Annotated in this window: 97 protein-coding genes and 2 tRNA genes (1 of these 99 only partly in view); 45 read left to right on the top strand and 54 right to left on the bottom strand. The window is 61.5% G+C overall.

The window, feature by feature from the left end; genetic code table 11:
• From ABD833_RS17675 to ABD833_RS17660, 4 genes are all read right to left on the bottom strand, one after another.
• Nucleotides 1-801: acyl-CoA carboxylase subunit beta (locus ABD833_RS17675; protein ID WP_345074803.1), on the bottom strand; the 801-nt coding region annotated here is incomplete at its 3' end.
• A gap of 98 nt (nucleotides 802-899) precedes the next feature.
• Nucleotides 900-1,472 (bottom strand): Uma2 family endonuclease, encoded by a 573-nt coding sequence (locus ABD833_RS17670; RefSeq protein WP_345074802.1) that lies wholly within the window; start codon nucleotides 1,470-1,472, stop codon nucleotides 900-902.
• A gap of 104 nt (nucleotides 1,473-1,576) precedes the next feature.
• Nucleotides 1,577-4,195 carry an ATP-dependent Clp protease ATP-binding subunit gene (locus tag ABD833_RS17665; RefSeq protein ID WP_345074801.1) on the bottom strand — a complete coding sequence of 873 codons (2,619 nt, stop codon included), beginning with the start codon at nucleotides 4,193-4,195 and terminating at the stop codon, nucleotides 1,577-1,579.
• A gap of 119 nt (nucleotides 4,196-4,314) precedes the next feature.
• Nucleotides 4,315-4,947 carry a WbqC family protein gene (locus tag ABD833_RS17660; RefSeq protein ID WP_345074800.1) on the bottom strand — a complete coding sequence of 211 codons (633 nt, stop codon included), beginning with the start codon at nucleotides 4,945-4,947 and terminating at the stop codon, nucleotides 4,315-4,317.
• A gap of 279 nt (nucleotides 4,948-5,226) precedes the next feature.
• Here ABD833_RS17660 and ABD833_RS17655 point away from each other — a divergent pair, with 279 nt between their 5' ends.
• Nucleotides 5,227-6,111 (top strand): hypothetical protein, encoded by an 885-nt coding sequence (locus ABD833_RS17655; RefSeq protein ID WP_345074798.1) that lies wholly within the window; start codon nucleotides 5,227-5,229, stop codon nucleotides 6,109-6,111.
• On the top strand, nucleotides 6,108-6,995 hold the full coding sequence (locus ABD833_RS17650; protein WP_345074796.1) for a lysophospholipid acyltransferase family protein: 888 nt from the start codon (nucleotides 6,108-6,110) through the stop codon (nucleotides 6,993-6,995). The genes ABD833_RS17655 and ABD833_RS17650 overlap by 4 nt, the downstream gene beginning before the upstream one ends.
• Before the next feature lie 77 nt (nucleotides 6,996-7,072).
• On the opposite strand, the gene ABD833_RS17645 is transcribed toward ABD833_RS17650, so the two are convergent.
• Nucleotides 7,073-7,705: an L-threonylcarbamoyladenylate synthase gene (locus tag ABD833_RS17645; RefSeq protein ID WP_345074794.1), complete on the bottom strand. Its 633-nt coding sequence runs from the start codon at nucleotides 7,703-7,705 to the stop codon at nucleotides 7,073-7,075.
• A 177-nt stretch (nucleotides 7,706-7,882) separates the two neighbouring features.
• Entirely contained in the window at nucleotides 7,883-9,694 is a 1,812-nt protein-coding gene (locus tag ABD833_RS17640) for a T9SS type A sorting domain-containing protein (RefSeq protein WP_345074793.1), read from the bottom strand.
• 362 nt (nucleotides 9,695-10,056) lie between these two features.
• On the opposite strand from ABD833_RS17640, the gene mltG reads away from it, so the two are divergent.
• The 10 genes from mltG (at nucleotide 10,057) to ABD833_RS17590 (ending at nucleotide 18,175) form a co-directional block, all read left to right on the top strand.
• Nucleotides 10,057-11,133, top strand: coding sequence for an endolytic transglycosylase MltG (mltG, locus tag ABD833_RS17635; protein WP_345074791.1), 1,077 nt, complete (start codon nucleotides 10,057-10,059; stop codon nucleotides 11,131-11,133).
• 262 nt (nucleotides 11,134-11,395) lie between these two features.
• On the top strand, nucleotides 11,396-11,896 hold the full coding sequence (locus ABD833_RS17630) for an acyl-CoA thioesterase (protein ID WP_345074790.1): 501 nt from the start codon (nucleotides 11,396-11,398) through the stop codon (nucleotides 11,894-11,896).
• 117 nt (nucleotides 11,897-12,013) lie between these two features.
• Nucleotides 12,014-12,964, top strand: a complete 951-nt coding sequence (locus ABD833_RS17625; protein ID WP_345074789.1) for a YihY/virulence factor BrkB family protein — start codon at nucleotides 12,014-12,016, stop codon at nucleotides 12,962-12,964.
• Between the two features lie 153 nt (nucleotides 12,965-13,117).
• Nucleotides 13,118-13,204, top strand: a tRNA-Ser gene (locus ABD833_RS17620).
• An 82-nt stretch (nucleotides 13,205-13,286) separates the two neighbouring features.
• Nucleotides 13,287-13,371 (top strand) — tRNA-Ser (locus tag ABD833_RS17615).
• Between the two features lie 367 nt (nucleotides 13,372-13,738).
• Complete coding sequence (locus ABD833_RS17610) at nucleotides 13,739-14,125, top strand: LamG domain-containing protein (protein WP_345074788.1); 387 nt, start codon at nucleotides 13,739-13,741, stop codon at nucleotides 14,123-14,125.
• A 256-nt stretch (nucleotides 14,126-14,381) separates the two neighbouring features.
• Entirely contained in the window at nucleotides 14,382-15,206 is an 825-nt protein-coding gene (locus ABD833_RS17605; protein ID WP_345074787.1) for a hypothetical protein, read from the top strand.
• The gene (locus tag ABD833_RS17600; protein WP_345074786.1) at nucleotides 15,203-15,403 is read left to right on the top strand and encodes a hypothetical protein; all 201 of its coding nucleotides are present in this window, start codon (nucleotides 15,203-15,205) and stop codon (nucleotides 15,401-15,403) included. Before ABD833_RS17605 ends, ABD833_RS17600 begins: the two co-directional genes overlap by 4 nt.
• 122 nt (nucleotides 15,404-15,525) lie before the next feature.
• The gene (locus ABD833_RS17595; protein WP_345074785.1) at nucleotides 15,526-16,821 is read left to right on the top strand and encodes a sugar MFS transporter; all 1,296 of its coding nucleotides are present in this window, start codon (nucleotides 15,526-15,528) and stop codon (nucleotides 16,819-16,821) included.
• 91 nt (nucleotides 16,822-16,912) lie between these two features.
• On the top strand, nucleotides 16,913-18,175 hold the full coding sequence (locus ABD833_RS17590) for a zinc dependent phospholipase C family protein (protein ID WP_345074783.1): 1,263 nt from the start codon (nucleotides 16,913-16,915) through the stop codon (nucleotides 18,173-18,175).
• A gap of 31 nt (nucleotides 18,176-18,206) precedes the next feature.
• Here the strand turns inward: ABD833_RS17590 and ABD833_RS17585 are convergent, their stop codons facing one another.
• From ABD833_RS17585 to ABD833_RS17565, 5 genes are all read right to left on the bottom strand, one after another.
• A complete protein-coding gene (locus ABD833_RS17585; protein WP_345074782.1) occupies nucleotides 18,207-19,622 on the bottom strand; it encodes a TolC family protein in 1,416 nt (471 codons plus the stop codon).
• Nucleotides 19,623-19,711: 89 nt separating this feature from the next.
• Nucleotides 19,712-22,798 (bottom strand): efflux RND transporter permease subunit, encoded by a 3,087-nt coding sequence (locus ABD833_RS17580; protein ID WP_345074781.1) that lies wholly within the window; start codon nucleotides 22,796-22,798, stop codon nucleotides 19,712-19,714.
• Between the two features lie 34 nt (nucleotides 22,799-22,832).
• A complete protein-coding gene (locus ABD833_RS17575; RefSeq protein ID WP_345074780.1) occupies nucleotides 22,833-23,198 on the bottom strand; it encodes a four helix bundle protein in 366 nt (121 codons plus the stop codon).
• A gap of 52 nt (nucleotides 23,199-23,250) precedes the next feature.
• On the bottom strand, nucleotides 23,251-24,414 hold the full coding sequence (locus ABD833_RS17570) for an efflux RND transporter periplasmic adaptor subunit (RefSeq protein ID WP_345074779.1): 1,164 nt from the start codon (nucleotides 24,412-24,414) through the stop codon (nucleotides 23,251-23,253).
• Nucleotides 24,415-24,593: 179 nt separating this feature from the next.
• Nucleotides 24,594-25,097: a YciE/YciF ferroxidase family protein gene (locus tag ABD833_RS17565; RefSeq protein ID WP_345074778.1), complete on the bottom strand. Its 504-nt coding sequence runs from the start codon at nucleotides 25,095-25,097 to the stop codon at nucleotides 24,594-24,596.
• Between the two features lie 132 nt (nucleotides 25,098-25,229).
• On the opposite strand from ABD833_RS17565, the gene ABD833_RS17560 reads away from it, so the two are divergent.
• Both ABD833_RS17560 and ABD833_RS17555 read left to right on the top strand, forming a co-directional pair.
• Entirely contained in the window at nucleotides 25,230-25,592 is a 363-nt protein-coding gene (locus ABD833_RS17560) for an MGMT family protein (RefSeq protein WP_345074777.1), read from the top strand.
• Between the two features lie 748 nt (nucleotides 25,593-26,340).
• Nucleotides 26,341-29,106, top strand: coding sequence for a TonB-dependent receptor (locus tag ABD833_RS17555; protein ID WP_345074776.1), 2,766 nt, complete (start codon nucleotides 26,341-26,343; stop codon nucleotides 29,104-29,106).
• 155 nt (nucleotides 29,107-29,261) lie between these two features.
• Here ABD833_RS17555 and ABD833_RS17550 read toward each other — a convergent pair whose 3' ends face one another.
• From ABD833_RS17550 to xseA, 8 genes are all read right to left on the bottom strand, one after another.
• On the bottom strand, nucleotides 29,262-29,663 hold the full coding sequence (locus ABD833_RS17550) for a response regulator (protein ID WP_345074775.1): 402 nt from the start codon (nucleotides 29,661-29,663) through the stop codon (nucleotides 29,262-29,264).
• The gene (locus tag ABD833_RS17545) at nucleotides 29,660-30,475 is read right to left on the bottom strand and encodes a sensor histidine kinase (RefSeq protein ID WP_345074774.1); all 816 of its coding nucleotides are present in this window, start codon (nucleotides 30,473-30,475) and stop codon (nucleotides 29,660-29,662) included. The genes ABD833_RS17550 and ABD833_RS17545 overlap by 4 nt, the downstream gene beginning before the upstream one ends.
• A complete protein-coding gene (locus tag ABD833_RS17540) occupies nucleotides 30,472-31,215 on the bottom strand; it encodes a hypothetical protein (protein ID WP_345074772.1) in 744 nt (247 codons plus the stop codon). Before ABD833_RS17540 ends, ABD833_RS17545 begins: the two co-directional genes overlap by 4 nt.
• A 146-nt stretch (nucleotides 31,216-31,361) precedes the next feature.
• Nucleotides 31,362-32,063, bottom strand: a complete 702-nt coding sequence (locus tag ABD833_RS17535) for a hypothetical protein (RefSeq protein WP_345074771.1) — start codon at nucleotides 32,061-32,063, stop codon at nucleotides 31,362-31,364.
• A gap of 79 nt (nucleotides 32,064-32,142) precedes the next feature.
• Nucleotides 32,143-32,811 (bottom strand): hypothetical protein, encoded by a 669-nt coding sequence (locus ABD833_RS17530; RefSeq protein ID WP_345074769.1) that lies wholly within the window; start codon nucleotides 32,809-32,811, stop codon nucleotides 32,143-32,145.
• A 56-nt stretch (nucleotides 32,812-32,867) separates the two neighbouring features.
• Nucleotides 32,868-33,188 carry an antibiotic biosynthesis monooxygenase family protein gene (locus ABD833_RS17525; protein ID WP_345074767.1) on the bottom strand — a complete coding sequence of 107 codons (321 nt, stop codon included), beginning with the start codon at nucleotides 33,186-33,188 and terminating at the stop codon, nucleotides 32,868-32,870.
• A gap of 170 nt (nucleotides 33,189-33,358) precedes the next feature.
• Nucleotides 33,359-33,595 carry an exodeoxyribonuclease VII small subunit gene (gene xseB, locus ABD833_RS17520; RefSeq protein ID WP_345074766.1) on the bottom strand — a complete coding sequence of 79 codons (237 nt, stop codon included), beginning with the start codon at nucleotides 33,593-33,595 and terminating at the stop codon, nucleotides 33,359-33,361.
• A complete protein-coding gene (gene xseA, locus ABD833_RS17515) occupies nucleotides 33,592-35,124 on the bottom strand; it encodes an exodeoxyribonuclease VII large subunit (protein ID WP_345074764.1) in 1,533 nt (510 codons plus the stop codon). The genes xseB and xseA overlap by 4 nt, the downstream gene beginning before the upstream one ends.
• Nucleotides 35,125-35,395: 271 nt before the next feature.
• Here xseA and ABD833_RS17510 point away from each other — a divergent pair, with 271 nt between their 5' ends.
• Together ABD833_RS17510 and ABD833_RS17505 are read left to right on the top strand one after the other, a co-directional pair.
• A complete protein-coding gene (locus tag ABD833_RS17510) occupies nucleotides 35,396-37,495 on the top strand; it encodes a M13 family metallopeptidase (protein WP_345074762.1) in 2,100 nt (699 codons plus the stop codon).
• Nucleotides 37,496-37,811: 316 nt separating this feature from the next.
• On the top strand, nucleotides 37,812-38,246 hold the full coding sequence (locus tag ABD833_RS17505; protein WP_345074761.1) for a hypothetical protein: 435 nt from the start codon (nucleotides 37,812-37,814) through the stop codon (nucleotides 38,244-38,246).
• Between the two features lie 350 nt (nucleotides 38,247-38,596).
• On the opposite strand, the gene ABD833_RS17500 is transcribed toward ABD833_RS17505, so the two are convergent.
• The 3 genes from ABD833_RS17500 to ABD833_RS17490 all read right to left on the bottom strand — a co-directional run bounded on the left by ABD833_RS17500 (nucleotide 38,597) and on the right by ABD833_RS17490 (nucleotide 40,819).
• Nucleotides 38,597-39,340 carry a peptidylprolyl isomerase gene (locus tag ABD833_RS17500; protein WP_345074759.1) on the bottom strand — a complete coding sequence of 248 codons (744 nt, stop codon included), beginning with the start codon at nucleotides 39,338-39,340 and terminating at the stop codon, nucleotides 38,597-38,599.
• A gap of 73 nt (nucleotides 39,341-39,413) precedes the next feature.
• Nucleotides 39,414-39,545, bottom strand: coding sequence for a hypothetical protein (locus tag ABD833_RS17495; RefSeq protein WP_345074756.1), 132 nt, complete (start codon nucleotides 39,543-39,545; stop codon nucleotides 39,414-39,416).
• 71 nt (nucleotides 39,546-39,616) lie between these two features.
• Nucleotides 39,617-40,819, bottom strand: coding sequence for a zinc dependent phospholipase C family protein (locus tag ABD833_RS17490; RefSeq protein WP_345074755.1), 1,203 nt, complete (start codon nucleotides 40,817-40,819; stop codon nucleotides 39,617-39,619).
• A gap of 213 nt (nucleotides 40,820-41,032) precedes the next feature.
• Here ABD833_RS17490 and ABD833_RS17485 point away from each other — a divergent pair, with 213 nt between their 5' ends.
• Nucleotides 41,033-42,067: a hypothetical protein gene (locus ABD833_RS17485; protein ID WP_345074754.1), complete on the top strand. Its 1,035-nt coding sequence runs from the start codon at nucleotides 41,033-41,035 to the stop codon at nucleotides 42,065-42,067.
• 81 nt (nucleotides 42,068-42,148) lie between these two features.
• Here the strand turns inward: ABD833_RS17485 and ABD833_RS17480 are convergent, their stop codons facing one another.
• From ABD833_RS17480 to ABD833_RS17470, 3 genes are all read right to left on the bottom strand, one after another.
• Complete coding sequence (locus tag ABD833_RS17480) at nucleotides 42,149-43,465, bottom strand: APC family permease (RefSeq protein ID WP_345074752.1); 1,317 nt, start codon at nucleotides 43,463-43,465, stop codon at nucleotides 42,149-42,151.
• Nucleotides 43,466-43,623: 158 nt separating this feature from the next.
• Nucleotides 43,624-44,271, bottom strand: a complete 648-nt coding sequence (locus tag ABD833_RS17475; protein WP_345074750.1) for a hypothetical protein — start codon at nucleotides 44,269-44,271, stop codon at nucleotides 43,624-43,626.
• A gap of 131 nt (nucleotides 44,272-44,402) precedes the next feature.
• Nucleotides 44,403-45,695: a metal-dependent hydrolase family protein gene (locus ABD833_RS17470; protein WP_345074748.1), complete on the bottom strand. Its 1,293-nt coding sequence runs from the start codon at nucleotides 45,693-45,695 to the stop codon at nucleotides 44,403-44,405.
• A 344-nt stretch (nucleotides 45,696-46,039) separates the two neighbouring features.
• Between ABD833_RS17470 and ABD833_RS17465 the strand changes: the two genes are divergently transcribed.
• On the top strand, nucleotides 46,040-46,300 hold the full coding sequence (locus tag ABD833_RS17465) for an acyl-CoA-binding protein (RefSeq protein ID WP_345074746.1): 261 nt from the start codon (nucleotides 46,040-46,042) through the stop codon (nucleotides 46,298-46,300).
• Nucleotides 46,301-46,524: 224 nt separating this feature from the next.
• Here ABD833_RS17465 and ABD833_RS17460 read toward each other — a convergent pair whose 3' ends face one another.
• Genes ABD833_RS17460 through ABD833_RS17450 form a run of 3 tightly spaced genes read right to left on the bottom strand, consistent with a single transcriptional unit; the run spans nucleotide 46,525 to nucleotide 47,859 of the window.
• Nucleotides 46,525-46,749, bottom strand: coding sequence for a CDGSH iron-sulfur domain-containing protein (locus ABD833_RS17460; RefSeq protein ID WP_073108775.1), 225 nt, complete (start codon nucleotides 46,747-46,749; stop codon nucleotides 46,525-46,527).
• 42 nt (nucleotides 46,750-46,791) lie between these two features.
• Nucleotides 46,792-47,289 carry a nuclear transport factor 2 family protein gene (locus ABD833_RS17455; protein WP_345074742.1) on the bottom strand — a complete coding sequence of 166 codons (498 nt, stop codon included), beginning with the start codon at nucleotides 47,287-47,289 and terminating at the stop codon, nucleotides 46,792-46,794.
• A gap of 51 nt (nucleotides 47,290-47,340) precedes the next feature.
• Complete coding sequence (locus tag ABD833_RS17450) at nucleotides 47,341-47,859, bottom strand: GNAT family N-acetyltransferase (RefSeq protein WP_345074741.1); 519 nt, start codon at nucleotides 47,857-47,859, stop codon at nucleotides 47,341-47,343.
• A 142-nt stretch (nucleotides 47,860-48,001) separates the two neighbouring features.
• Here ABD833_RS17450 and ABD833_RS17445 point away from each other — a divergent pair, with 142 nt between their 5' ends.
• Nucleotides 48,002-48,685 carry a DUF6565 domain-containing protein gene (locus ABD833_RS17445; RefSeq protein WP_345074739.1) on the top strand — a complete coding sequence of 228 codons (684 nt, stop codon included), beginning with the start codon at nucleotides 48,002-48,004 and terminating at the stop codon, nucleotides 48,683-48,685.
• 61 nt (nucleotides 48,686-48,746) lie between these two features.
• Here ABD833_RS17445 and ABD833_RS17440 read toward each other — a convergent pair whose 3' ends face one another.
• Nucleotides 48,747-49,190 (bottom strand): hypothetical protein, encoded by a 444-nt coding sequence (locus ABD833_RS17440; protein ID WP_345074737.1) that lies wholly within the window; start codon nucleotides 49,188-49,190, stop codon nucleotides 48,747-48,749.
• 272 nt (nucleotides 49,191-49,462) lie between these two features.
• Between ABD833_RS17440 and ABD833_RS17435 the strand changes: the two genes are divergently transcribed.
• Entirely contained in the window at nucleotides 49,463-50,086 is a 624-nt protein-coding gene (locus ABD833_RS17435; RefSeq protein ID WP_345074735.1) for a deoxynucleoside kinase, read from the top strand.
• Between the two features lie 176 nt (nucleotides 50,087-50,262).
• Here the strand turns inward: ABD833_RS17435 and ABD833_RS17430 are convergent, their stop codons facing one another.
• The 5 genes from ABD833_RS17430 to ABD833_RS17410 all read right to left on the bottom strand — a co-directional run bounded on the left by ABD833_RS17430 (nucleotide 50,263) and on the right by ABD833_RS17410 (nucleotide 57,397).
• On the bottom strand, nucleotides 50,263-50,928 hold the full coding sequence (locus ABD833_RS17430) for a DUF2461 domain-containing protein (protein WP_345074734.1): 666 nt from the start codon (nucleotides 50,926-50,928) through the stop codon (nucleotides 50,263-50,265).
• A 107-nt stretch (nucleotides 50,929-51,035) separates the two neighbouring features.
• Entirely contained in the window at nucleotides 51,036-51,836 is an 801-nt protein-coding gene (locus ABD833_RS17425) for a DUF547 domain-containing protein (protein ID WP_345074733.1), read from the bottom strand.
• A gap of 210 nt (nucleotides 51,837-52,046) precedes the next feature.
• On the bottom strand, nucleotides 52,047-52,877 hold the full coding sequence (locus ABD833_RS17420; RefSeq protein ID WP_345074732.1) for an MOSC domain-containing protein: 831 nt from the start codon (nucleotides 52,875-52,877) through the stop codon (nucleotides 52,047-52,049).
• Between the two features lie 288 nt (nucleotides 52,878-53,165).
• The gene (locus ABD833_RS17415; RefSeq protein ID WP_345074730.1) at nucleotides 53,166-54,833 is read right to left on the bottom strand and encodes a S8 family serine peptidase; all 1,668 of its coding nucleotides are present in this window, start codon (nucleotides 54,831-54,833) and stop codon (nucleotides 53,166-53,168) included.
• Between the two features lie 266 nt (nucleotides 54,834-55,099).
• Nucleotides 55,100-57,397: a T9SS type A sorting domain-containing protein gene (locus ABD833_RS17410; RefSeq protein ID WP_345074729.1), complete on the bottom strand. Its 2,298-nt coding sequence runs from the start codon at nucleotides 57,395-57,397 to the stop codon at nucleotides 55,100-55,102.
• A gap of 299 nt (nucleotides 57,398-57,696) precedes the next feature.
• On the opposite strand from ABD833_RS17410, the gene ABD833_RS17405 reads away from it, so the two are divergent.
• From ABD833_RS17405 to ABD833_RS17395, 3 genes are all read left to right on the top strand, one after another.
• Nucleotides 57,697-60,258 carry a PIG-L family deacetylase gene (locus tag ABD833_RS17405; RefSeq protein WP_345074728.1) on the top strand — a complete coding sequence of 854 codons (2,562 nt, stop codon included), beginning with the start codon at nucleotides 57,697-57,699 and terminating at the stop codon, nucleotides 60,256-60,258.
• A gap of 300 nt (nucleotides 60,259-60,558) precedes the next feature.
• On the top strand, nucleotides 60,559-60,687 hold the full coding sequence (locus ABD833_RS17400; protein WP_345074726.1) for a hypothetical protein: 129 nt from the start codon (nucleotides 60,559-60,561) through the stop codon (nucleotides 60,685-60,687).
• Entirely contained in the window at nucleotides 60,684-62,390 is a 1,707-nt protein-coding gene (locus ABD833_RS17395) for a sodium:solute symporter family protein (RefSeq protein WP_345074725.1), read from the top strand. The genes ABD833_RS17400 and ABD833_RS17395 overlap by 4 nt, the downstream gene beginning before the upstream one ends.
• A 180-nt stretch (nucleotides 62,391-62,570) precedes the next feature.
• Here ABD833_RS17395 and ABD833_RS17390 read toward each other — a convergent pair whose 3' ends face one another.
• Nucleotides 62,571-63,464 carry a DUF2911 domain-containing protein gene (locus tag ABD833_RS17390; RefSeq protein WP_345074723.1) on the bottom strand — a complete coding sequence of 298 codons (894 nt, stop codon included), beginning with the start codon at nucleotides 63,462-63,464 and terminating at the stop codon, nucleotides 62,571-62,573.
• Between the two features lie 248 nt (nucleotides 63,465-63,712).
• Here ABD833_RS17390 and ABD833_RS17385 point away from each other — a divergent pair, with 248 nt between their 5' ends.
• Both ABD833_RS17385 and ABD833_RS17380 read left to right on the top strand, forming a co-directional pair.
• Nucleotides 63,713-63,949 (top strand): hypothetical protein, encoded by a 237-nt coding sequence (locus tag ABD833_RS17385; RefSeq protein ID WP_345074722.1) that lies wholly within the window; start codon nucleotides 63,713-63,715, stop codon nucleotides 63,947-63,949.
• Between the two features lie 12 nt (nucleotides 63,950-63,961).
• Nucleotides 63,962-64,165 (top strand): hypothetical protein, encoded by a 204-nt coding sequence (locus ABD833_RS17380; RefSeq protein WP_345074721.1) that lies wholly within the window; start codon nucleotides 63,962-63,964, stop codon nucleotides 64,163-64,165.
• A 12-nt stretch (nucleotides 64,166-64,177) separates the two neighbouring features.
• On the opposite strand, the gene ABD833_RS17375 is transcribed toward ABD833_RS17380, so the two are convergent.
• Together ABD833_RS17375 and ABD833_RS17370 are read right to left on the bottom strand one after the other, a co-directional pair.
• Nucleotides 64,178-64,711, bottom strand: a complete 534-nt coding sequence (locus ABD833_RS17375; RefSeq protein ID WP_345074719.1) for a GNAT family N-acetyltransferase — start codon at nucleotides 64,709-64,711, stop codon at nucleotides 64,178-64,180.
• A gap of 188 nt (nucleotides 64,712-64,899) precedes the next feature.
• Complete coding sequence (locus ABD833_RS17370) at nucleotides 64,900-66,123, bottom strand: ISL3 family transposase (protein ID WP_345074717.1); 1,224 nt, start codon at nucleotides 66,121-66,123, stop codon at nucleotides 64,900-64,902.
• A gap of 29 nt (nucleotides 66,124-66,152) precedes the next feature.
• On the opposite strand from ABD833_RS17370, the gene ABD833_RS17365 reads away from it, so the two are divergent.
• Both ABD833_RS17365 and ABD833_RS17360 read left to right on the top strand, forming a co-directional pair.
• Complete coding sequence (locus ABD833_RS17365) at nucleotides 66,153-67,973, top strand: thioredoxin domain-containing protein (protein WP_345074805.1); 1,821 nt, start codon at nucleotides 66,153-66,155, stop codon at nucleotides 67,971-67,973.
• Nucleotides 67,974-68,098: 125 nt separating this feature from the next.
• On the top strand, nucleotides 68,099-69,550 hold the full coding sequence (locus ABD833_RS17360; RefSeq protein WP_345074716.1) for a dihydrolipoyl dehydrogenase family protein: 1,452 nt from the start codon (nucleotides 68,099-68,101) through the stop codon (nucleotides 69,548-69,550).
• Between the two features lie 8 nt (nucleotides 69,551-69,558).
• Here ABD833_RS17360 and ABD833_RS17355 read toward each other — a convergent pair whose 3' ends face one another.
• The 3 genes from ABD833_RS17355 to ABD833_RS17345 all read right to left on the bottom strand — a co-directional run bounded on the left by ABD833_RS17355 (nucleotide 69,559) and on the right by ABD833_RS17345 (nucleotide 71,687).
• Nucleotides 69,559-70,164 (bottom strand): peroxiredoxin-like family protein, encoded by a 606-nt coding sequence (locus tag ABD833_RS17355; RefSeq protein WP_345074714.1) that lies wholly within the window; start codon nucleotides 70,162-70,164, stop codon nucleotides 69,559-69,561.
• A 50-nt stretch (nucleotides 70,165-70,214) separates the two neighbouring features.
• Entirely contained in the window at nucleotides 70,215-70,958 is a 744-nt protein-coding gene (locus ABD833_RS17350) for a haloacid dehalogenase type II (protein ID WP_345074713.1), read from the bottom strand.
• A 132-nt stretch (nucleotides 70,959-71,090) separates the two neighbouring features.
• A complete protein-coding gene (locus ABD833_RS17345) occupies nucleotides 71,091-71,687 on the bottom strand; it encodes a carboxymuconolactone decarboxylase family protein (RefSeq protein WP_345074711.1) in 597 nt (198 codons plus the stop codon).
• 275 nt (nucleotides 71,688-71,962) lie between these two features.
• On the opposite strand from ABD833_RS17345, the gene ABD833_RS17340 reads away from it, so the two are divergent.
• Nucleotides 71,963-73,300: a family 1 glycosylhydrolase gene (locus ABD833_RS17340; protein ID WP_345074710.1), complete on the top strand. Its 1,338-nt coding sequence runs from the start codon at nucleotides 71,963-71,965 to the stop codon at nucleotides 73,298-73,300.
• A gap of 46 nt (nucleotides 73,301-73,346) precedes the next feature.
• Nucleotides 73,347-74,399: an NAD(P)H-dependent oxidoreductase gene (locus ABD833_RS17335; RefSeq protein ID WP_345074709.1), complete on the top strand. Its 1,053-nt coding sequence runs from the start codon at nucleotides 73,347-73,349 to the stop codon at nucleotides 74,397-74,399.
• A gap of 225 nt (nucleotides 74,400-74,624) precedes the next feature.
• Here the strand turns inward: ABD833_RS17335 and ABD833_RS17330 are convergent, their stop codons facing one another.
• From ABD833_RS17330 to ABD833_RS17310, 5 genes are all read right to left on the bottom strand, one after another.
• Nucleotides 74,625-74,897, bottom strand: coding sequence for an anti-sigma factor family protein (locus ABD833_RS17330; protein WP_345074707.1), 273 nt, complete (start codon nucleotides 74,895-74,897; stop codon nucleotides 74,625-74,627).
• A 15-nt stretch (nucleotides 74,898-74,912) separates the two neighbouring features.
• Nucleotides 74,913-75,512 carry a sigma-70 family RNA polymerase sigma factor gene (locus ABD833_RS17325; RefSeq protein WP_345074706.1) on the bottom strand — a complete coding sequence of 200 codons (600 nt, stop codon included), beginning with the start codon at nucleotides 75,510-75,512 and terminating at the stop codon, nucleotides 74,913-74,915.
• A 1,407-nt stretch (nucleotides 75,513-76,919) separates the two neighbouring features.
• Nucleotides 76,920-77,849, bottom strand: a complete 930-nt coding sequence (locus tag ABD833_RS17320; RefSeq protein ID WP_345074705.1) for a class I SAM-dependent methyltransferase — start codon at nucleotides 77,847-77,849, stop codon at nucleotides 76,920-76,922.
• A gap of 564 nt (nucleotides 77,850-78,413) precedes the next feature.
• Nucleotides 78,414-78,863 (bottom strand): GNAT family N-acetyltransferase, encoded by a 450-nt coding sequence (locus ABD833_RS17315; protein WP_345074703.1) that lies wholly within the window; start codon nucleotides 78,861-78,863, stop codon nucleotides 78,414-78,416.
• A 46-nt stretch (nucleotides 78,864-78,909) separates the two neighbouring features.
• Complete coding sequence (locus ABD833_RS17310; RefSeq protein WP_345074702.1) at nucleotides 78,910-80,418, bottom strand: cellulose synthase family protein; 1,509 nt, start codon at nucleotides 80,416-80,418, stop codon at nucleotides 78,910-78,912.
• A gap of 553 nt (nucleotides 80,419-80,971) precedes the next feature.
• On the opposite strand from ABD833_RS17310, the gene ABD833_RS17305 reads away from it, so the two are divergent.
• The 9 genes from ABD833_RS17305 to ABD833_RS17265 all read left to right on the top strand — a co-directional run bounded on the left by ABD833_RS17305 (nucleotide 80,972) and on the right by ABD833_RS17265 (nucleotide 90,807).
• Complete coding sequence (locus tag ABD833_RS17305) at nucleotides 80,972-81,670, top strand: TIGR04282 family arsenosugar biosynthesis glycosyltransferase (RefSeq protein WP_345074700.1); 699 nt, start codon at nucleotides 80,972-80,974, stop codon at nucleotides 81,668-81,670.
• A gap of 107 nt (nucleotides 81,671-81,777) precedes the next feature.
• Complete coding sequence (locus ABD833_RS17300; protein ID WP_345074699.1) at nucleotides 81,778-84,828, top strand: TonB-dependent receptor; 3,051 nt, start codon at nucleotides 81,778-81,780, stop codon at nucleotides 84,826-84,828.
• A gap of 148 nt (nucleotides 84,829-84,976) precedes the next feature.
• A complete protein-coding gene (locus ABD833_RS17295) occupies nucleotides 84,977-86,212 on the top strand; it encodes an ABC transporter substrate-binding protein (RefSeq protein ID WP_345074698.1) in 1,236 nt (411 codons plus the stop codon).
• On the top strand, nucleotides 86,193-87,050 hold the full coding sequence (locus tag ABD833_RS17290; RefSeq protein WP_345074696.1) for an ABC transporter permease subunit: 858 nt from the start codon (nucleotides 86,193-86,195) through the stop codon (nucleotides 87,048-87,050). The genes ABD833_RS17295 and ABD833_RS17290 overlap by 20 nt, the downstream gene beginning before the upstream one ends.
• On the top strand, nucleotides 87,040-87,804 hold the full coding sequence (locus ABD833_RS17285; protein WP_345074695.1) for an ABC transporter permease: 765 nt from the start codon (nucleotides 87,040-87,042) through the stop codon (nucleotides 87,802-87,804). The genes ABD833_RS17290 and ABD833_RS17285 overlap by 11 nt, the downstream gene beginning before the upstream one ends.
• 20 nt (nucleotides 87,805-87,824) lie before the next feature.
• Nucleotides 87,825-88,445: a hypothetical protein gene (locus tag ABD833_RS17280; protein ID WP_345074694.1), complete on the top strand. Its 621-nt coding sequence runs from the start codon at nucleotides 87,825-87,827 to the stop codon at nucleotides 88,443-88,445.
• Nucleotides 88,438-89,091: a hypothetical protein gene (locus tag ABD833_RS17275; protein ID WP_345074692.1), complete on the top strand. Its 654-nt coding sequence runs from the start codon at nucleotides 88,438-88,440 to the stop codon at nucleotides 89,089-89,091. Before ABD833_RS17280 ends, ABD833_RS17275 begins: the two co-directional genes overlap by 8 nt.
• Nucleotides 89,088-89,843, top strand: coding sequence for an ABC transporter ATP-binding protein (locus tag ABD833_RS17270; RefSeq protein ID WP_345074691.1), 756 nt, complete (start codon nucleotides 89,088-89,090; stop codon nucleotides 89,841-89,843). Before ABD833_RS17275 ends, ABD833_RS17270 begins: the two co-directional genes overlap by 4 nt.
• A complete protein-coding gene (locus ABD833_RS17265) occupies nucleotides 89,833-90,807 on the top strand; it encodes a radical SAM protein (protein ID WP_345074690.1) in 975 nt (324 codons plus the stop codon). Before ABD833_RS17270 ends, ABD833_RS17265 begins: the two co-directional genes overlap by 11 nt.
• On the opposite strand, the gene ABD833_RS17260 is transcribed toward ABD833_RS17265, so the two are convergent.
• A complete protein-coding gene (locus ABD833_RS17260) occupies nucleotides 90,804-91,556 on the bottom strand; it encodes a TIGR04283 family arsenosugar biosynthesis glycosyltransferase (protein ID WP_345074689.1) in 753 nt (250 codons plus the stop codon). The genes ABD833_RS17265 and ABD833_RS17260 overlap by 4 nt on opposite strands.
• 279 nt (nucleotides 91,557-91,835) lie before the next feature.
• On the opposite strand from ABD833_RS17260, the gene ABD833_RS17255 reads away from it, so the two are divergent.
• From ABD833_RS17255 to ABD833_RS17240, 4 genes are all read left to right on the top strand, one after another.
• Nucleotides 91,836-92,444 (top strand): TlpA family protein disulfide reductase, encoded by a 609-nt coding sequence (locus tag ABD833_RS17255; RefSeq protein ID WP_345074688.1) that lies wholly within the window; start codon nucleotides 91,836-91,838, stop codon nucleotides 92,442-92,444.
• A gap of 61 nt (nucleotides 92,445-92,505) precedes the next feature.
• The gene (locus ABD833_RS17250) at nucleotides 92,506-93,414 is read left to right on the top strand and encodes a sterol desaturase family protein (protein ID WP_345074686.1); all 909 of its coding nucleotides are present in this window, start codon (nucleotides 92,506-92,508) and stop codon (nucleotides 93,412-93,414) included.
• Between the two features lie 322 nt (nucleotides 93,415-93,736).
• A complete protein-coding gene (locus ABD833_RS17245) occupies nucleotides 93,737-94,486 on the top strand; it encodes a hypothetical protein (protein WP_345074685.1) in 750 nt (249 codons plus the stop codon).
• A 182-nt stretch (nucleotides 94,487-94,668) separates the two neighbouring features.
• On the top strand, nucleotides 94,669-95,544 hold the full coding sequence (locus ABD833_RS17240) for a sterol desaturase family protein (RefSeq protein WP_345074684.1): 876 nt from the start codon (nucleotides 94,669-94,671) through the stop codon (nucleotides 95,542-95,544).
• Nucleotides 95,545-95,554: 10 nt separating this feature from the next.
• On the opposite strand, the gene ABD833_RS17235 is transcribed toward ABD833_RS17240, so the two are convergent.
• On the bottom strand, nucleotides 95,555-96,358 hold the full coding sequence (locus ABD833_RS17235; protein ID WP_345074682.1) for a DUF547 domain-containing protein: 804 nt from the start codon (nucleotides 96,356-96,358) through the stop codon (nucleotides 95,555-95,557).
• Between the two features lie 411 nt (nucleotides 96,359-96,769).
• On the opposite strand from ABD833_RS17235, the gene ABD833_RS17230 reads away from it, so the two are divergent.
• From ABD833_RS17230 to ABD833_RS17220, 3 genes are all read left to right on the top strand, one after another.
• Entirely contained in the window at nucleotides 96,770-97,312 is a 543-nt protein-coding gene (locus tag ABD833_RS17230; protein WP_345074681.1) for a hypothetical protein, read from the top strand.
• A 40-nt stretch (nucleotides 97,313-97,352) separates the two neighbouring features.
• On the top strand, nucleotides 97,353-97,928 hold the full coding sequence (locus ABD833_RS17225; protein WP_345074678.1) for a hypothetical protein: 576 nt from the start codon (nucleotides 97,353-97,355) through the stop codon (nucleotides 97,926-97,928).
• 766 nt (nucleotides 97,929-98,694) lie between these two features.
• The gene (locus ABD833_RS17220) at nucleotides 98,695-98,898 is read left to right on the top strand and encodes a hypothetical protein (RefSeq protein WP_345074677.1); all 204 of its coding nucleotides are present in this window, start codon (nucleotides 98,695-98,697) and stop codon (nucleotides 98,896-98,898) included.
• 488 nt (nucleotides 98,899-99,386) lie between these two features.
• On the opposite strand, the gene ABD833_RS17215 is transcribed toward ABD833_RS17220, so the two are convergent.
• From ABD833_RS17215 to ABD833_RS17185, 7 genes are all read right to left on the bottom strand, one after another.
• Entirely contained in the window at nucleotides 99,387-101,222 is a 1,836-nt protein-coding gene (locus tag ABD833_RS17215; RefSeq protein ID WP_345074676.1) for an ABC transporter ATP-binding protein, read from the bottom strand.
• A 178-nt stretch (nucleotides 101,223-101,400) separates the two neighbouring features.
• A complete protein-coding gene (locus ABD833_RS17210) occupies nucleotides 101,401-101,883 on the bottom strand; it encodes an energy transducer TonB (RefSeq protein ID WP_345074674.1) in 483 nt (160 codons plus the stop codon).
• Nucleotides 101,884-101,977: 94 nt separating this feature from the next.
• Nucleotides 101,978-103,453 carry a sodium:solute symporter gene (locus ABD833_RS17205; protein WP_345074673.1) on the bottom strand — a complete coding sequence of 492 codons (1,476 nt, stop codon included), beginning with the start codon at nucleotides 103,451-103,453 and terminating at the stop codon, nucleotides 101,978-101,980.
• Between the two features lie 153 nt (nucleotides 103,454-103,606).
• Entirely contained in the window at nucleotides 103,607-104,620 is a 1,014-nt protein-coding gene (locus ABD833_RS17200) for an MBL fold metallo-hydrolase (RefSeq protein WP_345074671.1), read from the bottom strand.
• A 114-nt stretch (nucleotides 104,621-104,734) separates the two neighbouring features.
• The gene (locus ABD833_RS17195) at nucleotides 104,735-105,325 is read right to left on the bottom strand and encodes a hypothetical protein (protein WP_345074669.1); all 591 of its coding nucleotides are present in this window, start codon (nucleotides 105,323-105,325) and stop codon (nucleotides 104,735-104,737) included.
• Between the two features lie 87 nt (nucleotides 105,326-105,412).
• Nucleotides 105,413-106,642 carry an MFS transporter gene (locus ABD833_RS17190; RefSeq protein WP_345074668.1) on the bottom strand — a complete coding sequence of 410 codons (1,230 nt, stop codon included), beginning with the start codon at nucleotides 106,640-106,642 and terminating at the stop codon, nucleotides 105,413-105,415.
• 55 nt (nucleotides 106,643-106,697) lie between these two features.
• Nucleotides 106,698-108,321, bottom strand: the 3' portion of a protein-coding gene (locus tag ABD833_RS17185; RefSeq protein WP_345074667.1) for a M61 family metallopeptidase. It continues 257 nt past the right edge of the window; only the last 1,624 of its 1,881 coding nucleotides appear in the window; the start codon falls outside the window, past its right edge; it ends in the stop codon at nucleotides 106,698-106,700.

Raw genomic sequence — 108,321 nt, 5'->3', positions numbered from 1 at the left:
GTCGTAGGGTACCATCGGGGCCGTTTCCTCGCAGTTCTGGGGCATGTAGCTCAGCAGCTGCTTCACGTTGGTGATGCAGGTTACTTCGTTGGCGCACGAAAAGTGCGTCACGCCGCTCTTGGTAGAGTGGGTGCTGGCACCGCCAAGCTCTTCGCTGGTCACGTTCTCGTGGGTCACGGTCTTCACCACGTTCGGGCCGGTCACGAACATGTAGCTCGTGTTTTCCACCATCAGCACGAAGTCCGTAATGGCGGGCGAATACACCGCCCCGCCCGCACACGGCCCCATGATGGCCGACAGCTGCGGCACCACGCCCGAGGCCAGGGTATTCTTGTAGAAGATATCGGCGTAGCCGCCTAGGCTCACCACGCCTTCCTGAATCCGGGCCCCGCCCGAATCGTTGAGTCCGATAACCGGCGCGCCGTTTTTCATGGCCAGGTCCATGATCTTCACGATTTTCTCGGCGTGGGTTTCGCTCAGCGAGCCGCCGAACACCGTGAAATCCTGGGAGAAGACGTAGACCAGCCGGCCGTTCACCGTGCCGTAGCCCGTCACTACGCCGTCGCCGAGGTAGTACTCTTTGTCCAGCCCGAAGTCCTTGGAGCGGTGCATCACGAACTTGCCGATTTCCTCGAACGAACCCTCGTCCATTAGCAGATCAACCCGCTCCCGGGCGGTGAGCTTGCCTTTTTTGTGCTGGGCATCGATGCGGGCCTGGCCGCCGCCGAGCAGGGCCTCCTGGTTTTTTCGGTCGAGAACTTCGAGTTTGCTCAGTTGGGCGTCAGCGTGCGGGTCGGACATTGAGGAAATGGTGGGATGAGAAGTGAGGTCAAAGGTAACGCAACCCCGCAAAAAAAGCCGCACAGTTTTGGGCGGCTTTTCAGGTGGCTGCCACTGGCCTACGCCAGTTCTACCCCCTGGTACATCTCGGCCAGCGTCAGGTTACAATCCACGCTTGGCAGGCGGACAACGTCGGTCAGCTGTTCGGCCGTCGTCACGTACCAGCGCCCTGATTCCGGGTCTTTGGTGTAGAGCACTACCTCCAGCGTCCGGGAATTTACCAGCAAATATTCGCGTAGCGAAGCAATGCTCAGGTAGCGCAGCAGCTTTGCGCTCCGGTCATTAGCTTCGGTGCTGGGCGACAGGACTTCGACCAGTAAGATGGGGTTGGTAAACGTATCGAAGGAATCAGCCGTGGTTTCCTTGTTACCACGGATTACGGCAATATCCGGATACGTATAGCTGCCACTTACCGGAATGTGAATGCGCGTGTCATTGGTATAGGCACTGCAGCCCTTCTTCAGGCGAGAGAAAAAGTGTCCTGAGATGTTGCGCACAATTTCAAGGTGTTCCTGCTGCGCCCCCGACATGGCCATAATCTGCCCATCCCAGAATTCGCTTTTGTGCTCAGCAGATCGGTCAATGGCCAGATATTCTTCCGGGGTATAGGTAGTCTTTTGCGGTGCGTTCATAGCTGAAGAAATTCAGTATTGTCAAAAATACCCAAAATAAGGCAGGTGCGGCAACAAAAAAGGCCGGCTCCTCGCGGAACCGGCCTCTTAATTAATCCGGACGATTACTCGCCCTTCTTCTTGTTGTCTTTCGGCTCATCGTCCGTCGGCTCGGGCGCTTCCTCGGGCCGCTCGTCGCTGGCCAGGTTGGGCTTCTCGCCGCTCTTCGATACCGCGAAGGTCAACTCCTCAGCGCCTTCGGCATAATCGGCGGTGATGACGTCACCCTGCACGATTTCAGCTTTCAGGATTTCCTCGGCAATCGGATCTTCGATGTACTTCTGAATAGCCCGGTTCAGCGGACGCGCGCCGTATTTCGGATCATAGCCTTTCTCGGCCACGAAGTCCTTGGCTTTCTCCGTCAGCTCTACTTTGTAGCCCAACGTCTGAATCCGGCTCAGCAGCTTGGCCAGCGAGATGTCGATGATTTTGTGGATGTCCTTCTTGTCCAGTGAGTTGAAGACGATAACGTCATCCAAACGGTTGAGGAACTCGGGCGAGAAAGTCTTTTTCAGGGCATTGGTAATGGTGCCCTTCATCATATCATCAATGCCATCAACCCGGGCTTTGGTGCCGAAACCGATACCCGCGCCGAAGTCCTGCAGGTCGCGGGCTCCGATGTTGGACGTCATGATGATGATGGTGTTGCGGAAGTCCACCTTGCGGCCGAGGCCGTCGGTCAGAATACCATCGTCGAGCACCTGGAGCAGCAGGTTGTACACGTCGGGGTGGGCCTTCTCAATCTCGTCGAGCAGGATTACCGAGTATGGCTTGCGGCGGATTTTCTCCGTCAGCTGCCCGCCTTCTTCGTAGCCCACGTAGCCGGGAGGTGCCCCTACCAGCCGCGATACGCTGAATTTTTCCATGTATTCGCTCATGTCGATCCGGACGAGCGAGTCTTCCTTATCAAACAAGTACGTCGACAGCACCTTAGCCAGCTCCGTTTTGCCTACGCCCGTCGGACCCAGGAATACGAACGAGCCAATCGGCTTTTTCGGGTCCTTCAGGCCTACGCGGGTGCGTTGGATGGCTTTCACCAGCTGCTTGATGGCTTTATCCTGACCAATTACCCGGCCCTGCAGCTCTTCGCCCATATTGAGCAGCTTCTGGCTTTCGTTCTGGGCCACGCGCACCACGGGAATGCCGGTCATCATGGCAATAACCTCGGCCACGTTTTCCTCTTTCACCGTGTAGCGCTTCTTCTTGGTTTCGTCCTCCCAGCTCTTCTTGGCGGTGTCGAGCTGCTCCAGGAGCTTCTTCTCCTTGTCGCGGAGCTGGGCGGCTTCCTCGTATTTCTGCGACTTCACCACCCGGTTTTTCTCCGTCTTGATGTTCTCGATGCTCTCTTCGAGCTTGAGGATATCCTCGGGCACCACAATGTTATTGATGTGCACGCGCGCGCCGGCTTCATCGAGAATGTCGATAGCCTTGTCGGGCAGGAACCGGTCGCTCATATAGCGGTCCGACAACTTTACGCAGGCCTCAATGGCCTTGTCGGTGTACACTACGTGGTGGTGGTCCTGATACTTATCCTTGATGTTGTGCAGGATTTCGATGGTTTCCTCCGGCGTGGTCGGGTCGACCATCACCATCTGGAAACGACGGGCCAGGGCGCCGTCTTTCTCAATGTACTGCCGGTACTCGTCCAGCGTGGTAGCCCCGATGCATTGAATCTCGCCCCGGGCCAGCGCCGGCTTGAACATGTTGGAAGCATCCAGCGAACCCGAAGCTCCGCCGGCACCCACAATCGTGTGCAGCTCATCAATGAACAGAATCACGTCGGGCGACTTCTCCAGCTCGTTCATCACGGCCTTCATGCGCTCCTCAAACTGGCCGCGGTACTTGGTACCGGCTACCAGCGAAGCCAGGTCGAGCGTGACCACGCGCTTACCGAACAGCACGCGCGACACTTTCTTCTGGATGATGCGCAAGGCGAGGCCTTCGGCAATAGCCGTTTTACCCACGCCGGGCTCACCGATCAGGATGGGGTTGTTCTTTTTACGGCGGCTCAGGATCTGGGCGACGCGCTCAATCTCCTTTTCACGGCCCACAATAGGGTCGAGCTTGTCGTCCTCGGCCAGCTTGGTCAGGTCGCGGCCAAAGTTGTCGAGCACCGGAGTGCGGGACTTTTCGCCGGGCTTCTTGGGGGCCGAGGAGCTGCCGGCGCCGGCTTTGCCCGCGCCGCCGCCGAAGAGGCGGTCGTTGTCATCGTCGTCAGTGTCGGGGGCGCGGTCGGTGGGGGCAGTGTTGCCGTGGTAGTCCAGCGAGTCGCGAACGGCTTCGTAGTTCACGTTGAATTTGCTGAGAATTTGGGACGAAATATTGTCTTCATCACGCAGAATCGAAAGCAGCAGGTGTTCCGTGCCGATGATTTCACTTTTGAAGATTTTGGCCTCGAGGTAAGTAATCTTAAGGACTTTCTCGGTCTGTTTGGTCAGCGGAATGGAGCCGGTGATGCTCGTGCCCTGCGTGGCCGTGTTGCGGGTGGCTTGCTCGAGGGCGTATTTCAGCTCGTCGACGGATACGCCCAATTTCTTGAGCAACCCAATCGCCGTGCCTTCCCCTTCGCGAATCATGCCTAGCAACAGATGTTCGGTGCCGATATAGTCGTGCCCGAGCCGGATGGCCTCTTCCCGGCTCAGGGAGATGACCTCCTTGACTCGATTTGAGAATTTAGCTTCCATGCAAATAAGGTAGTAAAGAAAAACAGAACCCCGCAACAGCTTAAGCTGCCTGAGCGGGTTGGGCCGATATAACCTGAAAACAGGCAGAGTCGGGTGAAGGTTCGGCGGCAACAGTAGTGCTACGTAAGAAAACTGCCGGCGGCCGGGCCCTGCATAAAAAGCAGGTCTAATATACTGAGCCCGGGTACAAAATCTTTACCAAACGTCTGCGGATAGGGTCGGAGAGACCCCAGGCCGGACGTAGTGTCAGGTTCGGGCAGTGGCAGCGCTTTTGGAGTCAGCCAATCACGCCGGTCGAGCACGGCTGAATCAGGGTAGGCTGGACGATAGTCGGCGGTAAATTCGACGGGAATCGGCAGCCGCAGGCAGCGCAGATAAAAGTGCAGCAGGGTAAGGTTCAGGTCGAAAAGGAGCGGGGGTTTCTGTACGTAGATGTCGTGCAGGTAGTCGGCGTAATATTCAAAGTACGGCGTGCCGCCGTAAGCGGTTTGCAGGCTGCGCCAGTGCGTGTGCACCCAGTTCTGGCGGTAGTCGATTTCCAAAGCCGAAGTCAACACTTTTCCGCTGCGGTTGCCATTCACTACGGGTATGGTAAGCGGCTTTACGCCCTGATTGGTCAGAATCAGGCAGCGGTTGCGGTAGGTTTGCTTGTGGTAATGCTCATGCCGTTCCAGCCGCAAGGCGTCGGCTCCGGCCAGCGCGGCAAAGAAGGTGGTTGGCGGATTGTACTGGGCTTCAAACAGAACGGGCATAGGGACGGGAGAAAAAACAGGTGCTCAATAGTACAAATACCAGCCAGGAAGACTAATGTTGGTCAAGGATACAACCGCATCCGCGGCGGCAAGCCAACGGGTTGGGCTGAGATCAGAGCCCCCAGAGCCGGTTTTCAGGCTCGATTACCGCTGAGTGAAGCAGGTTGTGGCCATGATGAATAAAGTTGAAGTTTTTCTAGCTGTCGACTACCGCTACTGAACCAATTGCCGGCGCAGTAGCCTTCTACGGAAAATGTACTTTCATACAATCACTCTAGCATGACACGTTTGTTCTCTCTTTGGTCTGTGGTGGTATTTTTTCTCGCCGCTAGCGGGGCCGAAGCGGCCGCGCCGCCATTATTGATTCTCGACGTGGCTCGTTTTCGCAATGAGGATCTGTCGGTGAAGGGCAGCGTGGTGGAAATATACGCTACCGTACCAGGGCAGGCGCTGATCTATAAGCGCCGGGGCCCTAAATTATTTCAGGCGGCCGCGACGCTTACGCTGGAAGTATTGAAATCTGATGGCACTGCCGTCTACCAGGAAACCATCACCCTGAAGCCCCCGGTGCTGAGTGACACGACAATTAGTCTGAAAAATCCGGTCAGCTTTCAGAAGCGCATTGCCTTGCCCGATGGTGCGTACACGCTCCGCGGCCACGTACGCGACCAGTACCGTGGCGGACGCGTGACGGTGGTAGATGTGCCGTTGGTGCTGGAGGCCGAATCCAAGGGATTGATAGTCAGTGATATTGTTGTGTTGGCCCGGCCAGCGTCGAAATCGTTGGAGCAAAGTAATTTTATCCGGGGCAATTTCAGTCTGACGCGGGCTCCCGGGGGCCTGTATGCCCGCGGGGCCGATCAGCTGTTCTTCTACGCTGAACTGTATAATGCGGCCCCGGATCAGGCATTGCAATTGCGGTATCGCATCCGGCCGGCAGATGGGGTAAAAGATTTGCTGACTACTGCTGCTTCGGCTACCGGCATGGCCGGGCGGAGTACTCCGGTCGTGGGCAACGTGGACATCAGCAAGCTCCCCGCGGGCGACTACTTCCTGACAGTGGAGGTTCGTGACGCGAAAAATAAGCTACTTTCGGCCCAGAAAACCCTCCTGCGCCGCAATCCAGCAGAGTATGCTCCGGCCGGCGCGGCGCTGTCGCGATGAACCCACCCCGAAAATATCCCTGGTATTACCGTCCGCTGGAATGGCTGCTGCTTGGGCTGGCGTACCTGCCGCTGCGCTTGCTCTACGGGCTGGCCGATGGCATCTATCTGCTGCTGGCCTTTGTAATCCGCTACCGGCAGCAGATAGTGCTGACAAATCTGCGCAACTCGTTCCCGGAAAAAACGGATGCTGAGATACGGCGCATTGCCCGGCAGTTCTACCGCCACTTTGCCGAAGTAATGGTCGAAACCCTGAAACTAGGCGTGATGACCCCGGCGGAACTCAAACGGCGCGTGTTTTTTCGCAATCCGGAGGTGCTGGAGCAGTGGCATGCCAAGGGGCGTACGGCTTTGGGACTTAGCTCCCACGCGGGCAACTGGGAATGGGTGCTGACTTCCGGCGCCGTGTGGCTATCAGCCCGCGCCGATGGGGTCTACAAACCTTTGTCGAACCCGTTTTTCGAGGATTTCATGTATCGTCTGCGGACCCGTACCGGGGCCCGGCTTATTCCGATGCGCGAAACGTTGCGCAACCTAGTCCGGAATCGGGGCGACCTGCGGGTGGTGAGCCTGCTGTCAGACCAGGCCGCCGGGCCCGAGGATCAGCCGTACTGGACGACGTTCATGCACCAGGATTCGGGGTTCTATACCAGCGCCGACCGGCTGGCCGCGCAGTTTCATTATCCGGTGGTATACGTCAGCATCCAGCGGCAGCGGCGGGGCTACTACGAAATTGTGCTGACGGAGCTTTACGACGGCGATGCTCCGCTGGAGCCCGGCAAGTTTGCTATTACGGACGCCTTCGTCCGGCATCTGGAACGCGACATCCGGGCGTTGCCCAGCGACTACCTCTGGACGCACCGGCGGTGGAAGCATAAGCGGTGAAGTTGTGCACTGGTGAGTTGATGTCTAGCCAACGCGAAGCGGCGTGGATTGAACAGCAACTCCCTATTGCCCCCCCCTTACAGATACTGCTCGATGTCGCCGGCACCCTGACGAATAAGGTCAAAGTCATTGTTGGTGCAGTCGATGATGGTGCTGGGCACGTTGTTGCCGAAGCCGCCGTCGATGATCAGGTCCACGAGCAGGCGGTATTTTTCGAAAATCAGGTCGGGGTCGGTAACGTACTCGTCGAGGGTATTCTCGTCCTCGCGCACCGAGGTGCTGAAGATGGGGTTGCCCAGCTCCTTGACCAGCTGGATGATGATGGTGTTGTCGGGCACCCGGATACCCACGGTTTTGCGCTTGTTGCCGCCCTGGCGGGGCGCTTTGGCACTGGCCTCAAAGATGAAGGTGAAAGGCCCGGGCAGCGCCTTCTTGATGACTTTGTAGACCGGCGTGGTGATGCCGTGGGCGTAGTCGGCAATGTGCGACAAGTCGGAGCAGATAAAGCTGAGGTTGGCCTTGTCCGGGTTCAGGCCCTTGATGCGGCACAGCCGTTCCACGGCCTTGGCATTGTGAATGTCGCACCCGATGCCGTATACCGTATCGGTGGGGTAGATGATGATGCCGCCTTTGCGCAGGACGTCCACCACTTGCTGAATACGGTTCTGGGGTGGGTTGTCGGGGTGGATGCGGAGCAGAGTGGCGGCCATAGACGAAGGCAAGGGAAGAGTGAAAAACGGCGGGGAGAGCGGCAAGGTAACACGAGCATCACATAACTGCCACTCATTCGCGGATTTTGTCCGTTGGGTTACGGTTTACTTGCCCGGCAGTCAAAAAAAGAGCCCTGGCTAGATAGCCAGGGCTCTTTTCAAATAAACTAAAATCCTTTATTGCTTTACGAACGAGCGGGTAACCGAGCCTTCTTTGGTGGTGAAGCGAATGGCGTACACCCCTGCTTGCAGGGCCGTTACGTCCAGCGCAACTGCCTCCTGGGTGGCTATCAGGTGCTGCACGCGCTGGCCCAGCAGGTTCACGATTTCAACGGTAGCTCCACGTCCGGCAGCGCCCACGCTCAACGTGAGGGTAGTAGTGGCGGGGTTAGGATACAGGCTGATATTGCGGGCGAAAGCCGGCTCCCGCGCAGCGGAGACCAACGCAATATCGCCCGCCCGCCGTAGCACCAGCTGATAACCTTCGGTGAAGGGCGTGGTCGTGTCGAACTGGCCGCCGAGGCCGGTAGCCGAGAACGGACCAGTTGGCGCGGGCATGTTGTAAGCCGTGGTGCTGAGGTTGATGCGCAGCTGATAGATGGTGCCCGCGGCGTCGCGTACGTCAACATTGTAGCCTGCAGCAGTGGAGGTCGTCGTCCACTGCGCCGGATCGACGGAGGTCAGCGGGCCGGCAATGCGCACCAGCTCCGATTCGTCATTTTCAGTCAGGGCCCCGGTCAGGGTGCGGGGCTGGTAGATGCGGCGGGCCCGGCCGGCCGGTACGATGTTCGTCACCGTGAGCTGGGTAAGGCCGCGGAACTGCGCTACGGCCCCCGTTATTTCTACGGAGTCACCTTCGGCGAGCATAATGGCCGGCGTACCGATGTTGGCCGAGGCGAAAATGCCAATGCCGCCGGTAGGGTCAATAACGGACAGCAGGTAGCCGGCAGTGCGGGTGTTGGTGCCGTAGATGGTACCCCGTACGGTTACCGTGCTGCCCAACCGGGTGGGTACGCCTGCGGCGTCGTTGGCGGTAACGGCGGCTACGGTCAAAATGGTAGGGCCGCTGGTGTTGTCGTTGTCCTGGATGGTGAGCGTGTAAGTACCCGTCGAGGCATCGGCGCTGCCGGCGGGGGCTACGTTCTGCAGCTTCAGAATTACGGTTTCGTCGGATTCCGCTACGGCATCGTCAACCACGGTTACCGTCACGTTTTGAGCAGTGGTGGAGTTGGCCGGGAAGGTGACGGTTTGGGTCGTGTACGTATAGTCGGCGGGAGCGGTAGCCGTGCCGGCCGGAGTGGCTACTACCACATCCACGCTAATGGCCCGGGTGCTGACGCTGCTGAGCGTAACCGGCACCGTGATGGTACCCACATTCTCCACTACCGTGGCGCTGGCGGCGCCGAACGATACGGTAGGAACCCCACCCGTAACGGGCGACAACACTCCGTACGTGCGCACATTGTCGATGCGCCAGCTGCCGGTGGCCGCCTCGGCATTGTAGCCGAAAAGGCGGAATTCAACCGGCGTGGTCACATTGGCAAAGGCAGCGAGGGGCAGCTCGATCCGCTTGTTGGCGCGGGTTTCGGTATCGTCCGGTACCGTCACCGTAATCACGTTGGCCATGAAGTTGTCGCGGCTGGAGCGCAAAACCCAGGTGGTGATGCCCGTGCCGGAGCGGCGCTCATCCAGTACAATGCTGTCGAGGCGGGCGCTGAAGCCGCCGGCCGGCTGCACCGTGAAGCTGAAATAGTCGGTGGCATCCAGCGCCGTCATGCTCCAGCCGGTAGCGGAAAAGGTGTTGGCACCCGCCGATGCCGTAACGCCCGTGCCGCGCGACATGGGGCTGAACGTGGCATTGGCCGGTTGAGCATCGGCCGGGAAGGTGGCTTCGGTACCCGCCGCACCCGTGAAGGAATACAGCGCCAGCGGTGCCTGCTGCGCCTGGGCGGTGCTGACACCCAATCCAAGGCCGAGGGCCAGAGCCATTCGCCGGAGGAAAGGAGAGGAGTAAGGTTGTGACATAAACTGAAAATGAAGGGAAGTGGTGAAACGGAATGACTGATGGCCGCGAGCTTTAAAAAGTCTGCTCGGCCGTGGGAACGGTTTGCTACGCCGCCCGGGATCGTAAAGCTACGTCAAAGCACTACCTCCGCCAAAGCCGAAACTGCTGGTTGCTGAGCCGGGCCAGGGCCAGCCAACGGGAGAAACCGGCCGGTCGAAATTGAAAAAAGCGGGAGAGAAGCAGAACGCGTACTTTTGAAGCCCCGCCGGGCCTGCCGGTCAGCTGGCTGGCCGCCTTAGCCCAGTCGGTGTTATTTTTCTGCTACCTAATTCCCGCTTCTGCCCCAATGTTCAAACCGTATCGTCCTGAAGCCAAAGCCAAGGCTGTTCGTCGGCGCAACCGTTTCGCTGCCGTCACGGCCGTTATTGGCGTCATGTTCGTCAGCTTCTCCTATTATTTCTACCAGGTTTTCTTCACCCCCAACGTCGAAACCAAGGGCCGCCCCACCTACGTGCTGATTCGGCGCGGGGAAAGCTACAAGGCCGTGATGGACTCCCTCGATGCTACGGGCGTCATTGTCGACCGGCTGTCGTTTCGCTTCGTGGCCAAGCTGATGAAATACAACCAGCTGATGAAGCCCGGCCGCTACGAGCTCAAAGATGGCTACACCAACCGCCAGCTCGTCACCGATCTGCGGGCCGGCCGCCAGTCGCCGCTGAAGCTCACGTTTCAGAATATCCGTTTGCGCGACGAGCTGGCCCGCAAGCTCAGCACGGCCATCGATACCCGCCCCGGCCAGTTCGACAGCCTGCTCAGCAGCCCGACTTATACCAAAAGCCTGGGTTTTGACACGACGACCATCATGACGATGTTCATCCCGAACACCTACGAGCTGTATTGGAACTCGACGGCCGATAACCTCATGCAGCGCATGAAAAAGGAGTATGAGAAGTTCTGGACGCCTGCTCGTGATGCCAAGGCTAAGGCGATGAACCTCACCCGGGCCCAGGTCAGCACCCTGGCCAGCATCGTGGAAGCCGAGCAGCAGCAGCACGCCGACGAGCGGCCCCGGGTGGCCGGCGTCTACGTCAACCGCCTCAAACGGGACATGAAGCTCCAGGCCGACCCGACGGTCGTGTACGCCAACGGCGACTTCGGCATCAAGCGCGTGCTTAACGTACACCTGCAAAAGGATTCGCCCTACAACACCTACAAGTACGCGGGGCTACCGCCCGGCCCCATCAACCTGCCCAGCATCGCCAGCATCGACGCCGTGCTGAACCCCGAGCAGCACCAGTACCTGTACTTCTGCGCCAAGGAAGATTTCAGCGGCTACCACGCCTTTGCCCGTAACGAGCGGGAGCATCTGGTAAACGCCCGCCGCTACCAGGCCGCACTAAGCCGGGCCGGGATTATGAAATGATTTCAGTTGCCGGTTGTGAGTTACCAGTTGCCAGTATGTTCAGCGGCCGGCATTACCCAACCGGCAACCGGCAACTCACAACCGGCAACTCACAACCGGCAACTCACAACCGGCAACCGGCAACTCACAACCGGCAACCGGCAACTCACAACCGGCGACCGGCAACTCACAACCGGCAACCGGCAACTCACAACCGGCAACTCACAACCGGCAACTCACAACCGGCAACTGGCAACTCACAACCGGCAACAGGCAACTGAATATGTACCTCCACGACACCCAGATTCGCGTCCGCTATGCCGAAACTGACCAGATGGGCTACGTCTATCACGGCAACTACGCGGCATTTTTTGAAGTAGCCCGTACCGAAGCTTTCCGGCATCTGGGCATCCGCTACAAAGACCTGGAAGCCGACGGAGTAGGTATGCCGGTAGGGGAGATACGCACCCGTTTCCGCCGCCCCGCCCGCTACGACGACCTGCTCACCGTGCGCCTGATGCTGAAGCAGCCCGCCGAAGGCTCGCGGGTGCTGTTTGAGTACGAGATTTACAACGAGGCCAACGAGCTGCTTACCGAAGGTCACACGCTGATGGTGTTCGTGAGCACCGCTACCGGCCGTCCCGTGCCCATCCCGACCGATATTCAGGCCAAGCTGGTGCCGTACTTCTCCGAGGAGGAAATCACCAGCCCGCTCACGCCCCCGGCCCGCAAGCCGTCGGATGACTCGCCGGCGCCGGCCGCGTTTATTAAGAACAATGAATAATTATCGCTTGATAAGAAGCAATTTCTGGTTCCGGCCACTGCGGTTGGGAGAACTGAAAACCGCAAAAAACTGCTCCGCCATTATTAATTGCTTATTGTTAACTGTTAAGTGAAAAAAATGCGTCTGCCTGTTCGCCGCTACCATTTGCCGGATGTGCGCCGTCGCCGCTCCTACCGCAGGTTCATCGTGTGGCTCAAGCAAATGCGCTTCGCCGGCGGCCGGGCCTCGGTGTACGATGTGGTAGACCGCATGATTCAGGAGCTCAAGCTGGACAGCATCACCAAGCGGGCCAGCTACATGTCGTTCAACCTGACGGTGGCGCTGTTTCCGACCATCATCTTCCTGTTTACCCTGATTCCCTACATTCCGGTGCCCAACCTGAATGTGGACATCCTCCAGTTTCTGGGCGACCTGATGCCCAAGGAGCTGTATGCCGCCACCGCCTCCACCATCGAGGACATCGTGAACATTCCGCACGGCGGCCTGCTGTCATTCGGTTTTGGTACGGCGCTGGTGCTCAGCTCCAATGGCATCATGGCCCTGCTCGATGCCTTTGAGAAGAAGTACCCCTGGTTTAAGCACCGCACCTATCTGCGCAAGCGCGTCATTGCCACGGTACTTACCATCGTGCTGTCGTTGGTGCTGCTGTTTGCCATTGCGGGGGTTTTCTTCGGCACCTATATCATCGACGCCCTGGTGTACTATGAAATTGTGCCGGAGATGCTCACGGCTCAGCTGATCAGCGTGCTGAAATACGGCTCGGTGGTTGGGCTGTTTCTGTTCACTACCTGCCTGATTTACTACTACGTGCCGCCGGTGCATGATAAGTGGCCCTTTATCTCGGCCGGGGCCATCGTAGCCACGCTGCTGATTTTCCTGGTCTCCTTTCTGTTCATCCTCTACGTCAAGATTTTCGACTCTTACAATAACTTCTACGGCTCCATCGGGGCCCTGGTGGGCTTCATGGTCTGGCTCGATTTCGTGTGTATGACGCTGATTCTGGGGTTCGAGGTCAACGTGAGCATCGATGCCGTAACGGGGCGGCTGAAAAAATCGGTAAGAGCTTAAAAGTGAAGTGATAACGACAGCTATCTGGCTGTTTGGAACGGCAGACCAGGAGTTGCCACGGGTAGAAAGTTGAAAAAATTGCAGCCGGCGGCTTGCGCCGCGCGAAAAGCCCTGCTACTTTTGCCCTCCCGAAATCATTCATTGGGAACCTTTAGAGAGGTGGCAGAGTGGTCGAACGCGACGGATTCGAAATCCGTTATACTTGCAAGGGTATCGGGGGTTCGAATCCCCCCCTCTCTACTGCAATGAGCAATTAACAATGAGCAATGAACAGTTGCGTTGTTAATTGCTCATTGTTAATTGCTCATTGTTAATTGACTATAGAGAGCTGGCAGAGTGGTCGATTGCGGCGGTCTTGAAAACCGTTGAGGGTTAAACCTCCGGGGGTTCGAATCCCTCGCTCTCTACAAAAAAGCCCCGTTTCCAACCTGGAAGCGGGGCTTTTTTTGTTCTGCGGGCTGCGGGGCGCGCTGTGCCCGGCTTGGCAGCCGGAGCTTTTTGATAGCGGTAGAAGTTGAATGAGTTGGTGCGTGGGGGGGGGCAGCCGCCCGGCGAAGAACCGGGTTAGGGGCCTGCCTGGTCCTTACGCAAGAGTACAGCTACTTACGGGTCTGGCGGCGGGCTAAGTTGTAGGGCCCGATGGGCAGGCCAGATGCGTCGGCACAGGCAGGGTTTCACCCGACCAGACGGCCCGGGCCGGAAATATCCCGGCCAGAGTAAAACCCAAGATCACGGCTGAATCACACTCGCGGGTTTCCTTAAATTGGGAGCTATATGACACAGTCTGTTACTCTGCTCCAGCTGCGAAACCGCCGGGCGGTATCCCGGAAGCTGGCGCTGGTCGGGCTGGTGCTGCTGACCCTGGGGGGCGTGTCCGCTGGTTTTGCCGCGCCGTCCGAGAGCCCCCTCCGCATCCGGCCCGGCGTCAATGAGCTGTTTTTCACCCTGATCCGCAGCAAGGACAAGCTGCGCTGGTACCTCGCTGGGGAGCTTTACTACACGCTCACGCCCACGGAAATTTCCCCTTATCCCTTCAACAACCCGTTTTACCTGCTTCTGAACGTGGCCGTGGGCGGCGACTTCGACGGTAACCCCGCCGCCAACACGGTATTTCCGCAGAGCATGCCGGTGGAGTGGGTGAAGTTCTACAACTACAAATAGCCTGCACCAGATGCTGCTCCGGCCCGGCCGGGGACAGTGCCGCCCTTGCGGACAGACAAGCCGCGCTGGGGCGGCCCCGGGCCGGGCGGCCAGGTGGGCGGCCGCCCGGGCGGGGTCGCTGAGTCGCGCCGGTTCCGTCCCGCTCTCATCCGAACCCTGAGTTACCGCCGACCGCTTCCCGGCTCCCGGGCGTTCCTTTCAGGCCCTCCCGCTCAGGGCTTTCATCTTTCATTCCCATTTCCTAACCCATCCTATCATGCGCAACTTTACCCGGCAGTTTATCCTGCTCGGAGCCCTTACGGCTTTGGGTCAGACTGCCATAGGGCAGGTCCTCTACGAGAACTTTGAGAACGTGCGGCGGGTAGCTTATTCTTTCGTGAGCGGCGTGCTGACCCAGAATGCGGCCAATCCGGCGGCCAACGGGGTGAACGGCAGGGCCATCGTGGGCCGGTACGTGCGCAATGCCAGCCAGCAGTTCGACGTCATCGTGATTAATCCGCTGGCCCCGCGGCTGGCCGATGCCACGCCCTACCTGACCGGCGCGAAGAAAATCAGCCTGAAGCTTTACAGTCCTGCCGTGGGGAAGGCTGTGCAGATTGTGGGGCAGGATAAAACCAAATCGGCCACGGGCTACCCCAACGGTAACCCGGGCGGCACCTTCAACGCTCCGACCACCGTGGCCAACGCCCGGGAGACGCTGACTTTTACCCACACGGCCGGGGCCGGTGGCACCTTCGACCCCACCGTGAAGCCCACTGCTGCCGACCAGCTGGTGATGCTCATCGAGCCTAACGCCACTACGGGGACCACCTATTACCTCGACGATCTGATGGGCCCCGAGCTGCTGGCCGCCGCGCCGGTAGTGGAGCAGCGCTACGAGAACTTTGAGAAGGTGCGCCTGCTGAACTACGTGCTCAAGAAGAGCAGCGGCGGCTTCAACGGCGACACGCTCAACAATGCTTCGTCAGCGGCCAACGGCAGCACCCGGGTAGGACGCTACACCCGCAGCACGGCGCAGTACGATGTGCTGGTAGTGCGGCCCAAGCAGCGCCCGCCCACACTACTATTGCCTTCGCCATGACCAAAGCCGCCGTCGTAACGCTGGCCGCTTATGATGCGCAGGAACGACAGGTGGCCACCTTACGGGAAGCTCAGCCCCGGTCGGTGGGCGAATACACGGTGCCGTTTGCCACGCGTGGGCTGGCGGCCGGCCTGTACTACTACCGGCTGGAAGCGCAGGGACGCCCGGTCAGCCGGCCGCTGAGCATCGTGCGCTAAGGCTTTCGGGTTCGGCTTGCCTGCCAAATGAAGCGCAGTGGCCGGTTTGCTCCCTGGTAAGCGAGCGAACCGGCCAATTTGCGTAATATGGTACTCCGGTTTGAATTTTTCCCTTCTGTTCCATGGCGCTCATCAATTCCCAACCGCGCAGCGCTTCTGCTGCGACTCCGACCGCCGATGGCCCGGTCCCGCGCTATACCTCGGCCCTGGCGTCGCTGACGGTTTTGTTTTTCATGATGGGCTTTATTACCTGCCTGAACGACATTCTGATTCCTTACCTGAAAGGCCTCTTCACGCTGAGCTATGCCAAAGCGAACCTGGTGAATTTCTGCTTTTTCGGGGCGTACCTGGTGATGGGCGTGCCGGCCGGGCAGGTCGTGAAGCGGCTGGGCTACAAGCGCGGGATGCTGGTGGGCTTTCTGGTGGCCGCGCTGGGCTGCTTCCTGTTTTACCCGGCGGCCGAGAGCCGAACCTTCGGTTTGTTTCTGGGTGCGCTGTTCGTGCTGGCTACCGGCATCGTCACGCTGCAAGTCGCCGGCAACCCCTACGTATCCATTCTGGGGCCCGCCGAAACGGCTTCGTCCCGCCTCACGCTGACCCAGGCGTTCAACTCGCTGGCTACGTTTATTGCGCCTATTCTGGGCTCGGTGCTGATTCTGTCTCACCTCCCGGACCTGAAGAAGCTCTCGGCCGGGCAGGCGGCTTCGCTCGACATCACCGCCGTGCAGTACCTGTACCTGGGGATTGGGGCCGTGCTGGTGGTTATCAGTCTGGTGTTGAGCCTGATAAAGCTTCCCCAACTTGCGCATGAGCCCGCCCCGGCCGGCGATACGCAACGGGCCTGGCACCATCGTCATCTGCTGCTGGGCCTGGTGGGCATCTTCGCCTACGTGGGGGCCGAAGTGGCCATCGGTTCGCACATCGTCAGCTATCTGGGCCAGCCTGAAGTGTTGGGAATGAGTCCGCAGGCCGCGGGAGTAAGGGTCGCCTTTTACTGGGGGGCCGCCATGATTGGCCGCTTTATCGGTATTGGCGTGCTCCGGGTTCTCCGCCCTGGTCGGGTGTTGGCCTTCAACGCGGTAGGGGCCATCCTGCTGGTGCTGGTCTCTATCAATACTACCGGCAACACCGCCATGGTCACCATCCTGGCCGTGGGGCTGATGAATTCCATCATGTTCCCGGTCATCTTCACGCTGGCCGTAGCTGGCTTGGGCCGGCACACCGAAGATGCTTCGGGCCTGCTGTCGGCCGCCATCGTGGGTGGGGCCATCATCCCGCCGCTATTCGGGCTCATGGCCGATAGCACCCTGGGGGGCGGCGGGGTGCACGCGTTGCGGCTGGCATTCGCCCTGCCGGTGCTGTGCTACGGCTATATTGTGTGGTATGGCCTGCGCGGCAGCCGCCGCCTGGCCGGGTAAGGGAGCCGGCTACAACTCCGGTTTAGCTTTCGGCGTACTGCCAGAGCTTCCCTGGCCCGACGTCGTAGTCCCGCGCGGAAGCTTTCAGTACATGCTCAAATGGCTTTTTTGCACAGTGGCCGCCTTGTTGCTCCTGCCGCTTTCGTCCTCCGCCTACTCGGTGCTCACCCACCAGGCCAACATCGACTCGACCTGGAAGAAGTGCCTGCTGCCGCTCCTGCAAAGCCGCTATCCTAACGCTACGCCCGAGCAGCTGATGGCGGCCAAGGCCCATGCCTATGGGGGGGCTATTATTCAGGATATGGGGTTTTACCCCTTCGGGTCGGCGCTGTTCACCAACCTGACCCACTACGTGCGCAGCGGCGACTTCGTGCGCAACCTGCTGGAAGAAGCCCGGGACCGTAACGAATACGCCTTCGCCCTGGGTGCCCTGGGCCACTACGCCGCCGACATCAGCGGCCATCCGGAAGGAACCAACAAAGCTATGGCCTCAGTGTATCCGGATCTGAAGGCCCGGTTTGGCGACGTGATTACCTACGAAGAGGCTCCCAAGCAGCACACCCAGCTCGAATTTGCCTTCGACGTGATGCAGGTGGCCGCCGGCCGCTACCGCACCGAGGACTACCACAGCCACATTGGGTTCGAGGTCAGCAAGCCGGTGCTGGAGCGGGCCTTTGAGAAAACCTACGGCCTGAAGCTGGGCCAGGTGATTGCCAACGTCGACCTGAGCATCGGCAGCTACCGGTTTGCCGTGAGCCAGCTCATCCCCACCGCTACCCGTGCCGCGTGGCAGAGTCAGCGCGGGGAGATCCGGAAGCTTAGTCCGCAGGTGCGGCGGCGCGAATTCATCTACGACCAAAGCTCCCGCAAGTACCGTCAGGAGTTTGGGACCAGCTACGACCAGCCGGGAACCGGGGCCCGCATTTTGTCCTGGGCGGTGCGGGTGCTGCCCAAGATCGGGCCGCTCAAGCCCTTCGCGTTCAAGCTGCCCACCCCCGAGGCCCAGGCTCTCTTCAAAGCCAGCTTCAAGACAGTGCTGACCAACTACTGCACGCTGCTCGAAGAGGTGCGCGACAATCCGGCCCGGACCCTGCGCCTGCCCAATACGGACTTCGATACCGGCCACCCGACCAGGGCGGGAGAGTACCCGTTAGCCGATAAGACCTACGGGGAATGGCTGCGCAAGCTGGCCAAGGCTAAGTTTGAGGGCATCACCGGCCCGCTGAAGCAGAACATCGTGGCTTTCTATGGCGACGCGCCCAAAACCCCCAAAGACGAGGAAGAGAAGGAAGCCAGTACCATTAAAGAAACCCAGGAAGCCCTAGCAGAATTGAAGGCGCTGCCGGTGAAATAGGGGTGAGGCACGCGGCCCTGCCCAGGAGGGGCTACCTCGCCGCCGGCTCCTGCACCAGCCCGCCGCTCAGGCGGCGCAGGGTGGTTTCGGCCTGCTTGGCCTGGAAGCGGATGTCGAGCAGGCGTACCTCGGCATCGAGCTGGGTGCGCTGGGCCTCGCGCAACACCAGGGGCGTGAGCAGCCCCAGCCGGTAGCGCTCCAGGGCAATGGCCACGTTCTGACGGGCCAGTAGAATGTTGGCTTCCTCCAGCTGGAGCAGCCGCAGGCGGTTCTGGTACTGGGCGTAGGCCTGCTCGGCGTCGGCTTCAATCTGGAGCTGGGCCTGGCCGAGCAGGAGCTGACTCTGGTCTTCGCCAACGCGGGCATTCTGCTCCAGGCGGCTGCGGTTGAACCCGTCGAAAATAGGGACTGAGGCCACCACGCCGTAGTTGAGGCCGTAGGTGCGGCCGGTGTTGGTTACGAGCTGACTACCGAAGAAAGCGGCCCCGTTCACGTTGCGGTTCAGGCCGTAGCCCGAGGTGAGGCCCACCTGGGGAAAGCGCGAGGCCCGCACCAGCTTCCGGTCGTAAGTAGCGACTTCGGTGTTGGTTTTGGCCTGCTGCAGGCGGGGGTTGTTCTGGATAATACCCTGCGTAATAACCGCCTGGTTCAGGTCGCGGGCCACCACGATGGAGTCGGCGGGGCTGAAATTGAGGCGGGGCGTGCGGCCCAGCAGGTTGTTGAGGTTGATTTTGGCGGTGGTCAGGGCCTCCTGCTGCTGGATCAGGGCCGACTGGTCGGCGTTGTAGTCTACCCGGGCCGTGAGCACTTCCGCTTTGGCACTCACGCCCACGTCTACCCGGGCCTGGGTCAGGTCGATGCGGGCCTGCCCGATTTTCAGCGCTTCCTCAATGGACTTGATCTTGCCCGACTCGCGCACCACGGCATAATACGCGTCGGTGATGCCGGCTACGGTTTCCTCCATCGTGGCCCGGGTGAGCAGGTGCTGGCTTTGGTTGAGGGCCTTGAGCCGGTCGTAGGCAATGAACATCCCGAGCCCGTCGAAAATCGTCCAGGTCGCGGCCACGTTGGCATTGAGCAGGTTCGACTGCGCATTGTTGGCCGTGCTGGGCTCGGGCCGGCCCGAGGACTCCTGGCGCACGTTGTTGCGGTTGAAGGAGCGGGTCAGGTTGCCGTTCACGGTGGGCAGCTGGCCGGCGTTGCCGCGGGTCACGTTGTTTGCGGTAATCTGCTCGTCGGTGCGCGAAAGGCGGATGTTATAGTTGTTTTCCAGCCCCAGCCGGATGGCTTCGGCCAGCGGCAGGGGCGCGGCCGGGGCCACGGTGACCGGTTTAGCCGTCTGGGGTTTGGCCCGGGGCTGGGTGGCGGGCTGCTGCGGCATCAGCACCGGCTGCTGGGCCAGGCTCCGGTAGGGCAGGGCCACGAGCCCCAGAGCAAAAGCGGGCAAAAGTAGAAAACGAGCGGAAAACGGCATTCGAAGATAAAAATGGGGCGAGCAACAGGCCTCCCAAGAGAAGCGCTGCTTACAGGTTGCTACTAGGCCGTAACGGCTTTTTTCTGGTCGTCCTTCTTCCGGGCGCTGTGCTTGCGGGCCGTGGCGAAGTAGGAGTACATCACCGGCACTACGTACAGCGTGAGACCCGTGGCGAAAAACAGCCCGCCGACTACGCCGATACCCATGGCGCGCCGGCTCAGCGCCCCCGCGCCGGTGGCAACGGCGATGGGCAGAATGCCCAGAATGGCGCATAGGCTCGTCATCAGAATGGGGCGGAAGCGGGCCGTGGCGCCTTCCACCAGGCCGGTCATGTAGTCCACGCCCTGCTCCACGCGCTGGTTGGCGAATTCCACGATCAGAATACCATTCTTGGTTACCAGGCCGACCAGCATGATGATGCCGATCTGCGAGAACAGGTTCAGCGTCTGGTTGAAATACCACAAGCTGAGCAGCGCCCCCGACAGGGCCAGCGGCACCGTGACCATGATGATAACCGGGTCGCGGAAGCTCTCGAACTGCGCGGCCAGCACCAGATAAATCAGCACCAGGGCCAGGCCAAAGGCAAACACCAGCGACGAGGAGCTTTCCTGAAAGTCGCGCGAGGCGCCCGACAGCTCGGTGGAGAAGGTTTCGTCCAGGCTTTTATCGGCAATGGCCTGCATGGCGGCGATGCCGTCGCCCAGGGTTTTGCCGGGGGCCAGCGAAGCCGAGAACGTGGCCGAGCTGTAGCGGTTGAAGCGGTAGAGCTGGGGCGGGGTGCTGCTTTCGGTGAGGCGAATCACGTTGTCGAGCTGCACGAGCCGGCCCTCGTTGTTCTTCACCGACAGCAGGCGCACGTCCAGCGGCTGGTTGCGGTCTTCGCGGGCCACCTGCCCGATGATCTGGTACTGCTTGCCGTCCCGGATAAAGTAGCCGAAGCGCTGCCCGCTCAGACCCGATTGCAGGGTCTGCGAAATGCTCTGCACGCTCACGCCCAGGCTCTGGGCCTTTTCGCGGTCGATGTTCACCCGCAGCTCGGGCTTGTTGAACTTCAGGTTCACGTCCACGAACTGGAAGGTGGGGTCCTGGCGGGCGGCATCCAGAAACCTGGGCACGGCCACGCGCAGCTTCTCAAAATCCTGAGTCTGGACCACGAACTGCACCGGCAGGCCACCACCGCCGCCGCCGATGCTCTGGTCCTGCGATACCGAGGTGCGGGCGGCTGAGAGGTTCCTAACACCCGCGCTCAGCGCATCGGAAACCTGCTGCTGGGTGCGGGGGCGCTGCTCGGCCTCCACCAGCAGCACGCGGGCAATGCCGGAGTTGGAGCCGCCGGCAAAGCCCGGCGAGGTCACCGTGAATACGCTGCTCAGGTTTTGGGGGCCGGCCGAGTCAACCGCCAGTTTGGTGAGGCGGGCCATGTACTCGTCCATAAACTCATAGGAAGCACCTTCGGGGCCGGTGGCATTCACGTTCACGCGGCTGCGGTCTTCCACCGGGGCCAGCTCGGAGGGAATCACTTGCATGAAAAACCAGATGCCCACGCCCGTGCCCGCTACCACCAGCCAGGCCAGCCAGCGGTTGCGCAAAAAGGTTTGCAGGCTGTTCTGGTAGCCGCCGATCATCTTCACGAAGAAGGGTTCGGTTTTGCGGTAAAACCAGTTGTGCTTTTCCTGGCGCTTCAGCAGCACCGAGCACATCATGGGCGTCAGCGTCAGCGAGACGAAGGCGGAAATCAATACTGATCCGGCCACCACGATGCCGAACTCGCGGAACAGGCGGCCCGTGATGCCGGTCAGAAACACGACGGGCAGAAACACCGCCGCCAGCACTACCGTGGTGCTGATAACGGCCATCAGAATTTCTTCCGAGCCCTTGATGGCGGCCGTTTTAGGGTCTTCGCCGTCCTCAATACGGGAGTAGATGTTCTCCAGCACCACAATGGCATCGTCGACCACGAGGCCAATGGCCAGGACGATGGCCAGCAGGGTGAGTACGTTGATGGAGAAGTCGAGCAGGTACATGACAAAGAAAATCCCCACCAGCGACACCGGAATGGCTACCACCGGAATCAGCGTCGAGCGCCAGTCGCGCAGGAACAGGAAGATGATGACCACCACCAGCACGAACGCCTCAATAATGGTGTGCTCGACTTCCGTGATGGAGTTGCGGATAAACACCGAGTTGTCGATGGCCGGTCGCAGTTCCAGATCCTGGGGTAAGTCCTTGCCGTAGAGCCTGATGCGCTTGTTGAACTCGTCGGCGATATCAATCTGGTTGGAGCCCGGCTGGGGGATAACGGCCAGCGCCACCCCCGGCACGCCATTGACGCGGAAAATGGTCTGGTCGTTTTCGGGATATAGCTCCGCGTAGCCGATATCGGAGAAGCGCACCAGGGAAGAGGCATCCTTGCGGATAATCAGGTTGTTGAAGTCGGCTACCGACGTGAGGCGGCCCATGGTGCGCAGGGTGAGCTGGGTGTTCTGGCCCTGCACGGCGCCGCTGGGCAGCTCCACGTTTTCGCGGGTCAGGGCAGCCTGCACGTCTACGGGGCTCACGCCCAGCGCCGCCAGCTTCACGGGGTCCATCCACAGGCGCATAGAATACTTCCGCTCGCCGTACACCCGCACTTCCGACACGCCCGGAATGGTCTGCAGGCGTTCTTTGAGCGTGTTGTTGGCGTAGTCGGTCAGCTCCAGCAGGTTGCGCCGGTTGGAGCTGAGGTAGGTCAGCACAATGGGCTGGGAGTCGGCGTTGGCCTTACTCACCACGGGCGGGTCGATGTCGCGGGGCAGGCGGCCCTGGGCCCCCGACACCTTGTCGCGCACGTCGTTGGCGGCGGTTTCCAGGTCGGCGTCGAGGTCAAACTCCACCGTAATCTGGGTGCGGCCGTCGCGGGAGTTGGAGGTCAGGTTCTTGATGCCCGCAATACCGTTCAGGGCTTCTTCCAGCGGCTCCGTCACCTGCCCCTGCATCACGTCGGCCGAGGCCCCGGTGTAGGAAGCCGATACCGAAATAATGGGTGGGTCCACGCTCGGGTACTCCCGGATGCTGAGGTAGCGAAACCCGATGACGCCGAAAATCACGATGACCAGGCTCATCACGATGGCGAGGACCGGGCGGTTGATACTGGTGGAGGAAAGACTCATTCTTCGTCTTTAATTAGTAATTAGGAATTAATAATTAAGAATTGGTATCGGTTTCTTTCGACGAGCGAATAATGGCAGTGATAATTTTTAATAATTCTTCGCAATCATTTAGGAGAGAACGGGCTTGTGCCGCATCAATATACTCTGTGTCGCGCAGCAGGCGCAGCCAATAATGAGTTTCACGGGTTTCTTTATAGGAAATACCGCACTTAGCCACAAAGTCCTTGCGGGACAGTCCACCTACCGCCTCTTCCATATTGGCACCAATGGAAGTGCCGCTCCGTCGAATCTGGTCTGCCAATTGATACGCTTGTTTTTCCTTAACTAAAAATTGACTGAGCCGCACAATTCGAACTGCAAAAGCGTAGCTTTTAGCAAGAACCACGTTATTCTCTTTCATGTACACTCGGTCAATTAGTAATTAGTAATTACTAATTATTAATTACTAATTACTAATCGGCGCCAGCCCTAACCGCGTCGCCGGGCTTCACCTGCAGAATACCGGTTCGGATTACGGAGTCACCCACGGCCAGGCCATCGGTGATTTGCAGGACCTTGTCGGAGCGAATCCCGATTTTCACCTTCTTCGGCACCATTTTACCATTCTGCACTAGGTACACGCTGTAGCCGCTGGCTTCCGGAATCACGGCTTCGGTAGGCACCTGCAGGGCTGTGGTCGATTCGCCGAGCTGTAGGTTTACTTTCACGAACGCGCCGGGGCGCAGCTCGTCGCGGGTGTTGGCGTAGCGGGCCCGCACCGGCTGGGTGCGGCTCACCGGGTCAATCTGCGGGTCGATGGCGTAGACTTTGGCGTCGTACTTCTTACTGGTGCCTTCGTCGGTGATGCTCACCACGTCGCCCACCCGCACGCTGGACGCGAAGCGGCCGGGCACGGCAAAGTCAATCTTGACGGGCCGCACGCGGGAGAGGGTCGTGATTTCGGTGCCGGGGCTGACGTAGGTGCCAATGGTAGCCGTGGTTAGGCCCAGCACGCCGTCGAAGGGAGCCCGCACGTAGGCTTTGGCCAGCGAGGCCTGCAAGGCCTTCAGGTCCGCCTGGGCCGTCTGGAGCTGGTTGTTGGCCTGCTCGTATTCCTGGGTGCTGATGTATTCCTTGTCGAGCAGGGTGCGCTGCCGCTTTTCCTGGTCGCGGAAGAGCCTGATGTTATACTGCTGCTTGTTGATGGCCGCCTGCGCCTCGTCGGCGTTGATGCTGAACAGCAGTTGCCCGCGGCGGACCGGCTGCCCCTCGCGGATGTTGAGGCTGGTAATCTTGCCCGACAGCTCGCTCTTTATTATCACCGACTCATCGGCCAGCACCGAGCCGGTGGCGGCTACTTCGTCGGAGAGGTTGGTGGGCTGCACTACGTAGACCTGCACCGGGAGCTTCTGGCCGGCTCCTTTGGCACCCGGGCCTCCTTTGCCGCCCCCGGCCGCCCCCCGGCCCCCGCCACTCCCTTTGGCATCAGTGTTGGGAGCAGGAAAAAATCTCATTTTGACAAACACCAGCCCGGCTATCAGCGCCAGGGTTACCACAATCCACAGCACCCGGGGGCTTCTGCCGGTTGGAGTTTCCGCGGCCTCTAGTTCTTCTCTTTCCTGTTCCTGAGTCTGCATACAACGGGGATGGTTCCAGCCTGGTAGGGCCCGCCATTACTGGCCAAGCAACAGTTCACAACGCGAATCACCCGGGTTGAGTTTGTTTCCCGGGTTTATGGGCGAGCCGGCAATGGGGGTAAGACACGAAAAAAGCCTGCGGGTTGCAGGCTTTTTCTAAACGCAGACCAGGCCGCGACCTACATGGCTTTCTGGTTGATGGTGCTTTTCGCCAGGTCGTTCAGCTTGGTATCGGCGCTCTGCTCTTCGGCCAGGGTCTGGCGCAGCAAGCCTGCGGCGGCCCCGTGGCCGAGGCGCTCGGCATAGTGCGCCGCGGTGCCGTAGCCCGAAATTTCGTAGTGCTCCACGCGCTGGGCCGAGGCAATCAGGCCGGCATCCTTCACCTCGTCGGAGGCATCTTCGTGAATCATGTCCTTGCCCTCTTTCAGCAGGCCTTCCATCGCTTTGCAGGTGTGGCCGGTGAGGTCAAATTTCATGTCGTGGCCAATCTGCTCGAGGCGGGCCACCTGGTTCTTGGTTTCCTGCAGGTGGCTCTGGAACGCCTGCTTAAGCCGGGCGTCTTTGGCCGCGTCGGCCATGTCGGGCAGGGCTTTCACCAATTGGGTTTCGGCACTGTACAGGTCGCGCAGCTGCTCGTGCAGCAGGTCGTCGAGGGTGGTGAGTTTATCCGAGAAGAGGCCCATCGCTTGGAAGTGGTTAAGGATGAAAAAAGAGTCCTTGGGATACGGGACCCCCGGCCCAGGTGTTGCGGCCGAGCTTGGCCAAAGCCGGCGGGCCACTTATCTTTCTGCTTTGCCAGTCTTCTCTTCCTGCCCATGAGCCTGCCCCGCAACCCGACCGAAGCCACCCGCAATTTCTTTGAGGAAGTCCAGGAAGTCGTGCGCCTCGTGCCGCCCGGCCGGGTTACTACCTACGGCGCCATTGCCCACTACCTCGGCGCCCGGCACGGGGCCCGCATGGTAGGCTACGCCCTGATTGCCGCCGTACCCGCCCGCGGCCTCGCTGCCGTACCGGCCCAGCGGGTGGTGAACCGCAACGGCCTGCTCACCGGCCGCCACCACTTTGCCACCCCCACGGCCATGCAGGAAGCCCTCGAAGCCGAAGGCGTACAGGTGGTCGACGATGAGGTGCAGGACTTCCAAACCCGGTTCTGGGACCCGCAGCTGGAGCTGGCGTAACGACGCGGGCGGCGTGGTGCGCGGGCCCTTACGGCTGCTGCTCCCGAAGGCGGAATTTCCGGACGTAGAACAGCCCTTCCTTCGCGATAACCCGCCGGAAGGTGGGCGTTGCACTGGTAGCACTCGGGAGAGAACACTCCAGATAATTGGCGGAAGCAAAGTCGGGTAAGTACCCAACAAGAATTAGTTTGACCTATTTGGAACGTCATGCTGAGCTTGTCGAAGCATCTCTAACGAGTCGTTAAACGATTGGTTTAGTGTGCGGTAGAGATGCTTCGACAGGCTCAGCATGACGTGCTTTTTAATGCAAAACGATTTTCGCCACCTACTTACGAAGCTGAAACAGGTATTAGCGTTGCCCTGGACGCATAAGGCCAGGTCCCGCCGCCGGTAGTGCCACCGAACTGCCAGGGAGCCGTTGGGGAGCAGGGTGCCCACCACCCGGCCACCGGCCAGCAAAGTCAGCGGTTTGTCGGGCGCGGCGTCAGCGCGGCGGTACATATAAACGGCGGCTGTATCGGCCCGGCCCGGGCTGGCGGCCCCCGGGGCATGTCGGGGAGCCTGGGCCTGTACCCGGCCCGTCGCTAGCTGCACCTGGTAGGGACGAGGCTGCCCCCCGGATATGGCACTGGCTCACCGCTTGCCGAGGCAGGGCTTGCGTGTAAGTTCAGTGCGAACAAAGCTTTCCGGCTACTTACCAATCCCTTACCTTTGCTCCGCGCAAACGCTGCAACTCTTGTTTTCCTGCATGAAACACACCTTACTCACCTTTTTGCTCACCTGTCTGGTCGTTGTCACGGCGGCGGCGCAAAGCACGTTTTCCATCAAGGGCCGGGTGCTCGACAAGCTGACCGGCGAAACCCTGCCCGGGGCCACGGTGCAGGTGTCCGGCAACGGCGTGAATACCGGGGCCGGCACCGAGGTCAATGGCTCCTACAGCGTGCCTAACCTGAAGCCGGGTACCTACGTGGTGAAGGCCTCCTTTATCGGCTACAAAATCACCGAGCAGCGCGTAACCGTGGGCACCCAGAACGCCACGGCGACGTTTTCGCTGGCTGCCGACAACGCCACGCTGAGTGAGGTGCAGGTGGTTGGCTCGCTCGGGCTGGCCGTGGAGCGCGAAACCCCGGTGGCCTACTCGGCCGTGAATGAGGTGAAGCTCCGCGAAACGCTGTCGAACCGCGACCTGCCCATGATTCTCAACGAGACTCCCGGGGTGTACGCCACGCAAGGCGGCGGCGGCACCGGCGACTCCCGCATCACCATCCGGGGCTTCGACCAGCGCAACGTCGCCGTAATGATCAACGGGGTACCGGTCAACGACATGGAAAACGGCGCGGTGTACTGGTCGAACTGGGACCTGGGCGACGTGACCAAAAGCCTGCAGGTACAACGCGGCTTGTCGGCCTCCAAGATTTCGGTGCCCTCGGTGGGCGGCACCATCAACGTGCTGACCCGCGGCTTCGACGACAAGAAAAGTCTGCTGGCCCGCGTAGAAGGCGGCTCGAACAACTACCGGAAGTATTCGCTCATGCTCAGCTCAGGTCAGCTGAAAGGCGACTGGGCCTTCACCGTCTATGGCTCGCGCCGCACCTCCGACGGCTGGGTCGACCATGCTTTTGACGACGCCTGGACCTATTTCGGCAACATCAGCAAGCGCGTGGGCAACCATCGCCTGTCGCTGACGGGGATGGGCTCGCCGCAGAAGCACGGCCAGCGCGCCTTCCAGAGCCTCGTCGGCTACTACTCCGAAAAGAAGGCCCGGGAAATCGGCGCTGCGTCGGTGACCAACGGCAACAAAGGGTTCGACTATAACCCCTACTGGGGGCCGCTCACCCGCTACGACCGCAACCCGGTGACCCGCCAGGTCAGTAACGTGCAGGCCTCAGAAGATCTGAACGAGCGCTCCAACTACTACAACAAGCCCCAGATCAACCTCAACGACTTCTGGCAGGTCAACGACCGGCTGTTTGTCACGTCCGTCGCCTACGCCTCGTTTGGCAATGGCGGCGGCGTGGGCGGCAATACCACCCTGCGGCAGAATCCGGCAACGAACCAGACCGATTTTCAGGGCATCTACAACGCCAACCGCCGCAATTATCCCACCGTGTTTAATACGGTAACGCGGAAGAACGATACCCTTTTCACCCAGGAGCGGAAATCGAACCAGTTCCTGGTGAACAGCGTGAACAGCCACCGCTGGTATGGGTTCGTGGTGGGAGCCGACTACAACCTCACCGACAAGCTCACGCTGTCGGCCGGGGTAGACGGGCGCAGCTACTACGGCCTGCACTACCGGGAAGTGCGCGACCTGCTGGGGGGCGACTACGCGACCGTGCTGGGCAACCAGAACATTGATCCGACCACCCGCCTGCGGGAGGGCGACAAGTTCAGCTACAACTACGACGGCAAAACCCGCTGGCTGGGGGGCTACGGGCAGCTGGAGTACAAAACCCCGGTGCTGTCGGCCGTGGTCAGCGGCACCCTGTCCCGCGTCAACTACAAGCGGATCGACTACTTCAAGGCGAAGGAAGTGACGGTAGACGGCGAGGTGTACCCGGTGCCTTTCGGAAAGGTTAAAACCATCAATGGCCGCACCTACACCAATGCCGACGCTCAAACATCGGAGACCGACTGGACCACCTACACCGGCTACAGCTTCAAGGCGGGGGCCAACTACAACCTCACCGAGCACGACAACGTGTTCGTCAACACCGGCTACAACAGCAAGGTGCCGTTCTTCAACCTGGTGTATACCAACCAGGGCCGCCTCTACGACAACGTGAAGCCCGAGGGCATCACCAGCCTGGAAATGGGCTACGGCATCAGCTACCCCAGCATGAAGGCCACGCTGAATGCCTACTACACCCTGTGGGCCAACAAAACCAGCAACTCCTTTTCGGCCGCGTCGGGCGAACCCATCTACAGTGCCGTGCGCAACGTGAATGCCCGCCACGTGGGGGTAGAGCTGAGCGTAGCCCAGGAAATCAGCCGCCGTCTGCAGCTGAGCGCGGCCATCTCGCTCGGCGACTGGCGCTGGACGGGTCAGGGGCTGCTCAACCAGACCAACGAAGCCAACGAGCTGGTATCGGACCGTGACCAGCCCATCTATCTGGACAACATCCACGTCGGCGATGCGGCCCAGAACCAGTTTCAGCTGGGGCTGCGCTACGAGCCGTTCCGGGGGGCCTACTTCCGGCCGTCGTTCCTGCTGTTCTCCAAGTACTACGCCGATTTCAACCCCACCGGCATCCTGAACCCGGAGACGCGCACCGACTCCTACCGTCTGCCAACCAGCCGGAACCTGGATCTGCATTTCGGCTACGACTTCCCCAAGGTGGCCAAGGACCGGCTGCGGTTAGGCATGAAAGCCTCGGTGCTGAATGCGTTGAATGAGTTTTACTTCACCGACGTATCGAGCCGCAGCGACTCCAACGTACCGGATATAAATCAGCAGCAAGCTTTTTTCAACCGCGGCCGCACGTTCACCCTCGGTTTGTCGGCGACGCTCTAACAGCGCAGTCAGGTACCAAAAAAAACCCCCGCCAGGAAAACTGGCGGGGGTTTTTTTTGGGGCTATTTCCAACGGCCTCCGGTAGCGGGCTGATGGGGTAAGCAGGGCACTGGCAAAGGCGGAACGCCGTTCCGGGCAGGGAGGAACCGGGGTGATTATAGCGCCGCCAGGGACGGGCGGGGCGGGGCGGCGGCCACAATGGCCCCGCGCACTTCTTCCGGATTGGCGTTTTTGAGCAGGTAGCCGTGCGCGCCTTCCGAGTGCAGACTGTCAATCAGCTCGGGTTCGTCGTGCATGGAAATGATGACTACCCGTACGCGCGGATACTGCGCCCGCAGCAGGCGCACGGTTTGCAGGCCATCCAGCACCGGCATCTGCAGGTCCATCAGCACTACGTCGGGGACGACCCCCTGATCGAGGTGTTCGAGCAGCTCCTGCCCGTCGCCGGCTTCAAACAGCACCTCCATACCGGCAAATCCACTGATCAGCGCCCGCAGGCCTTTGCGGAACAGAATATGGTCATCGACTACGGCTAAACGAATGGTCTGGGTATTCATAGGGCAGAAATGGGAATAGAAGCCTGATCGGCCGGAAGGTAGGGAATCGGGAAGGAAATCCAAATCCGGCTGCCCGCGCCCGGGGCCGATTCCTGGCGGAGCGTCCCGCGCAGCACGGCTACGCGACTCCGCAGGTTGGTGAGCCCCAGCCCGGTGCGGGTTCCCGGCACGGGGGTGTCGTCGCTGGCTGCCTGATCGAAGCCTACCCCGTTGTCGAGATAGTGCAGCGAAAGGTAGTCGGTGCCAAAATCGACGCTGACGTGGATGGTTTCGGCATGAGCGTGGCGCAGGCCGTTGCCGAGCAGCTCCTGCACTACCCGGTACACGATCAGCTCCCGTTTGGGGTCGAGGCGGCGGGGCTGGCCACGCTGCTCAATCAGCACCTGGGTGGGGCCGTCGGCGGGTACGGTGCGGGCCAGGGCATCGAGGGCGAAGGGCAGCCCGAACTTTTGCAGCGCCGCCGGCAGCAGATTGCGGGAGATGCGGCGCACCTCGCTGATAGCCTGGTCGAGCAGGGCCGTGGCTTCCTGGGTGAGGGCGGGCTGGCCCAGCGTGCTCAAATGGAGCTTGACGATAGCCAGCGTGGTGCCCACGCCATCGTGCAGGTCGGCCGCGATGCGGCGGCGCTCCTCTTCCTGCGCCAGCAGCGCCGCTTCCAGCGCCTGCTGCTGGGAGGCCTCGTGCACCTGCCGCAGCTGTTCCTGCTGGCGGAGCAGGCGCCGCTGATAGCGCAGCACGAAGGCCACGATGCCCAGGGCCAGCAGCAGCAGGACCGGCGTAGCCAGCATTACGGGAAGCAGCCAGGTATTCATGAGGGCGACGGAGCTTGGGGCAGCCGGCCGGCATACCAGAAGGCTAAGGCGAAGAAACTATACTGAATCAGGCTCACAATAGAATGAATAGTGCAGATGACCCGATTACCCGCATAATCATGAGCCGTGAGAAAATAGTTGATGAACCCGTACAGTAGAATCGTACCCGAAAAGTACAGCACCACCGCGGCACTAACCAGAAACAAAGGGTCGTGTTCGAGCCGGATAATCTGCAGCTCCCTGAGCAGCTGCTCAAAGCACAGCGGTGCCAGGGCAATCAGCAAGCCACTTTGCCCGACGTGGGTACAGGCGTTGACCTGCTGGATGTCTTCCAGATAGAATGTGGCGAAGAGGGCGAAGAGGGTGAAAAGCGGGGCCAGCCAGACAATCAGGCGCGGCCATAGGGGCAACCGCGGGGTAAGGTAGTATATCCGGCAGAAAAACAAGGTTTCGATGAGGGTAAACCCTTGCCCGATGGCCAGCTGCCACCGGGGCCGGTAGAGCGCCGTTACGCCGGCGGTGAGCCCGGCCGCTTCAGCTACCAGCAGATACCCGGCCAGCCGCCGCAGGGCCGGCGACAGGCGGGGCCACCGCCCTCCCGCCAGCCCCAGCGGCACCAGCACCAGCCCTTTGGCCGCCTGCTCCAGGTATTCGGCGCAGGAAACAAGCCACGGAGGAATAGACCTGGCAGGTGGGGCCGCAGCGCGGGAAGAACCAGGGTTCGATGCCGTATTGTACACCTATCAGCGGGAATCCACGGCGGGATTCTGTCCCCGCTGGCGTTGCGTACAGCAGGTTCCGGGCTCATCCGTCGGGTGGGCAACCTGCTGGCCGCAACTCGTCGGCCCGGGTGGCGGGCCCGGCTTCCCGCTGCCGGGCCCGTCGGTTAAAGAAGGGCCTTCGATACCTGCGGAGCCCGATGGGCATTCCACAGGGCCAGCGTCAGAAAGCCATTGAAGACAATCAGCAGGGTGGCCTGAATGCTGAACATCGCCCAGAGCTGATCGGTCTGGTGCCGGTGCTGCATGCCATCCTCCAGCAGGAAAACCATAATGGTGCCGGCATAGTACAGCATCGTGCCGACGCTGACCAGAAACATGGGGTCGTGCTCGAGACGACTCGTATGCAGCTCCTGGAGCAGCTGCTCGAAATACAGGAGCGCCAGCGCCAGCAGCACAAAGGTCTGGAAAGTATGCGCGTAGGTATTGTAGCCCTGCCAGAACCCGCGCCAGTACACCGACTCGACCCCAAAAACCACGATAAACCCTCCCAGGGCCCCCATAAGGAAGCGGCGGTTGCGCGCGGAGTGCAGCGCATACCAGTACGCCCAGCCCAGCACCAGGGTCTCAGTCAGCGTAATGAGATGCTGCGGCGCGATGTTGTTGTGAAATACGTAGCGGCCAATCTCCGAGGCCAAACCCAGCAGAAAGCCCGGACCTACCACCAGCCACACCAGGGGCCGGTAAGCCGGAACCAGCCCCGACCAGCGCCATAAGCCCACTGCCGAGGGTACCAGATACGTCAGCAGCGCCAGGATATTCAGCTTTTTGGCCAGTGCGGCCCACCACACAATATCAGGTGCTGGCATCAGGTAAGGAACAGGGGCGCCAGACCGGCACTCCATGGCGTGAACGAAGCGGAGGGGGGAAGCCTGAAAGTACTGCTCCTTAACTGAAGCGTCCCAACTCGTTACCCGTTACCCGTTTTACGTTTTCACGGGTGCGGTATAAAGCCAACGTGAGAGTGGCATTAAATACGATTAGCAGTACGAACTGGATGCTGTACATCATCCAGACCTGGGTAATCTGTTTCTGCGCATACATGGAGTCTTCCAAAATGAAGACCATCAGGCAGCCGGCAAAGTAGAGCATTACGCCTACACTGACTAAAAACATGGGGTCATGTTCTAGTTGAATGCTCCGTAATTCCTGCAGTATCTGCTCAAAATACAGCAGGGCTGCCCCAATAAGCAGAATGCTCTGGGCAATGCGAGCATAGGTGTTGGAGGCATATAGTCCGCGAAAGTATACTACCTGCACCAATGCCACAATCATAAATCCAACAAGACCCCAAAAAAGCAGTTTTTTAACGGTCGCTGAACGCAACGAAAGATAAAAAGCCCAGCTCAGAAGCAGGGTTTCCACCCAAGTGTTCAGGTACAGGAAGATGTGGTTGTTATGCCATACTACCCGACTGATTTCAGACAAAGTGTTGAGCAAGCAACCCGCAATAAGGACGTACCAGACCAGCTTTTTATGAGCCCGCGTGAGATAGCGCCAGTGCCTCAGGCCTACTACTAATGGAAGCAGATAGGTAAGCAATGAAATGATGTTCAATAGCTTTGCAGTCTGTACTATCCATTCGGATTCTGGCGCTGACATATCATGTTTTACTATTCATTCAGAGGGCTCCCGGGAGCGCAGCATGGTGGGCAGGCAGGCCCGGTAGCCAGCAGCTGATTAGGCTCCAGGTACAAGTCGCTTTCGTCGGCTTTGGCCCCAACGAGGACGAAGCCCTTCCGGCCCAGCGCGTCAACGGAGTTGTAGATGCGGATGCCCACGCAGCCGGGCTCGTTCAGGAGAGCATTGATCCGATCCTTACCAAAGAACTGGGCTTTGAAAGCCGTAGCGCCGGGCTGGGCCCGGTAGCGGCGGGTATTGCGAACGGCAACATCGAGGTCAATAAATTCGCCGTCGGTAGGGTTCAGGGCCATGAAAACAGGTGGGTTGGGAAAGTAGAAAGAATGGATTGGATAAATCAACCTCCGCATTGAGGCATTCAAATATAGCGCAATCAATTCCGGATGCAAGCCGCCTGCCGGGGTTTGCCCCCGGGTGATCCATCGGCTGGGAGCAGGGAATTGCCGCCTCCGGCTATAGGATATCAGACCGGCTTATCGGCTTGGGTTTCGGCGGCGCTGTCCTCATCCTCCAGGCGGTCGAATACCTGGTCAATGGTGGTTTCGGCGTGGCGCAGTTTCTGGCGGCAGAGCCGGATCAGCTCGGCGGAGCGCTGCACGCGGGCCGTCAGGTCATCCACGTCCACGGTATCGGTTTCGAGGTCGCGCAGGATGGTTTCCAGTTCGGCAATAGCCTGGCGGTAGGTGGTCTCGTTGGTCATTCGGGAACGGAGGAAGAGGTAGAAACGGCAAGGGAAGCCCCGGGCAGGTGGCGGGCGGTTATCTGCGCGGTGAGCGTGACGGTGGGCAGCACCAGACGCACCGCGTCGCCGGGCTGGCAGTCGGTGGTTGGGGTGCCCGCGGTGAGGAGCTGTACATAGCCATGGCGGGCCAGTACCGCCGGTTCCGGCAGGGTGGTGCCGGGCCGGTCGAGCAGCCGCAGCCGGGCCCGGTGCAGCAGGCGCTCGGCGGCCAGCTGCAGCTGGTACCGGTGGTGCAGCAGCTGCTCGCGCCGCCGCCGGTGCAGCCGCCGAAACCGCTGGGTGAGGTGCCGCCCCACGGTGCGCAGCCGGGTCTGCTGGCCGGTCAGGTTGCGGCGGGCGGCCCGGGGCAGCGTGTGCAGGTAGCGCAGCAGCTGCCGCTGCTGTTCCCGCACCTGCCGGCGGGGGGCAGCGGCGGCGGCTCGCAAATCGTGCTGCAGCTGCGCGCGGTGGTCCCCGAGCTGGTTGCGGGCGGCCAGTCGCGTGTGGCTGGTAAGCCGGGCCACAACGCTGCGGGCCTGCAGCAGATGCTGGCCGGCCAGATCCTGAATCTGCCCGGCGTAGCCGCCGAACACGGCCTCCAGCCGGGCCAACCGCCCGGCCAGGAAAGCGGCTACCGCCGTGGGCGTTTTAAGCGCAGTATGGGCGGCCAGGTCAATTACCGCTTCGTCGCGCTCGTGGCCGATACCGGTGATAACGGGCAGGGGAAAAGCCCCGATGGCCGCCGCCAGGCCGTAGTCGTCGAAAGCCAGCAGGTCGGTTTTGGAGCCCCCGCCGCGAATGATGATAACCGCATCGAAACCCGCGCGCACCGGCCGGATCTGGTCCAGGGCAGCCAGTAGACTCGCCGGTGACTCGCTGCCCTGCATGATGGCCGGAAACAGGCTGATGGCAAAGTCATAGGCCGACTCGCTCAGGTGCTGCACAAAATCCTGAAAGCCCGCGGCAGTAGGCGACGATATAACGGCCAGCCGCTGGGGCCCCAGCGCCAGGGCCAGCGTTTTCTGCCGTTCCAGCAGGCCCTGGGCCTCCAGCTTACGGATGGTGGCCAGGCGCTGCCGGGCCAGCTCGCCCACTGTGTAGGTCGGGTCGATGGTCAGCACGTCGAGGCTCAGGCCGTACTGCTCGTGAAATTTCACCTGCACGCGCAGCATCAGCTTAAGGCCTACGCGCAGCTCCTGCCCGGTTTGGTCGAGGAATGCCGGGGCCAGCTGCTGGTAGCGCTGGCTCCAGATGGTGGCCCGGGCCTGGGCCTTGAGCTGGGCCCCGCGGCCGGTGACGTGCTGATCGGTGAGCACCAGGTAGCAGTGGGCGCCGTCGAAGCGGGGCAGGGTGAGGTCGGCTACTTCCGCCACCACCCAGTACGATTCGGCGAAGCGCGTTTCGAGGGCCTGGCGGACGCGCACCAGCAGCTCGGCCAGCGGCAGCGCAATGGGGGGTAAGGAAGCCGGCAGGCCCGGCTCCGGGCGACGATTAAACAGCGGGGACATGATCGGCAAGGTACATAAATCGGCTTGGTCGCCCTAAAGCGGCGGCGGGCCACTGAAGCCGGCAGGGGAGCTTCGGGGTGGCGCCTTTGGGCGCCACCCCGGCGGCGTAACCGGAAAACTACGCTTATGGTTAGAACAGTCTGCCTGGCCAGTAACCCTGCCCAGGGCCTGGCCGCGTTACCACCAGTTCCCGGACTGGCGGCCCTTCTGCGCCGGATTTTACATTTTCACTTACCTTTCTGCGACAAACTTCCCATCCAAACGACTTCCCATGAATAACCGAAACCGGCTGACCCTGGCCACCGTGGCCGCCGCGGGCCTGACCCTGGCGGGCTGTGCCTCCAGCAAAACGCCCGCTGCGGCCACTACTGCGACTCCCGTTACCACCGCGGCCGCCACGGAAGAACCCGTAGTGAAAGGCATCGGGCTGGAAGTGGCCAATATCAACCAGTCGGTGCAGCCCTGCGACAACTTCTTCCAGTACGCCTCGGGCAACTGGCTGAAAAACAATCCGGTGCCCGCCTCCGAAACCAGCTGGGGCAGCTTCAACGAGCTGATCAATAAGAACCAGGCCGTGCAGCGCCAGATTCTGGAAGAAACTGCGGCCAACACCACGGCGGCCAAAGGCACCAACACCCAGAAGGTAAGCGACTACTACGCCTCGGCCATGGACTCGGCCGCCATTGAGGCCGCTGGCATCGCGCCGCTCAGGTCCGAGCTGGCGCGCATCGACGCCATTAAGGATCTGAAAGGACTGCAGGCGGCGCTGGCCCATCAGCAGCAGATCGGGACCAACTCGGTGTTCCGCATGGGCGTGGGGCAGGATGAGAAAATCAGCACGCAGTACGCCGTGCAGATCTACCAGGGCGGCCTGCGGCTGCCCAACCGTGACTACTACCTCAAGGATGATGCGCGCACTAAAGCCGTGCAGGCCGCTTACGTGAGCTACATCACCAACGTGTTCGGGCTGATGGGCGAAACGCCGGCCAACGCGGCCAAAAACGCGGCCACCATCATGCGCCTCGAAACCCGGCTGGCCAAGGCTTCCAAGGGCCCGGTGGACCTGCGCGACCCCTACGCCAACTACAACAAGATGACCGTGGCGGCGCTGCAGAAGCAGTACCCGAACCTGGGGCTGCCCGTAATTCTGGCGCAGAACAAGCTGAGCGCCGCTAAGTCGGTGATTGTGGGGCAGCCCGCCTTTCTGAAGGAAGCCAACACGATGCTGAAGGCTGAGCCGCTGAACGACTGGAAAACCTACCTGCGCTGGCACCTCGTGTCGTCGGTGGCCGGGGCACTGCCCAAGGCGTACGTGAATGAGAGCTTTAAATACAGCCAGACCCTGACCGGAGCCAAGCAGATGCAGCCGCGCTGGAAGCGGATGCTGGGCTCGACGGACAATGCGCTGGGCGAAGCTTTCGGCCAGGTGTACGTCGACAAGGCCTTCACGCCGGAATCCAAGCAGAAGGCGCTGGACCTGGTGAATAACCTGAAGGCGGCTTTTGCCGAGCATATTCAGCAGAATGCCTGGATGAGCGCCACCACGAAGACGGAAGCGCTGAAGAAGCTTAATGCCTTCGTCGTTAAAATCGGTTACCCAGACAAGTGGAAGGACTATTCGGCCCTGACCATCAGCCGCGAGTCGTACCTGAAAAACCTGCTGGTGGCCCGCGAGTGGGCGTCGAATGACGAAAATAAGAAGCTGGGCCAACCCATCGACCGCAACGAGTGGGGCATGACGCCACCCACGGTGAATGCCTACTACAATCCGCCGATGAACGAAATCGTGTTTCCGGCCGGTATTCTGCAGCCGCCGTTCTACGACCCCAAAGCCGATGACGCGGTGAACTACGGCGGTATCGGGGCCGTGATTGGCCACGAAATGACCCACGGCTTCGACGACCAGGGCCGGCAGTACGATGCTGAAGGCAACCTGCGCGACTGGTGGACCAAGGAAGACGCGGCCAACTTCACCCAGCGGGCCGACATCGTGGGCCAGCAGTTCGACGCCTTCACGCCCATGGATTCGGTGCACGTGAACGGTAAGCTCACGCTGGGCGAAAACCTGGCCGACCTCGGCGGCCTCACCATTGCCTACACGGCGCTGCAGAAGTCCCTGGCCGGCAAGCCCAAAACCAAGATCGACGGGTTCACGCCCGAGCAGCGCTTTTTCCTGTCGTACGCCCAGGTGTGGCGCACCAACCAGCGCCCCGAAGCCCTGCGCCAGCAGATTCTGACCGATCCGCACTCCCCGGCCGAGTACCGCACCAATGGCCCGCTGCAGAACATGCCCCAGTTCTACGAGGCCTTCGGCTGTAAGGAAGAGGCCAGGATGGTCCGGGCCCAGAACATGCGCGCCAAGATCTGGTAGGGGGGGGGGTAATGTGCTGATGTGGGTAATGTGCTGATGTGGGTTAATGTGCTGATGTGAGTTAATGTGCTGATGTGGGTAATGTGCTGATGTGAGTTAATGTGCTGATGTGGGTTAATGTGCTGATGTGGGTTAATGTGCTGATGTGAGTTAATGTGCTGATGTGGGTTAATGTGGGGAATGGGCTGATGGGCACGGTCGTCCTTTACGCGTAGCATTCACCACTCCCCATTTCGCCGAAAAAGGCGGTTCGCACTATGCGGGCCGCCTTTTTGCGTATTGCTGGTACCTTTGACCGGTATTTTATCCTGCTCCCATGCTAAAAACGCTTTTTCTGCCGTCTGTACTGATCTTGCTATTGGCCGTGGGCTGCAATAAAGCCACCCCGGCCGAGCAGCAAGGACTAGGAGATACACCGGCTGCCGTAGTCGTTGATTCGGCCGTGGGGCGACTGCGGGCGCAGGTAGCCAAGCCTCGCGTTGGGGACGTGTACGTGGTGCAGTTTCAGCCCGGCGGCGCGGCGGCCAGGCGCTATTTCTTCTACCACGTGTTCCGCGCCACGCCCGACAGTGCCTACCTGCATCCGGCCGGCAAGGATGCCGCCACCGCCGCCGCCGACCTGACCCGGCCGGAGTTTCAGCCGTCGGCCAATGTTATGGTCTATACGCTGGCTGAGCTGCTGGAATTACTGCAGGAACAGCCCGGCGACGTAAACAAGGCCCGACTGATACAGGTGCGGCAGGTACCGTAAGGTTCGCGGCCGTTTGCCACTCTGGCGGAAGGCGCGCTCTGGCGGAAGTCTGAAGCCGCAGGCGTGACTTCCCGCCGCCGCCACGAGGTCAGTCTCCTGACTGACGAGAGTAGAAAATACTTTTCGCGCCAGTCCGGCCAGTCTGGAGACTTGCCGCGTCAGCTCGGCGGGAAGTCACGCCCGGCTGCGCCGGGCTTCAGACTTCCGCCAGCACCGCCGCCACGAGGTCAGTCTCCTGACTGACGAGAGTAGAAAAGATCTGCCAGTCCGGCCAGTCTGGAGACTTGCCGCGTCAGCTCGGCGGGAAGTCACGCCCGGCTGCGCCGGGCTTCAGACTTCCGCCAGCATCTTCACTGGACTACTTCGATTTTTATGTCGACATCCTTGGCCGGCCATTTATCGGTGCCTACGGGCTCGGCGGCAATTTTGTCGATGACGTCCAGTCCTTCCACCACTTCGCCGAACACGGTATACTTGCCATCCAGCGAAGGCGCCCCGCCTTTAGTCGCGTACGTGCGCTGTTGGGCGGCAGTGAGCCGGCGGCCGGCCATAGCCGCCGACTGGTCGGGGGTGAGCTTTTCGCCCTGCACGAAGTAGAAGTCGGAGTTGGACGACAGCTTGCCGGGGTTCTGGTCGTCGTCGTAGCGGGCCATGCCCAGGGCCCCACGCTGGTGGAAGTGCTGAGGGACGATTTCCGGCGCCAGGTGGTAGCGGTTGATGCGGATGGTGCGGTGGTCGGAGCGGCCGCCCTGAATGGCGAAGCCTTTTACCACGCGGTTGAATACGGTTTCATCGAATACTCCTTTGCGGGCCAGCAGCAGGAAATTGGCCTTGTGCACCGGCGTATCGTCGTAGAGCTTCACGCGCATATCGCCCAGGCGGGTGTGCAGAATCACCTCCGAGGCCGGGTGTTCCACGCCATACCGGGTGAGCAGAGCCGTGGCATTGCTGTCGGTGAGGGCCGAGAGGCTGGGGCCGGGCACGGGCGGGCGGGGCGGTGGGGTGGCCGCATCGGTGGCAGGGGGCGGAGTCTGGTTGCAGGCCGCCAGCAGCAGGACCAGCAACCCGGAAAGGCGCAGGGAGGGAGCAGGCATCAGGATGAAAAAAGAGCGCAAAAAAAGAGGGGACGACCAGCCGGCCGTCCCCTCAAAGCTATCAAAAACCAGTTTACAGCTCGATGCCCATCTTCCTGGCCATGTCCATGAACGTCCTGGCATCCGGAAACCTGTCGTTGCTCCGGTTCGGAATGGGCAGCAGCTTATCCACGAATGAGCCCGGACCTACCAGCCCCGGTTTCATCTACAAGCCGTACGCCCCGCCGTTTGTACAACATCCGGCAGCTCGACCGTACCAGTCGAAGAACTCAACCGCTAGTTCCAGCCGTCGTTGACCTTGGGCGCCGGCTTCTTCTTTTCCTTCTGCTTGCTGGTGCCGGCCGCGGTTTTGGTTTTTACCTTCACTTTTTCCGGACCGGGCTGGGCGGGCGCGGGGGGAGGCGGAGCGACGGCATCGGTGGGGGCGGTTTCGGGTTCTTCCGGTACCGGGGCCATGTCCTTGGCCGAGTTGATGAGATCGGGCCGCTCCACGGCTTTTTCCGGGTGCAGGGCCAGCAGCATATCCTGGGGCACCAGCTCGTTTTTATCCCACACCTTCAGCTCATTATCCAGCTTCTCCTTATCCTCCTTGGTGGGCTTTTTGGCCAGCAGCGCATCCAGATCGGGCTTGCCGGCGTCCTGCCAGGCCGTCAGCCACATCGAAGCCACCAGGGTGGGGGCCAGCTTCAGCCGGAAGGCCACCATGCCGCCTACTTCCTTATGGTAGGCATCGGCAAAGGCGTCGGAGTAGGTGCGGCGGGTATTGCCGTACTTATGGGAGAAAACGTACTTGGTTTCGGGGGTAAAGGTGCGGCTCACTTTCTCCTCCATATCGAAGGTGGCCCCCAGGAAGCCATACGACTCCTGCACCACCTGCCAGATAGTCCGTTGCGGGTCCTTCAGGTATTCGCCCTTCTCGGCGTCCAGCTTGTACTCGGCAATGTGGCGCTCGGGCAGCTTCGATTCCCACAGGCTGTGCAGACCCCGCTGATTGGTAAGCTGACCATCGTAGTTGAGGGTGGTATGCAGCGGCACGTACGCGTCGGCTACGTAATGCCCCAGGTCGGCGGAAAGGCGCACGATGGCGGCCGAGTCGCGCTGGCGGAAGGCTTCGGTCAGCTTCTCCTTCACGTCTATCACAATCCAGGGCACGGTGCCGTACTTGCGCAGCGTATCGGCCGAGTATTTAGCCGTCGCCTTTTCCCACAGCTTGGGCATCATCCCGAACGGGTCTTCACCGTAGTGGTCCATGTCGATGAAGTGCTTGTTGGCTTCAGAAGGGTCATCGTCGCGCCGCTCATCGGGGGCAACGGCCAGCCGCACTATTTCGGGCAGATGGCGGTAGTAAAAACCCTGCATGGCCTTAGGTAAGGCATACACGGCTATCTGGTTGATGGTCCGGTGGGCGAAAAACCCCCAGCCGGGCGAGATAAACGGGCAAAGCAACAGTAAAGCCAGGAGAAAAAACTGTTTTTTCATGACGAGGGAAAAGCAACCAGTTGTGGGTTCGCGAAGTTCGGGAAATTGTGGGTGGTTTTTAGGGATTCGTTTTTGGTTTTTAATTTCGACCAAACCGTAAAGCCTGAAGCCAGCCCGCGTACCACCGTGGGCCAGGATGGCCTGCCCGGCATACATTCAGGCGCCTTGGGCCAGGTTGCCAAAAACCAAAAACGAATCCCCAAAAACCAATTGATGGCTCTGATTTCCAAAAAGAAGCTTCACTATCCGATCCGGGAGCCCCTGCGCACCTACCTGCAGCACTACGACCGCGAAACGCCACTGCCGGTCAGCTACCGCGACCTGCGCCAGATAGGCGGCTCTTTCCCGCTTATCGACCGCCAGGGCCACGATACGCTCTGGGAAACGGTGTTCTACGAGCCTCAGGCCCTGCGCGAGCTGGTCACCGGCCTGACTCAGGTGTACGCCCTGCTCAAAACCGGCAGCGACCTGTCCTTTACCGAGCATTTGCTGGCCGACCGTATCGACTACTGCCGCTTTGGCAACTCGAACCCGTTTCGGGTGCGCATCGTGAACCTGCTCAACGACAACCACGACTACTTCTACGTGAAGCAGGCCGATGCCTCGCGGGTGTACGGCCTGGAGCTGGAGCACCTGCTGTCGCCCAACCGCCTGAGCTACCTGGTGAGCGGCGATACGCTGGTGGAAGAGCACATTGCCGGCATCCCCGGCGACGACTTTATCCGCACCCGCCTGCCCCAGCAGCACTTCAATCAGGTGCGTATCGCCAAGGAGTTCGTCAAGTTCAACGAGCGGTGCTTTGCCCGCCTGCTCGGCGACATGCGCTCCTACAATTACGTGATTGTCATCACGCCCGACTTTGAGGACGACCAGTACCGGGTGCGGGCCATCGACTTCGACCAGCAGAGCTACGAGGGCCGCAAAACCATGTACCTGCCGCAGTATTTCAAGGACAACCGCCCCGTGATTGACATGTGCAGCCGCTTGCTGAAGCCCGAGGCCATCCGCCAGTACCAGACCGAGGAGCGGGTGCTGATGCTGCGCCGGGTGCGCCTGGAACGCTACCGCCTCAAAGCGCTGATGGACTGCATGCGTCACGACGAGCTGGCCCCGGCCGCCAAAGTAGACCAGCTCAAAGCCGAGCTGAACCAGCATCACCACACCACCGCTTTCACCCGCTGCGCCAGCATGGGCGACGTGGTGCGCCTGAACCTGATGCTGATGCTGGGGCCGGCCGCGGGAATCTGAAGGCTTACGTCCGAGCTGGCTCTGAGCCCTGGTGGCCAGGGGCGAACAAGATGAGGCCAGCCTCAGGACTTCATAGGCAGCCTATGCGGCCGGCTTTTTCACGAAGCGCCATAGGGGGTAGCTGCCGGCTACCAGCGCCATGGCCAGCAACGTATTGCCCGGCTCCGCCACGGCATTGCTGACCAAAAAAGCCAACGACCCCAACAGCGCAATCCAAGTGGTAAAGGGGTAGCCCCAGGTGCGGTAGGGCCGGGGCAGCTCCGGGGCGGTACGGCGCAGCCGAAGCACGGCCGCAAACCCCACCGCGTAGTAGCTCACAAACAAAATACTGGTTACGGCCAGCAGCTGCCCGGCCGTGCCCGTAGCCACCAGCGCGGCGGTCAGCAGCAGGGCTACCAGCAGGGCCGGGCGGGGGGTGCCCGCCGTATGCACCCGCGCCAGTGGTGGGGGCAGCAGTCCGTCGCGGCCCAGGGCGAAGAGCACGCGCGTGGCCATCAGCAGCACCGAGTTGAGCACCCCCAGATGACCCAGGATGGCTACGACCAGCATGGCGCGCCGACCCCACTCCCCCAGCAGCCGATCGGCTACTTCCGCCAGGGGCAGCTCGGCCCCGACCAGCTGCTGGAAAGGCAGGGCGTGCAGCAGGGCGGCATTCAGCAGGGCATAAATCAGAATAACCAAGCCGACCCCACCCAGCATGGAGCGGGGCACGGTCCGCGCGGGGTCATGATCTTCCTCGGCGAAGTAAATGGCCGCGTACCACCCATCGTACGCAAAGATGACGGCCTGAAAGGCGACGACCAGGGGCAGCAGGCCGTTGCCGGGCGGCCCCATGGCGGCGGCCGGGGCCGCGGGCAGCCACCAGCTGCCCACCAACAGCACCAGCAAGGCCCCGGCTACCAGCAGCGCCGTCAGCTCCTGAAACCGGCTGGCTTCGCGCAGCCCGCGCCACTGTACCAGGCCCAGCACCCCAACGGCCGCCAGCCCTACCATCCGCTCGTACCCGGCCAGAACCGGGAACAGCAGGACAAGGTAGGTACTCATCAGCAGCGCCACCAACGCCGCCGTCACGCAGCTGCTCACCCAGTCGCCCCAGGCCACTACCACGGCTACGAACTCGCCGAAGGCCCGGTGGGCATAGCCGTACCAGCCCCCGGCCTGGGGCAGCATGGCCCCGAGCTCGGCAATGGCATTAGCTCCCAGCAGGGCATAAACGCCCCCGGCCAGCCACACCAGCAGTACTCCGCTGGGCGAGCCCACGGCTTCGGCTACTTCCCGCGGGGAACGCAGGATGCCCGTGCCCGTGGTGCCGCCCACCACCACGGCCAACCCAAACCCCAGGCCCAGCAGCCGCAGTAGGCGGGAAGGGCGGGCGGGTGGCAGCAGAGCAGGCGGCAAGGCAGGAGAGAATAGAAAGCGTGAAGCAGAAGCAGTGGTGGCCTTACAAAAGCCCCGCTTCTGTTTTAACCAGCTGGCTGTGACCAAAAGTAGCGGGCCTGAGCAGCTCGCCGCTCAAGCCCTGCCGCCGGCCAGCGTGGACCGGGAAACAGGATCGGCTAGCGGCCCAGGTTGATGATGAGGCCCAGGGAAATTTCCACTCCGCCGGGGCTGATAATCTGGACCAGGTTGCGCAGCTCCGCCGACGGAGCGTGGCCGTTGTGGAACGTAACCGGGTCGCCGGTGAAGCGGGCACCGTAGCCCAGCGTGCCCAGCACACCCAGGCGGCCCGGCTGCCAGCGCAGGCCGCTCCGCAGATGCACTACCCCGCTGGGAGCCATGCTGTACGTTGCCTGCTCGGTGTTGAGGGTCACCTCTACGTTTTCGATTCGTCCGGAGCGCGCCACGTTCACGCCGAAGTAGGGCGATAACGCGTTCTGCGGCCGCAGGTAATAGCGCAGGCCAACCCCGATCTTACCGCCCACTCCCAGCCCCAGGCCCGCGTTTATATCAAGGCGGGGTTGCAGCTGGTAGGCGTAGGCGACTCCCCACCCGTAGGGCCCCCCCCAGCCCGCCTCGAGGCTCAGGCTGCTGGACGTGTAGCGCGTTGGTTCTTCCGTTTGCAACGATGGGAGCACGGCCGGCGGGACCGGTGGCAAGGACTGGGCCGGCGGGACGCTGGGACGGGTCTGAAGCTCAGACTGGGCATAAGCCTGGCCTACGCTGGATAAAGCCAGCGCACCGGCAAGAATAAAAGATAGTTTCATGGTAGTGCAAAAGTGGGACTGATCCTGCAGAAAAATGCAGAGCTGATAAAAAAAAACCGGACTTGAATGTCATGCTGTGCCTGTTCCGGGCAGCTCACGTCCGGATTGCCGGCCGTAGGCTGCGCCCGCGCCTATTCCTGGCGGTATACCACGCCCTGCTTCATCACAAAGCGTACCCGCTGCATGGTGGTAATATCCTGGGTCGGGTCGCCGTCCACGGCAACCAGGTCGGCCAGCTTACCCGGTTCCAGGGTCCCCAGGTTGTCGGTCTGGCCCAGCAGCTCGGCGGCCGCCACGGTGGCGGCCCGCAGCGCTTCGTAGGCCGGCATGCCGGCTTCTACCATGTACTGAAACTCCAGCGCATTTACGCCGTGCCGGTACACCGAGGCATCGGTGCCAAAGGCAATTTTGACGCCGGCCTTGTAAGCCCGGCCGAAGGTAGCCTGCAGCTTGGGGCCAATGGCCAGGGCTTTGGGCGTGACCAGGGGCGGATAGTAGTTCGGAATCTTAGCCGAGTCGGCCACCGACTTGCCGGCCGTGATGGTGGGCACGTACCAGGTGCCGTACTTCTTCATCAGGGTCATGGTTTCGGCGTCCATCAGCGTGCCGTGCTCGATGCTGGCTACCCCGGCCCGGATGGCCCGCTTCATGCCCTCGGCCCCGTGGGCGTGGCAGGCCACTTTCAGGCCCAGGTCGCGGGCGGTTTCTACCACGGCCTTGATTTCTTCTTCCGTCATCTGGGCGCTGCTGCCATCCTTGGCTACGGAAAGCACGCCGCCGGTGCTGGCAATCTTGATCAGGTCGGCCCCGCGCTTGTACTGCTCGCGCACCGCCTGCCGGCACTGGTCAGGACCATTGGCCACGCCTTCGGCGGGGCCGGGCACCCCCATCAGGTCGCGGCGGTAGCCGTTGGTGGGGTCCATGTGGCCGCCGGTACCCGATATGGCTTTGCCCACCGTGAAGATGCGCGGCCCGACCACCTGGCCGCGGTTGATGGCGTTGCGCAGGGCTACGTTCACCCCCGAGCCGCCCAGGTCGCGCACCGTAGTGAAGCCGGCCAGCAAGGTTTTACGGGCGTAGCCCAAGGCGGTAAAGGCTACGTCGGCGGGGTTCTGGGTGAACTCCTGCAGGAAATTATCCTTGCTGGTTTCGCCTTCCAGGTGCACGTGGCAGTCGATCAGGCCGGGCAACACGGTGCGGTTCTGCAGGTCGATTACCTTATCGGCCGCGCCGCCGGTGGCATACCCGGCCTGTACCGCCGTGACGCGGCCGTTTTCGATTACCACGGTCATTTCGGTCTGGGCCCTGGCGGAGCGCATATCCAGCAGGCGGCCGCACTGCACGTAGGTTTTCTGGGCCCGGGCCGCCGGGGCCACCAAAAGCGTGAGGCCGGCGAGAAGAAGAGAGAGTAACGGTTTGGGCATAGGGAGACAAGACAGGCGCGTGAGGCCCCAAGATACGCGATAGATAAACGCTGCATGCCGCGTAGAATCGACCGGAATCTGTACCTTCCCGCGTCGGCAGAATTTGAACCGGTTTAGGGTTTCGGTTTTTTCGTCGTTTGTCATCCTTCATCTGGCGTCCGCTTGCGAAGGACCTTCTCACGACTGCTCATTTTGGCCTAATTCCAAGTGGTACGGACGTGATAAGGTCCTTCGCAAGCGTACGCCAGATGAAGGATGACAGCTTTTTCGAAACCCTAAACAGCCTCTTTATTTCGCCTTCCAGTTAGTCCGCCATTTCCTTTCCAAACTCTTGTCTCCTGCTTATGGCTACCCCCGAAGAATTTGAAGCCGCCGCTGCCCGCGCTCAGCAGCTGCCTTCCAAGCCCAACAACATGGTGCTGCTCCAGATGTACGCCCTCTATAAGCAAGCCTCCGAAGGCGACGTAACCGGCGACCGGCCCGGCGGCTTCGACTTCAAGGGCATCGCCAAATACGACGCCTGGGCCAGCCTGAGCGGCAAAAGTCCGGATGCCGCCCGTCAGGAGTACGTCGACCTGATCAGCTCCCTGTTCGAAAGCGCATAGCCTAAGGCGGCCATTGCCCGGAAGGATTGTTATTGCGAGCAACGCATTCCGCGCTTCAAGCGGCGTCAATCCGTCCTGAGCAATGAAGAGAGCACTGTTTTTACTAAAAGGCCCCGACGTTAAGCTAACGTCGGGGCCTTTTAGTAAAACAGCGCTGGTCACGTTGCAGAGGACGGATTGACGCCGCTTAAAGCGCGGAATGCTCTGCTCGCCATGACACCGGGTTATACTTTCGGGGCGGGCAGGTCGAAGGCTTCGGCGTTGTGCTCGAAGTGGCCTTTGTGCGAGCCGTCGCAGAAGGGCTTGTTTTTGGAGAGGCCGCAGCGGCAGATGCTGATCCGCTCGCGGCCGGCGAGGCCGTAGGGCTGGCCCTGGGCATCCACGAGTTCGAAGTCGCCCTCCACGCGGAGGGAGCCGTTGCTGAGTACGGTAAGTTTGGTAGCGGCCATAGGACTGGGGTTTGAAAGGTTAAAGTTGATGAGCAAAGCAGGCTACCGGCATGCCGCGCCGGAGCAGAACATCGGCGTATAGATGGCCGACAGCATCAGCCAGGTATTGTTTTCGTACTTCCACATCAGCCAGTACTTGCCGATCACGCGGTTTTTGCTCTTGTCCTGCGGGTCGGTCCAGGCCTCGGCCCACTCACCGGTTTCGTAGGCCAGCTGACCCAGGTCGCTGACTTCCGTGGTCAGGCTTTTATTCATCCAGGTGACGTCGGGGCGCTGGCGGAAAAGCTGGCGGAAGCTTTGGCGGGCAGTGGCCGCAGTGGTCTGGCTGCCCGTAGCCGTACACAGCGTGAAGCCGGGGTGGAGCAGGCCATTCAGCGCCGTGGTGTCGCGGCTGTTGAAGGCTTTGTTCCAGGTGGTGCTGCGGGCCTGAATCAGCTCCAGGTGCTTTTGTTTCAGGATTTGTCCGAAGCTGAGGTGGCTCAGCAACAGCAAGGCTAGCAGGCCCAGGCAGGCGGCCGCGGAAGAAGTAGAAAGGCGCATGCGCGGAGTTAAGAGGGGAAAACGAAGCGCGGCGAACCAAACGCGCCGCAATTACGCAAGTTCTTTGCGCATCACGTAATCATTCATCCAGAAGGGGCCGATGGGGATGTCCACTTCCTGGTGGCGGTGGAAGCCCTGGTGCTCGTAGAAGGAAATAGCGGGGTTGCGGCGGTTCACGTTCAGCTCCAGGGTGCGCCCCCCGGCCTGCCGCACCGCCGCCTCCACGGCCCGCACCACGTGCTGGCCCAGCCCCTGGCCCTGGTGGGAGGGCAGAATATAGATCTTGTGCAGCTTGAATACGCCCGTTTCCGTGGGCAGGGCGGCGTAGGAGGCATAGCCTGCCGGGTGCCCCGCCATGTACAGCAGCAGGAAGGAATGCCCGTCTGCTACCATCTGCCGCTGCAACGAGGCCGGCGTGTAGATAACCCGGTACATGTAATCAATCTGCTCCTTCGAAACCATAAAGCGGTAGGTCGGCTCCCAGGTGGCTTCGGCCAGCCCAATGATGGTCGGAATATCGGCCAGGGTGGCGGGCTGAATAGCAATGGGAGCAGTAGCGGGTGACGGCATAGACTACAAAAGTGCGGTTTTTTGGCTGTAAAACGAACCCGGCCGGCCGGCCGATGCGTTTTGGGCCAGAAATTGCCATGCCCTGCAACACGATCGGGCCCAGGCCGTTCGTTCTTCTCTCACCCACTCGTTCCCGACTCCTATGAAATACGTGCTGCTTCCCCTGAGCCTGATTATGGGTGCCCTGATGCTCAGCCCGCTGAGCACTACGGCTCAGACCACTCCCAAGAAGCCGGACACCCCCGCCAAAACGACGCAACCCATCCTGACCACGCCCAAGTCGCTGGAGCGCGACCTGGACGTGTTCAGCAGCTGGGTAAACGACAAGCTCGACCGGGCCGAAACCACCGTGCGCCGGGAGCTGCCGCACATCAAAGAGGATTTCGACCGTCAGAGCAAGCGCCTCGATGCCGCCGTCGACAGCCTGTCGGGCCAGTCGAAGCGCGAATACACCACCCAGAAAGGGCGCTACGAGCAGTGGGCGTCCAAACAGGATAGCCTGGATGCCGTAACCCGCCGCGCGGCTCCGGCCGCTGACCCCCAGCGTCGTTTGCTCAATGAAACCGTGGTCATCACTAAGGCCCGGGCTACTGAGCTGCCCGATTTGTATGGCCGCCTGCTGGAACACACCCGCGACAACCGCCGCCAGTGGAGCCCGGCCGACTGGAGCGCCGCCAGCACCGTGCTCAGCCGCCTGAATGGGCGCTACGAGCAGGTGCGCGAGCAGCTTTCACTCGATGACCGGTTGCGCGTGCGCTCCCTGCAGACCGAGTTCCGGACGCTGGAAAAAGCCCGGGACGTGAAAGAGGCCATGAGCGACAAATAGCGCTTGGGGTGGTAAAATTCTGCCGCCAGCGGTTTTCCTGCGCCGTCAGCCGGCTGCCCGCTCAGGCGGCCGCGTGCTGACGGCGCAGCCATTGCCACGCCGTGTCCACGTCGTAGAACAGCTGAATCGGCATCTGCTGCGACACGCGTTCGGCAAATTCCAGGCTGATGGACTGGTTGCGCATATCGGGGGAGAAAACGTAGGCGAAGGCCCGGAGTCCTGCCTCAATAGCCAGGGGCAGCCACTCGTACTCCAGCCACGGCAGGGCTTCCGACCAGTCGCCGGTGGCATCGGTCTTATCGTTGAGCAGCAGCGGACAGTGCAGCGCTTGCTGAATAGCTCCCGCAACCTTTGCCACCCGGATCACTTCTTCGCCCGTTAGGTTACCGGTCCAGTGAACGTAAAGTAGTTGTTCGTCAGAGTAATGGCGAAACGACGCAATCAGTCGGCCGTGCGCATCATGGACGGACTGCAGATCAGTGTAGGAAGAAGAGAGGGCAGCCATAAGCAGCGGAAAAAGAAGGCTTGAAAAGCGTCCGGGCGTTGCTTCGGGCGGCACGGGGTGAGGCGGTAAGCTACGAAACCGGCCAGGAGGAAAAAACCAGCCTGCCCGCCAGGCGTTCAGGCTAGTTAAATTACCGAATTTAAGCTCCTCGGTCAAGCCTGGGTCAACCATAACCTGCCCGGCAGGGCCGGATTTTTAAGCCGGCGGCGTTCCGGTGGTTTCCGTTACTTTTGCAGGCCCTTTTTTCGTTTCGTTCTCCCCGCACCCCGCACATGCATATTGCAATCGTTGGCAACATTGGCGCCGGCAAAACCACTTTGGCCAACAAGCTGGCCCACCACTTCAACTGGGAAGTTTTTCTGGAAGACGTAGACCACAATCCTTACCTGAAGGATTTCTACGACGACATGCCGCGCTGGGCCTTCCACCTGCAGGTCTATTTCCTCAACAGCCGCTTCCGCCAGACCCAGCAGATCAAAAAGCTGCAGCAGGCCAGCAAGGGCGTGATTCAGGACCGCACGATCTACGAGGATGCCCACATCTTCGCCGCCAACCTGCACGATTCCGGCCTGATGAGCGAACGGGACCATCAGAACTACCTGAACCTGTTCGAGTCGATGATCAGCATGGTGGATGCGCCGGATCTGCTGCTCTATCTGCGTGCGGACTTACCCAAGCTCATTCAGCAGATCGATAAGCGCAACCGCGACTACGAGAACAACATCAAGATTGAGTATCTCAAAAACCTCAACGAAAACTACGAGCGCTGGATCAGCAACTACAAATATGGTAAGCTGCTGATCGTGGACGTAAACCACCTCGACTACGTGAACAACCCGGAAGATCTGGGCACTATCATCGAGAAAATCAACAGCACGCTGTTCGGTCTGTTTTAGGTGATTGGGTGAATGCCGGTTGCCAGCACAGCCTCCTGATCGTGCTGGGCAGCGAGCAAAGCGTGGTTGCCGGTAGAAAGCCCTGATGCGGCGTCGCGTCGGGGCTTTCAGTTGTTACGAGCTCAGCCGCACGTTGGAGCAGGGGTTGCTGCGCGCGCGGTGACCGGCCGACCTGCTTATTCTGCCATGGCCTCATTCAGAAACCGGACCAGTGGCTGAGCGGCCCGAAACGATTCGGTGATGCGGGCTACGAAATCAGGACGCAGCACTTCGGCATCGGTGAAGGAGCGGGTAACGACAAAATCCTTGAGCCTGAGCCATTCCAGGTCGGGGTCAGTTTTGTCGTAGCCTTTGGGTGGGCGCTGCAACCGGTCACCATCAAAGCCATCGGGAAACTGTTGCTGAAAATCGGCCGTTTCCCGGATCCGGTGAAAGGCGGGCGCATTGTAGTGAATTTCCTGGCGGATGCGGGCCAGGGCGGCAGGCTCGGGGTGCCATTTGCCGGCCCCTACCCAGGTTTCGCCCCCGGGCTCCAGAGCCAGGAAATAGCCGGCCCGCGGCGCGTGCCGGCCACCCTGGGTGAGGCTGGCGCCCAGGCGCCGCTTGTACGGCTCCTGACTCTGCTGAAACCGGTCGTTCTTGTTGATCCGAAACAGGGTTTCGGGCACCGTGAGCCCGAGCAGGGTGGGCTCGAAGCGCTGGGTTTCGGCCAGCACGGCCTGAATCAGGGTACTGAAAATGCTCCGGGCGCGGTGATAGTCGGCCCGGTGCTCATCCATCCAGGCTTTGCGGTTGTTGGCGGCGAGGTCGCGCAGAAAATCAAGCAGAAATTTCAGGTCCATAGAGCGAATAAAACCGGCGTAAGCGTGGTCGGGGGTAAACCGGCCAGCCTCAAAAAAAGCTCCGACCCTATAACCGGAACGGAGCTTTTCTACTACTCATAGGGTGCTTAGCGCTGCAAGGCCTGATTTTCGGCTTGCCGCGACCGGTTGTTCAGAGCCCAGTCGAAGGACAGGAATTCTACCGTGGCAGTAGCAGCAATCGGCACCGTAGTGTAGCGATTCAACCAGGCAACCAGCTTTTCGCCCTCGCCAAACTCCGCCGCATACCAGTCGAAGATGCTGGAGAGACGAATGTGGTCCGGGGCCAGCTGGTTGAACCGGGGCATGTTGAGAAAGCGCTGCACCTGGCCATCGAGCTGCTGGTCGAGGCGGGTGCCGTCGTAGGCTTCGTTGAGCAGCGGGGGGCTGGTTGCGGCGGCGCAGACCAGGGCAAAATGCACCCGCGGATCCTGAAACTTGGTGCGTAGTATTTCCCGCTCAATCTCGTTGAGCGAATACTCCCTGGTTCCCACCGTTACAATAGAAGCCTCCCAGGCTGATTTGTAGCCTTTCAGGGTCTTTACCTTGATTTCGTTCATGCTGGCCACCGGATAATACTGCAGCACCAGGTACACCGTAGCCGCGTTGTACACGTTGAGCCAGTACGCCTGCTGCTCGTTGCGGCTCCAGCGCTGCTCGTCCGGCGGCGTCTTGCGGATGGTCTGCAGGTAGGCGTCCACCTGGTCTTCATCGTCGAGGAAACCGGAGTAATCTACGTGACCATCGCGGGTTACGTACTTGGTCAGCAGCGCGTTCCAGGGCGCGTGCAGCTGAGCCACCGGGGTAGAAGCATACAGCGGCTGCGGCCGAAAAACCCCCAGGCTGCTGATAACCAGCAGGACCCAGGCAAAAGAAAACAGAAGACGCATGGGCAAAAGGCAGGTAAGGCGGAAACAGGACAGGCAAGGCAGGCATTTCCCCCAGGTCGTCAGTAAAAAGACAGGAGAATCAAGGGTTGGTATACTTATATATGTTCTATAGTAATTCAAAAATACCATGAATTTATGGTATGCGCAAAAGGCAGCCGGCAAATGGTCGGTAATTATTTTCTGGCCCGTAGTGCTTGTCGGCTACCCTGTTTACGGGGTGACCAGGGCCGGCTTACGGCTGGCTATTTCCAGCGTATCGCCTACCCGGATAAGGCCGTGCCCGGGGCCGGTTACGTTCTGGCCGAACATCACCTTGTGGTCCTGAGTCCGGTAGGTGGCCAGGGTGCGCAGCGGTTCCGGACTTTTTTCGGTGGTCTGCTGATCGATGGTGGTTACCACGCACCGGCCGCAGGGGCGCACCCCGAGAAAGGGCTGGCCGCTGACGGTGAAATCACGCCACGACTCCTCCTCGTAGGCGGTGCCGCCCGTGAATACCAGATTCGGGCGGAAGCGGTTCATGGGCACCGGGGTGGCCAGCCGCGTATTCAGGTCGTCGAGCGAAGCCTGGCCGATAACCAGAAACGGGTAGGCATCGGCGAAGCTCACGTCGCCATCAGCTGCGCCGCCGTCGGTAGCGCGCACCACCATGTCCGACATGTATACCAGCTTACAGGGGCGGTCCAGGGCTTCGGTGAGCCACTCATCGGCGGCGGGGGTGCCGCGCCAGGCGAAGACCATATCGTCCCAGATGGTGACGAATAGCGTGTGGTCCGGCGTTGCTTCAAACGGCACGTACAAGGGCAGCAGCCCGGGCCGGGCGGCGTGGGTGAGCAGGAAGCCGTTGTGGGCCGGCGCGACTTGCAAGTGGGCCATGGCGGCCGTCTGGCGCTGGGTCATGAACTGGTTGCGCTCATCCACAATCAGCCAGCGCCGGTCGTGGCGCAGGCCCCGGGGCTCCACCACCGCTTCCGTTACCCGAATGCCGCCCAACGATTTGACGGGATAAATATATAAGTCGGAGAGAGTCAGGGGTGCAGCCATGGCACAAAGGTAAGCAGCCCCGCCGCGCGGTAACGGACCGGGGGCAAAGGGGGCGAAAATTTCTTTATCTACGGCCCTCACGCCGACCTTATAAACCTGTTCCCAACTATCAAAACAGCCCAAAAAAACAGGACGTCATGCTAAGCGTAGCGAAGTCGAGGCATAACGCCTCCTTTGTAGTATTTGGGAACAGGTCTACAGTCTGGCGCGGTTTTGCAGTCAGCAGATGCCGTACCGCGAAGTAAAACTTCGCGGTACCACTAGGCGGCACCCGGACCCAGCTACCTCTTAACGGCCCCCGGCGGAGCTGGCGCCCCCGCCTTTCGCCGCGGTTTGCCGGGTAGCCAGCTCTACGGCCCGGTACAGGTTCACCACGCCGCCCGTGCTGGAAAGAGTGGTGAAGTCCACTTTCTTCTTATCACTGGGCCGGGCCACCTGAGTATGGACCGGGGCGGCCGACTGCATGATGATCCGCTTCAGGTCGGCGGCGGTGAGCTGGGGGAAGTAGGATTTGAGCACCGCCGCCATACCCGCCACGGTGGGAGCGGCCATGCTGGTCCCACTTTCGTTGCCGTAAGTACTGCCGGGCATGGTGGAGTAGATGCCCACGCCGGGCGCGAATACGTCGACGCGCTGGCCGAAGTTGGAGAAATTAGCCGTCAGCTCGGCGTCGTTGGTGCTGCCCGAAGCCCCGATAGTCAGGAAATGGGGATAGGCTGTTCCCGTCGTCGGTACCGGGGCCGGATAGTGCACTACGGCGTCCACGTTCTTCGACTCGTTGCCGGCCGCGTGCACCAGCAGCACCCCTTTGGCCTCGGCGTAGCGGATGGCGGCATCCACGGCCGCCCGCTGGGGCGAGTAGTACTTGCCGAAGCTCATGTTGATGATGCTGGCGCCGTTGTCGACGGCGTAGCGGATGGCGTTGGCCACGTCCTTGTCGTGCTCGTCGCCGTTGGGCACGGCCCGCACGCCCATGATGCGGACCAGCGGCCCGGCCACGCCATCAATGCCGATGGTATTGGACCGGTCGGCAGCAATGATACCGGCCACGTGAGTGCCGTGCAGCGCATCGGGACCGGTGATGTCGGCGTTGCCGTAGTTGTGGTCCCGGGTGTCGTCCTCGTCGTCGCCGATGATAGCGCGGGGCTTGAAGTCGAGGTTCAGGGAGTAGTCGAGGTGCTTTTTGGTTTCGGTGGCCCCGGTTTTCACTTGAGCTACCACGGCGTCCAGATCGGGCAGGCCCGAGGATTTCAGGCTGGCGTAGAGCTGGGAGGTAAGCTGGAGCAGCTGCGGATTGGTGCTGGCGCCCGGCGGGTTGCGCAGCACGGCGGTATCAATCCTGGCCACGCCCAGCGCCTGCTTGAGCTGCTCGTTGATGCCCTCGAGCTGCCCGGCCAGCGGGGCCAATTCCATGTATTGCTCATTTTCCTCCTTCACCTTGATGGCGAAATCCTTCTTCACCTTCTGGTAGAGGTCGTACTCGGCGCGCCTGGCCGCCGGTACCGAGGTGCGGGTTTTGCCCTCGTAGAGCGGTTTGAGCCGGGCCACCAGCCGCGTTTCCTCATACAGGTCCACATCGATGTTCTGGCCTTGGCGGTTGCCCAGGAAGTTCCAGCCGTGCACGTCGTCCACGTAGCCGTTCTTGTCGTCGTCGATGCCGTTACCGACGATTTCGCCGGGGTTTTTCCAGAGCACCCGCTTCAGGTCTTCGTGGGTGGTGTCGACGCCGGCGTCGATGACGGCCACGATAACGGGGGTGGGAATCCGGTTTTTCAGCAGCTCGTCGTAGGTGCGCTGGGTACTGATGCCCATCGTGTTGTCCTTCTGGGGGTCGAGATGGGTCCACTGCACCACTTTGGCCGGGGTCGGGGTGTTGACGCTTTGGGCAAACAACGAGGTGGCCGGCAACAGGGCCAGACCAAGCAGGGCCGGAAACGGCCGGGGAAATACGCTCATGCAGGGATAGTCAGAGGTCAGAATAGGCACGGAAGGTAAGGCACAGACGGCATCCGGCCGAAACCGTTGCCCCACCCGCCGGTTTGTTGCCCACCAACCATCCGGAGCCCGCTATATGTTCCCGCGGCAACGAACTCTACTGCTACCTGTTTCTTCTTATACTCCTCACGCAGTGGTTCGCGAAAAGGTAGTAGGGAGCGGGGGCCAGCCCCGCTCCCTACTACGCGACGAGTATAATGCGGAAAAGTACTGGTGCGTCGGCTGCTTCACTCCTTGATAAAGTGCAGGGAAAGGGACTTGGTGCCGTTCAGCGTGCGCGCGGTGTACAAGCCCGGCGGCAGTCCGGCCACGCTCAAGGTAGCCGAAGCCGTTTCGGGGAGGTACTGCAACACCAGCCGGCCCACCGCATCAATCACCACCAGCGGCTGGCCGGGGATCAGGCCATCAATGGTAAGCTGTTCGTGGGCCGGTATGGGCCGGGCCAGCAGGGCTAAACTCGCTCCGGCCTCCCTGAGCTTAATGGCGGAAGTGGGCAAGGTGGTTTCGGTGCCGTCGGTATCGCGCTGGCGCAGGCGGTAGTACCAGAGGCCCGGCGTCACCGAGGCGTCCAGGTAGGAGTAGGTGGCACCCTGGCTGGTGGAACCCTTACTGAGTACAAATTTGAGCTCCTGCCAGACGTCGCTGACGCTACTGCGGCGCTCTACGGCAAAGCCCTGGCTAAACGTCTCGGTGGCCGTGGCCCAGTTCACCTGCACACCGGTCGGTAGCGCCTTGAGGGCAAACCTGGTCAGCGTGACGGGCAGGGGCTTGGCCTGGTCGGCCAGGGTAAAGAAGTTTCCGTTGGTAAAGTCAGTTATTCCCGTTACGGTGACAGTATTCATCGCCGCGTCGCGGGTAGTGGCCCGCAGACGCTGCCAGCTGCCGCTGTTGGGGTCGGTGGTGCGAAACAGCTCCAGGGTGTTCTCGTTGATGACGTAGGTTTGCGGGCCGTTGTTATCCACGTAGGAGTAGCTAAGCTCGTTAGGTGCCGTGTCGTGGTAGTTAAAGATGAGCCTGTAGTTGAGCCCGGTGGTGGCAGTGGGCACCACCAAAAACTGCCGCAGGATGCTCTGACTCAGTTGATTGTTGAGCGGGCCGAAAGCAGCGCCGGTTTTGTAGCCGCCCGTCAGGCGCGTAACGACCGTTGCGCCCAGAACCTGGGAGTTTACTCTGGGCGCCAGCGTGAGGCCGATACCGCTGAATTGGTAGTTGTTCGGCCCCGTCACGTTGCCGGCTGCTTCTACCCTGCCGCGCACGTAGCCGGTGCCGGTTTCGCGCAGCACAATATTGCCCGGTACGTCGGGGGCCGCCGCCAGTACTACTTTGCTGCTGCCGGTTTCAAGCAGGCCGCCGGTCAGATTCAGCGACGACAGCACGGTGATGTCGCCGGTCATGGTCTTAGTGTTGGTTCCGGGAATAAACAGGTCGTAGTACGTGCCGCTGGCCAGCTGCTGGGGGCCGGTGCCGTCCAGCGTGACGCGCCCCGTGCCGGGCAGAAAAGTGCCGGCTACGCTGAAATTACCGCCAACCGTCAGGTTGGAGCTGCTGGTAGAGTGATTGAAGGTACCGGCGCTGCCCACTATGAAGTTACGCTTCACCGTTACGTTGCCCCCGCTGGCACCCATGTCCACGGTGCCCTCATTGACCATCATGGATCCGTTGATCATCCAGTTGCCGACGCTGCGCACGGTCATATTGGGTGAGCTCAGCACAAAATCGAAGGCGGTAAAAGCAGCCAGATCTATGCTGGCGGGCAGCGTACTGCCGGGAGCCATATAGCTGGTCTGGCTGAAGGGCTTGGTCGCGTTAACCCCGTCATCCGAACTGGAAACGGTATAGTAGTAGGGCGCGTACCGGTCGGCTGTGGAGGTGCCCAGGTAGCCGCCCTTATTGCTGAGGGGGACACTGCCCTCGGTTTCATCCAGTTTGCCGGTGGGGGAGTAGATAACGTAGCCCAGCCAGTTGAATGGGGTGGTGGCTGACAGATTCAGCGCTGTACGGGCAATCCGCAGCTCCCGCACGCTGGTGCTGCCCACGGTTTTGGTCACCAGGTCGGCAATGGCCGGATTCCCGACCGGGTTCGGGAGTGACGCCAGAATGGTAGTTGGGCTCGTCCAGACGCCGGCGCTGACGGTGTAGTAGCTCAACGTGCTGTTATCGATGAAAAAAGCGCGGTCAGCCCGGAAGGGGGGCGCAATGCTGGCCTGCTGGGTGCCGTTGGTGTAGGCGATGCTGTTCAGGGTGCCCGCCCCGGTGTTGGCGGGCAGGGCAGGGTCGGTATCAAAAAACAGCGCGGCTGGCAGGGTAAGCTTATTGCCCGTTACGGCTACGTACAGATAGTTGGCGTCCCAGGTCATGTACCAGACGAAAGTGTTGGATACCTGGTTTTGGGCGTTACCGTACTCGTTGGGTCCGATTTCGCCGTTTAGCGTCGGAGTCTGGTACTGGGCCTGGCAGGGCGCTGCTTCCAGCAGGAACGCGCAGACTAACATGCAGCAGGACAGGAAATAGGTAGGAGTTCTCATGATGAATGTTGGTTAAGTTGATGTAAGCAAAACAATATAATAAATTTAAATCGTTACATAAAGTGCAGCAGCTGTTGTACTTATATAATTTAAAATATAACTAAACCTATTTAGTAATACATTGATCATCTATACCGGTGACCAACTATCCTCTTGCTTTGCGGCTGATGTCACTGACTTCAGCCACCATATCTGGCTGGCTCTGCCGACATTGCCGGCTACCCAGCCGGTTTAACTGTTCCCTCCGGTAGAGGCCGGTATCTTTGCGCTCTTGCCCGCCATTCCATCTATTTAGCCGAATGCCCTTCCCCCGTTTCCGCGCCGCTGTGCCGGCTTTGCTGCTGCTTGTTAATTGCTCATTCCTACTTGGCGTAGCCCACGCCCAGGCCCCCAAAACCTATACTTCGTCGGAAATTCTGCTGGGGCTGAAAAAGCTTAACGTGCTGGGCTCGGTGCTCTATATTGCCGCCCACCCCGACGACGAAAACACCCGCCTGATTGCTTATCTGGCCAACGGCCGGCTGCTGGAAACCGGCTACCTGAGCTGCACCCGCGGCGACGGCGGCCAGAACCTCATTGGCCCGGAGCTGCGCGAGCAGCTCGGCGTCATCCGCACCCAGGAACTGCTGGCGGCCCGCCGCATTGATGGCGGCCGGCAGTTCTTCACCCGCGCCAACGACTTCGGCTTCAGCAAAACCGCGGAGGAAACCTTCACCATCTGGGATAAGGAGCAGGTGCTGGCCGACATGGTCTGGACCATCCGGCAGCGCCGCCCCGACGTGCTCATCACCCGCTTCCCGCCCGACGCCCGCGCCGGCCACGGCCACCACACCGCCTCCGCCATCCTGGCCGCCGAAGCCTTCGCCGCCGCCGGCGACCCCAAGCGCTTCCCCGAGCAGCTCCGGTACGTGCAGCCCTGGCAGCCTAAGCGCCTGTTCTGGAACACCGGCTCCTTCTTCGTGAAGCCCGGCGACTCGATGGACGGCTACCTCCGGCTCGATGCCGGCGGCTACAATCCGCTGCTGGGGCAGTCGTACGGCGAAATAGCCGCCCGCAGCCGCTCCCAGCACAAAAGCCAGGGCTTCGGCTCGGCCGCTACCCGGGGTGAGGCGCTGGAATATTTGCAGCTGGTGAAAGGGGAGAAGGCCACCACTGACCCGTTCGAAGGCGTGGATATGAGCTGGAACCGGGTGCCCGGCGGCGTGGCCGTGGGCAAGCTGGTAGACGAGGTGATTCGGAAGTATGACGCGGGTAACCCGAGTGCGAGTGTAGCGAGGCTGCTGAAGGTTAGGGCGGCGCTGGAGAAGATGTCAGGAGGTAATTTATGGGCCAAAGAGAAGCTGGTCGAAACGGAACAGTTGCTACATAGCAGCCTAGGGCTCTACTTGGAAGCTCGCGCCAATATGGCTGCGGTGACACTAGGTCAGCCTATGACAATAACAGTTGAGGCCGTCAGCCGTTCGAAAACAACTGTCTCTATAGAGCATTTGAGTGTAGTGGGGCTCGTAGATACGGTAGGGCCAAGAACTCTGGTGCCGAATATAGTCACAGCTACGGCGCTGGCCATTAAGCTTCCTGGCAATGCTGCTTTATCACAGCCTTATTGGCTAATTAATGCAAGCAGCCCCGGCATGTACAGCGTGCCCGATAATGTGACTTTGTATCAAGCACCTGGTAAAACGAAGCCAGTAACATTCAATCAACAAACTCTTATCGGGCAACCAGAGAATCCATCTGCCCTTTCGGTCAAATGCCGCATCCGAATAAATGTAGCTGATGTTGAGTTCGACATAACTATCCCCGTCCAGTACAAAAGCACCGACGCGGTAGAAGGCGAAAAGTACCGCCCGCTCACGGTGGTGCCGCCCGTGGCCGTGAACATTGGCGGCCAGGCTTACGTCTTCGCCGATAACCAGCCCAAAACCGTCCCCGTGACGCTGCGGGCCGGGAAGGCCGGGGTAAAGGGCACCGTGGCCCTCACCCTGCCCGCCGGCTGGAAAGCCGAGCCCGCGGCCATTCCCTTCGATATTGCGGCCAAAGACGCCGAGCAGACCGTGCAGTTCCGGGTGCAGCCCGGTCCCGGCGCGGCGGCCGGCAAAGCGGCCCTGCGCGCCACCGCCACCGTCGGCGGCCAGGCGTATTCGCGCGGCTACCAGGCCATCCAGTACAACCATATCCCGACGCAGATTCTATTTCCCGAAGCCGTGGCCCCGCTGGTGAAGCTGGACGTGAAGCGCAAAGGCCAGCAGCTCGGCTACCTCATGGGGGCCGGCGACGAGGTGCCCGAGGCCCTGCGCCAGCTCGGCTACTCCGTGACGCTGCTCAAGCCCGAGGATATCAGCGCCGACAACCTGCATCGTTTCGACGCCGTGCTGCTCGGCATCCGCGCCTACAATACCCTCGACCGGCTCAAGACTCTCCAGTCCGGCCTGCTCCGGTACGTCGAAAACGGGGGCAACCTCATCGTGCAGTACACCGTGGCCCGCGGCACCGTGCTGCCCGAAATTGGCCCGTACCCTATGAAGCTGAGCAACGACCGGGTGACGGTGGAAAATGCCCCCGTGACTTTCCTCCAGCCCCAGCATCCGCTGCTGAACACGCCCAACAAGATTACGCCCCAGGACTTCGAAGGCTGGCAGCAGGAGCAGGGTCTCTACTACCCCAGCACCTGGGACCCGAAGTACCAGACCATCATCAGCAGCCAGGACCCCGGCGAGAAGCCCAAGGAAAGCGCTATTCTGGTAGCCGACTACGGCAAGGGCCACTACATTTACACCGGCCTGAGCTTCTTCCGCGAGCTGCCCGCCGGCGTTCCGGGGGCCTACCGCCTGCTCACCAACATGATTTCGCTGGGCAAATAAGCCCGGCGTGGGTGCCGCCGCCGCTGGGAGTGGTGCCACGACTTTTTTTAGTCGTGGTACCACTATCGTTGAGCCGGTCGTGGTAAACCCCGGAACGGACTGCTCTACCAAGCCCGGTCGTGGTACCACTATCGTTGAGCCGGTCGCTGCAACGTGCGAGCGACTACGCCTGCCTTTGCCCTGCGGGCCGCTGCCCGTCGGTTGTTCAACGATAGTGGTGCCACGACCAAAAAGTCGTGGCACCACCTGCCTACCCAGACTACCCCATCTCTCGCTTTATCCACCCTTTCCCCCCCGCCCGTGCCCACTCCTCCCGAAACTGAAAAGCCGCCGCTGCTGCCGTCCTGGCGGGCCTGGTACGCGCTGGTGCTGGGCGTGCTGGCGGCGGAGCTGGTATTTTTTACCCTGCTAACCCGCTACTTCGCGTGAGCCGGCTCGATTGGCTGGTGCTGGGCGGCACCCTGCTCTTCATCGTCGGCTACGGCACCTGGCGCACCCGCGGCAGCCGCGACCTGGACGCCTACCTGCTCGGCAACCGCCAGGCGCGCTGGTGGGGCATCGGGCTGAGCATCATTGCCACCCAAGCCTCGGCCATCACCTTCCTCAGCACCCCCGGCCAGGCCTACGACGACGGCATGCGCTTCATTCAGTTCTACTTCGGCCTGCCCCTGGCCATGGTGCTGATTGCCGCCGTAGTCGTGCCCATCTACCACCGTCTGCGCGTCTTCACGGCCTATGAATACCTCGAAACCCGCTTCGACCGCCGCACCCGCACCCTGGCTGCGGTGCTGTTCCTGGTGCAGCGCGGCCTGAGCAATGGCCTGTCGCTGTACGCGCCCGCGCTGGTGCTGTCGGCCATTCTGGGCTGGAACATCAACCTCACCGTCTGGCTGATCGGCGGGCTGATGATCAGCTACACCGTGGCCGGCGGCACCCGGGCCGTGGCCGTCACCCAGCAGTGGCAGGTGGCCGTTATCTTCGTGGGCATGGTCACGGCGGGCTACCTGCTGGTGCATTATCTGCCCGAGGGCATCGGCTTCCGCGAAGCCGTGCAGGTGGCCGGCTACCACGGCAAGATGAACCTGGTCGACTTCCACTTCGACCCCCAGGACCGCTACAACGTCTGGACCGGCCTCACCGGTGGCTTGTTCCTGGCCCTGTCGTACTTCGGCACCGACCAGAGCCAGGTGCAGCGCTACCTCTCGGGGCAGAGCATCACCGAAAGCCGCCTGGGCCTGCTGATGAACGGGCTGGTGAAAGTGCCCATGCAGTTCGGCATCCTGCTGATCGGGGTGCTGCTGTTCGTGTTCTACCAGTTCAACCAGCCGCCCATCACCTTCAACCGGCCCGTGCACGACAAGGTGGCCCGGAGCCCGAAGTTTGGTCCCCGGCTGCGGGAGCTGGAGCAGCGCCAGACCACGCTCTTCGCGGCCCAGCGTACCGCTACCGATCAGCTGGTAGCAGCCCTCCGCAACCCCGCGGCGGCCGAGCAGGTAGCGGCCGCCCAAACCCGGCTGCAAACCACTCAGGCCGCTACCCGGGGGCTGCGGGCCGAAGCGCAGGCGCTGCTCAAGCAGGCGGCCCCCGCTACCGAAGCCAAGGATACCGACTACGTTTTTCTGTCCTTCGTGCTGCGCTACATGCCTTCCGGCCTGGTGGGGCTGCTGATTGCCGTGGTGCTGAGCGCCGCCATGAGCTCAGCCGCCGCCGGCCTCAACGCCCTGGCCAGCACCACCGTCATCGACCTGTATAAGCCCACCCGGCCCCAGCACACGGGCGAGCATTACGTGCGCGTGTCGCGCATTTCGGCTATTGCCTGGGGGCTGCTGGGCATTGGGTTTGCCACCTTCGCCGCCCGCCTCGAAAACCTGATTCAGGCCGTCAACATCCTCGGCTCCCTGTTCTACGGCACCATTCTGGGCATCTTCGTGGTGGCCTTCTTCCTGAAAAGCATCGGCAGCAAAGCCGTATTCTGGGCCGCCATTCTCACCCAGGCCATCATCTTCGTGCTCTTCGCCACCACCAACATTGCCTACCTCTGGTACAACATCCTCGGCTGCGCGCTGGTGATGGTGCTGGCCGTTATCAGGCAGAAAATCACCGCCCGGCCCGTGCCGGTAGAAGTGGCCTGATCCCCGGCTATTGCGAGCAAAGCATTCCGCGCTTCAGGCGGCCTCGATTCGTCTGGTCAGGCGAGTCACGCCCGGTTAAAGCAACAAGCCCCGCCGTATGCATACGGCGGGGCTTGTTGGTGAAAAGAAACTGTTGTCATTGCGGGGGACGGATTGCTCCGTTCCCGGCAATGACAACAGCTACTTGGTCATCTTTTTGGCGTCCATCATCAGGTCCTCGTTCATCTTCACGTAGTCGGCATTTTTGCCTTCCAGGGCCAGCTTGCGCGACTGCTCGGCCGAGGCCGTAGCGCCTTTGTAGTCCTTCATCTTCATGCGGATTTTGGCTTCCGTGTGCACGTTCCAGAACTTGGCGTCTTTCTCGTTAGCCTTCTGAATCCAGGTCAGGGCCTGCTTCATATCCTTGTCGTTGTCGAGGTAGTACACGGCGGCGGCGGCGTAGTCGTTGGGCGTAGCGGCGGTGCCCTTGATTACTTTCTCGTCGATCTGGGCCATTACTTTCGCATCGACCTCGGTGCCGATTTTGAATTTAGCGCCGGTCAGCTCCCACATCAGATCCACGTTGGCGGTGGCCGGGGTCAGGTCGGAGAAGCCGATGGTGAAGGTTTCGGCTTTGTTGCCCAGCTTGTAGGTTTTGGCTGAGAAGCGGACCACGTCCTGGTCGTCCTTGAAGCCGTCTACGTCGGCACCCTGCTTGGTGCTTTTGTTGAGCACCACCAGCCATTCGGCTTTGTTGGGAATGGTGTAGAGGCCGTATTCGCCGGCCGGCACTTTCTTGCCCTCCAGGGTCACGTCGTCGGAGAACTTGATGGTGGTGGTGGCATTAGCGCCCGTGCGCCACCGCTTGCCGTACGGCACCAGCGTTTTGTCGCCGAACACCGGCCGGCCCTTCATGCTGGGGCGGTAGTAGGTGATGGTCACGTCGGTGAGGCCGACGCGCTGGGTAACGGTGCTTTTCGGGCTGGGCTGGGGCGTGTTGATCTGCGCCTGGGCGCCGGAAGCCAGCAGCAGCCCGCTCAGGGCCAGTGTAGCGCCCAGGGCGCGGGAAGACTTCAGCAGGATGTTCGTCGTCATGATAAAGGGAATGGATGGGGTTGGTCGGGTAAAAATAGCAAACCCCGCGTTGGGGCGCGGGGTTTGGGTGGAATTAAAAGCAGAAGGCTATTTGTTTCTGGGTACTCTACCGCACGATTTTTCAATTATTTGATAAGCAACTATTTGCGAGTAGACAGTGGCTTCTGCTGCTTGTTTGGAGGGGTTATAGGCTTAAACGGGGCGGGCCGACCTTTGTGGTTCCAACACACCAAAGCCCTTCCTGCCCCGTGAAGCAACGCCTCATCGCCAAAATTACGACCGTTTTACAGCACGTGCCCCTGGTGGGCCATCTGTCGCGGCAAAAGTTCATCGCGCAATTCGTTATCGGCCTGATAAAGAGCCGCAACGGGCCATTCTGCGAAGTGGCCCAGCACCTGAACGATGCCGCCAGGCCCACCTCGAATGAAACCCGGATTCAGAACTTCTTCCGCGACGTGACGCTCGACTACCCGGTGCTGGTTTAGCTGCTGGTCAGCTTGTTACCGGCCACCGGCAAGCTGCGCCTGTGTCTGGACCGCCGCATTGGCTGCCCGCAACAACTCGAACAAGAAGCCCTGGCCTGGCAAGCCATTCGAAATGCCGTCGCCGTCAAAATCAACTGGTCCTTCACCACGGAGAAGGCCCGCGTCAAATTGAAGAATCGATACGCCGAACTAACCAAAATAACTGCTAAAAATTAAGTTGGTAGACCACTAGTCGCGACTGAGCCACGCTTCTTTCTCTAGCCGATATATAAAATTCAACTTTGGCGCTTCTCCAAAATAGGCTATTTCCTCCTCGCCAACTTTTTCCGTCTTCAAGCGGCCAATGGCGATTTGTGACCGCACATTGTCCGCGCCAATGTGAAAATAAACCTTGGAAACGAATTGGAACGCGTAGTCCAGCATCAGCGCCTTCACCCCTAAATTGAATCCTTTGCCCCAGTAGCGTGTGGCATAGAACGTGTAGCCAATCAAAAGGCTGTCGTCCTGCGCGTCATAGCCATAGAAACGGGTGCTGCCCGCGATGTCATTCGTGGCCTTATCCACCAGCTTCAGCGCCCCTTGTTGCATAGCCCCCTCGAAGTACGTCCGAAATGCGTCGGGTTTCCACCGGTCTTTGTTGGGGTGCTGCTCCCAGATCTTTGGGTCGGAGGCCGCCGCGTACAAGTCGGCGAAGTCAGCTGCTTCCAACGGCAGCAACTGGATTTGCTGGTTTTCCATCGTGGGTTGCGTGTTGAAGGGCATAGGTGCTTTCTGTTTTAATAGGTCACACTAACGGTCCGAATAGCCAAACGAGCGGATTGATTAACCCCCTCCACTACCGCGCCGAGGCTGCCCGAAAGTAGCCAGGAACGTTGCGAGTTGCGCTTCTGCGTCCTGTGGACTGGCGTAATACGCATCGTCCAGGTGGTCGAGTGCCGAAGTCAGAGGTATTAAGTCCGGTTGTCTGACAATTTTAATGTTCGCCCTGAAATAGCCATGACCCGCAGCCGCAGATGCTGAAAATTAGGCATGCCAAAGGCGCATCGACGAATACTACGGACTAAGTTATTGAGTCCCTCCGTCACGGCATTGGACAAGTTGTCGAGCACGTAATTGGCAATCGGTTCTTTGTGGCGCTGAAGCGTTCGGATAAAGGAATCGAAGAGGGTGATTTTTTGTGCCTGGATACGCGCTGCCCACCTGTCTAATAAGCCAATGGTAGCATACACTGCTTGCGGCCGGTCTAGAATAGGGTGAAACTCTTCGCGCAGAAAATAGGCGGTTTTCAACTCGGCGTTCACGGCAAAGGCGGCCTGCAAGGTGTCGAGCTCGGCATCACTCAGGCGGTGGTACTGCTTGAAAAGAAGCCATTTGAGCTGTTTGTAGCCCGCTTCGTCCGGGGCCTCTCTGCGCAAGCGTCGCCGGAAATTATCCAGGCCCTGATGGAGCAATTTCACCACGTGAAACCGGTCCAGTACCAGCGTGGCCTGTGGGAAACAGGTGGCCACTACGGCCAGATACGGCTGCCAGATGTCGCAGCTAACGGCGGTTATCTGCTGGCAAAAAGATGGACCAAGCCGTTGGAAATAAGCGACTAAGCTTTCTTTCTTGCGGTCTGGCAAGATATCCACCAGCGTGCCCGTGTCCAGGTTGGTGAGCAGGCAGATAAAGTGCTTTTTGCCTTTGCGGTGGCTTTGCTCATCAATGCCCAGGCGCCGCAGACCGACGTAACGCTGGGGCAGTTGCTCGACCTGACGACACTGGTCGAGGACCAGACGCTCCACTGTTTTGGCGTGCATGCCCACGATGGCCCCCACTTCGCTGTAAGCTTGTTTGCGGCACCAGACAAACACGTACCGGGCTTGCCGGTGGGTGTAGCTTTTGTTGGCATCAGCAAACGGCAGCCGCTCGGTCGGGCAACTGCCACAGGTCGGACAGCGAAACTGCCGCACGCTCACCACCAGGTAAACCGCTCGCTCCGAAATATTTAAGTCACGCACGCGGCGCGTGGTACGGTCATTGACCACCGTACACTCCACCCCACAGGAAGGACATAGCGTCCGCGTGTCGGTCAAGGTACAGGCGATTTCTATGGTCGTTTTTGTGACCGTGACGCCCGTCAGGGTCGCCTGAGGCAAGCCCAGCAGGTCGGTGTAAAAGGCCAACTCATTCATGCCCCAAAGTAAGTCAGCAGCGCCGCTCCATTAAAATTGTCAGACAACCCGAAAACTTTGTTGCCGTGAAGGTCGACCGGGAAGAGCGTCCCGACGTGGACCAGGTGTTCATGAGTGCCGCCCAGCTGCTAACCGGCAGCGGCGGCTGGCCCCTCAATGCCTTTGCCCTGCCGGACGGGCGGCCGTTCTACGCCGGCACCTACTTCCCCAAAGACCAATGGGTGCAGGTATTGCAGCAAATGTCCGCGGCCTATAAAACCCAGCACCAGCAGGTGGTGCAGCAGGCCGAAGCCATCACGAAAGGCATCCAGGGCCAGGAGGTAATTACGGTTTCACCGGGCAGTTCCCAAAATGTCACCAAGGCCGCCTATGGCGGGATTTACGCGAACTGGAAGTCCTCCATCGATTTCAAAAAAGGCGGGTTCAGCCGGGCGCCCAAATTCCCCTTGCCCGTGGGCTGGGAGTTCGTGCTCCAGAACTACTACCTGACCGGAAACAAGGAAGCGCTGGCAGCGGTGGTGACCACGCTGGACGAGATGGCCAAAGGCGGCATTTATGACCAGCTGGGCGGGGGCTTTGCCCGGTACTCGACCGATGCCGACTGGTTTGCGCCTCATTTCGAGAAGACGCTATATGATAACGGCCAACTCGTCAGCCTGTACGCCCACGCCTATAAAGTCACCAAAAACCCGCTTTATGCCGAGGTGATACGGGAAACGCTGGCCTTTATTCAACGGGAGATGACCAGCCCGGAGGGCGGCTTCTACGCTTCCCTCAACGCCGACAGTGAGGGCGAAGAGGGGAAATTCTATGTCTGGACAGAGGCAGAAGTGCAACAGGCGCTGGCGGAGAAGCCGGCCCGGCTGGTGGGGGACTACTATCAGGTAAAGAAAGCGGGCAACTGGGAGCGGGGCCAGAACATCCTCCACCGGGAAAGTACCAAAGAGGCATTTGCACAACGCAACGGCTTGACCGCCGACCAATGGGACAAGCTGCTGGCCAACGCCAAATCGAAACTGCTGAAAGAACGCGGCAAACGGGTCCGGCCCTCCACCGACGACAAGGTGCTTACCTCCTGGAACGCCCTGATGCTGAAGGGCTACCTCGACGCTTACCTGGCGTTGGGAGACGACGCCTATTTGCAGGCCGCGCTACAGAATGCCCGGTTCCTGGAGAAGAATATGGTCCGGAAAGACGGCCGGCTGTGGCGAAACTACAAGGATGGAAAACCAAGCATCGACGCCTTTCTGGATGATTACGCCTTGCTGGCCGAGGCCTACATCCAGCTTTACCAGGCCACCCTGGATGTCCAGTGGCTAAAAAGGGCGCGGGTGATAACCGATTATGCCATTGCGCACTTTCGGGATGCCAAAAGCGGACTGTTTTTTTATGCCTCTGGTCTGGCGGAAGGCCTGGTGGTGAGGAAAATGGAGCTGACCGATAACGTGATGCCCGCGTCCAATTCCGTAATGGCTAACGTGCTGTACCGGCTCGGCGAGTACTACGACCACCCGCCCTACCTTCAGATGAGCCAGGCCATGCTCAACCACGTGGCCGGCGAGGTTCCGGCAGGCGGGCCGTATTATGCCAATTGGGCAAGTCTGCTGGGCATGTTGGCGTACGGGCCTTTTGAAATAGCCGTCATGGAAAAAGAAGCAGTTGCAAAAAGCCACCAAATGCAGCGGTATTACCTGCCCATCGCGTTATTTATGGGCGGGAAGGAAGAAAACCTGCCCTTGCTGGGAAGCAAAGGCGTGGAGGAGGGAACCCTTATTTATGTGTGCCGGAACAAGACCTGTAAGATGCCGGTAAAAGATGTGCAAGCGGCCATGCAGCAGCTATTGCCCTGAAATCTGAGGGGGGCTTTCCCTGTAAAGTATCTCGCCCGGCACCGTGGACACGCCCATGCTCGGGGAAGACCCCAACGTGAACAGACTGCTGCCAGCAGGCCGCTTGCCACCCTATCCCCTGACCCATGACGAAAGAAAAACCACCCTGCGACTTTGATTTAATTGTGCTCGGCGCCGGCTCGGCCGGGCTGGGCCTGAGCTTGTTCATGGCCCGCATCAAGCAGCGCGTGCTGCTCATCGATAAAACGCCGGAGGACGTAGGCGGCGACTGCCTCAACCACGGCTGCGTGCCCAGCAAGGCCCTGATTCACGCCTCGCGGCAGGTGCACCAGGCCCGGCAGGCGGCGCAGTTTGGCCTGCAGGTGAGCGGCACGGCGGATATGGCGAAGGTGATGGACTACGTGCGCGAGCGGCAGGACGTCATCCGCCACCACGAAAACCCCGAGTACCTGCGCGGGCTGGGCATCACGGTGGAAATCGGGGAACCGACCTTCGTGGGCGACCACGACGTGCAGATTAACGACAAAACCTACCGGGGCCGTAAGATTGTCATTGCTACCGGCTCGCGGCCCCAGCAGCTGCAGGTGCCCGGCGCGGAGCAGGTACGCCTATACGACAACCAGCGCGTGTGGGACCTGCGCGAGCTGCCCAAGCGCCTGCTCGTGGTCGGCGGCGGCCCCAACGGCGTGGAGCTGGGTCAGGCCATGCAGCGACTGGGTGCGCAGGTGACCATTGTGCACCACGGGGCCAGCATTCTCGAAAAGGAAGACCCCGCCATCCGGGCCGTGCTCGACGAGCGGCTGCGGGCCGAAGGCCTCACCATTCACCTGGAGGCCGAAGTGGAATCTTTCACCTCGGCCTCGCAGGCCCAGGTCAAGCCCAAGTCCGGCGACTCCTTTACGGTGGACTTCGACGTGGTGTACGTGGCCATCGGGCGGCACGTGAGCTTTGCCGGACTGGAGCTGGACAAGGCCGGCGTGGAAGTGGACGAGAAAGGCCATATCAAGCTTGATGAGCACCTGCAAACCACCAACCCCGATATTTTCGTGGCCGGCGACGCGGCCAACTCGCTCAAATTCAGCCACGGGGCCGAGCTGCACGTGCGCCTGCTGCTGTTCAACTTCTTTTCGCCCCTCAAGAAAAAGCTCAGCTACGACCACTTCTCCTGGGTCACCTTCACCGACCCGGAAGTGGCCCACTTCGGCCTCGACGCCGCCGAGCTGGACAAGCGCGGCACCGCCTACGAGCGGTGGGAGACGGATTTTGCCGACGACGACCGCGCCGTGGTGGACAGCTACCGCTACGGGCGGCTGCTGCTCTTTATTGAGAAAAATGCCCTGCCGCTGCCCGGTCGCAAGCGCCGCATCCTGGGCGGGGCCATGGTGGCCCCCGGCGCGGGTGAGCTCATTCAGGAGTTAATTCTGGCTAACACCAGCGGGATGGGCATCAGCGAGATTTTTGATAAGGTGTACCCGTACCCCGTGGCGGCCCGCATCAACCAGAAGCTCATCGTAGAGCACCAGGAAGTATCGCCGCTGCTGCAAACAGCGCTCGACGTGGCCTATAAGCTGCAATAAGGCCGGGGCTACAGCGCGGCGGCCACCCGGCGTACCGACACGCGCTGGCGGTAATCAGGGTTGAAGTAGGTGAACTTAATGCGGCCGTCGCGGCCGATGACGTAGGTGGCCGGCACGGGCAGCACGTCGTCGCTCGAAGCGTTGGCTTGCTTCAAATCCACCCCGAAGCCCTTGTACTTGAGCACGGTGGCCGGGTCCACGGTGAAGGCCGTGTGGTAGGCCGTCATGATGACAAAACCCTGGTCCTGCACGATGGGGAAGGCCGCCCTGGTCTTTTTCGCGGTCTTGCCGATGTTCTGCTGGGTTTCGGGCGTTATCACCACCACCTGCGCCCCCTTGGCCGTGAGCAGCTGCAGCGAATCCTGCAGCTGGCTGAGCTGCTTGTTGCAGTAGGGGCACCACTGGCCCCGGTAGAAGTAGAGCACCACCGGCCCCTTTTTCAGCAGTTGCTTCAGCTCCACGGGCCGTCCGGCGGCATCCTTCCCCTTGAAGGCTGGAGCCACCGAGCCCACGGCCAGTGGCGCAGCTGTGCGGGCCGGGGTTTGCTGGGCGCGGCTGGCCTGGGGCAGGGCCAGCGCGAGCGTGGCGAGAGGAAGGAGCAGGCGGTTGTTCATGGCCGCAAGGTAGCCATTCCGTGCCCGGCCGGCTTTTTGGCCCGGCCGGCTCAGCCCAGCAGCTGGCGGGCAATGTCGGGCAGGGTGGGGCCGCTGAGGGTGGGCGCGGGGGCCAGCGGGTAGGTTTGCTGGCCGGGGCGGGCAATGAACGCGGCCTGCAGGCCCGCCAGCTGCGCCCCGGCCGTGTCCCAGCCGTGGGCGGCCACCAGCATGGTCTGGGCGGGGGCCACCTTCAGCCGCTCGCAGGTGGTGTGGTAGGTGTCGGGGTGGGGCTTGTAGCGCTTGAGCGAATCGATGCTGAGCAGCTGCTCAAAAAAGCCGGTGAGGCCGGCGTAGGCCATCTGCTTCTGCACCGTGGCATGGGGCGAGTTGGTGAGCGTGACCAGGCGGAAGCCCGCCTTTTGCAGGGTCGTGAGGCCGGGAATAATGTCGGGGTGGGGGGGCAGCTCGGTGATGAGGGTGAGCAGCTCCTTTTTGCGGCCGGCCGGGCGGGTCGGCTGGCCCAGGGCCTGGGCCAGCATGTCGAGGGCGGCGTCGCCAATCTGCCCGAAGTTGTGGTAGTTCCCGGTCACGGTATCGACCAGCGAGTATTGCAGCAGCAGCGAGAACCACTGCTTGAAGGCCGTTTCAGACTTAAATTCCTGGTTGACGGCATTCTGCAGCTTGCTCAGGTCGAGCATCGTTTCATTGACGTCGAAAATCAGCAGCTTGGGGCGGTTGGGAGCAGCAGTCATGGCGGAAAGGGAGATTGGCAGGGCCACGGCCGCAGTGGCCAGGGCGAGGGAGGACAACACCAAGCGGCGGGTAACCATCCGCCTGCTTACGCAGCCGCGCAGTGCCTGGCTGGCCCGCCTCCGCTTTTTTGGCGGCAATGCGCCCGCTTGTTGGCCCTGTCCATTAACCTGAACCCCGCACCAAGTCCCGGTTCAGGCGTGCTTGCCCGGCGACCAGCCCCGCGGGACGAGGTGCTGCTCGGCCAGGGCCACGGCGCCCGGTTCCAGGGTGGTGCCCATGGAGTCGTTCCAGCGATTAAGAAACCCGAACAGGCTCACCACGCCCAGTATTTCCACGATTTCGCCCTCGTTCCAGTTAGCCCGCAGGGCGTTGCTGAGGGCATCGTTCACGGCGTTGGGCACCGCCGAGGCGGCCACGGTAAAGGCCAGCGCCGCCCGCTCGGCCGGGCTGAAGGCCGGATGGGTGGCAAACTCCCAGATGTGGTCGAGCTGCTCCTGGGCGGCGCCGTAGCGCCCGGCCGCCAGGATGGTGTGGGCCTGGCAGTACTGGCAGCCCGCCGCGTGGCTGCTGAGGTAGCCGATGAGCCGCTTCAGGGCGCTGGTCACGCGGCCGTGGTTGGCCATCACGGCCTTGTTCAGCCCGATGAAGGCGGCGGCCACGGCCGGCCGGTGCTGCATGGTGAGCACGCTGTTGGGGCAAAAGCCCAGGGTTTCGTTGAAGAAAGAGGCCAGCTGCGCGATTTCGGGGTTGGCATCGGCGGCCAGGGGCGCGACGAGGGGAGTGGACATGGGCGGGTGGGAATGACTTGGGGCTATGTGAAGCAGCGAACAAAGCTGCACCAAATACCGGAATTGGCCCGAGCCTGGCACCCCGGCCGTAACAACGCTATGGCCTTGTAAGGCCAATTGTCGGGAGGCGACAAAACCGCATTTCACAGCAACCCCGGCCTTGGTGTATCCCGTACTAACAAGTAGCCCGGCTTATGGCGGACCAGGCAGGCATTTTCCTGCCCCTGGTACGGGCAGGTTGACCCGGCCCTCTGCACCCACCATTTCCTGAATATATGGCCCACTCTTTTCTGACCAACATCAAACGGCACTTCGGCAGCGGCGGTTACGCCGGCGACGAATACGGCGGGGCCGGGGGCACTTCCGGCCGGGGCCTGCCGAGTGGCAATGCCGGCAATTTTATGTTTGCCACGGGCATCGAGTGTTCGTACCCCACCATTGGCAACGGCAAAATCCGCCGCGACTTGCTGGAAGAATGTGGCCACTATGAGCACTGGCAGAAGGATTTGCAGCTCGTGCAGGATATGGGCCTCAAAGTGCTGCGCTACGGATTACCCTACTACAAAATCCATAAGGGGCCCGGCGAGTACGACTGGGAATTTGCCGATAAAGTGATGAACGAAATCAACCGGCTGGGCATCACCCTCATTCTGGATTTGATGCATTTTGGCGTGCCCGACTGGCTGGGCAACTACCAGAACCCGGAACTGCCCATTCACTTTGCCGACTATTGCGGGGCCGTGGCCGAGCGCTACCCCTGGGTGCGCTACTACACTCCCATCAACGAAATTTACGTCACGGCTAAGTTCAGCGCCAAGGATGGCGTCTGGAACGAGCAGCTCAAGTCGGACGAAGCCTTCGTGACCGCCATGAAGCACCTGGTGGCGGCCAGCATTATGGGCACCCAGCAAATCGCCCGCCACCGCCCCGACTGCGTGATTGTGCAGAGCGAGTCGGCCGAGTTCACCCACGAGCTACGGGCCGAGCACACGCACGAGGTGCAGCTGGGCAATAAGCTGCGCTTCCTCTCGCTGGACCTGCTCTACGCCCACCACCCCGACGGCGACGTGTGTGCCTACCTGCACAAAAATGGCCTGAGTCAGAAAGAGTACGACTGGTTTATGGCCGGGGAGCCGCCGGGCTACCAGATTATGGGCAACGACTATTATGGAACGAACGAACGCATGATTCTGCCCGGCGGGGAAGTACGCATCAGCTCGGAGGTGATGGGCTGGTTCAACATCACCCACGAGTATTACCTGCGCTACCACAAGCCGGTGATGCACACCGAAACCAACGTCTTCGACGCGGAAGAGGCCCCCACCTGGCTCTGGAAGCAGTGGGTCAACATCCTCAGGATGCGCAAAACGGGCGTGCCCGTGCTCGGCTTTACGTGGTATTCGCTTATCGACCAGATTGACTGGAACATTGGCCTGGCCCGCAAAGAGGGCACCGTGAACCCCTGCGGCCTATACGACCTGGACCGGAAGCCCCGGCCCGTTGCGGAGGCCTACCGCCAGCTGCTGCGGGAATACGGCAACATCACCATTGTGCCGCACGGCGAGCTGTTTGAGCAAACCAACCGCCCGGCCACGCTCAAAACGGACATCTAGCCGGCCATATCCTCTTCCGTCCTTCATCCTTCATTCCTCCGCTCCTATGCCCACCCCAGCCGACCAGATAGCTCCCCCCGCCGCACCGCGCCGCCTGCGCGTGCTGCTCCTTGCCGGCTCCAACCGCCGCGAGTACAACTGCCCCGGCGTGGACAGCAAGGCGCGCACGCTGATGAACCGCCTGGCCGACCGCCTGCCGGCCACCTGGGACATCGACACCGAAGACCTGGGCAACGTGTACGGCCGGGCCCGCATTCAGCCCTGCAACGCCTGCGTGAGCACCAGCATGGCCCTGTGCGTGTGGCCCTGCAACTGCTACGAGAAAAACAGCCTGCTCGAACCCGACCTGATGTGGAACCTGGACCTGTACAGCCGCCTCGACCAGGCTGACGCCTGGTGCATCGTCGGGCCGGTAAACTGGTACGGCCCCAGCTCGGTGCTCAAGCTGCTGTTTGACCGGCTGGTGTGCATGAACGGCGGCAACCCCAAGGAAGACCTCATCGACCACAAAGACCCCGAAAAAGCCATGCGGCTGGAACACCAGCCCGAATGGCCGGGGCTGAGCCTGAACCACCTGGAAGGCCGCACCGCCGCCTTCTTCTGCTACGGCGACGGCGGCGGCGACGAGCTCGACGAAACGGGCCGCCCCAAAATCCTACGCCACAAACCGTACTTCGACCCCGAAAAAGAGCCGTTTGAGGACATGCGCGATACCTACGCGCCGCTGGTGTGGCAGTGCCGCTACGGCGGGGTGGAAGTGCCCGACCAGCTCTGGCAATACGGCGAAACCGGCTACGGAAAAAAATACTCGGAAGACCAGGCCGAGCACATGGTGCGGGACGAGCAGTTCATGGCGCAATTTGACCAGTGGGCCGGAGCCATTCGCCAGGCGGTGGAAGCCAAAGGCCCCGTGCCGCCCGGCCGCTTCCGCGCCTTCGGCTACGAGGCTCCCGGCCACCGGTGGGCCGATGCCAAGCTGGGCTGGCGCACGGCTCGTATGCTGCTGGGCGTGCCACCCGAAGGGTCGTCGCCCGAAGCCCAGCAGGAGCTGGGCCTGAACCAGGATACCCCCCTGCGGCCCGATTTGCCCAAAACCTGACTCTATCAATCAGCTTTTTCCGACTTCTTGACTGCTGTTGCGCAGGCAACTTTGGTGTCTTGGGTATCAGGTTGTCGGTGGTTGCTTATTGCTGGTTTGGCTGGCGTCGTCCTTCGGCTCGGGTTGAATCTGGGGCCAAAAAACGGCTCAAAAACGGCTAACCAGAAACCAGAAACCGACTGCGTAACAGCAGTTATTTGCTCCCGTCCATCCGGGCAACTCCGCCTACCGAGCCGCTGTGCCGCCGTAGCCAGCGTCGCGCACCAGCAGCTCCAGCCTGGCGCGGGCCTCGACCGAGAGCTTTTCGGCCGAGGCGTCGCCCCGGCCCAGGCGCCGGGCCAGCTGCGCCACCACCGCGGTCTGGCGGGCGTAGCGCCGGCACAGAACGCACATCAGCAGGTGGAACCACAAGCTCAGGCGCGGGGCCAGGGACAGGGGCCGCTCGGCCCGCTTTTCGATGAGTAGGGTGGCTTCGTCGCAGTTAAAGAAGGCAGACATAGAGGTAGTATGCGGTTAAGCGCCCAAAAACCAGTGCTTTTCCAGGCACCTGCGCAGCTGCAGCCTGGCCCGGTGGATGATAACCCAGTAGTTGGACGGGGAGAGGCTCAGGTCCTTACAGATTTCTTCGCTGGACACTTCCTGCACGTAGCGCAGATTGAAGACGGCCTGCTGCTGGGGCGGGAGCTGGTCCTGGCAACAGAGCAGCTGCTGGGCCAGTTCCTGGCGCTCGAGCTCGGTGTCGGCCGGGGCCCATTCGCGGGGCTCCTGGCCGGCGCGCCAGTGCACGTGGGCGTCGATTTTGAAGTGTGAGCCGTGGCCGGCCTCGTCGCCGGCGCCGGGCAGCGGCACGAGCGGGCTGCGGGCCTGCTGCCGGTAATAGTCAACCAGCCGGCGCCGTAGAATCATAAACAGCCAGGTGCGCTCCGAGGCTTCCTGCCGGAAAGTAGCGAGGAAGCCCAGCGCGCTCACGAAGGTGTCCTGCACCAGCTCCTCGGCCGCCGTGGCGGAGGCCACCCGGTGGCGGGCAAAGCGAAACAGCTCATCGCCGTAGCGGCTCAGCCAAAGCGCGGGCTCCGGGGCAGATGCCGGCAGCGAAGAGGAAGCGGGAGTCATGGGGGGGTAAAAGCCTGAGACCAGGATGAAAAAACAAGGTTTGGTCAGCACCAGCCGGCTCCTTGCCTCAAAGCTAGTATTCCGGCAATTTAATTTTATGGTTTTTTTGACGAATCCCGTGGCGAGAGGCCTGCCTGCGAAAATAAGGCCTGCTGGCTTGGCCATCAACATCAATGGGCGGTTCAGCGGCCGACCAGGCCCTCTTTTAGCCCGATGGATGAGAGCCCTGATAAGCCCTGTCCTGCCAGTTGACGGAATTTGTCACTGCTGTTACGCAGGCACCTTTAGCAACTGATGCTTCAAGTTGTTTCTCGTTGCTTGTTTCTGGTTTGGCTTGCGCCGTCCTTCGGTTCTGGTTGAATAATGGACTGAAAACCGGTCTAAGTAGCCGCGTAAAAGTAAACGAGTAAAAGGCGGTCACGCAGAGCATTCTGCGCATTAAGCAGAGACGAAGCATCTTGCCTGCGGCCGTAAATCAATCGTTTAACGATGCAAACAAGATGCTATGCTCTGCATGATGGTTACTTTTGCTTGAGTACTTAAAACAGCCGAACAAGCAACAAGCAATGAGAAACAAGCAAAGGACTGCGTAACAGCAGTTTGTCAGGGAACCAAAACAGTTTGCCTACAAAAGCAAAAAAGCAAACAACATCAAGAAGCCATCAAAAGAAGACGCAAGGATGAATGGTATAAAGGAGAGATAAGTACCGAGCTATTAGCTGATAGATTTATTGTTGATAAGTAGTCAAACGAAATAAATATACATTACGTTTCGTGCAATTAACTGACTTACTGAACAAAAGCCAACGGCTATCAGCTAAAAGATGATGGCTAACTACTTAATGTGATTGTCTGAGCTAAATTATTTAGTAAATAATTTAGCTCAGACACTTATTTGCCAGATTTCAACGTGTATAGCAACCGGGCCCTGGGAAGACAAAGACGTAATCTTTTAAGTGAGCAGCAAGAATTAAGTAACAACTGATATTACGCAGTGCAATTCTGGCGCGCGTCTGCGACGCGCTGCCGCCTGGCTCGGGTATTGAACGCCCCCCGAACGGCGCGAATAGGGTCGTACCCGGTAGGGCCTCTGGGGACGCCAGGCCAGGGGGCAGCACGTCAGAGACGCGCGCCAGCCCCAACTACTGCGTAACAGCACGTAATAAGCAGCAGGATAATAACGGTCTCTATGCCAAGTTCTTGAATAAAATATTGCTAATAATATGATGAAATTGATTTTACAAAAAGACGGTCATGCTGAGCTTGTCAAAGCATCTCTACCGCTTCACCAGTTCCGACAACGAAGCGGTAGAGATGCTTCGACAAGCTCAGTATGACGTTCTAAAACGACAAAACAATTCCTCCAAACTACTTACTTATTGCTTGTGACTTGCTACTTAAAATACGCTACCGTGGAGTTGCAATTACTGTCATAATTCCTAGAGATGATTTTTTCTCCATCCATTTTTTGGGCGTAAATAATACCATTCCAAGCATAAATCCCAAAAATTTGTTCTCCATATTTTTATCCCACTCGATTCCTTTTTGTTCCATCTCACTCATCCAGTAGAGCAAATAAGGATTCATGGTTCCATAAGTAAGTAGTTTAGAAACTTTCCAGCCACTTTTTTGAAGCAGTAGCTCCGCATTATCCGGGGAGAACAATGAAATATGACGAGGGGTATGCCAACCTGCCCAGTTTCTACCGTATTTTTTTCTGCTCATTGAATCGAAATTGGGAATTTCAATGATGAGGGTAGTAGAGGGTTTCGCGATGGATTTTAGATAACTAAGATTTTCAAGCGGAGTATAATCATGCTCTAAATAATGCCACATGGTAATTACATCAGGCTGCAGGCTGCTTGGCAGATCTTTGATTTCTGCTACTTTTAAATCCAGCCCTTCGAAATGAGATGATTGTCCTTTCCATCCCTCATCGCTAAAGTCAATACCCATGGTTTGGCAATTTAATGCTTGCTGACACGCCTTTAAAAAGCTTGGCTTGCCACAGCCAACGTCCAGGATCAAAGATTTTGATGATATGACACAAGCATCTTTCACCCGCTCTACCCGTTTTAAATCTAACGTGTGCTGGCTGTTCTCCACCAGTTTTTCAAACTTACCCCACGCTTTTGCTCCTCTGTAAGGCAAGTAATGAGAAGTATAGTATTTTTTTAGTTGCTCTAACGGTACCCGCGGATTTAAGAAAGCCACTTTACATTCAGCGCATTGATCAAAATTAAACAGCTCATTATTCGAATGCATCTGAGCCGTCGTTTTAATAAAAGAACCAATAGAGGTGGCGTTACAAATAGGGCAATTGGTAAGTTGATGCATGGTAGGTTTAAGATTTGATAATCTTGTTCTAATGAAAATGGAAATGACCCTTTACTCTTTTTTAGAATGTGCTGCTGAATAGGTAATGATTATTATTATTATAATGTTTGCAAAATAGGGGATAATATTATAACGGTTTCGCGAACGGTGTGGCTGCCGGTCCGGCGGCTGCCAGCCGTCGGGCCGGTCGTCGTTGGCCCGGGACGTTCAACATCCGCTCCCGGCGACCAGTCCGGAGCAGCGGACACTGGGTATACCGTTCCTGAAACTGCTACAACTGCTGTTGCGCCGTGCGATGCTGGCGCGCGTCTGCGACGTGCTGCCGCCGGGCTTCGAGCCGCTGGCTCGGGCATTGAACGCCCCCTGAACGGCGCGAATGGGGGCGTACCCGGTAGGGCGTCGGGAGACGCCAGGCCAGGGGGCAGCGCGTCAGAGACGCGCACCAGCTCGTTAGTGCGTGACAGCAGTTAAATAATGACCCGAATTTATTAATTGAAGGTAACAAAGGTGAGAAAATCCGCCCCGCCGCCGTGGCGAGGGGGCGGGTGGGGAAGGAAAAGCCGCTTAGCGGTGCCATGTCAGGTTGCGGCGCCCGTCATCGGCGAAGCCGAGCGACTCATAGAGCTGCCGGGCGCGGGGGTTGCCGGGCTCGGTTTGCAGGTGCAGGGCCACCAGCCCCCCGGCCCGGGCCTGCTGCTGGAGGGCCAGCAGCACGGCGCGCCCCCCGCCCCGGCCGCGGGCCGCCGGGGTCACGTACAGCTCGTCGACCAGGCCGAAGCGGCCCCGCAGCTCAAACGAAAAGCCGTAGGTCAGCGCCACGTAGCCTACGGTCTGGCCGCCATCTTCCAGCAAGTACAGCGTGCCCCAGTCCGGGTGGGTGAGGAAGTCGGCGGCCACGGCCCGCTGCGCGGCGGGGTCGTAAGGGTAGCCGAAGTGCTGGTAGAAATCGGCCATCAGGGGCAGCAGCGTGGCCAGGTCCGGCGGGGCAACGGGACGAAGAGAAAAGGAAGTCATACCAGGAGTAAAGGAGGGGTAGGCGGATACCGGAAGCTGGCGGTCTTTAGCTCGCGAGCACGGGCGCCAGCGTCGGGGCCGTGACGGCCGGCGGGCGCTGGCGCAGCCCGTAGTAGGTGAGGGTGCCGTGGCCCGCGACCAGCAATAAGTGAAACGGGAGCAGCCCCGGGTCGTGGTAGTAGAAGCCCGCCCCCAGCCCGGCCGCAAAGTAAAGCGTGAGCAGGCCTTCGGCCAGCGGCAGCGGCCCCCGGGCGGGAACCGCCCGCGCTTCCTTATCGCCCGCAGGTAATACGCGGCCGCCGCTGCCTTGTTTGGGCGTGCGGATAAACGGCGTGGCCTTGCCCCGGAAGCCCAGGACCACGGCGCGGGTGTTGTGCAGGGCCAGCCCCATCGATACGGCCAGAAACAGCAGAAACTGCGGCGCAAACCAGCGGCCGGTGGCAGGGCCGCCGGCCAGCCGCCAGGTGGTGTGGTAGTAGTAGGTGAGGGGCGCAAACGTGAGCACAAACACCGCCGCCAGATGAAAAAGGGGCTTGAGCTCGGGCCGGTGCGCCCGCACCAGCACCAGCGGCACGCTGAGCACGGCCATGAGCAGAATGACCGTGAACACCGAGCTGTTGAGCAGGTGAAACGTGGCGTGCAGCCGGGTGGCCAGCGACAGGCGCGGGTGGCGCCACACCCCGCCCAGGTGCTTGCGGGCGGTTTCGGCCGCCCCCTTATTCCAACGGTACTGCTGCGATTTAAGCGCGTCGAGATAAGCGGGTAGCTCGGCCGGTGCCACAATGTCGGGCCGGTACGCGAAGCGCCAGCCCCGCAGCTGGGCGCGGTAGCTCAGGTCCAGGTCTTCGGTGAGCGTATCGGCCTGCCAGCCGCCCGCATCCTCAATGCAGGCGCGGCGCCACACGCCGCCCGTGCCGTTGAAATTAAGGAAGTGCCCTCCGGCGGCCCGGCCTACCTGCTCGACCAGAAAGTGGGCATTGAGGCCAAAGGCCTGCAGGCGGGTGAGCAGCGACTCGTCCTGGTTGAGGTGGCCCCAGCGGGTTTGCACCACGCCCACGTTGGGGGCGTTGAAGTGCGGCAGGGTGCGGCGCAGAAAGTCGGGCGCGGGCACGAAGTCGGCGTCGAAGATGGCCACGAACTCACTAGCGGTTTCCGTCAGGCCGTGGGCCAGGGCCCCGGCTTTGTAGCCCACGCGGGTAGGGCGCCGCACGTGGTCGATGCGCACGCCCCGGTCCTGGTGGAAGGCTACCCGGCGGGCCGCCAGCGCCACACTCTCGTCGGTGGAGTCGTCGAGCACCTGGATGTGCAGCCGGTGGGCGGGGTAGTCGAGGGCGGCGGCCGCGTCGATGATGCGCTCCACCACGGCCCGCTCGTTGTACACCGGCAGCTGCACGGTCAGGGTGGGCCACTCGGCGGGCGCGGGTGGCGGCCCCGCAGGCGCCCGGGCGGTGCGCCAGGCCAGGCGGGTCAGCTGCCACTGCGAAAAACTAAACCCCAGCATAAACAGCAGGCAGAGCCCGTAAACCCCCACAACCCCGATTTCCAGTATCAGCATAGAATCAGCGTGTTCAGCGTAAAAAAGTGAGTGGTCCACAACGACTTAGCTTCCCGGCCGGGCTCAATATCCGTAGGAAGTCGGCGCGAATATGGGGCAGGCCATGGAGCACATGCCGCCGCGAGCAACGCCAGCAAACGCAACGCTACGGCCGTCAGGGGCGCCTTTCCGCTGGGGTCGGTGACGGGAAGGTCGTTCTGGGCTAGGATGGAGGAAGCAGTGGGAGCAGAAGTCAGGGCCATAAGAAATGAAACGCTGGGGGCGTGAGGGCGGCCGTAACGCCGGTGCTGCCATTGCCAACAATGAGAAGGAGCATACCGGGGCAACAGACGGCTGGTGACCAGGGCTAATAGTCGCGGCCACGTTGGCACCCTTACATCCCCGGCCCGATTTTTTTGGTCTGGTTGAGGCAATGCGCAAACCCGCACGTTTTTTTTTTCCGTACGGCGTAAGGTTGTGGGCGGAGTTACGACAATAGCTTTAATGCCCTCCCCGCCAACTGGCCGGGAACGACGTATTCCCGGGCTTCTCTCCCGTCTCTTTTTCTCTGTCCGTGTCCGCTACTGCCCGCGTTGCCGTTTTGCTCTTCACCCGCTCGGCGGGGGAAGAGGGCGCGCGCAAGCGGTTCCTGAGCCACGGCAGCCGGGCCGACAACGCGGCGGTGGCCGCCCGCCTCATCGCCCACGCCACCGCCACGGCCCGCCAGGCCGGTGTCGACTTCGTGTGCGTAGACTCGGCCCGGCAGCAAGGGGCTACGTTTGGCGAGCGGCTGGCCGGGGCCGTGCGGGCCACCTTCGCCCGGGGCTACGAGCACCTGCTCATCATCGGCAACGACTGCCCCCAACTCACTGCCGCTACCCTGCGGCGGGCCGTGGCGGCGGTGCAGGCCACCGGCGCGGTGCTGGGGCCCGCCACCGATGGCGGTGTGTACCTGCTGGGCCTTTCGCGGCCCCTGTTTGAAAGCACGCCCTGGCTGACGCTGCCCTGGCAGACCCGGCATCTGGGCGCGGCCCTGCACCGGCAGCTGCGGCGGCTGGGAGCGGCCGTGCAGCAGCTGCCCACCCTGGCCGACATCGACGACGAGGCCGGGCTGGCGCGGGCGCTGCGGCAGCCCCTGGCCCGGCCGCTGCGGCGTGGCCTGCACCGGCTGCGCACCGCCGGGCGGCGCGGGGCGCGGCGTGGTTTGCAACCGGCCCGCTGCCTGCGGGGCCGCGTAGCCGCCCGCCCCCACCGGGGGCCGCCGGCCTGCTGAAACTTCCGGGAATTGCCGGTCCGGCGTCGGACGGGGCCTGCCCGTGGGCAGCCGCGTTGGCGCCGGCCGGCCCACGCGTTTCGTTTCAGCTTGCTTTCCGTGATTTTATGAACAGATTTTTTCCGCTTTTAGCCCTCGTGGTAGGCTTGCTGCTGCCCGCCCTGCCGGCCTGGGCCCAGGTCGATTTGGTGGTGTCGGTGCAGGACAATGCCCGCAAGCCCGTGGTGGGCCTGCCGGTGCACCTCGACAACGCCGCCATTGGCTTTAGCGCCGCGCTGCCCACCGATGCCCAGGGCAAGGCCCGCTTCCGGGGCCTGAGCACGGCCGGCCGCTACGCCGTGAGCACGATGGTAAGCGACCAGTACCAGGCCGTGCGCGAAGCCGACCTGGTGCTGCGCGCCAATTCCAGCCCCAGCGTGACGCTGGTGCTGCCCCAGCTGAGCGCCCAGGCGCTGGCCGGCGTGCTGGTGCGCGCCCCTAACAATGCCACCACCATCAACACGCAAAACGCGGAGGTGTCGTCGGAGCTGTCGGCCCGCGAGCTGCGCGAGATTCCGATTGAGGCCCGCGACATTACCCGCGCCCTCTACCGCCTGCCCAACGTGACGCTGGCCACGGGTTTCTTCTCCGAAGCCCCCAACGTGAGCATCAATGGGGCCAACGGCCTGTATACCAACTACCTGATTGACGGCCTCGACAACAACGAGAACTTCCTCGGCGGGCAGCGCTTCGCCATTCCGGTGGGCTTTGCCCAGAACGTGAGCGTGCTCACCAACAACTTCTCCACCGAGTTCGGCAACTCGGCCAACGGTATTGTGAACGTGACCACCAAGTCGGGTTCCAACGACCTCGCGGCGGAGGTGTTCTACCTCACGCGGCCGGGCCCGGGCATCGACGGCAAGACGGAATTTGCCCAGCGCGACCTCTCGGGCAACCAGGTGAAAAGTGGCTTCCAGCGCCAGCAGTTCGGCTTTGGCGTGGGCGGCGCACTGGTGAAAGACAAGACGTTTTTTTACCTGAACGCCGAGCAGACCTTCGACTTTAAGGATAACCTGCTGACCTCGCCCGAGCTGGGCGTGAACGCCAGCATCCGGGGCCAGAACCGCTTCACCTACCTCTCGGGCAAGCTCGACCAGCGCTGGACCGAGCGGTTCCGCTCGTCGCTGCGGGCCAACGTGGGCTACGTGAACATTGGGCGCCAGGGCGGCGGGCTGGATGGTGGCGTGGCCTTTGCCTCGGCTGGCAACAGCCAGGACCGCAACTCCATCAACATCGCCTCGCAGAACGTGTACGTGGGCCAGCGCTTCACCTCGCAAACCGACGTGCAGTACGCCCGCTTCCGCTGGAACTACGGCAAAGCCGACAACCCCAGCAGCCCCGACGTGAACGTGCAGAACCCCGGCGAGCAAACGGTGGCCGTGCTCGGCCACCCCGGCTACCTCTTCGACTCGCACCAAAGCACCTGGCAGGCCCAGCAGAAATTTACGCTGCTGAGTGGCCGCAACACTTTCAAAGGCGGCTTCGGCATCATCAGCACCGAGCATTCGCTCTTTGGCGGCGGCAACCCCAACGGCAGCTATACCGTGAAGCTAACCCAGGCGCAGCTCGATGCACTGCGGGGCCGTAACCTGGGGCCCGGCCTGGGCATCAACGATATTCCGGCCAGTGCGGAAGTGACCAGCTACGGCGTAGAGCTGCGGCCGCAGTCGTTCGGCACCACCCAAAACCTGTACAACATCTACCTGGAAGACCAGGTGGCCGTGACCGACCGCCTGAACGTGACCCTGGGCGTGCGCTACGACTACGACAATCTTTCGAAGGGCGGAGCTGAAAAGGGCGACCGCAACAACATCGCGCCCCGCGCCAATTTCAACCTCCAGCTGACCGACCGCAGCAGCCTGCGCGGCGGCTACGGCCTGTTCTACGACAAGATTCTGTACACCGTGTACAGCGACGCCTTGCAGCAGAACACCACCTCGGCCGACTACAAAACCCAGCTCCGCGAGCTGGTGCGCGTGGGCGCGCTGCCCGCCAACACCAATATTGACCGCGTGACGTTTGACGGCAACCAGGGAGCCAGCGCCAGCAACGTGGCCTACCTGCAAGGGCCGTCGGCGGCCAGTCTGCAGGGCCAGCGGGCCGGGGTATTCGGCGGCGAGCGCCGCCTCCTGAACCCCAACGGCTACCAGAACCCCTACTCGCACCAGGCCACGCTGGGCTACCAGTATCAGGTGAGCAGCAAAACGCTGTTCTACGTGGACGCGATGTACAACCGCAGCTACGACCTGTTCCGCCTGCGCAACGTGAATGCCGTGTCGGAATACGCGCAGACGAACCCGAATGCCGTGGTGGTACGCACCACGACGCAGGCCGATGCTACTCGACCGGTACCGATTACAACTATTCGCCGATTCAACAAGCCTGACAGTTCTTTCGCCGTCATCAACGGGCAGCGGGTGACGGGCGTGGCCCGCAACGTGGTCGTGACCGAATCGGCGGGCCGCTCGCGCTACCTGGCGGCCAGCTTCAATATCCAGAAAGATGCCGCCGAGGACAAGTACGGCTACCGCGTGTCCTACACGCTTTCGAACCTGAAAAACGACACCGAGGACGTGAACTTCCGCGCCGCTGATGGCAACAACTACGGCACCGAATTCGCCAATTCCATCAACGACCGGACGCACGTTATCAACGCCATCGGCAGCTACTACCCGGTATCGGCCTTGCGCCTCACGGTAGCCGCCCTGCTGCAAAGCGGCCAGCCCGTGAACCGGGTGGCCGGGGCCTACAAATTTCCCCTGGGTCCGGGTGCTACTGGGCTCACCAGCGACCTGAACGGCGACGGCAGCTCGTTCAGCTCCGCCTACCAGGGCAACACCGACCGGTTTCCCGGCGAAGGCCGCAACAGCGACCGCCTGCCCTGGGCCAAAACGTTTGACGTGGGCGCGCAGTACACGCTGCGCTTCGGCGAGAAAACCAGCCGCGTGGAGCTGACCGCCGACGTGTTCAACGTGCTTAACACCCAGAACCTGAGCGGATACGCCAACAACGCCACGCAGAGCAACCAGATTCAGGTGGGCGCGGCTGGCTCGGGCATTATCCGGCGCAACGCCAGCGCGCCGCGCCAGTTCCAGTTCGGGCTGCGCTACGCGCTGTAGTCATTTAGAAACCCCAAGAACGTCATGCTGAACGTAGTGAAGCATCTCTACCGCTTCGTTGTAATGGTATTGATTACTCTCGCAGTAGAGATGCTTCGACAAGCGGACACCAGATGAAGCATGACGTTCTTTGAGTTCTTTATCTTCCATGAAAAAAACATTTCTACTCCTGACCGCCGCCGCCCTGCTCACCGGCTGCGGCTCCGCATCGGACCAGCCGCGCACGCCCCAGCAAATCCTGGCCCAGACCTGGCCGCAAATTGAAGCCGCGGGCCGCAACCAGCCGGTGACGATGGTGATGTGGCAGGGCGACCCGCTCATCAACCAGTACATGAACACCTACGTGAAGCCGGAGGTACAGCGCCGCTACGGCATCGACCTGGCGCTGGTGGCCGGCCAGGGTGCGGGGCTGGTGCAGACGCTGGCCGCCGAGCAGCAGGCCGGCCAGCCCAGCGAGGCCGATATGGTCTGGATAAACGGCGAAACCTTCTACCAGCTGCGGCAGGTGGAGGCCCTGTTGGGGCCCTTCGTGGCCCAGCTGCCCAACGCCCGGCTGCTGGACCTGCGGAACCCGTTCATCAACACCGATTTTCAGCAGCCCATTGCCGGCCTGGAGTGCCCCTGGGGCAACGTGCAGTTCACGGTTATCTACGACTCGGCGCGGGTGGCGCGGCCGCCCCGCTCGTTTGCCGAGCTGCCCGCTTACCTGCGGGCCCACCCCGGCCAGTTCACCATCCCGAACGAGTTTACGGGCATGACCCTGCTCAAATCGTGGATGATAGCCTTGTCGGGCAACCCGGCGCTGTTCCGGGGCAAGTTTGATGAGGCCGTGTACAAACAATGGTCGGGCGAGCTGTGGCGGGTGATTAACGCCAGCCGGCCCTACTTCTGGAAGCAGGGCCAGACCTTCCCCGAGCAGCTGGCCCCGCTGCACCAGCTCTTTGCCAACGGCGAGGTGGCCTTCACGTTTTCCAACAACGACGCAGAGGTGGATAATAAGGTCAACCAGAAGGTGTTTCCGGCCACGGCCCGCGCCTACGTGCCCCTGCCGGGCACCATCCAGAACTCCCACTACCTGGGCGTGGTGCGCGGGGCCCGGCACCCGGAGGCGGCCCTGCTGGTCATCAACTTCCTGATTTCGCCCGAAGCCCAGCTCAAAAAGATGGACCCCGACGTGTGGGGCGACCACACGGTGCTGAACCTGGCGGCCCTGCCGGTGGGCCAGCGGCAGCAGTTCGAGCGGCTGCCCTCGCGGCGCTACGCCCCCCGGCGCGCCGCCATTCAGGGCCGGGCCCTGCCCGAGCCCGACCCGGAGTACATGACCCGTCTGTTCAAGGATTTTCGCACTTATATCATCGAAGGCCATGCGGTTCCGGCTTCCTGAGTTTGCCAAGCTGCTGCTGGGCGGCTACGGCCTGCTGGTGGTGGGGCTGCCGCTGGCGGGGCTGGCCTACGCCCTGCTGGGCAGCGTGGGGCTGGCCGGCCCGCTGGCGGCGGGCTTCACGGGCCGCTACTGGCGGGCGCTGGGCCACGATACGGGCCTGCTCTACGCCGCGCTCTACAGCGCCGGGGTGGCGCTGGTGGCGGTGGGCCTGTCCACCGGCCTGGCGCTGGCCCTGGTGCTGGGGGCGCAGGCCTCGCTGCGGCGGGGGCCGCTGCTGGGCCTGCTCTACGTGCCGCTGCTGATGCCCGCGCTGGTGCTGGCCTTTTACCTGTTTCAGCTGCTGAGCCGGAGCGGCTGGCTCTCGCGCCTGAGCTATCAGGCGGGGCTTACCAGCCGGCTGGAGACCTTCCCGGAGCTGGTGCAGGACGCCGCCGGCGTGGGCATCGTGCTGGCTCATGTGCTGCTCACGTTTCCTTTTCTGGCTTTGCTGTTTCAGGCCATCTACCAGGAAAGCCGCCTCGACGACTACTACCAGCTCACCCGCACGCTGGGGGCCAGCGCGGGGCAGTTTCGGCGGCGGGTGGCCCTGCCGCTGCTGCTGCGCCGGGCCGCCCCCACGCTGCTGCTGAGTACGGTGGCCACGCTCGGGGCCTACGATATTCCGTTGCTGCTGGGCCGCCCCTACCCGCAGATGCTCTCCGTGTACCTCACCACCCGCCTGCAGCGCTTCGATTTGCGCGAGCTGCCGGCCGCCTACCTGGCCGGCTTCCTGGTGGCGGGCGGGCTGCTGATGTTGCTGGTGCTGGCCCTTCGTACCATCCGTCGTCATGCGCTCTAAACTCCTCGTGGGCCCGCTGGCCGGGCTGTTTTTCTTGCCTTTTCTGCTGCTGGCGCTGCTGGCGGTGGGGGAGGACTGGCGCTTTCCGGCCGCGCTGCCCCCGGCCTACTCGCTGGCGGCCGTGCGCAGCCTGCTGGGGGCCGGCAACGACCTGCTGGCTGGCCTGGGCCGCAGCCTGCTGCTGGCCGGCACGGTGGCCGTGGTGGCCACGGCCGGGGGCTTCGGGCTGGCGCGGGCCATCGCGCGCTCGGCCTGGGCGCGGCACTGGGAAGTGGCCAGCTACCTGCCCTACGCCCTGCCGCCGGTGCTGCTGGCCGTGCTCATCCAGCCGTTTATCATCCGCCTGCACCTGTCGGGCTCGGTAGGCGGGGTGCTGCTGGGGCTGCTGCTGGTGGCCCTGCCCTTTGCCACGCTGCTGCTGCGCAGCTTCTGGACGCAGCAGGCCACCGAGTACGAGCAGCTGGCCCGCACCCTGGGCTGCACACCGGGGCAGGCGTTGCACCAGGTACTGCTGCCCCTGGCCTGGCCGCGGCTGCGCACGGCCCTGTTCCAGACCTTTCTGCTGGCCTGGTTTGATTTCGGGCTGACCAACGTGCTGAGCGTGGGCAAAGTGCGTACGCTCACGGTGCAGGTGTTTGCCTACGTGGGCGAAGCCAACGCGTCCCTGGCGGCCGTGGCCTCGCTGCTGCTGCTGCTGCCCCCGGCGCTGCTGCTGCGCCTCAACCGCGCCGCCCTGCTGCGCAAAACCCCGTAATTAAATTACTCCCCATTGCCATGCTCCACGCCCTGCTTATCTCCAACGGCCTTCAGGGGCTCGAAAAGTATTACGTCTCGAATGAGCGGGTGCGGTACACCACCTGTCTCATCACCAAGGACTTCGACCCCGACCTGCTGCCCTACGACCTGCTGGTAGTACCCAACGGCTCCGACCACGTGGCCATGCTCAAAATCAAGAAAAAAGTCCGCGCGTTTCTCGACGCGGGCAAGGCACTGGTGTGCTGCGACGGCTTTTTCACGGCCTGGGTGCCCGGCAACCAGTGGGTGATGGACAACTCCCGCCGCACCCAGGACGTGCGCTACACCCCCGGCCCCGACCGCCACGGCCTGCTCGCTAACCTGGACCTCGACCAGCTCAACTTCTCGCACGGCATGAGCGGCTGGTGGTCCTGCGGCTACCTCGAAGCCGCGCCCGGGGCCGACGTGCTGCTGGCCGACACCTGGCAGCGCCCCATCGTGGTGCTCGACGAGGTGAGCACGGCCGGCCGGATGCTGCTCACCGCCAGCGGCCCGCTGGCCGACGTGAGCTCCGCCGGCCAGTCCGACAGTGCCCTGGTGGCCTTGTACCGTAATTTTATTCACCTGCTTGCCACTTCACCCGTTCCCGCTCATGGCTAAGATTGGACTGATTTTCAACGGCGTGTGGTCGCACTACGCCCTGGCCACCGCGCCCAAATACCGCGACCTGTACCGCCTCCTCTACATCCACGACCTCGACGCTGAAGCCGTGCGCGACCTCGACGCGCTGGCCATTCCCTTTCAGTCGAACCAGGCGGTGCTGACGGCGAAGCAGGCCGTCCTCTACGACTTTCTGGCGGCGGGCAAAAAGGTGTTTCTCGAAGGCGACTCCTCCACGGCCTGGCTCGACGCGCAGTGGGAAGACCGGCCGGTGAACAACTACTGGTGGGTGACGGACCCCACCAACCCGCCCGTATCGGATACCAACTACGAGCACCCCGTGTACCGGGGCCTCACGCCGCGCCAGGCCTGCTGGCATACCCACGGCGTGTACACCCGGGTGCCGGCCTCGGCCGAAATCATCCAGACCAACGCCGGGGGCGACGTTATCACCTGGCAAACCCCGCAGTACGGCGGCACCTTGCTGGCCACCACGCTCGACCCTATCGTGGAGCACGGCGTGCAGCAAATCACCCACCTGGATAACTACGTGGACCGCCTCACCGAGTGGCTGAGTGGCGTGCGGCCCACGCCGGAGCGCCTGACGATTGATGCCGCCGCGTATGGCGCGGGGGCCCGGCTATGAGCGAATTGCTGCAAGTAAATGGCCTCACCAAGCAGTTCGGTGGCCAGCCGGTGCTGCGCAATATCACCTTTCGCCTGTCAGAAGGGGAGGTGCTGGCCGTGCTGGGCCGCTCAGGCTGCGGCAAAACCACGCTGCTGAAAATCCTGGCCGGCCTCGAAGCCCCGGATGCCGGCACGCTGGAATTGCACGGCCAGAACCTGCTGCCCGTGCCGCCCAACGAGCGCCAGATGGTGTACCTCTATCAGGAGCCGCTGCTGTTTCCGCACCTGAGCGTATTTGAAAACGTGGCCTTCGGACTGCGCATCCGCAAAATACCTAAAGCCGAGGCCGACGAGCAGGTGCGCGCGCTGCTGGCCGAACTGGACCTGGCAGAACACGCCCAAAAAGCCCCCCACCAGCTCTCGGGTGGGCAGCGGCAGCGGGTATCCTTTGGGCGGGCCCTCATCATCCGGCCCCGCCTGCTGCTGCTCGACGAGCCCTTCGGCAACCTCGACGCCCAGACCCGCGCCGACATGCAGCAGCTGTTTCTGCGCGTGAGCCGCCAGCACCAGATTACCTCGCTCTTCGTGACTCACGACAGCCGCGAGGCCCTCACCGTGGGCACCCATTTTGCCTACCTCGACCAGGGCCTGCTCACCAGCTTTCCCAGCGTGCGCGAATTCATTCAGGACCCGCGCACCAGCATCGCCGCCGAGCTCACCTTCTGGGAGTCCATTCAGCGTACTGCCTACCAGCCCGATTATGAAAACTGATTTCACGCACTGCGAGTCCATCTACTGGGTGTTCACCCAGCTCTGCAACGACAAGTGCGACCACTGCTACAACAGCTCCGGGCCGCAGGGCACGCGCATCAGCGTGCAGGATTGTTTCCGCATCATCCGTAACCTGCCCGAGCGCGTGGACCGGCTCATCCTCTCCGGCGGTGAGCCTATAGCCGACCGCGTCAAGCTCTATCTCATTCTCGATGCCGTGCAGGAGAAGTACCAGGGCCGCACCCAGGTAATGCTCCAAACCAACGGTGACCTGCTGACCCCCGAAATCCTCGATTTGCTGATTGAAAAAGGCGTCACCCGCTTCGACATCGCCAGCATCGACCGCTACCACAAGGCGGCCGGCTCCCGCCTGATGACTTTGGCCGACCTCTTCGAAAGCCGCGGCGTGAACGGCGACGACCACGACCCGCTCATCGACAAGGAGCACCTGCTGGTGGAAGGCCACCGCCTGAGCTGGGGCTACTGGGGCGCCACCGAGGACATGTGGCTGGGCGGCAACTGGGCCCGGGGCCGGGCCCTGGAAAAAGACATCTGGCTGCGCGACCCCACGCACAACTTCTGCGCCATTCTCTCGGGGGCCAAGGGCTTTCTGGGCGGCACCGAGCTGCCCCAGGAAATCAGCATCCAGCTCTGGAAAATCAACCCCTGCTGCCCCGGCACCAGGTTCCCGCTGGGCGACGCCCGGCAGGAAAAAGTGGCCGACGTACTGCTGCGGGCCTCCCAATCGGAAATCATGCAGCGCCTGAACGAGGGCGACCCCTGGAAGATGGGCGAGTCCATCGGCGTCACCGAGGCCCATGCCCTGGCCCGGGGCGAGGACCTGCAGAACGTGTGCCGCTGGTGCGACGAGTTTTTTGAGCAGCACTTCGCGGGCCCCATGCTGCCGCTGGCCGCGCCCGCCCTACTAGCAACCGCCAGCACACCGGCGGCCGGCGCGGCCTAAAGCTTGTCCTGCCGAATCAGCCGCCGGTAGAGCCGCACCAGCCGGGGCTGCGACACGCCCAGCCAGTAGAGCCCGGCAATGAGGGTGAAGGCCGCCTGCAGGCGAAACACGCCGTTGGCCAGGTACTTGCGGGCCGAGGTAGTGACGGCGCGCGGCAGCACCAGAAAAGGCCCGCATGCCCGCAGCCGCCGCACGATTTCCTGGTCCTCCATCACCAGCAGGTCCTCGCGGAAGCCGCCTACCCGCGCAAACAGCTCGCGCTGCACGAACAGGCTCTGGTCGCCGAAGCGCACCAACAGCAGCGGCAGGCGCGTGCACCAGGCACTGAAGCGCAGAAACCAGTGCCCGTGGTCGAAGGCCAGGCGGTAGCAGCCGCTGCCGTAGCCCTGCCGCCGGGCCTGCCGCAAGTCGGTCAGGAAGCCCGGCGGGGGGTAGGAGTCGGCGTGCAGGAAATAGAAAATGTCGCCCCTGGCCTGGCGGGCCCCGTAGTTGAGCTGGGCGGCCCGGCCTTTGTGCGGGCTGCGCACCACGGTAGCGCCCGCCCGCCGGGCCAGGGCCCGGGTATCGTCGGTGCTGCCCCCGTCGGTTACAATAATTTCCAGGTCCGGCTCGTCGGCCGTGGCCTGCCGCAGGTAGGCCAGCAGCTGTCCGATGCCCGGAGCTTCGTTATAGGCCGGAATAATGATGCTGACCGTCGCCAACGCGATGCCCGGCCCGCCGAAGCTCGCCGGAATACGGGGTAAAGGCATTGGCGCGGGAGCGGCAGACAACATAAATCCGTTACTGGTTTGAGGAGCTGATAATCAACATTTTATCTCACGCTTTTCGACATTACCAGCGGAATGCCGGGGCTTTTCTGCCCATTGGTTCTCCTCTGAGTACGCCCACCCGGCGCGGGGCGTTGCCCGGCCGGGCAAATAAAACGGGCCGGGTTGTAAGGACTTTTTTCCGCGTGCGACCACCGGCCTGCCGATGGGTCCTTTGCGGGACGACGGTCATTTTACCAGTGCTTTTTTTCTAGAACGCGGATGCTGAACCGTAAAAAAATCTGGTCGTGGCTGCCCCTGGCCCTCCTTGCGCTCGTTATGCTCACCGGCTTGCGACCCGTGGTGCTGGGCGGCCTGCAGCGGGGTCTGCTCGCCACCGGCCTCTGGAAAGCCGAAGTGCCCGCCACTCCTGCTACTGCCATGCCAGTGGTGCTCACCGGGCGCGCAATCTACCCGCACAACGTGCCCCTGGTTACCCTCGAAGGCAAGGCTGTTAACCTAAGCGACCTGAAAGGCAAAGTAGTATTCGTGAACCTGTGGGCCAGCTGGTGCCCGCCCTGCCGCGCCGAGATGCCGGGCATTGAAGCCCTGTACAAGAAAATGGCCCCCTCGAAAGTGGCCTTCGTGATGCTCTCGCTCGACGCGGACGCGGCCAAGGCCCAAAAGTTTGTAAAGGCCAAGGGGTACACCTTCCCCGTGTACCTGCGCACCGGCGACCTGCCCGCGCCGTTCGATTCCAACTCCATCCCCTCCACCGTCATCCTCGGCCCCGATGGGCAGGTAGCCGCCCGCCACGACGGCATGGCCGAGTACGACACGCCGGAATTCAAAGCCGGCCTGGAACAGCTGGCCGCAGCCACCGCCCGGTAAGCAAGCCTTTTACGGCTGGATAGCCACTCGCTTTTCACTCACCCCCAAGCAATAGCTGACCATGGCCGATTACCCGCAGCTTATCGCCGACTCGTTCTCTGGCTACGGGCACTATCTGCTCACGGAGGTGCTGCACCCCGGCCGGGGCAACTACTACTACTGGCTGGTGGCCCTGTCGCTGGGCTTCTGGGGGTTGGAGCTGCTGTGGCCCTGGCGGCGCGACCAGGGCACGTTCCGGCAGGATTTCTGGCTGGACGGGTTCTACATGTTCTTCAACTACTTCCTGTTCTCGCTCATCGTCTACAACGCGCTGTCGAATGTTTTCGTCCAGCTCTTTAAGGACGGGCTGGGGCTGGTGGGCATCCACAACCTGGTGGCGGTGGAAATTGGAGGCTGGCCCCTGTGGGCGCGCTTGCTCACGCTGTTTGTGGTACGCGACTTCATCCAGTGGAACGTGCACCGGCTGCTGCACCGCGTGGGTTGGCTCTGGGCCTTTCACCAGGTGCACCATTCGGTAGAGGAAATGGGCTTTGCCGCCCACCTGCGCTACCACCCCGTCGAAACGGTGGTCTACCGCCTGTTCGAGTACCTGCCGCTGGCGCTGATTGGCTTCGGGCTCACCGACTTTTTCCTGGTGCACCTGTTCACGCTCACCGTCGGCCACTTCAACCACGCCAACCTGTACGCGCCGCTGGGGCCGCTCAAGTACGTGTTCAACAACCCCCAGACCCACCTGTGGCACCACGCCCAGGAGCTGCCCCGGGCGCGCCGCCACGGCGTGAACTTCGCCCTTACCCTGACCCTGTGGGACTACCTGTTCCGGACTGCCTACGTCCCGAACGAGCAGGCCAACCTGCCGCTGGGCTTCGCGGGCGTGGAACATTACCCGGCCACGTTTGCAGCTCAGCAGCTGGAGCCCTTCGCTGAGCTGACCCGCGCTAGCCGGCCTGGCCCCTCCGCCCCGCCTTGACTGCTCCCGGTGGGAAGCTCCCGGCGGGAGCAGGACCCCAATGCCGGTTTAAGGGCGCGCGGCGACCCGAAGTTTTTCCCGTTGCACCAGGAGCAGGCTTCGAACGCCTTTCGACCAGTCCCCGCCCCAGGAAAAAGCTGAAAAATCAGCCCTCGTGTTTGATTTCTCTAAAAAATTCCAAAACATCCACCAACCCCAACCCCAACCCATGAAACGCTTTATCACGCCTTTCTTTTGCCTGCTCCTGGTGCTGATGTTGCCCGGCCGCGTTTTCGCCCAGTAGCTGATTAGTGGTTTTCGCCAGGGCCAGGGCCACTCCTCCGTGTTCCTGTCGTACACCCGCGAGCGTTACGACGAGTTTTACCTGGGCAAGACGAAAACGGCCATCGAAATGGCTGGCCAGGACGAAGTCGTCATTGAGAGCGCCAACCTGTACGCGGCCTATGGCCTGACCGATAAGCTGGACCTTATCGCCAACGTGCCCTACATCTCCTCGAAAAGCCGGCGCTTGAGTGACGACCAGAAAATCCTCGAGCGCGACCTGCAGAACGCCACCGTGGCGCTGGCTTATCGAGCGCTGCAGACGGCGGGCGAGGCGGGCGTCTTCTCGGCTACGGGCGCGCTGGCGCTGAGTACGCCGCTAAGCCGCTACCGCACGAATATCATCAACGCCATCGGCAACCGGGCCACCCAGCTCGACCCCTCGCTGCTGCTGCAGTATAAGCTTGCCAACGGTTTGTTCGTCAGCGGTCAGGGCGGGTACAGCCTGCGCACCAACGACGTGCCCGACGCCGTGCTACTGAGCGCCAAGGTCGGGTACGCTGCCCCGCGCTTTTTCCTGGAAAGTTGGGTGAGCAACCAGACGTCCACCAGCGGCATCGACATCGGGGGCCCCGGCTTCACGCCCGAGCGCTTCCCGGAAACGAAGGTCAACACCACCAGCCTGGGGGCCTCGCTCTACGTGCCCGTGGCCTACCACGTCGGTGTTACGGTAGGAGGCGGCACCCGACTGGCGGGCCGCAACGCCGCGGACGTCAGCTGGTACTCGGTGGGACTCGGGCTGTCGCTGTAAGGAAGGTTGCTCTCGTGCAAATACGAGGGCAGCAGCTGGAGCCGTTCAGACAGCGCAGGCCCTGGGCGGCTTCCGCGCCACTGCCGGGGCGGGTGCTGGCTGCCGGGGCAACCCCGCTGGCTTCGGAGAAGTAAGTTAACTGGCTTCCGCTGCCGTCATCTGCTCATCTAACTCCTGCGCCCGTGCCTTTGCTGCCCTTTTCTTCTCCCTTGCTGCGCCGTTTCGACCGTTGGGCCGGGCCAGCGCTGGCCGTGGCCGCCCTGGGGTTGCTGCTGCTGGAAACCCGCCGTCCCCTGCGCCGCCGCATCCGGCCCCGGCCCGAGCGGTGGCTGCGCAACGCCCTGGTGGCCGCGCCCTCGCTGCCGGCCATGCGCCTGACGCTGCTGCCGGCCATGGTGGGCCTGGCCAAAGCCTGGGCGCCACGCCGGCCGGTGCTGGCCCGCCTGCCCGCGCCCCTGCGCCTGGTGGCCGAAGTGCTGCTGCTCGACTACCTGGGCTACACCTGGCACCGGCTGCTGCACGCGCCGCTGCTGTGGCGGCTGCACCGCGTGCACCACTCCGACCTGGACATGGACCTGACCACGGCCTGGCGCTTTCACTTCGGCGAGATGCTGGCCAGCATTCCCTGGCGTGCGGGCCTGCCCGCGCTGCTGGGCGTGCGGCCCGCCACGGTGCTGGGCTTCGAAGCGGTATTTGAAGCCTGCACGGCCTTTCATCACAGCAACTGGCGGCTGCCCTTTGCCGTGGAGCACCAGCTGGTGCGCGTGCTGGTTACGCCGCGCACCCATGGCATCCACCACTCGCAGGTGCAGCGCGAAACGGACAGCAACTTCGGCGTCGTGCTCACGCTCTGGGACCGGCTGCACCGCACCCTGCGCCTCAACGTGCCCCAGCAGGCCCTCACCATCGGTGTGCCCGCCTACCCGGAAGCCGCTGAAATGACGTTCCCCCGCCTGCTGGCCCTGCCGCTGGAGCCCCTGGAGCCCTGGGCCCGCCCCGACGGCTCGGTGCCGGCCCGGCCGGAGCCCACCGGCCTGCTGCACGAGCTGGTGCCGTAGGGCCGATGTCCTACTGCTCGTTGAGCTTCCAGTTGTAATCCCGAAAGGTAACCGGGGTTTGCTCGTCGATTTTCGTTTTCGAGTACCGGTTTACCCACTTGGCTACCGATTGGCCGTTTTTGGTCCAGTCGCCCTTGTACCAGTCGAAGTATTTGGAAAGCTGCGCCTTGCCGGGGCTGATGCTGTTTTTGGCTGGGTTGTTCAGAAAATCGCGGCCCTGGTCATCGAGCTGGGCATCGAGGCGGGCGGCCGTGTAGGCTTCATTGCGCAGGCGCGGGCAGGTCAGGGCCGCGCATACCAGCGCGAAGTGGATGCGCGGGTCGTCATACTTCTTGCGCAGTGTGCCGTGCTCGATGTTATCGAGGCTCATCTTTTCGCCCCCGATGCTGAAAAACTTCGCCGCCCAGGGCGTCGTCACGAAGGGAATCTGAATGGAGGAGCCGATGTCCTTGATGCTCTTGACGGGGTAGTAATTCAGAATCAGCCGGATGGTGTAGGCATTGTAGGCATTTATCCAGTATGCCATCTGTTCGTTCTTGCTCCAGCTGGCCGCCGGCGGGTTTTTGCTCAGCAGCGCCAGGTAGTGGTTGAATTCCTTCTCGTCGGCTTGGAAGCCTTTGTAATTGACCAGGCCCTTGTCGGTGACGTGCTTTTTCAGCAGCCGGTCGTAGCTGCTGTGGTCCACCACGGGGCCGGTAGCGGCCACCGCGTAAGTAGCCACCGGCAGCAGGGCCGGATTCAGCGTGGCGAAGGCCGTTAGCGCGGCGGCCCCTCCAGCCAGGATAGTCAGGACGGGCAAGGCAAGAATTTTCATGGTTCGGATTTAGCAGCGGGTTGGTGAATCTGGAGCCGTAGTCGGCCGGTGAACGCCGGCCTTACAATCCCCCGCATAATTCTCTATCTGCGGCAACTTCCGGACAAGCCTCACTTGTCGGCATCGCTGTATACAGGCACGAAGTAAGAAACCCCGTATAACCGCTAAAACTTCCTCGCGATACGATTTTCAATAACTTGTTTTCCGGCTTTTTTCACCCTTACAAAAACCCCGCTTATGCCATTGCTTGATACCCTGGTTTCCACTGTTCTTGTTGCTGGCGGTACATTCTGGTTTAGTACGGTCGTGTTCCACCAGCACCCGCCGCTGGGTGACTATCTGGTCAAGCTATTTGGCTTCGACAAGTAACCTTCGGCTTATTATCGCTGCTCCTTTCAAACCACTCGCTCCATGTCAGAATACGACGAAGGCTATCAAGCCGGCCGCAACGCTCCGAATATCCGGGAATCCTACCAGAACGGCAAAGCCATCGGCAACATGGCCGTTGGTGGCGTGGCCCTGGCATTCCGGCTCCTGGTGGAGACACTGGTGGCTTCTCCGTTCCTGCTCTTTGGCTGGATGGCCACCATGTCGTGGTCTTTTCTCGGCCCTGGGTTTGGAACGGCCCGGTTTGTCGGCATCGTAGCGGTGGCCTACCTTTTTTACGCGTTGCTCTACGTCCTTAAAGGAGTAGCCATTGCCTCGCGTCTGCGTGGGGGCCGGCGTTGGTTGGTGCCCTTTATCCTGTGCCTGGTAGTGGCTTGCCTGGTGCCGGGGTGGTTGCTACACCTGCTCATCGTTCACTTTGTAGCAACAGTGAATCCGTTCTTGGCGTGGGGCATATCCGCCCTGTTTATGCTATTCGTTTATAACCGTTACCGCTTCACGGAGGACTATGCGCCCAATTTGGGGTTATGGGCTTACCGGCGCGGCTACCAGTGGGCCATTACGTAGTGCATCCCAACAATGCTTTAATCCCTAAATCCAGCGCGCCATGTCTGATTACGAAGATGGCTACTTAGCCCACCAGAATACCCGTTCGCACTCGTCGGGGCATCGGGACGCTTACCAGACTGGTAAAGCCCTGGGCTCCCTGCTGCGCGGCGGCGGGCGCGTCGGCGGGGGCTTGCTTAGCTCCGTGGGGCCGGTGCTGGCGGATATGCTGGCGGCGGCACCGCTGCTGGTGCTGGCCTTCCTGCTCACCGCGCCCCTGGATTTCCTCGGCCCTTACGGGAGCCTGCCCCGCCTGCTGGCTATTCTGGCCGTGGGCTACTGCTTCTACGCCCTGGTCTACTGCATCAAAGGACTGGCCGTGTCCCTGCGCCTGCGCGGGGGCTGGCTCTGGCTGCTGCCCCTGGTGCTCGTCGTGCTGGCGGCGGTTGTGGTGCCGGCACTGCTGCTGCATCAGTTCACGGTCCGGGTGGTGCCAAATGTGCCTGCGGTATCGGCTTGGGGACTGCCGCTGGTGTTCGTGGTCGTGGCCTTCTTTCGCTACCGCTTCCTGACCGATTATGCCCCTTTTTATGCCCTGTGGGCCTATCGCCTGGGCTACGGGTGGGCCAAGAAGTGAGCCGGATGGACTTTAAAGCACGAATGGACAATGTGGCCCTGGATTATCTCTACCTGTCCCAATTATAAATGACAAACCAACACTCCGCGCCGGACTTTCTACCGGCTGAACACGAGCGCCTGTTGGTGCTGTTGCGGGAACGGGACCAGCTCATGTTACTATGCCGCTGCCTATAAACTCCCTGACGAGCAGTATTGGGAATGGAAACGAGGCACCTGGAAGAACTACGTCCGCAACCAACTGGCCCTCATTCAAGTGGTGCGCCCGGTTACCTATGCTGACTACCGGAACCGGATACTGACCATCTCCCCAACCTTGGACCGACCGGGACCGATGTTGCAGGGTGCCTGCCTTTACTTCGCCACGGCGACGCAGATGTGGCACGGCGCCGAAAGGCAGGATGAAGCCGATTCCAGCGCATACTTGTTGGACTTGTTGGGTCAAGAGCCGCTTCCGGCTCCCGCGCCTGTGGTAGTAGAACCACTAGCAGTACCGCCAGCTATTGAAGAGCCTTTTGCTGGTGTCGAGGAATTCACAATAGACCCTTTTGCTCAGGATTTGTTACTTCCTCCCACCATCACGGTTCGGGAAGCAGTCGAGCTATTGCAGGCCTTATTTACTCCCGGTACAAGCCCGGTGGGAGAGGAAAGAGACATGACCTTAACCGAATTTTCCCACCGTAAGCGCGCCCGGCGCATGGCACTGGCGGCGCTGAGAGCCCAATATACGAAAGCGCTACCCGCCCCAATATCACCGCTGCCTACCTATGAATAAGCGCACTCCTACCGCCGTGGCCGTAACCGGCCCGGTCTATCAGGTAGAACTGGCCCGCACGTCGGCCAAAGTCGCCGGCTTCCTGGAAGCCGGCTTGAAGGGAGCAGCCAACACCACCCGCGGCTACACGTCAGATGTGAAAAGCTACCTGTACTTTTGCACCCTGCGCGGGCTTACTCCGCTGCCAGCCGATTGAAGCACGAGGTACGCCGGTTTGCCGAACTCAGCCCGGCTGGCGGCCAGCCCGGCCAGCACGTACTCCATAAGCTCATCATTATCGGGTCCGGCCATCATGCTCGGGGCCCGCTGCTGCCGCTTGATGGCGGAGGCCGAAAGCCAGGCTGGCAGCAGCCTAATGCTTTGGGAAAGAAACTTGAGTTGCCGCAGCTGTTGCAGTTGGGCCGGCGTAAAACTAACGTGGAGGCTGTTTAGGGTTTCGAAAAAGCTGTCATCCTGAGCGGAGCGAAGGACCTTATCACGTCCGTACCACTTGGAATTAGGCCAACATGAGCAGTCGTGAGAATGTCCTTCGCAAGCGGACGCCAGATGAAGGATGACAAACGACGAAAAAACCGCAACCCTAAACAGGTTCACTAAAAACTAAAGTGCGGAGGAAGATATCGATTCGAAACGAAAAGGGCGAAACCCCGCTTCGCCCTTTCCCTACTCGTAAATCTGCCGCCCCTAGCTCAGCTCAAACTGCAGCTTGAGCAGCTTGGCGTAGATACCATTTTCACTGTTGCTCAGCTCGTCGTGGGTGCCCTGCTCCACGATGCGGCCGCCGTCGATAACCAGGATCTTATCCACTTTCCGAATCGTGCTCAGGCGGTGGGCGATGATGATGCTGGTGCGGTTCTGCATCAGCTCGTCCATGGCGCCCTGCACCAGCTGCTCGCTTTCGGAGTCGAGGGCGGAGGTGGCTTCGTCCAGAATCAGGATGGCGGGGTTTTTCAGGATGGCGCGGGCAATGGCCACGCGCTGGCGCTGCCCGCCCGAAAGCTTGATGCCCCGCTCACCCACCAGCGTGTCGAGCCCCTCGGGGAAGGTGGAGATGAACTGCCAGGCGTTGGCCTTGCGGGCGGCCGTGGTGATTTCCTCATCGGTGGCGTCGGTCCTGCCGTAGGCAATGTTCTCGCGGATGGAGCCGCCGAACAGCAGCGTTTCCTGGGGCACGATGCCGATGTGGCTGCGCAGCTCGGTGAGGTCGAACTGCTGCACGTCGCGGCCGTCGATGAGGATTTTGCCGCCGCTGAGCTCGTAGAACTGCATCAGCAGCTGCACAATGGTGCTTTTGCCCGCGCCGCTGGGGCCCACCAGCGCAATCTTCTCGCCGGCCTGAATATCGAAGCTGATATCCTGGAGCACCGGCAGGTCGGGGCGGGTGGGGTAGCTGAAGGCGACGTGGCGGTAGTCGATGTCGCCGCGGACGGTGAGCGGGGCGGTGCCGGCCAGCCGCGGCTTATGCGTAGGCTCGGAAGGCTCGTCCAGGATTTCGAGGATGCGCTCCGAAGCGCCCAGCGTGCTCTGTATTTTACCGTACAGCTCGCCCAGGCCGCCCACCGACGCGCCGATAAAGATGGTGTAGAGCGCGAAGGACGTCAGGTCGCCGATGGTCATCTGGCCGGCCGAAACCAGCGTGGCGGCCCGCCACAGCACCAGGATGATGCCGCCGAACAGCCCGATGATGACGAACGACACGAAGCCGCCGCGGTAGAGGTTGCTCTTCAGCGCCGCCCGCACCGTGTTGGTGAGCGAGACGGTATAGCGGCGGGTTTCAAACAGCTCGTTGGTAAACGCCTTCACCGTGTTGATTCCCTGCAGGGTTTCTTCCACGATGACGTTGGTTTTGGCCAGCTCGTCCTGGGTGGCCTTGGCCAGCACCCGGATTTTGCGCCCGAACACCATGGCGGCCACCACGATGGGCGGGAACGTGAGCAGCATAAACAACGACAGCTTCACCGACACCATCATGATGAAGATGATGCCCACCACCAGCGTCATCACCTGCCGGAACAGCTCGGCCAGGGTGAGGGAAAACGAGTCCTGAATCATGCCCACGTCGGAGGTGATGCGGGAGGTGATGGCGCCGACGCGGTTTTTCTCGAAGTAGGGAATCGGCAAACTCACGAACTTGGCGTAGAGCGCCTGCCGGATGTCGCGCACGGTGAACTCGCTGACCTGGGTGAAAAACCAGATGCGGCCGAAGGAAAATAGCCCCTGCAGCAGGATAACGGCGAACAGGCCCAGCGCAATCTGGTTGATGCTGACCACGCTGCCGTTGGGCAGCACGAAGGGCTTGCCGTTGGCCGAGTCGGTGAGCTTGCCAATCACCCAGGGAAAGCACATCACCGTGGCGCTGGACAAGGCCAGCAGCACCATCCCGACACTAAACTTGGCCCGGTAGGGCAGCACGTAACGGAAAATCCGCAGGCCCTGGCGGAAGCTTTCCTTGGTCAATTTCTTCTTGGGCACGTCCGGATCAAGGGTCGCGCCGCTGGTATTTATTCCACTTCTGGCCATGTAGGGTACTTAGTGCTTGTCTTGGTGCCTTCTGCCTGTTTTTCAGCCCGTCATTCCGAGCGAAGTCGAGGAATCTCGCGTGCCGACGTCTGATTACTATTCCTGCGTCAGCACGCGAGATTCCTCGACTTCGCTCGGAATGACGTTCTGCTTTTCCAGAATCAGGCGCTCCATTCTGCTACTCAAACTTTACTTTCGTCTTCGACTTCCCGACCTGTAGATTGGTGCTGTTGCCGAACGGTACCGGCAGCTGCACCTGAATGGGCACGGGCTGGCCTTTGCGGGTGGCTGGCTGCCAGGGCGGCAGCAACCCCAACACGCGCAACGCTTCCGCATCACATTCGGGGCTGAGGCCGGTCGTAATCCTGGGGTTAGTCACGCGGCCGTCGGCTTCAATGGTAAAGGAAGTCAACACGTTGCCCGCTACTTTGTTGACGCGGGCGGCCTCCGGATACTGTATCTGCTGCTGAAAAAAGGCGCTCAGGGCCGTGGCCCCGCCCGGAAACCGGGGCGGCACGTCGGGGCGGTTGGCCGCCGGATTGCGCTGGGCCCGCATGTGGCCGGGCTTCAGGACCACGGGCGCTTTGGTAGGAGCAGGCTGCTGGGCCCGGGCCGCGAATGCTACGCTCACGGCCACCAAAAGAAAGAACAGAGACTTCACGGGTGAGGGAAAACAGATTCGGGCGACGGCACTACGACCGCGCAAAGGTACGCACGGAAACCCGCGCCTCCCGCCATTGTCCTAACACCCGTTCTCAGGCAGGGTTCAATTCGAAGTCGCGCGGCCGGGAAACGGCCAGCAGCCCGGCAAACGTGAGCAGGCCATTCAGAATCAGAATCTCGAAGCCGAACTCGTAGCCCCACCACGCCTTGGAGTTCACGTTGATGAAGTAGGTGAGCAGCGGAGCCGCCACGCACACGTAGGGCACCAGCCGGTCGTGGACGCCGCGCTGGAGGAACAGCCCGAAGGCGTACAGGCCCAGCAGCGGCCCGTAAGTATAGCCGGCCGCCTTGAACACGGCCGTAATCACGCTCTGGTCATTGATAACTTTGAAGATCAGGACGATGACGATCAGGACCACGGAAAAGCCGAAGTGGGTGAGCTTGCGCAGCGTGGTCTGCCGCGCCTCGGGAAACCGGCTGATGAGCAGGAAATCGACGCAGAACGAAGTCGTCAGGGCCGTCAGGGCCGAGTCGGCGGAGGCGTAGGTGACGGCGATGATGCCCAGGATGAACACGATGCCGGCGAACAGGGTGAAGTGCCCGGTGGCCAGCAGCGGAAACACGTTGTCGCCCACGATTTTGCCCGTTGGCCCTACGGGTAGCGCAATGCCCTTGGCGGCGGCAAACTTGTAGAGCAGCACGCCCAGGGTGAGGAAGAAGATGTTGACGAACACCAGCACGATGGTAAACCAGAACATGTTTTTCTGGGCGTCGCCCAGGTTGCGGCAGCTCAGGTTTTTCTGCATCAGGTCCTGGTCGAGCCCGGTCATGACGATGGTAATGAAGGCGCCGGAGGCAAACTGCTTCCAGAAAAACTTGTCGTCCTTAAGGTCGGAGAAGTACACCTGCGACATTTCGGAGTTCTTCACCGTGGCCACCATTTCGCGGAAGCCCAGGTTGAGCTCGGACGAAATCAGGTAGATGCTCACGCCCACGCACAGCAGCATGGCCATGGTCTGGAAAGCATCGGTCCACAGAATGGTTTTGAGGCCGCCGCGGAAGGTGTAGAGGTAAATCAGCAGGATGCTGACCGTGACGGTGAGGGAAAACGGTACGCCCATGGCATCGAATACGGCCAGCTGCAGCACGCCCGCCACCAGAAACAGCCGGAACGAAGCCCCGATGGCCCGCGACAGCAGGAAGAAGAACGCGCCCGTCTTGTAGCTCCAGAATCCGAAGCGCTGCTCCAGGTAGGTGTAGATGGATACCAGCCGCAGCCGGTAGTAGAGCGGCATCAGCACGGTGCCGATAACGAGGTAGCCCACCACGTAGCCCGCCACCACGGCCATGTAGCTCCAGCTCTGCGAGGCCACCATGCCCGGCACCGAAATAAACGTGACGCCCGACAGCGAGGTGCCGATCATGGCGAAGGCCACCATGTACCAGGGGGCGTTGCGGTTAGCTACGAAGAAGCTTTCACTGGTCGCCTTGCGCGAGGTGAGCAGGGCAATGATAATCAGAATGGTAAAGTAGCCCGCAATCAGGCTCAGAATCAGGGTGGGGGACATGCTTGGTTTTTAGTTTTTGGTTTTTGGTTTTTGGCCAGCAACCGAGCAGACTATGCTTTATGGTCCAAAGCTACCACTTAGCCGATAACCAGCTGCCACCAGGAGTCCGTCGTTGGGTAACCAAAAACCAAAAACGAATAACCAAAAACCAACTTACTCCCACTCCGCCCAGGGCAGCACCTCCCCCACGGCGGGGGCGTGCAGCTCGCCGCGCAGCATACCGCCCGTCGCCACGTCCCGGAAGGTGCGCAGCGGCTCGGAGGCGGGCTCGTCGCTCAGGTCGAAGGTGCCGTGGTGCATGGGCACCACGTGGCCGGCGCGCAGCACGTTGGCGGCCTTGGCCGCTTCGTGGGGGTTGGTGTGGCTGTGCTGCATCATAAAGGCCGGCTTGTAGGCCCCGATGCCGATCAGGCAGATATCAATGGGGCCGAACTGCCGCTCAATCTCCTCGAAATGGCCGGCGTAGGACGAGTCGGCGGCGAAGTAGAGCAGCTTGTCCTGGGCCCGGATGAGGAAGCTGCCCCAGAGGGCTTTGTTCGTGTCGGCGAGGCCCCGGCGGTACCAGTGTGCAGCGGGCAGGTAGCAGATTTCCAGCGGCGCGCCGGGGCCCAGGTCGTACTGCTGCCACCAGCCGGCTTCCTGGACTGCCGGCGCCCTGGCCATCCCGCGCAGTACCGGGGCCATGCCCAGGCCGGTGAGTACGCGCAGTTGCGGGTTCTGGCGGGCCAGCAGCCCAAAGGAAGCCTCGTCGAGATGGTCGCGGTGGCCGTGGCTGAGCAGCAGGTAGTCGATGTTGGTGAGCTCCTCGGGGCGGCAGGGCAGGGGATGGCGGCGCCGCAGAAACCGTGAGTCGAACAGGATGGGGTCGAAAAGCAGGGTGACGCCGCCCGTCCGCAGCACGAAGGAAGCATGGCCCAGCCAGACCAGCCCGTCGGCTTTGCTCCGCAGAAACGCGGTGCAGTCTACCACCGCCGGCACCCAGGTATCGGCTTTTTTCTCGGCTTTCTGCGGGTTTTTGGTCAGAAATTTCCAGCGGAATACGTTGCTGAAATCGGGGTTATAGAGCGCGTCGCCGTTGGCAAACTGGCTGCCGAACCGCTTGTTGCCAGCATAGCCAGCCTTGACAGTACGGAGCCGTTCGTTGCGGGCGAAGGTGATGGAGGACATGGAGGCAATTGAGAATTAAAAATTGAGAATTAAAAATGGCGAAGCGGACCCCTGCCTGGTCTGATCCAGCGGCAACGGGATTGAAATTAGTCCTGCCATTCTCAATCTTAATTCCTAATACCCGAACGGGCCGATGGAAAACGGGGAGTAGCCCGGGGCCGCGCCGTTGGAAACTCGCACCCCGCCCGACAGCGTCATGTGTTCCGAAACCTTGAAATCAGCCCGCATATTCACGCCGGAGCCCTGGTTGCCGAAGCCTGCGTAGGGACTAACCGCCCCGCCAAAGCCGGCGGGGGTAAGGTCTTTCCAGGCCGAACCGACCAGCGCCACCCGGGGCGAGAGGGCGTAGGCCCCGCCCGCCTGCACCACGTAGCGGTTCAGGCCCGTAGTGCCCAGCGTACGGCCGGCCTCCGGCGTGAGCATTCCAATGCCCGGTACGATGTGCATGTACGTGAGCCCCGCAAACACCGAAAACCGGCGCGTAAGCTGGTACGAGGCCAGCGGCGTGAGGTAGGAAGCCGACCCAAACCGGCCCGCCGTAACGAAGCCCGCACTCAGGCTATACGACACGCGCGGCGCGGCAAGGCCCGGCCCCGGAGCCGCGCCCACTGGTGGCGCAGTAGTGGGCAGCGCGGTGGTTTGGGCCGAAGCGGCGGCACTCAGCAAACCCAGCAGGAAAGTCAGACCAATCGTAGCTCGTAGCATAACCAGAAGGAAAAAAGGAGGCGGGCGTTTCGTCTGCCAAGATACGCAACCCGGAAGCAAGCCGCCCGGTGCCGATGAAGAAAGAAATCAGGCGGCTCCGGGGGGCACGCTGGTGCGCAGGCCGCGCCGCGCCTGCCACGCCACCGCCGCCAGGCACAGCGCGAACCACAGAAACGGCAGCCGCAGATCCAGCACCGAGAGGCCGCCGAAAACCAGCGTAGTGGCGAAGCTGGCCAGGCCCTGCAACGCCTGGTTCAGCCCGAAGATTTCGCCCCGGTCCTCGTCGGTGGTGCGCTGGGCCAGCAGGCCTTCCAGCAGGCCCTGAATCAGCGACAGCGTGAGGCAGTCGAGCACCGTGAGGATGACCAGCCGCACCACGGAGGTACCCACGAAGCCGTAGCCGGCCAGCACCGGGGCGCCCACCAGGGCCAGCCAGAAGATAGCCTGCTGCTGGTTGATCCGGTCGGCGAAGTAGGTGTAGAACACGTAGTTGATGCCGATGCTGAGCGAGCCGAAAAACATGAAGTAGTAGGCCAGCTGGCGGGCGTCGAGGTGCAGGGGGCCGAGGCTGGCGAAGGCCACGAAGTAGAAGTAGTAGCCCGTGCTCAGGGTGAGGGCCACCTGCATCAGCACGATGGTGCGCAGCCCCCGGCGGGGCGTGTCTTTGGCCGCCAGGCGCGTCCAGAGCGTGAATACGTTGAGGGCCCGGCTCAGCTCAGCCCGCAGCTCGGCTCCGCGTACGCCGTTGCGCTGCTCGTGCGTTTCGCGCAGCAGCAGGCTCAGCACCACGTTCACCGCCGCCAGCACCACGACCATACCCACAATATACTGCGCCTGCCGGCCCGGCGGCACGGCCAGCACCGTGAGCAGCACGCCCGCCGCCATGGGGCCCAGCACGAATCCCAGGGAAATGATGGCCCCCTCGATGCCGAGGTTTTTAAACAGCTGCTCCCTGGGCGAAATATCGGTGATGGCCGAGCGGACCGTGGCGTACATGCCGTTGGTGAGGCCGTCGCTGAGGCGGTTGGCAAACAGGTAAGCGGCCCGTACCGGCAGCAGCAGGATGTTGGCCAGCAGTGTGCCCACTGCCGCCACAATCAGGATGGGCCGCCGCCCGTAGCCGTCGGAGAGCCGGCCCAGCACCGGGGCCGAAAACAGCTGCACACCCAGAAACAGCCCCGTTCCCACCGACAGCCACAGCTGCGGTTGGGGCAGCCCGCGCACGAACTCCGGCATGCTGGGCCCGATGGCGGCCCCCACGATAACGTCGAGCAGGATGATGGCGTAAATCAGCGGCAGGCGACGGTCCTTGGGCATAGAAGGCAAAGGTAAGCTACAGGGCCGACGGGCTCATCGGCAAAAGACAAGGACGTCAGCCACTGACGTCCTTGTCTTCCGGTTGGGGCTTTGGGTAAAACGACTTCGCCTTCCCGCTCAGCCACTCGGCCCGGAATTTCTTCATGGCCCTGGTCACGGGGCGCCTGGCGGTTTCGTAGGTCACTACTTCCAGCGTCGGGTCTTCGGCCAGCGTGACCGGAGCGGTGCGGATGCCGCCGCGGGTGCGGTATTCCACCGTCAGCACGTCGCCGGGCTTGTGGGCGGCCAGCAGCTCGGGCAGGGCTTTGGCACTGGTCAGGCGCTGGCCGTCTATTTTGCGCACCACGTCTTCCCGGTCGAGGCCGGCCTGGTAGAGCGGGCTGCCGACTAAGGTGCTGCCCACGGTGGCGGTGCTGTCGGCGGGGTTGAAGCTCAGGCGGGCGACGAGGCTGGCCTGGCCGGCTTTGGCGCGGCGCACCAGCAGGCCGGCCGGAGCCAGCAGCTGGTCGAACTTCGGCAGCTCGTGGCCCAGCAGGTGCTGGCGGAAGAAGCGGCCCGCGAAAGCGGTATCCTTGCTTACCTCACCCAGGATGCGCTGTAAATCGGTCAGGGTGTAGGGGTTGGCGGGCGCATAGGTGCGCTGGGTCTGGCCGTGCTGCTGCCAGACGGCGCGCATGTAGGCGTCGAGGGTAGTTTTGTGGTTTTGGCGCAGCTCCAGATCCAGGGCCAGGGCATTGGCCCCGCCGATGTAGTAGTAGGAGAGGTAGGTATTGCCGCGGTTGTTGGGGTCGATGGCGGCGGCGGCATCCACGAAGGGCGCCTGCTGGCTCATCTGCACCGGCGAAAAGCGGGCGGCCCCCGGCGAGTTCAGCATAGCACCCACCAGGCCATTGAGGGCTTCCTGGCAGTATTGCTCATCAGTATAGATGCCGGCCCGGCGCAGGAGCAGCTCGCCGTAGTACTGGGTGAAGCCCTCGGCAAACCAGAGCGAGTTGCTCATATTGGCCCGCTCAAAGTCGAACGGCTCCAGGTCGCGGGGGCGGATACGTTCCACGTTCCAGGAGTGGAAAAACTCGTGGGCCACGGTGCCCAGGTTATCCAGGGCACCCGCGCCGCGCAACGGGCGGTTGCTGGTGAGCGACGTGGAGTTGCGGTGTTCCATGCCGTCGCTGCTGGTCTGGGGCAGGTAGTTGGCCACGAAGGTGTAGCGTCCGAAATCGTACTCGGGCAGGCCCCCGAAGATGGCGGCGGCTTCCTGCACCACTTTCTTGCTCTGCTCCACGTAGGCATCCAGCTCGGCGGCGGTGCCCTCATGCAGCACGCTCATTTCGATGGTGCGACCCAGGGTCTGCCAGGTGCGCCGCTGCTGAGCCCCCAGGGAAGTGGGGCTGTCCATCAGGTATTGCAGGTGGGGAGCGTAGTAGGTGCCGTTGGCGTCGGGGCGCAGCTGGGTGGCTACCTGCCAGTCGGTGGGCAGCTCAAACTTCACTTCGGCCGGGCGCTGCTCCAGCCCGCGGGCGTAGGCCAGCGTGGCCGGCATGTTCAGGTGGGCATGGCGCTGGTCGATGCCGGCGTAGGTGCCGTCGGTCCGGTCGCCGAACAGGGTGTAGGTGAAGCGCACGGTGCCGTCGTGGCCACTCACGTCCCAGCCGTAGGAGTCGGGGCGGGTGACGGTCAGC

This window comes from Hymenobacter fastidiosus, assembly GCF_039539565.1.
GTDB lineage: Bacteria > Bacteroidota > Bacteroidia > Cytophagales > Hymenobacteraceae > Hymenobacter > Hymenobacter fastidiosus.
Note: the sequence above shows the minus strand (reverse complement) of the source record. Positions and strands in the feature narration are given on the sequence as shown.

Bases quoted from the DNA above. Each gene is read 5' to 3' on its own strand.
- ABD833_RS17670 (WP_345074802.1), bottom strand. From the start codon at position 1,472: ATGAACGCACCGCAAAAGACTACCTATACCCCGGAAGAATATCTGGCC.
- ABD833_RS17665 (WP_345074801.1), bottom strand. From the start codon at position 4,195: ATGGAAGCTAAATTCTCAAATCGAGTCAAGGAGGTCATCTCCCTGAGC.
- ABD833_RS17660 (WP_345074800.1), bottom strand. From the start codon at position 4,947: ATGCCCGTTCTGTTTGAAGCCCAGTACAATCCGCCAACCACCTTCTTT.
- ABD833_RS17655 (WP_345074798.1), top strand. From the start codon at position 5,227: ATGACACGTTTGTTCTCTCTTTGGTCTGTGGTGGTATTTTTTCTCGCC.
- ABD833_RS17650 (WP_345074796.1), top strand. From the start codon at position 6,108: ATGAACCCACCCCGAAAATATCCCTGGTATTACCGTCCGCTGGAATGG.
- ABD833_RS17645 (WP_345074794.1), bottom strand. From the start codon at position 7,705: ATGGCCGCCACTCTGCTCCGCATCCACCCCGACAACCCACCCCAGAAC.
- ABD833_RS17640 (WP_345074793.1), bottom strand. From the start codon at position 9,694: ATGGCTCTGGCCCTCGGCCTTGGATTGGGTGTCAGCACCGCCCAGGCG.
- mltG (WP_345074791.1), top strand. From the start codon at position 10,057: ATGTTCAAACCGTATCGTCCTGAAGCCAAAGCCAAGGCTGTTCGTCGG.
- ABD833_RS17630 (WP_345074790.1), top strand. From the start codon at position 11,396: ATGTACCTCCACGACACCCAGATTCGCGTCCGCTATGCCGAAACTGAC.
- ABD833_RS17625 (WP_345074789.1), top strand. From the start codon at position 12,014: ATGCGTCTGCCTGTTCGCCGCTACCATTTGCCGGATGTGCGCCGTCGC.
- ABD833_RS17610 (WP_345074788.1), top strand. From the start codon at position 13,739: ATGACACAGTCTGTTACTCTGCTCCAGCTGCGAAACCGCCGGGCGGTA.
- ABD833_RS17605 (WP_345074787.1), top strand. From the start codon at position 14,382: ATGCGCAACTTTACCCGGCAGTTTATCCTGCTCGGAGCCCTTACGGCT.
- ABD833_RS17600 (WP_345074786.1), top strand. From the start codon at position 15,203: ATGACCAAAGCCGCCGTCGTAACGCTGGCCGCTTATGATGCGCAGGAA.
- ABD833_RS17595 (WP_345074785.1), top strand. From the start codon at position 15,526: ATGGCGCTCATCAATTCCCAACCGCGCAGCGCTTCTGCTGCGACTCCG.
- ABD833_RS17590 (WP_345074783.1), top strand. From the start codon at position 16,913: ATGCTCAAATGGCTTTTTTGCACAGTGGCCGCCTTGTTGCTCCTGCCG.
- ABD833_RS17580 (WP_345074781.1), bottom strand. From the start codon at position 22,798: ATGAGTCTTTCCTCCACCAGTATCAACCGCCCGGTCCTCGCCATCGTG.
- ABD833_RS17575 (WP_345074780.1), bottom strand. From the start codon at position 23,198: ATGAAAGAGAATAACGTGGTTCTTGCTAAAAGCTACGCTTTTGCAGTT.
- ABD833_RS17570 (WP_345074779.1), bottom strand. From the start codon at position 24,414: ATGCAGACTCAGGAACAGGAAAGAGAAGAACTAGAGGCCGCGGAAACT.
- ABD833_RS17565 (WP_345074778.1), bottom strand. From the start codon at position 25,097: ATGGGCCTCTTCTCGGATAAACTCACCACCCTCGACGACCTGCTGCAC.
- ABD833_RS17560 (WP_345074777.1), top strand. From the start codon at position 25,230: ATGAGCCTGCCCCGCAACCCGACCGAAGCCACCCGCAATTTCTTTGAG.
- ABD833_RS17555 (WP_345074776.1), top strand. From the start codon at position 26,341: ATGAAACACACCTTACTCACCTTTTTGCTCACCTGTCTGGTCGTTGTC.
- ABD833_RS17550 (WP_345074775.1), bottom strand. From the start codon at position 29,663: ATGAATACCCAGACCATTCGTTTAGCCGTAGTCGATGACCATATTCTG.
- ABD833_RS17545 (WP_345074774.1), bottom strand. From the start codon at position 30,475: ATGAATACCTGGCTGCTTCCCGTAATGCTGGCTACGCCGGTCCTGCTG.
- ABD833_RS17535 (WP_345074771.1), bottom strand. From the start codon at position 32,063: ATGCCAGCACCTGATATTGTGTGGTGGGCCGCACTGGCCAAAAAGCTG.
- ABD833_RS17525 (WP_345074767.1), bottom strand. From the start codon at position 33,188: ATGGCCCTGAACCCTACCGACGGCGAATTTATTGACCTCGATGTTGCC.
- xseB (WP_345074766.1), bottom strand. From the start codon at position 33,595: ATGACCAACGAGACCACCTACCGCCAGGCTATTGCCGAACTGGAAACC.
- xseA (WP_345074764.1), bottom strand. From the start codon at position 35,124: ATGTCCCCGCTGTTTAATCGTCGCCCGGAGCCGGGCCTGCCGGCTTCC.
- ABD833_RS17510 (WP_345074762.1), top strand. From the start codon at position 35,396: ATGAATAACCGAAACCGGCTGACCCTGGCCACCGTGGCCGCCGCGGGC.
- ABD833_RS17505 (WP_345074761.1), top strand. From the start codon at position 37,812: ATGCTAAAAACGCTTTTTCTGCCGTCTGTACTGATCTTGCTATTGGCC.
- ABD833_RS17500 (WP_345074759.1), bottom strand. From the start codon at position 39,340: ATGCCTGCTCCCTCCCTGCGCCTTTCCGGGTTGCTGGTCCTGCTGCTG.
- ABD833_RS17495 (WP_345074756.1), bottom strand. From the start codon at position 39,545: ATGAAACCGGGGCTGGTAGGTCCGGGCTCATTCGTGGATAAGCTGCTG.
- ABD833_RS17490 (WP_345074755.1), bottom strand. From the start codon at position 40,819: ATGAAAAAACAGTTTTTTCTCCTGGCTTTACTGTTGCTTTGCCCGTTT.
- ABD833_RS17485 (WP_345074754.1), top strand. From the start codon at position 41,033: ATGGCTCTGATTTCCAAAAAGAAGCTTCACTATCCGATCCGGGAGCCC.
- ABD833_RS17475 (WP_345074750.1), bottom strand. From the start codon at position 44,271: ATGAAACTATCTTTTATTCTTGCCGGTGCGCTGGCTTTATCCAGCGTA.
- ABD833_RS17470 (WP_345074748.1), bottom strand. From the start codon at position 45,695: ATGCCCAAACCGTTACTCTCTCTTCTTCTCGCCGGCCTCACGCTTTTG.
- ABD833_RS17465 (WP_345074746.1), top strand. From the start codon at position 46,040: ATGGCTACCCCCGAAGAATTTGAAGCCGCCGCTGCCCGCGCTCAGCAG.
- ABD833_RS17460 (WP_073108775.1), bottom strand. From the start codon at position 46,749: ATGGCCGCTACCAAACTTACCGTACTCAGCAACGGCTCCCTCCGCGTG.
- ABD833_RS17455 (WP_345074742.1), bottom strand. From the start codon at position 47,289: ATGCGCCTTTCTACTTCTTCCGCGGCCGCCTGCCTGGGCCTGCTAGCC.
- ABD833_RS17450 (WP_345074741.1), bottom strand. From the start codon at position 47,859: ATGCCGTCACCCGCTACTGCTCCCATTGCTATTCAGCCCGCCACCCTG.
- ABD833_RS17445 (WP_345074739.1), top strand. From the start codon at position 48,002: ATGAAATACGTGCTGCTTCCCCTGAGCCTGATTATGGGTGCCCTGATG.
- ABD833_RS17440 (WP_345074737.1), bottom strand. From the start codon at position 49,190: ATGGCTGCCCTCTCTTCTTCCTACACTGATCTGCAGTCCGTCCATGAT.
- ABD833_RS17435 (WP_345074735.1), top strand. From the start codon at position 49,463: ATGCATATTGCAATCGTTGGCAACATTGGCGCCGGCAAAACCACTTTG.
- ABD833_RS17430 (WP_345074734.1), bottom strand. From the start codon at position 50,928: ATGGACCTGAAATTTCTGCTTGATTTTCTGCGCGACCTCGCCGCCAAC.
- ABD833_RS17425 (WP_345074733.1), bottom strand. From the start codon at position 51,836: ATGCGTCTTCTGTTTTCTTTTGCCTGGGTCCTGCTGGTTATCAGCAGC.
- ABD833_RS17420 (WP_345074732.1), bottom strand. From the start codon at position 52,877: ATGGCTGCACCCCTGACTCTCTCCGACTTATATATTTATCCCGTCAAA.
- ABD833_RS17415 (WP_345074730.1), bottom strand. From the start codon at position 54,833: ATGAGCGTATTTCCCCGGCCGTTTCCGGCCCTGCTTGGTCTGGCCCTG.
- ABD833_RS17410 (WP_345074729.1), bottom strand. From the start codon at position 57,397: ATGAGAACTCCTACCTATTTCCTGTCCTGCTGCATGTTAGTCTGCGCG.
- ABD833_RS17405 (WP_345074728.1), top strand. From the start codon at position 57,697: ATGCCCTTCCCCCGTTTCCGCGCCGCTGTGCCGGCTTTGCTGCTGCTT.
- ABD833_RS17390 (WP_345074723.1), bottom strand. From the start codon at position 63,464: ATGACGACGAACATCCTGCTGAAGTCTTCCCGCGCCCTGGGCGCTACA.
- ABD833_RS17375 (WP_345074719.1), bottom strand. From the start codon at position 64,711: ATGCCCTTCAACACGCAACCCACGATGGAAAACCAGCAAATCCAGTTG.
- ABD833_RS17370 (WP_345074717.1), bottom strand. From the start codon at position 66,123: ATGAATGAGTTGGCCTTTTACACCGACCTGCTGGGCTTGCCTCAGGCG.
- ABD833_RS17360 (WP_345074716.1), top strand. From the start codon at position 68,099: ATGACGAAAGAAAAACCACCCTGCGACTTTGATTTAATTGTGCTCGGC.
- ABD833_RS17355 (WP_345074714.1), bottom strand. From the start codon at position 70,164: ATGAACAACCGCCTGCTCCTTCCTCTCGCCACGCTCGCGCTGGCCCTG.
- ABD833_RS17345 (WP_345074711.1), bottom strand. From the start codon at position 71,687: ATGTCCACTCCCCTCGTCGCGCCCCTGGCCGCCGATGCCAACCCCGAA.
- ABD833_RS17340 (WP_345074710.1), top strand. From the start codon at position 71,963: ATGGCCCACTCTTTTCTGACCAACATCAAACGGCACTTCGGCAGCGGC.
- ABD833_RS17335 (WP_345074709.1), top strand. From the start codon at position 73,347: ATGCCCACCCCAGCCGACCAGATAGCTCCCCCCGCCGCACCGCGCCGC.
- ABD833_RS17330 (WP_345074707.1), bottom strand. From the start codon at position 74,897: ATGTCTGCCTTCTTTAACTGCGACGAAGCCACCCTACTCATCGAAAAG.
- ABD833_RS17325 (WP_345074706.1), bottom strand. From the start codon at position 75,512: ATGACTCCCGCTTCCTCTTCGCTGCCGGCATCTGCCCCGGAGCCCGCG.
- ABD833_RS17320 (WP_345074705.1), bottom strand. From the start codon at position 77,849: ATGCATCAACTTACCAATTGCCCTATTTGTAACGCCACCTCTATTGGT.
- ABD833_RS17315 (WP_345074703.1), bottom strand. From the start codon at position 78,863: ATGACTTCCTTTTCTCTTCGTCCCGTTGCCCCGCCGGACCTGGCCACG.
- ABD833_RS17310 (WP_345074702.1), bottom strand. From the start codon at position 80,418: ATGCTGATACTGGAAATCGGGGTTGTGGGGGTTTACGGGCTCTGCCTG.
- ABD833_RS17300 (WP_345074699.1), top strand. From the start codon at position 81,778: ATGAACAGATTTTTTCCGCTTTTAGCCCTCGTGGTAGGCTTGCTGCTG.
- ABD833_RS17295 (WP_345074698.1), top strand. From the start codon at position 84,977: ATGAAAAAAACATTTCTACTCCTGACCGCCGCCGCCCTGCTCACCGGC.
- ABD833_RS17290 (WP_345074696.1), top strand. From the start codon at position 86,193: ATGCGGTTCCGGCTTCCTGAGTTTGCCAAGCTGCTGCTGGGCGGCTAC.
- ABD833_RS17285 (WP_345074695.1), top strand. From the start codon at position 87,040: ATGCGCTCTAAACTCCTCGTGGGCCCGCTGGCCGGGCTGTTTTTCTTG.
- ABD833_RS17280 (WP_345074694.1), top strand. From the start codon at position 87,825: ATGCTCCACGCCCTGCTTATCTCCAACGGCCTTCAGGGGCTCGAAAAG.
- ABD833_RS17275 (WP_345074692.1), top strand. From the start codon at position 88,438: ATGGCTAAGATTGGACTGATTTTCAACGGCGTGTGGTCGCACTACGCC.
- ABD833_RS17270 (WP_345074691.1), top strand. From the start codon at position 89,088: ATGAGCGAATTGCTGCAAGTAAATGGCCTCACCAAGCAGTTCGGTGGC.
- ABD833_RS17265 (WP_345074690.1), top strand. From the start codon at position 89,833: ATGAAAACTGATTTCACGCACTGCGAGTCCATCTACTGGGTGTTCACC.
- ABD833_RS17260 (WP_345074689.1), bottom strand. From the start codon at position 91,556: ATGCCTTTACCCCGTATTCCGGCGAGCTTCGGCGGGCCGGGCATCGCG.
- ABD833_RS17255 (WP_345074688.1), top strand. From the start codon at position 91,836: ATGCTGAACCGTAAAAAAATCTGGTCGTGGCTGCCCCTGGCCCTCCTT.
- ABD833_RS17250 (WP_345074686.1), top strand. From the start codon at position 92,506: ATGGCCGATTACCCGCAGCTTATCGCCGACTCGTTCTCTGGCTACGGG.
- ABD833_RS17235 (WP_345074682.1), bottom strand. From the start codon at position 96,358: ATGAAAATTCTTGCCTTGCCCGTCCTGACTATCCTGGCTGGAGGGGCC.
- ABD833_RS17230 (WP_345074681.1), top strand. From the start codon at position 96,770: ATGTCAGAATACGACGAAGGCTATCAAGCCGGCCGCAACGCTCCGAAT.
- ABD833_RS17225 (WP_345074678.1), top strand. From the start codon at position 97,353: ATGTCTGATTACGAAGATGGCTACTTAGCCCACCAGAATACCCGTTCG.
- ABD833_RS17220 (WP_345074677.1), top strand. From the start codon at position 98,695: ATGAATAAGCGCACTCCTACCGCCGTGGCCGTAACCGGCCCGGTCTAT.
- ABD833_RS17215 (WP_345074676.1), bottom strand. From the start codon at position 101,222: ATGGCCAGAAGTGGAATAAATACCAGCGGCGCGACCCTTGATCCGGAC.
- ABD833_RS17205 (WP_345074673.1), bottom strand. From the start codon at position 103,453: ATGTCCCCCACCCTGATTCTGAGCCTGATTGCGGGCTACTTTACCATT.
- ABD833_RS17200 (WP_345074671.1), bottom strand. From the start codon at position 104,620: ATGTCCTCCATCACCTTCGCCCGCAACGAACGGCTCCGTACTGTCAAG.
- ABD833_RS17195 (WP_345074669.1), bottom strand. From the start codon at position 105,325: ATGCTACGAGCTACGATTGGTCTGACTTTCCTGCTGGGTTTGCTGAGT.
- ABD833_RS17190 (WP_345074668.1), bottom strand. From the start codon at position 106,642: ATGCCCAAGGACCGTCGCCTGCCGCTGATTTACGCCATCATCCTGCTC.